Below are 115,343 nucleotides of genomic sequence, written 5' to 3'. Positions count from 1 at the left end.
CAATTTTTACAATTCTTTGTACCAGCATCATAATAAAATACGGCAGAATCGTTTACAGATTTATCAAAGAAGAAATCTCCTTTTTTAAGTAAATCAATATTTTGGCCGAAAGTGAAAAACGGAAAGAATAGAATTAAAATTCTTTTAATTAATATCATAATACTATTGCAAATTGATTTATTATATTCAAAAAAACAAAAAAATGTGATACTTAAGTCATTTTATGTGAAGTTTGTGATTTTTAAACTTTATTCAAAAAAATAAGTTGATCACTTTTTTTCTTAAAAAACTCCACCTTTTTAAATCATAAAACAATGCAAGAAAAAAGCCCAATCATGCTATATTGGACTTTTTACATAATTGAAACTTGAGGAAATTTCACTTTCTTTTAGAAAGGTTTTCTATCAATTAAAAACCTTCTCCAGGAGCTTCTGGGCTTGCAGCTTGTGCTTTTTGAGGACTTAAAATTAAATAAGTACCTAAAGCTGTTAACGCTGCATATTTACCATATGTCCCTATTTTCTTTATTGCGTCTTTACGAGTAATTTCTTGAGCCATATCTTGAGTATTTTTGGTATTATTTTTCATGATGTTTTATCTTTAAAATTCTCGATATTATTCTAAAACTATTTTCTTATTCAATGTTCCTTTTTCAGTTTGTAACTCAACTAGATAAACACCTGCAACTAATTTTGGTAAAGAAACATCTTTTACACCATTTGCTTGAAATGTAGAATTAAATACTTGTTTTCCGAGAATAGTATACACTTTTATAGAAGCGTGTTTGCCTTGTAAACCTGCTATTCTTAAAGTAGTAGCATCTGTTTTATAAATACTTACGTTTTCTAGTCTTTCACTATTAATACTCAGCCTTTGAGAAGTAGTGTGTACATAAAATTGCCCAATACCATTAGCAGCATCCTTTATAGTAACTTTATAGTTCTCTTCAGATAAGTTCGTAAAAGCACCATTTATTCTATCTTCTAAATACACATCTATTCCTGTAGGAAGATTCTTAGTATATGCAGAAAACGTAATCTCTTTACCGGCTTTAGCAATTAGTCCTACAGGAACAACTGTAGTTTCAAAATCTGAATCAGGTAAAGATTGAATGGCTAATTTTTTACCTTGATTATCAGAAACTAACTCCGTGAATAAAGCGAAATTATAATCAGCACCTCCAAATAAACTTCCATCATACCCGTCATCAAATCCAGTGGTAGTACCTTCTATATAATATAGTTTTGTAGATCTGGAAACTTCATTTTCTGTAGTTGTTAATTGTATTTCTGTTCTTGAATTTCTTTGAAAAGTATCTGTTTGATGGCTTTGATTTGCAACATCAAAAGTAACATCTGTATTTGCACCTGCGCTTACAAAAAATGCTTGGCCTGGAGCAATTTGAAAACCAGCATCTGTACCAGACATTTTTAAATCATAACTATTAGTGGCTTGATTCCATAACCATATTGTTGCTTCAGAAAGTACAGGTCCTGTAGGATTGTCTGAGAAAAAACTACCAAGATTAATGTAAGAAGCATAAGGGTTACCTATCAAGTTTAAAGTATTAGTAGCCTGTGTAATAGCATAGGTAACAGTACTTGTGTTTATACCTCCTACAAAATTTAAATCACCACCAACAGCTAATTTAACAGAAAAACCTTGACCAGATGTTATGGCTCCACTAGAAGCACTTGTTAAGTAATTCCATGCTGTACCATCATTTTTATAAGGAGCAATTCCTATATTAGTTCCGTTACCAGCTGCAAAAGTGGTACTTGCAATTAAATCTTCAAAAGTTTCACTACTTAGAGGAGATGAAATTAAATGCCAGTTAGAGGTAAGTGCTCTTTTGTAGGTAACATTTCCACTCGCTGTTCCTGTAGCAATAAGTGAACCACCACTATTAATATTTATAGTAGAAGCAGGATCTATAGTAATGTTTTTTATGGTTACTCCCTCATCTCCATATATAATAGGTGAATTAAGAATATTGGGTATAATAACATCATCAGAGCTAGTTGGAACAACTGTAGGATTCCAGTTTATAAAGTCCGACCAATCATCATTCATTGCAGCTGTCCAAGTGATAGGTCCAACAGTAGCAGTAGTACCTTCACTATTTAATGTTAGCTTTGCATCTGCTGCATTAAGACTGTTTTGCAAAGTACCACCATTAGCAATTAAATTACCCGCAGTAATACTATCTGGAGCGGAAGCCAAAAATAGTGTATTTGGAGTACCCGAATTCATTGTAATTCCATTAGGAATTTTATTAACATTCATTAAATCAAAAACAGTTTGAGCGTTAATATTGTTAGAATAATTAGCAAGAGCTATTATTAGAATGAAAATTCTAGAAATTTTATTATCTCTAGAAATAAAAAAAATAAAGGGAGATAAAAAAAGTTGTAAGTAATGATTTGCCATAATTTATTATATAAGAAGATTAAACACATTTGAATGTAAAAATGTTTAATCTTCTTAAACAAAACAAAAAAATGTGAAGAATGACCGCTTTTTTGTGAAGTTATAAGTATAGAAATAAAAAATAGTTTATTCTGTCATTATCCTCCATAGATAGTTCACTTCAATTCGCTTTTATAATAAGTTTCATACCTAGTATCTTAGTAATAAAACCATACAAGAAAAAAGCCCAATCATAAATGACTAGGCTTGTAACGCAATAAAAATCTAGGAAGATTTAAATTGCAATGATTCAATTTTATAAGAATATTGTCTATAAAGTAATTTTATAATGAGTTCTTTTTTTATTGATGAGCATTTAAAGATGAAATATGTAAATTAAGCAAGAACTTTAAATTGTTCTAATGCTTCCATGGCTTCACAACCATAAACTACAGAAGGACCACCACCCATTAAAATGGCAACACCAATTGTTTCCATAATTTCTTCATTTGAAGCACCAGACTCTAAAGCATCATGCACATGAAAAGCAATACAACCATCACAACGAACAGTAATGGCAATTCCTAATGCAATAAGTTCTTTTGTTTTAGAAGACAGTGCTCCATTTGCAATCGTTTTTTCATGCATTTCACCAAAAGCAGCCATTGTTTTGGGTATTTTTCCACCAATTTCTTCCATGCCTTTAATAATAGATTCGTAATGTTTTGGGTAATCTTTCATGATGAAGTATTTTATAGTTTACAACTATAAAAATACCAAAGATTATTACAAATTCAAATGATAATTGTCATTACAAACTCTTCTTATTACTAACTATTTTTTGAGGAGAATACTTATCTAAAATTCTATACTTTTCTTTTTAATTTTCTCTTTTTAAGAGCAACATCAGGAGAAGAAAGACTTCCCCAAGTTTCTTCCATTTGTTTTATTTTATCTTTTGCATCTGCTTGTTTTAAAATATTTAAAACAGCATTGTAAGCAGAATCTAGCGCACCAACTATCCAACCATGATGTACAGAACAACATTCGCCAGCAAGTAATAAAGATCCATTAAATTCTGGAGTTAATAATGTTGGGTACAAGTTTTTAAATTGCCCTGGTTTAAACAAAGCAAAAGCACCTCCATTTGCATGATTGTCCCAAAACCAAGTTTTTGTAGTTTCTTCTGGTTTGTAGCCTGCAAATTCTTCATAAACTTTTACTTCTGGATATAAATATTGTATTCCTTTTAAACATTCGTTTACACGTTCTTCATCAGAAAGAGCACCAATTCGTTCTGCATCTTGTGCCCAACAATAAATTTGTAAAACACCACCTTTAGCGTCATAACCATAAGAAGGATACACAATTTGTCGGTTCGATTTGTCTGAAACAGCAACTCCTAATCCTTTATCTTGTCTTTCTCCTAAAGTTGCCCAAAACTGATTTTTAAAGGTAATAAACGCTTTAAAAGAAGGCATATAATTACATTCTCTAATTGCACGTGCTTTTGCAAAAGACAATTTGTCGAAAAAATTAGTTTTTAATTCACCACTTAAATAAGCACCATTTGGTAACGTACTTATTACAAAAGGATATTGTTTTTTAATTATTTTATCATCATTTTTAATGGTCATTTTCATACCTCCATGACCATTATATAAATCTTCATCATAATGTACATTGGTTACCCTATGATTCATAAAAACACGTTCTTTTTTATGCGATTTTTTTCCAGAAATTGGTGTTGGAGCATTTGCTGAAGGGACAGAACTTGGTGGTTTTGCAGCAGCTGTTAAGTTATTTGGAGAGTATCCATAATATCCATCAATACCAGTTGTCATACCTGTTAATATTTGCGCTCTATATCCATCGGAAGGTAAAATTCCTGTGTCTAAATTTAGTATGGTTCTACACGCATCAGGAAAATGTTGCATTCCTTTATCAATAGTAACCATATAAATATTTTCATCTGTTGCATCGTATGAGTTTTTACTTCCATGCCAATCGTAAGTTGCCAAAACAATTTCTACAAAAGAAACAGAATACATGCCTGTACCTACATTTAATGTTTCTAAATAACTAGCAATATTATATGGTAAAAAATCAGATTTCTTTCCCATTTCTGGGTTGTAGTATTCGCCCAAATCGCCCAATGTAAATACGTTGGTTAAATAAGCCCACATAGAAAAATTATCAAACTTCATTAATTTCTTAAATCCTTTAGAAAAAGATTTATTGATGGCTTTTATAAAGGGTTCATTTACTTTGTCTAATATTTTATTAATAGGAAGAAATGTCTCGCTTTTAGAAAGCTGTACTTCTGTAAGCCAAACCATAGCAATATCTCCACCTTTATCTACACCAAAGTTTAAAGGATTTAAATTTACATTTTCTGCAAGAATTGGTGCTTTCATATTATTATAGCGCAAACGTTGTACAGGAGAATTGTAATAAAATTTTCGCCAAATAAGCGCTTGATCTTGCAAACCATTTCTTTCTAAAGCAGCGTTTACAGAAAGTGCTAATTGTTGTACAGGTAACATATCATCAGAAAACTGTGGAATTCGCATTCCTCCTACTTCTCCATACAAACCAGCTGTATCTTTATTTTTTGAATCATATTTTGTAGAATACCAAGTATCGATTCTACCACCAACTCTTTTAGAACTTTCAAAAACTTCACATTCTATATTTAAAGATTGTAAAATAAGACCTGCATATAAACCTGCAAAACCACCACCAACAATACCAACCAAAGGTTTATCTTTTTTTACAGAATCTATAGAAGCTTTAAATTGAGTTGCTTTTTTACGAGCTCTTTGCTTGTTTATAGTTGTTTCATAATCAGAACCATGGTTTTCTATCAACCATTCTGAAAACGCTTTACGAACAGAACCTGCTCCCTTTTTTTGGATCTTTGATGTTTTTTTACCAGGTTGAAATTGTAAGTAGCTCATAATATTTATAGTTTAAAAAGTTGGTTTGTTACAAAACTAAAGAATATGTAAGCCCCTATTAAGCGTATAAATACCTGATTATAAAATTAAGTTTTGACTTCTATTTAGTATTTTATTAATGAAAACCAAGTAGTAATAATATCTTTCATAGCTGGTTTAAGAATTATTTTTGGACATTCATAAACAGTAAATCTGATAAATCATTATCTTCGTAAAAAAATATTACATGAAATTATTTTATAGCTCCTTGCTATTTATTTTCCTTTTTTCTTCAACAAGTATTTCACAAAACAATCATTTTGTTGTTCATGAAAGTCAGAAATATATAGACCAGTTTAAGTCTACTAATATTTTAAATATTTATACAACCGACAATGATTTAAATGTAATTGCTAGAAAAAGTAAAACGTATTTGGTATTTGAAACTTTTGATAATAAAGCAAAGGGTAAAAAAATAAAAACTGTAAAACTAAGTAAAAAAGAAAGTTTTGTTGGTGAGCTATTTTATAATAATCAGCTACGTATTTTTATGGTAGAAAGCCCTTCTAAAACAGAACGTATATTACATTGCTACACTTATAATGTAGCATCTAATAATTATACAAAAGTAACGCTATTAGAAACTACGGTAAAAAAGAAAAGCGCTTTGTTTTCTGGTCAGAATAAAAGGCAAACTAATTTTTCTATTTCACCAAATAAAAAATTCATTGCAATTACAACAGACATAGAAAAGAAGAATTCTAATTCGTATAATATTCATGTCTATAATGCCGAAAATTTAGAATTAACCTATTCTAAAAGTTATTATTCAAATACAGAAAAATATTATAGATCTTCAGACATGGTTGTAGATGATAATGCTGTGGTTTATAATGTTGGTAAAGAATATTTTAAGGGAAAACGAGAACGTAAAAATGCAAAAGCGAACTATTCTTATGTTATCAATAAAATTGATAAAGACAATATAGAAACGAGTGCTATCTCTTTAAAAGAAGATGAATATATTCAAAGTTTAAATTTGTCTTTTGTAAATGATAACTTAAGACTTATTGGATATTATTCTGAAGATAAAGTATTTGGTATTAAAGGTGTTAGTACGTTTATTGTTGATACAAATAATCTTGAAGTAATAGAAAAAAAGAAGCAAAAATTACCATTAAAAGTTTTTGAAGACCTCTATGGTTATAGAAATGCAAAGAATAAAAAAAATGCAGAATTAACAAGCTTTACACTAGATTATTTATTAGAAGATGAAGAAGGTAACACTTATTTAGTTGCTGAAGAATTTTATGTTACACAGGTTTATGTTTCTAACGGAATGAATGGTGGTATGTATGTAACTACTTATCATTATGATGATATTTTAATAACTAAGTTAGACGCTGATGGAAACTTAAATTGGGGACGAAGTATTTTTAAAAGAGATACATCCCCTTCTTATAATGCTTTTCTAAATAACGGTAAATTACATGTTTTATTAAATTCAGGTAAAAATTTAACAGCTAAAACAGATGGTCGTTTAAAAGTATCTAAAGGTTGGTTTGAGTCTAGTTCTTTATATGTTTTTTTATATGATAAAGATGGTAATGTAAGTCATGAAAAAATACAAGACAACAAAGGAAAAACCAAGTATATACCTTATAAAGGTAGTTTTGCTGATGGTAAATTTGTAATGTACAATCATTCTAAAAGTAAGAAACAATTGATGATTTTAGACTGTAAATAGTAATCTCAATATTTAGTTAGTTTTAGTTAGTTCTCTTAAAAACAAATGAACTATTATTTATACAAAAAAACTCCTCAATTATTCCTTAAAATGATAAAATTGGGGGAATCATTTTGTAATTACTGAAATGTATCAGTAAATTGGAATAATTGAAAAGTTTATAACAGTTTTGTCAACTATTAAAATTCTTATAGAATACCTGGAATACCTGGTAATTGCCCTGCCAAAGCCAAGGAAACAGCACAAACAATAAACATAACACCAGGAATAATTAATCGTTCTTTTAGAGTTAATTTTTTTGCTCTCTCACGATCTCCAATTAATCCTAAATTATCAAGTAACATTGTTAATGCCCAACCAAATACAGGATTTACAAATGCACATGCAAAAATACAAGTACCAGCACTTAAAGAATCGTTTTCTTTTTTAACCATTTGCATACCTGCTTCTAATAATGGTAAAAATACACCAACAATTAAGGCAACTCTTAATACAGGTTCCCACATGGCTAAATCCATTGGATAACCAAATACAGAAGCTAAAACACATAAAAGTGCCGTTAATATTGCTCCACCAGGAATTGGTCTTTTTGCAATAGCAGCAGGTATCATATAGGTTCCCCAAGAAGATGCAATATTTCCACCACCTAAAGTAGCACCAACAATTTGACGAACAGAAGAAACTGCCATGGTATCATCTACATCCATTAGTACATCTTTGGCTTCTTTTGGATAGTTTAATTCTTGAAAAACACGGTGTCCTAAAAAATCTGGAGACCACATTGCAACTGCTAAAATTGCAAATGGAATAACTGCTACAAAATGACCAAAGTCTGGCCAACCTAGTTGCCAACCTGTATTTTCTCCCCACCACCAAAAAGGGTTCATATGAGGAAGTCCTGGAGCTGTAGTAAATTCAAAATTAACACCCATTGAATAAGCAATAACACCTGCAATTGCAGAACATAAAGGAATGGCTAACCATCTTTTTTTCAATCTAGCTAAAACAGCATAAATTATTAAAGTTACACCAATCACAACAAAAGAAACAGTGCTTACGTGTTCTGCAGCTGCCCAAGATTCGAATTTAGAAATCTGAGAAATTAAACCTACTGCACCTAAGTAAATAAGTAAACCTCCTCTAACTCCAACACCCGTTAAAGCCATTAGTTTAGAGCCTCCTTTTGTAATACTTAAAATTAAACCAAAAACACCTATTAAAATACCTAAAGCTAGTGGATGTCCTCCAGCAGCTGCAATAATGGGTATTAAAGGAATCATAGGACCATGAGTTCCTGCTAAATTTGCTCTTGGGTTTAAAATTGCAGAAAATATAATTACAAATATTCCTCCGGCAATCAATAATTCATATCGTACGTTTTCTGCAACAAATTCTGGTGTTAAACCAAATTGTGCTGCAAATGCAGCTACCATCGCTGTTACCATTACTACTTTACCAATGGTTGCTGCTAAAGCTGGAACTAAATCTTCAAATTCTACATGAAAATCTCTAAAAGGTAGATGAACTCTCCATCTACGAAATTTCATGATTAATAATTCATGTTTTAAATAGTCTTCTCTTTTTTCAAATTCGTTAGACTTCCTTCGTTTTTCTTTATAAGAATTTGTGTTTTTTTCTGCCATTTGGTTGAATTAGTTTTGGTTGCGCTTAAACGTTTAAGCAAGGCAAAAATAAATGAGAGAGCCACATATATATATGAGAATTATCAGTTTTATATAAAAGCGGTCTTTTTTATTTAATAAAACAATACATATAAAAAAAAGCCCATCAATTAAATGATGGGCTTTTCTAAAACTTAAAGTATATTTTTTAGATAACTTTTACGTTAACTGCATTTAAACCTTTTTTTCCGTCTTGTAAGTCAAATTCAACTTCATCACCTTCTCTGATTTCGTCGATTAAACCTGAAATGTGTACAAAATGATCTTTGTCTACTCCTTCTTCAGTGATAAATCCAAATCCTTTAGATTCATTGAAAAACTTTACTGTTCCTTTACTCATGATATTGTAATTAAATTTATAATACTAATTAGAATACAAAGATGGTGCCATTTTTCTGATATACAACATTTTAAATGTCTTCTTTTTCATTTAATAAAGAAATAATCAATTTAAAATCAACTTATTAGTCTTTTTAGTTGAGAAAGTATGCTAATTTATGATACTTCTTAGCAAACAATCTATTGGAAAATAATCATTTAAAAATTTATCAAACCAATTTTTGCCTGTATTAACCATTTACTCTTTCAAAATAATTGTCTAAAAAAGCATCTACTTTTTCCTTTAAAATATTAATTGAGGTATCATCTTTTCTAAAAACAGTTACATTTTCTTCAACTCTATTTCTACTGATACTTTCTTGTACTTCAACCAAACGAACACAATTGATGGTTTTCAATAAATTTTTTAATTCTTCATCTAAAGAGATGTCGTTTAAATAAATTTTTAACGTTTGTTCTTTTGGTGAGTTTCTAATTTCGGTTCTATATGCTAACATAATTATATAAATTCAAAAAGTTCATAAATAATGTTACACGAAAGTAACTCTTGTAAATTACTATTTTAGTTTCATTAATACAAGAAAAAAGTACCTGATAAAGAATATGTATCTTAATTAAAGACATAAAACTTCACCTAAAAATCAAAAATGATCCTTAGTATTATATTTCGTTTTAGACTACCAATCAATAGGAAAATAATCTTTCAAAAATTTACCACACCAATGTTTACCTGTGTTTATTCCATCAATTAAAGGGTCCATCACTCTTGCTGCACCATCTACAATATCTAAGGGTGGTTGAAAATCGTGTGTTTCTATTTTTTTCTTTAATAATTCAGCAGGATCTTCATCTGTAACCCAACCTGTATCTACAGCATTCATATATATACCAGATTTTGCAAATGTAGAAGCAGAAGTATGTGTTAGCATATTTAAGGCAGCTTTAGCCATATTTGTATGCGGATGTCTGTCTACCTTTTTAAATCGATGAAACTTCCCTTCCATCGCAGTTACATTAATAATATGTTTTTTACCGGTGTTTTCTTTCATCATTAAATTAGACAAACGATTACATAAAACAAAAGGAGCAACAGCATTTACCAACTGTACTTCTACCATTTCTGTAGTTTCGATTTCGCCTAATTTTAATCGCCAACTATTCGTTTTTCTTAAATCTACTTGTTGTAAATCGGCATCTAATTCGCCTTCAGGAAAAACTTCTGCAGTTTGTAACGAGTTGTCAAAACTGTATGGAATTTGAGATAATTCTGCTGAATTACGCAAACCAATTCCTGGTTCAGGACCATGCCAAGTTACTGACAATACATTGTTTTTATCTGTTTTTGAAGTAGAAACACTTAATTCTGCTAATTCCGCTAAGCAACTTGAATGATCTTTTAATAAAGTCTGCGCTAGTTTAGGAAGTTTATCAATCGGTAACTTTTCATTTTCCATTAAATGGAAATAAAAACCAGAAGGTCTTCTAACTGTTTGTGCTGCATTATTGATTAATATATCTAATCGATCGTATTTTTGCTCTATATAATTACAGAAAATCTCTACACTAGGTATATGTCTCAAATCGAGTCCATGAATGTGTAAACGATGGCTCCAATCTTTATAATCTTCCTCTTTAGAAAAACGAATTGCAGAATCCGCAGGAAAACGTGTCGTAGCAACTACAGTTGCTCCTGAACGCAATAACATTAAGGTAATATGATACCCAATTTTTAAACGAGAACCTGTAATTACAGCTACTTGATCTTTTAAATCTGTAGTTTGAAAACGTTTTGCATAGTTTAAATCGCCACAATCTTTACACATCGTATCATAAAAATGATGTAATTTGGTAAATACTGCTTTACAAACATAGCAGTTTCTTGGTGATTCTAATTCAGGAGTATCTTCATTTATAGCTGCTACTCCTAATAATTTAGGTGCAACAAACAATGCAGCTTCTCTTGCAGAACGAATTCCGGTTGATTTTCTTGCATGTGTGTCTTTGGCAATCATTTTACGTTTTGCCGCTTTTTTAGCATCCTTTCTTCTTCGCTGAAATTCATCACGATTTGGTCTGGTTAATGCACCAGCAGCTTTAAAAAGAGCTACTCTTTGTACTTCAGGAATTTCAAAAAGTTGATTTGTATCTTCTAATAACTGCTCTAATGTATTGATACAAGCATCAATATCTAGAGGCTGTTTTTCTTTGCTCATATAAATTATAAAAGGGTAACTCTAACTTTTTTCTTTTTTAAACGTGTATTGTTTAGTTTTTCTACTAAACCATCTGCCAATGCTAATGGAATAGCAACAAATGCACAATCTGGTTTTAATTCAATGGTACCTAATTCTTCTTTAGAAATACCTCCTTGTTTAAAAAATAAACCAGCAATATCTCCTTTAGAAATTTTATCTTTTCTACCACCAGAAATAAACAACGTTTCCCAATATTGTTCAATCTTTGGTGCTTTCTTTGAAATGTTGATGCCTTTACTCTCTTTAATAAAGTCTGGTAAACGTTCGTTATTCCATTTTAAAATATAGGCAGTTCCTTTTTCATTTACCCTTGCAGTTCTTCCGTTTCTGTGGATAAATTCTTCTTCATGTTTTGGCAATTCGTAATGAATGATAAACTTCATTTCTGGAATATCAATTCCCCTTGCTGCTAAATCTGTTGCAATTAATAATTGACACGTTCCGTTTCTAAATTTAATTAAAGCACGTTCTCTGTCTTTTTGCTCCATTCCTCCAGAAAAACAAGCATGACTTATTTCTTTTTTATCTAGAAAAGTACTTAATTGTGTAATAGAATCTTTTAAATTACAAAACACAATACCTGGTTCATTTCCAATATGTTCTACCAAATCTACTAACGTTTTTAACTTACTTTTATTAGGAGAAACTACTGTTTTAAAATTTAGTTGAGATGTTCTTTTTCCTTTTAAATAATTGATGATTCTTGGCGCTTCTAATTTTACAAACTCAGGTATTTCAACTCCCTGTGTAGCAGAAGTTAAGATGCGCTTATTTAAAGTAGATAATTGATTAATAATATTACGCATTTCATACTCAAAACCTACTTCTAAAGACTTGTCAAACTCGTCTAAAATTAACGTTTTAATATGGTCTTTAGAAAAGCGATCATTTGCAAAATGATCAGATATTCTACCTGGTGTTCCGATTAAAATAGCAGGAATATGTTTTAATTCTATTTTATCTTTAGACATTGGTCTTCCTCCATAAACCGCGTTTACTTTATAACCAGAGCCCATAGAACGAATTACTTGTTCTATTTGTATAGCCAATTCTCTAGATGGTACTAATATTAACGCTTGTACTTCTTTAGATTCAGCATCTAAAGACTTTAACAATGGTAAAGAAAAAGCCAATGTTTTTCCTGTACCTGTTGGCGATAATAGTATGGTATTTGTGTTTTTTTCAATAACAGAAACAGCTTCTATTTGCATCGGATTTAAAGCTTCAATCTGTAACTTTTTTAAAATATCTTGTTGACTTTTTATAATATTTGCCATGCTTATTTCTTTTTCTTCTTTTTAGTTATTGCTGGTTTTGTCTTTGCAGAAGTAGCTTGTGCTAAATAATTTGCTACAATTTTATCTACCAATTCTTCTTTGGTTAAATGATGAAATATGGTTTTAATTTCAGCTTTTAAATCTTCCGAAACACTACGATTTGGTTTGGTTTTAAATATTTTTTTCGCCCATAATAATGTATTGTTTTCTTCAATACTTTTAGCATCTGCCTTTTTATATTCCTTAAAAACCAATCCTAAATCTTCTTCAAATTCAGGAATTTCTTCTACTTCTTCTTGTTGAATAACGCTTAATGAAAGTCCTGTTGCTCCTGCTCTTGCTGTACGTCCACTTCTGTGCACATAAGTATCATATCTATCTGGCAAGTGATAATTTACTACGTAAGAGATTTCTTTTACATCAATACCACGAGCAGCTAAATCTGTTGCTACTAAAATATCGATTTGTCCTTCTCTAAACTGTCCCATAACTCGATCACGAATTCCTTGGGTTAAACTACCATGTAAAGCTCCTGAAGAGAATTTATTTATGGCTAAGTTTTTAGCTAATTTATTAACTGCAGCTTTGGTTTTACAAAAAATAATACCACGTTCACCTTCTTTAGTCGATAAAAAATGCATCAAAACATTTAACTTTTCTATTGGTTCTACTACCACATATTGATGATCAATCCCTTTATGACCTAAAGAATCCATATCAGTTTCTATATGCTCTACGTGTTTAGACATATAGTTTTGTATCAATTGCTTTATCGTTCCTGGCATTGTAGCTGTAAACAATAAAGTTCTTCTTTTTATAGGAATTTCCTTAATAATAGTATCTACTTCCTCCTTTAAAGCGCTTACCATTTCATCTGCTTCATCTAAAACAAAATAGCTGATTTCTTTAATATTAATAGCTTCACGTTTCATTAAATCTACTAAACGTCCTGGAGTAGCTACCACAATATTAGGATTGTTCTTTAAGCTTTCTATCTGAGGTTTTATCGGAATTCCTCCACAGATAGAAACAATTTTTTCTTTTTGATTTTCTGATGCAAAAGTTACTAAATTATCATAAATCTGATGACCTAACTCTCTAGTAGGTGCTAATATTAATACTTGTATATGAGTTTCTTCAGTTTTAATTTTTTGTAATAAAGGCAATCCAAAAGCAGCTGTTTTACCTGTTCCTGTTTTTGCTAATACTACCATATCTTTCTTTTTATGTAAGATAAATGGAATGGTTTTTTCTTGAACAGTAGTAGGAACAGTAATTTCTAATTTTGCTAAACGAGCTTCTAATTCTTTATGAATTCCTAAAGCTGAAAATGTTTTTGACATCAATTCTATTTTTTGCAAAGGTAGCAATAAGGTTCTTGAAAAATGTACAATTACCCTATTGTACATTTAAAATGTTTCTTTTGATAGAATTTGATATTTATTTCTATGAAAGTTTTCTGAATATGTATCTTTACAGTCTAAATAATTGGAAATAAAAAAATTGGAACAAATAAAAGCTTACTTAGATCAAATAGCTACCATATCTCAATCGGATTGGGATTTTTTTACATCAAAATTACAACCTCGTTTTATTAAAAAGAAAGCTGTTTTTTTAAAATTAAACGAAATAGAAAATCATATTTCTTTTATAGAATCTGGTGTTGTACGCTTATTCATTCCTAAAGAAAACCCAGACAAAGAAATCACTTTTGGCTTTAGTTTTAAAGACCAATTTATAAGTGCATATGATTCCTTCTTAACTCAGACACCATCTGCATATCAATTGCAAGCACTTACAGACACAACTCTTTTAAGTATTACATATGCTGATTTACAAGAGGTTTATAAAAAGACTCAAATTGGTAATCTTATTGGCCGATTAACTGCAGAGCGTCTTTTTTTAATAAAATCTAAAAGAGAACAAAATCTTTTAAATCTATCTGCAGAAGAACGTTATATGAAATTATTTAAAGAACGTCCAGAACTTTTAAAAGTGATTCCATTAAAATACATCAGTTCTTATATTGGTGTTACAGCACAAGCATTAAGCAGAATCAGAAAGCGCATTTAATTTAAAAAAAGTCTAGGAGGTTTACTTCGTTTTCCACTAAAAATGTCATTCCCGTGAATTCTGGCGTCTAAATTAAAAACTTTTAGATTTAACAAAGGATTTTAATTGATTTAGGTTCATTGTTTTGCTTTCAATAGCCATCTATCTTTGCAAAAATATAAAGATATGATTGTTATTATTTTCATTTTAGTGCTTTGGTATGGAGGGTTGTTTTTTCAATCTTTCTTTTTACATCGTTATGCAGCACATCAAGTGTTTACTATGTCTAAAACCATGGAAAAAATCACATTTATTTTAACTTGGATTTTTCAAGGATCAAGTTACTTAAGTGCTTATGGATATGGAATTATGCACAGAATGCATCATGCATATACAGACACAGAAAAAGACCCCCCATTCTCCATCTTATGATGCAAATATGTTTGCAATGATGTGGAAAACAAAAACTATTTATCAAGATATTAATGAGCAACGTATTTCTATTGATGAACGTTTTACTAAAAATGTACCACAATGGAAAAATTTTGATGCTTTTGCGGGCTCTCGTTTTTCTCGTTTTCTTTGGATAACAGGTTACATTTTATTCTTTGTTTTTTTTGCAACTGCTTGGTGGCAATGGCTTTTATTGCCAATTGCATTTTTAATGGCTCCTATTCATGGAGTTATTATTAACTGGTTTGGCCATATTTATGGTTATGTTAATTTTAAAATGAAAAACACAAGTAAAAACCTTTTCCGGTTTGATTTTTTAATGATGGGTGAAGGATATCATAACAATCACCATAAACATGCAAGTAACGCTAATTTTGGTGTAAAATGGCATGAAATAGACATAACGTATTTAATAATAAGAGTTTTAGATCTTTTGGGACTTATTAAATTGAAAGCTATAAAGATTAAGGAATAATCGTATCAACTTTACTTAGTTTTATTGATTGTAATTAATTAGAATAATTTTTTAAAAACACCCTTTAATTAGTGGTGTTTTTTTCATTATTAGTATCTTTGGTAAATGCGAAATTTTTAATACAAACTTAGCTTTCTATCTCTAAAATGAAAAATTACAAACCCAAAAAAAGATTACCTGCAAAAGCTTATATTGATGGCATTTTAGATGGAGATAGAGTAATTTTATCTAGAGCAATTACAATTATTGAAAGTAATTTAGAGAGTGATAAAGTATTAGCCAAAGAAATAGTACAAGCGATTTTACCAAATTCAGGTAAATCGATTCGTATTGGTATTACTGGAGTTCCAGGAGTTGGTAAAAGTACTTTTATAGAAGTTTTTGGATTGCATTTAGTAAAAGAAGGACATAAAGTAGCTATATTATCTATAGATCCAAGTAGTCAAAGATCTAGAGGTAGTATTTTAGGTGATAAAACTCGAATGGAAGAATTAGGAAATTTAGAAGAAGCTTATATAAGACCTTCTGCTTCTGGAGATACTTTAGGAGGAGTTTCTAATAAAACAGGAGAAACTATGTTACTTTGTGAAGCTGCTGGTTATGATGTTATTTTAATTGAAACTGTTGGTGTTGGTCAATCTGAAACTGCTGTACATGGTATGACAGATTTCTTTTTATTGTTGATGTTATCTGGTGCTGGTGATGAATTACAAGGAATAAAAAAAGGAATTATGGAAATGGCTGATATGGTAGTCATTAATAAAGCTGATGGTGATAATATTAGAATGAGTCAAATGGCAAGATTACAATACCAAAATGCACTTCATATTTTTCCACAATCTGAGTCTGGTTGGAGCCCTGTGGTAACCACTGCTTCTGCATTAAAAAATATTGGAATTTCTAATGTTTGGGATGAAATATTAAAATTTCAAGAATTGGTTAAAGAGAACGGATATTTCTTGAAAAATAGAAATCAGCAACAAATAAAATGGATGTATAACAATATTAATGAAGAATTAAAACAGTTATTTTACGGTTCAAAAAATATTAAAAGTGAACTTTCAGTATTAGAAAAAGAGATTGTTGCTGCAAAAATTTCGCCAGTTAAAGCTGCACAAAAAATACTTGAGGAATTTAAAAAATCACTTTAATACAATTTTATAGAACAAGATTTATAATAAGAAACAAAAAGCCCAAACATTATATGTTAGGGCTTTTTTAAATCTCTAAAATTGAGAACTTAATCTTGTTCTAAATATTTTTCCATAATTGTAATCGCAGCTTCAGAAATTACTGTACCAGGACCAAATACAGCAACCACTTTTCTTTCGAATAAGTAATCATAATCTTGTGCAGGTATCACTCCACCAGCAAAAACCATAATATCTGGTCTTCCTAATTTTTCTAATTCAGCAATTAATTGAGGAATTAAAGTTTTATGACCAGCAGCTAAACTAGATGCTCCAACAAAATGTACATCGTTTTCTACAGCTTGTTTTGCAACTTCTTCTGGAGTTTGGAATAAACCTCCCATATCTACATCAAAACCTAAATCAGCAAAACTAGAAGCAACTACCTTTGCACCTCTATCATGACCATCTTGCCCCATTTTTGCAATCATAACTCTTGGACGACGGCCTTCAATTTCAGCAAATTTATCAGTCATTTTTTGCGCTTTAGCAAATGTACTATCATTATTTACTTCTTTTCCATACACACCACTTATCAATTTAGTATCCGCTTTATGTCTTCCAAAATGAACTTCTAAAGCATCAGATATTTCACCCAATGTAGCAAAATTTTCTGCAGCCTCAACAGCCAATTCTAATAAATTACCTTCACCACCTCCAGCACAGTCTTCTAATGCTTTTAAATTGGTGGCAACAACTTCTGAATTACGTTCAGCTTTCATTTTATTTAAACGGGCAATTTGAGAATCTCTTACAACTGTATTATCAACTTCTAAGATTTCAATGTTAGACTTTTCTTCGGTTTGAAATTTATTTACGCCAACTAAAACATCCTGACCAGAATCTAAACGCGCTTGTTTACGAGCAGAAGCTTCTTCAATACGTAATTTTGGAACTCCAGTTTCAATAGCTTTCGCCATTCCTCCTAGTTCTTCAACTTCTTCAATTAATTTCCATGCTTTCTTAGCTATTTCTTGCGTTAAATACTCAACATAATAAGATCCAGCCCAAGGATCAACAGACTTTGTCATTTGAGTTTCATCTTGAATAAAGATTTGCGTATTACGTGCAATTCTTGCAGAGAAATCTGTTGGTAAAGCAATTGCCTCGTCCAACGCATTTGTGTGTAAAGATTGTGTTCCTCCTAATGTTGCAGCCATTGCTTCAACACAAGTACGAGCTACGTTGTTAAAAGGATCTTGCTCACTTAAACTCCATCCAGATGTCTGACTATGCGTTCGCAATGCCATCGATTTTGGGTTGGTTGGGTTGAATGATTTTATAATTTTTGCCCAGAGCATTCGTGCAGCACGCATTTTTGCAATTTCCATAAAATGATTCATTCCCACAGCCCAGAAGAAAGATAAACGTGGTGCAAATTCATCAATTTTTAAACCTGATTTTAATCCAGTTCTAATGTATTCCATTCCATCTGCTAAAGTGTACGCTAATTCAATATCTGCAGTTGCACCAGCTTCTTGCATATGGTAACCACTAATAGAAATTGAGTTAAACTTAGGCATATTTTTAGTGGTGTAATCAAAAATATCACCAATAATTTTCATTGAAGGAGCTGGTGGATAAATATATGTATTACGAACCATAAACTCCTTTAAAATATCATTCTGGATGGTTCCAGAAAGTTGATCTAAAGAAACACCTTGTTTTCTTGCAGCAGCAATATAAAAGGCCATAATTGGTAGTACAGCACCATTCATTGTCATAGAAACAGACATTTTATCTAAAGGAATTTGATCGAACAAAATTTCCATATCTAAAATAGAATCTATGGCAACACCAGCTTTACCAACATCACCAGTTACACGTGGGTGATCAGAATCATATCCACGGTGTGTCGCTAAATCAAAAGCAACTGAAAGCCCTTTTTGACCTGCAGCTAAATTTCTTCTGTAAAAAGCATTTGACTCTTCTGCAGTTGAAAAACCTGCGTATTGTCTAATCGTCCAAGGTCGCATGGCATACATAGCGCTGTATGGACCTCTTAAAAAAGGAGGCACGCCAGCAGCAAAACCTAAATGTTCTGCTTCTGAAATATCTTCTTTTGTGAATTTCTTTTTTACTGGGATTCCTTCAGGAGTATTCCAAACGTCTTGATTCTCTGAAGTTGCAACTGTTTGCTTAACAGCTGAATTTAATTTTATATCTGAAAAATCTGGTTTCATACTTCTTAAGATTTTAATGTTTTTTGAACTTTTTTCTGAATGCTAGAAAGTGCAACAAGAACATCAGTTCTCATATTAACAACACCGTCTAAACCAGCTTCAGTTAACTCGTCCATATTTTTTGGAGCACCTGCTAATAGTAATACTTTATCAGTATTAATTGTTCTAAATGCTTTTATAAAGTCAATAGCAGTTTCATCATAATCTTGATCTGAACTACAAATAACAACAACGTGAGAAATACTTTTAGCACTTTCTGTAGCGGCTATTTCTGCGCTTTCGAAACTTTCTTCTTGATGAACATCAAAACCGCTTACACCAATAAAATCATAGGCAAAGGCAGCTCTTGCTTTACGCATATTTAAATTTCCGTAACTGGCTAATTGTACAATTGGACGTACGTTAGTATCTGTAACTAATTCTTCTGTAACTCTACGCATCGCTTCAATTTCTAAAGAAGCTCTTCTTGGAGTTAATACTTTTGAGTTTTCGTTACTTTCTTTAGAAAGTAATTCTGTAGCAACAGTTTCCATTAAGTTAGGGTATTTATTAATACCAACCATTGGAGTTCTGCGTTGACTGATTAATTTTAATTTTTTAAGACGAATTTCAGCAATTTGTTGTTGAATCGTTTCGTTTTCGAAAGCAGTATAAAAACCACCTTCTGCTTCAATCGCTTTGAATAATTCTAATGCTTTTTCAGCTATTTTTGAAGAAACTTCTTCAATATAATAAGATCCATCAACCGGATTTGAAACTTTCCCAAAATAAGATTCTTCTCTTAATATAGTAGTAATGTTACCAGCTATTCTACTTGAAAAATCAGAAGAATTTTTAAACTCTTTATCGTAAGCATCAATTAAAACACCATCTACATTACCTAATATTGCAGCCATAGCTTCAGTTGTGCAACGTAATAAATTGGTTTCTGCATCTGTTACTGATTTGCTCCAAATAGAAGTTTTTGCAGTAATTGTATTTGAAAATTCTGAAATACCATATTTATTTGTTACTTCTGCTAATAAATTATTAAATGCTCTAAATTTTCCGATTTCAACAAAATATTCTAAACCTATTGCTAATTGAAAGTTTAAGTTATCGAATATTGATTGCACTGATACTCCTTTTTCTATAAATTTTTCAGTTAAAAAAACGAATGAGTTTAAAGTGTATGCAATTTCTTGAACTTGGTTTGCACCTGAATCTAAATATTCGGTTCCAGAAATTGTAATTGCTTTAAAGTTTGGAAAACTTGCAGTTAATTTTACTAATTCTGAAGTAACTTGAACTAGACTTTCATTAAAAGAACCAGATGTAACATAACTAGAAACTAAGTTTGTATCAATAAACCCCTTTAAGTCTTTACCTTTTGCATAAGCGACTAAGTCTTTAGTAAAATCAATGATATTATTAAATAATTTAAACGAAACCGTTATTTCATTCAAATCTATTCCGTTTAAAAGCTCTTCAACAGGTACATTTGTTATTAATTGAAAAATGATTCCATTTATACCTTCATCAATTGCTTTTAAAGCCAAATCATTTCCTGATTTAGCACAACAAACAGCAATACCTCTATAGTTTACCAGAGTTTGAGAATTTTCTCCTGTATTTTGAAGTTGTGTTATTTCATTTTCTGTATTGTAACAAGGTTGAATATTGATACCAGTTAGGTTTTTCCAAACTAGTTTTTTATCAAAATCAGCTCCTTTTAAATCTGCGGTCACTCTTTCCATCCATTTTTCAGTAGAAACTGAAGGGAAGTCAGAAAAAAGTGCTTTATTTTTATCGCTCATTATGTATTAATTTATTTTGTCATTAAACTACTTCCAAATCTTTCGAAAATAGCTTTATCTAATTCTTCTCTATGATCTGGGTGTGCAATATCTCTAAGTGCTTGAGCACGTTGTTTTAAGTTTCTACCAAATAACTCTGCAATACCATATTCTGTAGCAACAAATCTTGCGTGTGCACGAGTTGTTACAACACCTGCTCCCAATTTTAACATTGGTGTAATTTTAGAAACACCTTTAGATGTTGTTGAAGTTATTGCACAAATTGGTTTTCCGCCATTTGATAAAGCAGCTCCACGCATAAAATCCATTTGACCACCAACTCCAGAAAACATTCTTGGTCCAATAGAATCTGCACAAATTTGACCAGTTAAGTCAACTTCAATTGCAGAATTAATAGCGGTTACTTTTGGGTTTTGACGAATTACTGATGTATCATTAACATAGGCAATATCTAACATTTCAATTTCAGGATTATCATCCATAAAATCATATAAACGACGCGTTCCCATAGCAAAACCAGATACAATCTTATAACGGTTTAATTTTTTTTGTGATCCGTTTACAATACCTTTTTCAACTAAATCTACAATCCCTTCAGAAAACATCTCTGTATGTACCCCTAGATTTTTATGGTTATGTAAAAATGTTAAGACAGCATTTGGAATACCTCCTATTCCCATTTGAAGTGTCGCTCCATCATCAATAATTTCAGCAATATTTTTACCAATTGCTTTTTCAATTTCTGAAGGTTCAACAAATTTCATTTCATATATATCTTCAGAAACTTGAACACAAGCATCAAAATTTTTAATATGGACTTGAGCATCACCAAAAGTACGTGGCATTTGAGGATTGATTTGAGCAATCACTTTTTTTCCTTGTTCAATACCAGAAATAACAATATCGACTGAAACTCCTAAAGAACAAAAACCGTGTTTATCTGGAGGTGAGACATTTATCATAACCACATCTAAATCCATATATCCTTCTCTAAACAAGCTAGGTATATCACTTAAAAAAATTGGAATATAATCTGCAGTATTTCCAATCATTTTTCGAATGTTGCCTCCAATAAAAAATGCATTAGTGAAAAAACTTTCTCTTAATTCTGGGGATATATAACCACAAGCTCCCTCTGTATGTATATGAACAATTTCAACATTTTTTAATTCTGGTGCTCTTCCAACCATTGCATTTATTAATGCTTGTGGCGTTGCAGAACCTCCTTGTATTAAAACTCTATCTCCTGATTTTATTAACTTAACAGCTTCTTGTGCTGTCATTTTATTTGGTAATTCCATTTTATCAAAATTTAAAATTTGTTGTTCTGTTTATTCCAATAATTAAATCAACTTTTATTTAACCTAAAAAACTTAAAATAATACCTGCAGCAATTGCAGAACCAATTACACCAGAAACATTTGGAGCCATAGCATGCATTAATAAATAATTACTTGGATCAGATTTTAACCCTTCATGATGAACAACACGTGCACTATCTGGCACAGCAGAAACTCCTGCAGCACCAATAAGAGGATTAATTTTATTGTCTCCTTTCAAAAACCTATTCATAAATTTAGCAAATAATAAACCTCCACAAGTTGCTATTACGAAAGATATTGCTCCTAAACCAAAGATTAATAATGAATCTTTAGTAATAAAGATATCAGCTTGAGTTGATGCACCTACTGTAACACCTAACAAGATAGTTACAATATCAATTAATTTAGTTCTAGCTGTATCTGCAAGTCTTTCCGTTCTACCAGATTCTTTTAATAAGTTACCAAAGAATAACATACCTAATAATGGTAATGCACTAGGAGAAATGAAAAGTGTTAATAATAATGCAACTACAGGAAAAATCATTTTTTCTTTTTGAGTTACTGCTCTTGGTGGTTTCATTTTAATTTTTCTATCTTCCTTAGAAATTAACAAACGCATTAAAGGAGGTTGAATTACTGGAACCAAAGCCATATAAGAATATGCAGCAATAGCAATAGGTCCAATAAGGTTTTTTACTGTTGTACCATCTGCTAATATATTAACTCCATTTGCTAATTTTGATGAAAGAAAAATAGCTGTTGGTCCATCTGCTCCACCAATAATTCCTATGGCTCCAGCTTCAGGAAGATTAAATCCTAAATATAAAGCTCCCATAAACGTGGCGAATACTCCAATTTGAGCAGCAGCACCTAAAAGCATTAATTTCGGATTTGCAATTAATGATGAAAAATCTGTCATTGCACCAATTCCTAAGAAAATTAGCGGTGGATAAATTCCTTTTACCACCCCAAAATAAAGGTAATTTAAAACTGAACCAGCTTCATAAATACCTGTTTGATTTCCTGCTACAAAAGGAATATTACCTAATATAACTCCTGTTCCAATTGGGATCAATAGTAATGGTTCGTAATCAAACTTAATACCTAAGTAGATAAATATAATTCCGATTAAGATCATTATCAAGTTTCCAGAAGTTACGTTTGCAAATCCAGTATATCCATAAAATTTTTTTATTCCGTCAAACGCTGCATTAAAAACACTTTCTTGTTGAGGAGCATCATCAACTTGTAATGCAGTAATTGTTGTGTTGTTTAAAGTATTATTTGAAGTGTTTGAATTTGTGCCTAAACCTAATACTGGTCTAATAAAAATCAACAATGATAAAACACAAAATATTAAAATTACTTTTTTCATGTTTATTATTTTATTCTAGTTCTATCATTAATTCATCGTGTAACACTTGTTGGCCAACGCTAATTTTTATATCAGTAATGGTACCTGCTTTTTCACAAACAATGCTATTTTCCATTTTCATTGCCTCTAAAACTAGCATTCTATCTCCTACTTTAAGTGTATCACCAACTTTTACATCAATAGATAATACAACACCTGGAATAGGAGCAACAATTCTTGTCTTTTGAGATTTAGGATTGACCTTTAATGGTTCTGCAGGTCTTTTAGATGCAGCACGAACTAAAGTAGGAGTTTTCGTTTTTTTGATATCCTCTTTCATTTTTACTTCATATAAAGTTCCATTAACTTCTAAGTTAATAGTATTGTTTTCGTGTGATTTTATTTTAACGGTATAGCCGTTATCATTTATTTTAAATTTATAGCTTTTCATTTTTTATAATCTATTTTGAACTCCGTAAATTTTTGAACTCCAAGGTGAATATGATTTTTTAACTTGTTTAATAGTTAAAATTGCACTTTCATGATCATGTTGGTCACTCAAGTATAAATGAACAGTAGTACCTATTGCTGCAGCAATTTCTCCAGTAAAATCTTTATCTGCTGTTCTTTTTATTTCACTAATTTTTTTATCTTTTCTTTTAGTAATCACCTTATAGACATAAAGCATTACAGGTAATCCATATTTAAAAAAAAGTGCTAATGTTACTAATGCACTAAAAACAATTAACAATCCTGTAATTAATATAACGTAACCTTCACTTATTATATCTGTATTTATTAGTAAGTATTTCATTATAATGGAATGTTTGAATGTTTTTTTGGAGGGTTTACTTCTTTTTTGTTCTGAAGTAATTCTAAAGCTCTAATAATTCTGAAACGTGTATTTCTGGGTTCAATGACATCATCAATAAATCCATATTTAGCAGCTTCATAAGGATTCGCAAACTTCTTCGTATACTCATCTTCTTTTTTCTGAATGTAATCTTGTTTTTCAGTAGCATCTTCTATTTTTCGAATGTTAGATCCTTCTAAAACTTCTACAGCTCCCTTTGCTCCCATTACTGCTATTTCTGCAGTTGGCCACGCATAATTTACATCTCCTCTTAATTGTTTACAACTCATTACATCATGTGCTCCACCATAAGATTTACGTAAAGTAATTGTGACTTTAGGTACGGTTGCTTCACCATAAGCAAATAATAATTTAGCTCCATGTAAAATAATCCCTCCATATTCTTGTCCTGTTCCAGGTAAGAAACCTGGTACATCTACAAGTGTTACAATTGGAATATTGAAAGCATCACAAAAACGAACAAATCTTGCCGCTTTTCTTGAAGCATCTATATCTAAAACACCAGCATAATATTTTGGCTGATTGGCTACAATACCAACTGGACGTCCATTAAATCTTGCAAAACCTACACAAATATTTCTTGCATAGTTTCTGTGAACTTCTGTAAATTCTCCTTTATCAGCTATGATTGAAATTACATCAACAATATCATAAGGTTGATTTGGATTTTCTGGAATAATTTCATTTAATGCATCCTCTAGTCTATCAATAGGATCATTACAGGGAAGTATTGGTGCTTCTTCTAAATTATTTGAAGGCAAGTAACTTAATAACTTACGAATCAATAATAAATTAGTCTCATCATCTTTTGCTAAGAAATGAGAAACCCCAGATCTTGTTGAATGAATTTTAGCACCTCCTAATTCTTCTGCTGTTACTACCTCTCCTGTTACTGTTTTTACTACTTTTGGTCCAGTAACAAACATATAACTTGTTTCTTCTGTCATAATAGTAAAATCTGTTAAAGCAGGAGAATAAACTGCTCCACCTGCACAAGGTCCTAAAATCGATGAAATTTGAGGAATAACACCTGAAGCCATAATATTTCGTTGAAAAATCTCAGCATAACCTGCTAATGACCTTACTCCTTCTTGAATACGAGCTCCACCAGAATCATTTAATCCAATTACAGGAACTCCAATTTTCATAGCCATATCCATAACCTTGCAAATTTTTAATGCATAAGTTTCAGATAAAGATCCGCCGAAAACAGTAAAATCTTGCGCAAAAAGATACACAACTCTTCCGTCAATTGTTCCATGACCCGTTACTACTCCATCAGAAAGATAAATCTGTTTATCTAACCCAAAAGATTTTGTTCTATGAGTAACAAACATGTCAAATTCTTCAAAACTATCTTCGTCTAAAAGAATATCTATACGTTCTCTAGCGGTTAATTTACCTTTAGCATGTTGTGAGTCGATACGTTTTTCTCCACCACCCAACTTCGCTTTTGCTCTTTTTTCAATGAGCTCATTAATTTTATCTTGATTTGCCATAAATCTAATTATTTCCTTATCTTTTTTATTATTTCAATTTATTCTTGTTTAGAACAAAGCTCTGTAAGAACACCTAATGTTGATTTTGGGTGTAAAAAACCAATATCTAAACCTTCTGCTCCTTTTCTAGAAACTTTATCAACAAGTCTAACGCCACGTTTTTCAGCTGTTTTTAATGCATCTGTTGCATTGGGTACAGCAAAAGCAATATGATGAATTCCTTGCCCTTTTTTTTCTATAAATTTACCTATTGGTCCATCTGGAGAAGTACTTTCTAATAACTCAATTTTTGTATTACCCACCAAAAAAAAGGCTGTTTTCACTTTCTGATCAACAACCTCTTCTATAGAATAACACTTTAGTCCTAAAACCGTTTCATAATATTTTATTGATTCTTCTAAATTTTCAACAGCAATACCTAAATGTTCTATATGTGAAATATTCATAACTTATATTTATATTCATCAAATTTATTACAGAACTATTTTTTATGTTATGATACTTATCATAATAATTTAAAAAATATAAACTCTTTTACTTTTAGATAACTTAAGTGTTATTATATCTGGTGATTAAAAACACTTACACAGCACATAAATACATGAAAAACAATCATTTATCAAGTAGATTTTTATTTATAAAGAAATTCTATTATTTTTAAAAAACGTAACTCTACTCTTAATTTTTACTTATTCTTAACTTTTTAGTAGTATTGTTATTTTTTTATCACTTCTATTTATGATTTGGTTATTAATTAATTATGATTTAATATAGAAATTTTAATTAGCAAATTTTGATAAAAATTTAGCTTCTGTACTTATCTAAAATGGAAACATTGTAGCTTAAGAAAATTTGGAATAATGGAGTAAAAATCTAAGTTTTATTATTTTTTAATCTTTTACTATTTAGTTTTTTCCTTTCTATTATCTTCGCGCGCATTATGTGGATGTACTTAGGACTTTTAGCTGCTTTATTTTTAGGATTACATAATTTATGTAAAAAACATGCTGTACAAGGCAATGAAGTATTTCCTGTATTATTAGGAACGATTTCGGCAGGTTTTTTACTACTACTTCCCTTCTATTTGGGTTCTGTTTGGTATCCTTTATATATGCAGAAAATTGGATTTTATATCACAGAAGTTTCATGGAAAACACATGGATTCATAATTATAAAATCTATGATAATGGCTTCTTCTTGGGTTTTGGCTTATCAAGCATTAAAGCATTTGCCTATAACAATTGTAACTCCTATTCGTTCTGCAGGTCCATTTTTTACTTTTATTGGAGCTATTGTTATTTATAAGGAAAGTCCTAATTTTTTGCAATGGATAGGTTTCTTTCTTATCATATTATCTGTACTATTATATTCTAGAATTGGTAAAAAAGAAGGAATTATCTTCAAAAAAAATAAATGGATTTTTGCTATTATTGGGGCTACTTTTCTAGGTGCTTCAAGTGGTTTGTATGACAAATTTCTTATTCAAACTTTAACTTTAAATCCACAAACATTACAATTTTGGTTTTGTTTTTATACCATTCTTATTTTATTGATAATATTATCATTTACATGGTTTCCTAATGCAGAAAAAAGAAAAGCATTTAAATGGAGATGGTCTATACCTGCAGTTGGTATCTTATTACAAACAGCAGATTATTTTTACTTTAAAGCATTGCAAGATCCTGATGCTTTAATAATGCTTTTATCAGCCATAAAAAGAAGTCAGATTTTAATTGCAGTTGTAGTTGGAGGACTTATATTTAAAGAACAAAACAAGCGTAAAAAATTAGTACCATTATTTGGAATATTATTAGGTGTTTTTTTGATATTATATTCATAAAAAAAAGCTTCAACATATAAAATATTGAAGCTTTCTATAAATTGAAGCTTTCTATAATATGTAAAAATATAGTCTAACTCATTCCTCCATCAACAGATAAGGTCTGTCCTGTAATGTAAGCACTCATATCCGAAGCTAAAAATACACACGCATTTGCGATATCAATTGGCTGTCCTCCTCTTTTTAAAGGAATTCCATCTCTCCAACTTTGTACGGTAGCTTCATCTAATTTTTCAGTCATTTCAGTTTCTATAAAACCTGGAGCAACTACGTTACTTCTAATATTTCTAGAACCTAATTCTAAAGCAACTGATTTAGAAAAACCAACAATACCAGCTTTTGATGCTGCATAATTAGTTTGACCTGCATTTCCTTTTATACCCACAACAGAACTCATATTAATAATAGAACCTGCTCTTTGTTTCATCATTGGACGAATTACAGCTTTGGTTAAATTAAAAACTGATTTTAAATTTACTTCAATTACTTTATCAAAATCTTCTTCAGTAATACGCATTAACAAATTATCTTTTGTAATACCTGCATTATTTACTAAAATATCTATAGTACCGAATTCTTTTAAAACCTCTTTTGCTAATTCTTGAGCAGCATTAAAATCTGCTGCATTAGATTGATATCCTTTAGCAGAAACACCAAATGCTTTTAATTCTTCTTCTAAAGCATTGGCAGCATCAACAGAAGAGCTGTAAGTAAAAGCTACATTTGCTCCTTGTTTAGCAAATTCAATAGCAATTCCACGTCCAATACCTCTTGTTGCACCTGTAATAATTGCTGATTTATTTTCTAATAATTTCATGTTGTTTGGTTGTTTTTAAGGCGTCAAAGATACTAAAATAAAAAAACTCGCAAAACAAAATTGTCTTACGAGTTTTTAATATTTTTAAGAATAAAACTTATAGTTTTACTTCTTTTTTATCTACATAATTAAATAAATAATCGATTTCTAATTCTTTTATTTTTCCTAATTTCTGTAAAGATTCAACATTTAAGTCTTTCTTATTACCAATAACCATAACATTATAAGATTCTCCTTTAATATTTTTGTTAAAAAATGCTTTTAAATCTTTCATCGTCATTTCTTTAATGGTATTGTACATTAACTCCCTATTGTCATTATCAATTCCTAATTTTTGTAATCTTTCATAAGACCAAAAAATATTAGATTTTGTAATTCTTTGAGCTGCTATTTTCTTTAAAGTAGCTTCTTTTGCTGCATTAAATTGCTTTTCTGCTTCTGGCATATCATTCATTAACTCCATCATAGCATCAACAGCTTGCTCTAATTTGTTAGCTTGTGTACCAACATACGCCATTACATAATTAGGAGAATCCTTTTTAGAAGCACCTCTATAAGCTGCAAAAGCAGAATATGCTAACGATTTAGATTCTCTAATTTCTTGAAATACAATTGATGATAAACCGCTTCCAAAATACGTGTTAAACAAAGTTGAAGCTGCCATATTTTCTGGCTTAAAAGGTTCTCCTTTTGCTAAAAACATCATTTCTGTCTGTACCATATCATAATTGGTAAAGAATACGTTTCCTCCAGTTTCTACTTCTTTGTATTCTTTTGCAACAGGATATTCTTTTAAATCTCCAAATACTTTATGGTGTGTATTTAATGAAGAAACAGTTGTATTTACATCTTTTCCATAATAGAAAATACGTTGTTTGTAATTCTTCATATCTTTTACAAGGGCTACTAATTCTTCAGGATTTATCGCTTTTAATTCATCAATTTGCATAATGTCTCTTAATGGAGAATCTTCACCATATTTACCATAATTCATTAAACCATTCCAAAGAATATTTCCTTTTTGAGTTTTTCCATCTTGACGACCTTTGTAGATTTTTTCTACATATTTGTTATAAGCCTCTTTATCTGCTTTTGCATTATCCCAAAGGTGTTCTAGTAATTCTAATCCTTTTGGTAAATTTTCTTTCAAACCGTTTAAACCAACATAAGTTTTATCACTTGCAGTGCTAACGTAATAAGAAATACCTAATTTGTAAAACTCTTTTTTAATTTCTTCATTTGTGTATTTGTCAGTTCCAATATATTCTAAATATCCAGCAGCTAAAGTTAATTTTTTGTCATTATCACTACCCATATCAAAAATGATATTCATATCAAATAAATCATTTTTTTCATTTAGTACATAAGAAACTTTAATTCCATTTTCTGTTTTAGTTTCTTTAATTGCAGTTTTATAGTCAATAAATTTTGGTTGTAAAGCTTCAGATTCTTTTTTATTGAATGCTTTTATATAATCTGAACTCTTATCTCTATTTAAATTTACTGGAGTAATTCCCGGGTTTGCAACTTTTACAATATTCTTATCCTCTCCTTTTCTTTTATATGTTACTACGTAATTATCTTGGTAAAAATTCTTTGCAAAAGCAACTAACTCTTCTTTCGTAATTTTCTTTAAATCATCTAAGAATTTAACTCTTTGAGACCAGTTTTGTTGATAAATAAAAGCATTTACATAAGTATCAGCTAAAGCTGAATTGTTTTCATACTGTTTAGTCTGACTTAATTTTAAGTCGTTCACAACAGCTTCAATCATCCAATCTTCAAATTCACCATTCTTCAATTTTTCTATTTGAGTTAATAATAATTCTTTAACTTCATCTAGGGTTTGTCCGGTTTTTGGGTTTCCTGTAAAAGAATGATATCCATAATCGTTTAAAAAAGTAGGAGAACAACTTGCTCTTTGTACTAATTGTTTTTGATTTAAATTTAAATCGATAATACCAGCATTTCCATTCGCCATAATCATATCACACAATGTCACCATTTTTTCTTCTTCAGTATTGATACCTTGAGATCTAAATGCAATTGAAATAGATTCTGATGTTGGTCCGAAAACTTCATTTATAATTGGTGAAGTTATTTTTTCTTCTTTTGGTAAAATTGGATGTGTTAATTCTTTTCTTTCAAACTTCCCAAAAGCATCATTTACTTTTTTAATTGTTGGTTCAAACTCAAAATCACCTACTAAAACAACAGCCATATTATTAGGTACATAATATTTATTAAAATAGTTATGAATATCTATCATTGAAGGATTCTTCAAGTGATCTCCTGTACCAATAGTCGTTTGTTGTCCATAAGGATGATTTGGAAATAAACCATCTAACATTGCTGCATAACGTTTTCTAAAATCATTGTCTTGTCCACGATTAAACTCTTCGAAAACAGCTTCTAATTCTGTATGAAACAAACGTAAAACCAAAGTTTCAAAACGTTCTGCTTCTAAATTCACCCATTTATCAAATTCATTTGCAGGAATTTTATTTGTATAAACAGTTTGTTCAAACCATGTGTATGCATTTGTACCTGTGGCACCAAGAGAAGCAGTCATTTTATCATATTCATTTGCAATTGAATAATTAGACGCTTCTAAAGAAACTTCATCAATCTCTTTATAGATTGCTAATTTTTTATCTGCATCTTTTTCTGCTCTGTGTTGTTCATATAAAGTAGAAATTTTATCTAAATAGGTTTTTTCAGTTTCCCAATTTGCAGTCCCTACTTTATGAGTTCCTTTAAAAACCATGTGCTCTAAATAGTGAGCTAAACCAGTAGATTCTTTTGGATCGTAATTAGAACCTGCTCTAACAGCAATATAAGTCTGAATTTTTGGTTCATCAGAATTCTGGCTTAAATATACTTTTAAACCATTTTCTAATGTGTATAAACGTAAACCTGTAGGATCGTTTTCTACGGATTCATATCTTAGTCCATTTGAATCATTTTGTGAAGTAACTTCGTAACTTTTTTCTTTATCAGTTTTACAACTCACAGCTGCAACTAATAAAAAGCTAATTAATAGCAATTTAATTTTTTTCATAATTATTAATTTGGGTTAAAATAAAAATCCGTTGAATTTACAAATTCAACGGATTATACACTATATAATTATAAAACTTTAACAGTTTTTTAAAAAATGTCTTTTTATTTTAATACTTCTGCAATCATTTCTCCAATTTTAGCAGGAGAACTTACAACGTGTACTCCATTTTCTGCTAATATTTTCATTTTTGCTTGTGCAGTATCATCAGCTCCACCTACAATTGCTCCTGCATGTCCCATTGTTCTTCCTGCTGGTGCTGTTTGTCCTGCAATAAAACCAACAACTGGTTTTCTATTTCCATCAGCTTTAATCCATTGTGCAGCTTCAGCTTCTAAATTTCCACCAATCTCACCAATCATTACAATTGCTTCAGTTTCATCATCATTCATTAATAATTCTACAGCTTCTTTTGTTGTAGTTCCAATAATTGGATCTCCACCAATACCAATTGCTGTAGTAATACCATATCCTTGTTTTACAACTTGATCTGCAGCTTCATAAGTTAAAGTTCCAGATTTAGAAACGATACCAACTCTTCCTTTTTTGAAGATAAAACCTGGCATAATACCAACTTTAGCTTCATCTGGAGTAATTACTCCTGGACAGTTAGGACCAACTAATGTACAATCTCTATCATCTACATATGCTTTTACTTTTACCATATCTGCAGTAGGAATTCCTTCAGTAATACAAATAATTACTTTAATTCCTGCATCAGCAGATTCCATAATTGCATCAGCAGCAAAAGCTGGTGGTACAAAAATTATAGAAGTATCAGCTCCAACTTTTTCTACAGATTCTTTCACTGTATTAAAAACTGGTTTACCTAAGTGTTCTTGACCTCCTTTACCTGGAGTTACACCTCCAACAACATTGGTTCCGTAATCAATCATTTGACCAGCATGAAAAGTACCTTCACTTCCAGTAAAACCTTGAACTATTATTTTTGAATTTTTATTTACTAAAACACTCATTTGTTTGATATTTTATATTGTTATGCAAAAATAGTTTATAGATTCTTTAAAAAAAAAGAATTTTTATGAATTCTTTCTATCTTTTAAAAAACGTTTTATTTCTGCCATTTCTTTTAATTTTTCTCTTGATTCTGATACTGGAGTTCCAAAATAACTTTTTCCTCCAACAACAGATTTTGTGACTCCTGTTTGACCTAAAATTACAGCACCTTTACCTATGGTAATTCCACTATTTGTACCAACTTGTCCCCAAATCGTTACTTCATCTTCAATAATTACACAACCTGCAATACCTGTTTGTGAAGCAATTAAACACTTTTTCCCAATAACAGTATCGTGACCAACATGAACTTGGTTGTCTATTTTTGTTCCATTTCCAATCGTTGTATCTCCAGTGACACCTTTGTCTATTGTGCACGATGCACCTAAATCTACATTATCTTCTATAACAACTCTTCCACCAGAAATCAATTTATCAAATCCTTTTGGTCTATTTTTATAATAAAATGCATCTGCTCCTAAAACAGTATTTGCATGAATTGTTACATTGTTTCCAATTACTGAATTGTCATAAATAGCAACATTTGGATGAATTACACAATTTTCACCAATTGAAACATTGTTTCCAATAAATACATTTGGCTGAATAGTTGTATTCTCTCCAATTACTGCAGAATGTGAAATACTCACTTTGGATGCTATAAAAGGATTAAAATGATTTGTTATTTTGTTAAAATCACGAAAAGGATCATCAGAAATTAATAAAGATTTCCCTTCAGGACATGCTACTTTTTTGTTGATTAATATTGTAGTAGCATCAGAATTTAATGCTTTATCATAATATTTAGGATGATCTACAAAAACAATATCTCCAGCCTCAACAACATGAATTTCATTGATTCCTGAAATTTCAAATTCTTTATCACCAATAAAATCAACTTCTAATAATGAAGCAATTTGAAGTAATGTTTGCTTTTTTTTGAACTTCATTAAAATCTATTTTTTACTACCATAAATAATTACTCTTGCAAAAAGAGAATGTAAAAAAGGAATTTTAGAGAAAAACACATCTAAATTAGATCCTAATTTGTTAATCCAGTTATCGTAATTTTTATCACCAAAAAATTTAAGAGACATAAAACCAAATAAAACACTAAAGAAATCGAAAAAATAATGATCAAAAGTAAATTTTTCTTTAATAATTTTAAAGTCTGAAGAAACTAAAGCATGTTCATCTGGTGTTCTTTCTTTTGGATTCAGTTTTCTATAAATCTTATAAAAAGGATTCATATTTAAGGGTTCTAGAAAAACAATTTTTCCACCAGGTTTTAAAACTCTATGAACATGACCAATAGATTTTTCAATATCTAAATGATGTAAAATAGCTCCACCAAAAACAATATCAAAAGATTCATCTTCAAAAGTTAAAGCATTTGCATCCATTAAATGATGTTTTATAGGAAATGATTTAGAAATAGCATGTTTTTTTCCTGACTCTAATTCTACTTCTGAAATATTAATACAAGTTAAACTTTTGGGTTTTATATTTTCTGTAAACCAAGAAGCCCAAGTATAAGAACCAATTTCTAAAACATCTTGTCCATTAAAATCTTCTAAAAGTTTATTTAAAATTTTCTTTTCTCTTTTATAAGAGTAAAAAAAAGCATGTCTTCTTAATTTTTTAATCTTACTTCTTTCAAGTTTACCTTCATTCCAGTAATCTTTTTCAGTTTGATTAATTTCTTCCCTTGTTTTAGACATCAGAAACTATTCTTTAATTCTTTCTTGATATGTACCTTTGGTAGTTTCTACTTTAATTTTATCTCCTTCATTAATAAATAAAGGAACATTAACAGTAGCTCCACTTTCTACAGTTGCAGGTTTTGTTGCATTTGTAGCAGTGTTTCCTTTAACACCAGGTTCTGTATGAGTAACTTCTAAAATAACACTTGCAGGCATATCAACAGATAATGGCATGTCGTCTTCAGAATTTATAATTATAGTAACAACTTCTCCTTCTTTCATTAAGTCTGGAGAATCTAAAGCCGTTTTTTCTAATTGAATTTGAGAGTAATCTTGCTCATTCATAAAATGATAAGTATCTCCTTCACTATATAAATATTGAAATTTATGAGTTTCTACACGAACATCATCAATTTTTCTACCTGCAGGGAAAGTATTATCAACCACTTTACCATTGGTAACACTTTTTAATTTTGTTCTTACAAATGCAGGACCTTTACCTGGTTTTACATGTAAAAATTCTACAATTTTGTAAATATCATTGTTGTACTTAATACACAATCCGTTTCTAATGTCTGATGTTGTTGCCATTTCTATTTTTTAATTAGTATTATAATATCCTTTCATAATTCCTCTGTGCGAATCTTTAATAAACTGTATTATTTCATCACGTTCTGGAGTTGCTTCCATTTCTGCTTCTATAATTGCAATTGCTTGGGAATTATTATAATTTTTTTGAAATAAAATTCTATATATATTTTGAATTTCTCTTATTTTTTCTGTTGTAAACCCTCTTCTTCTTAAACCTACAGAGTTAATACCAACATAAGAAAGAGGTTCTCTTGCTGCTTTTACAAAAGGAGGTACATCTTTTCTAACCAAAGAACCACCAGTTACAAATGCATGTTTACCTACAGAAGCAAACTGATGTACAGCAACCATACCAGCTAAAACAACATTGTCACCAATTGTAACATGCCCTGCTAAAGTTGAATTATTTGAGAAAATACAATTATTACCAACAAAAGAATCATGTGCTATATGGCAATATGCCATAATTAAACAATTGTCTCCAATTTTGGTTTTCATTCTATCTGAAGTACCTCTGTTTATGGTAACACATTCTCTAATAGTAACGTTATCACCTATTTCTACAGTAGTTTCTTCATCATCAAATTTTAAGTCTTGAGGAATTGCTGAAATAACTGCTCCAGGAAAAATCCTACAATTTTTACCAATTTTTGCGCCTTCCATTATGGTTACATTAGAACCAATCCAAGTTCCAGAACCAATAGTTACATTATTATGAATTGTAGTAAAAGGTTCTATTACTACATTTCTTGCAATTTTTGCTTGTGGATGGACGTATGCTAAAGGTTGATTCATAATTATTTTTTTCTTACGATTTGTGCCATTAATTCAGCCTCTGTTGCCAATTTACCATTAGTATAAGCGTACGCTTGCATATGACAAATTCCTCTTCGAATTGGGGAAATTAATTCACATTTAAAAATAAGAGTATCTCCAGGTAATACTTTTTGTTTAAATTTCACTTTATCCATCTTCATAAAAAGAGTCAAATAATTTTCTGGATCTGGTACTGTATTTAAAACCAAGACTCCCCCACATTGTGCCATCGCTTCAACTTGTAAAACACCGGGCATTACTGGTGCTCCAGGAAAATGCCCCACAAAAAAATTCTCATTCATTGTTACATTTTTCATACCAACCACATGCTTATCAGAAAGTTCTAATATTCTATCTATTAGTAAAAAAGGTGGTCTATGAGGAAGAATGTCCATAATTTGATGAATATCTAATAATGGAGGCAAATTTAAGTCGTAAAAAGGAACATTATTTCTCTTCTCTTGTTTTATAATTTTTGATAATTTTTTAGCAAACTGTGTATTTATTAAATGCCCAGGTTTATTAGCAATTACTTTTCCTTTAATTCTAATACCAACTAAAGCTAAATCACCAATTACATCTAATAATTTGTGTCTAGCAGCTTCATTAGCCCAATGTAAAGTAAGATTATCTAAAATACCATTAGGTTTAATTGTAATATCTTCTTTATTGAAAGCTTTTTTCAATTTTTCCATTGTTCCTTCAGACAATTCTTTGTCAACATAAACAATGGCATTATTTAAATCACCACCTTTAATAAGATCGTTTTCTAAAAGCATTTCTATTTCATGTAAAAAACTAAAAGTTCTTGCATCAGCAATTTCTTCTTTAAAATCAGAAATTTTATTTAATGTTGCATTCTGAGTTCCTAAAATTTTAGTACCAAAATCTACCATTGTTGTAACTTGGTATTCATCTGAAGGCATTAAAATAATTTCACTTCCTGTTATTTCATCTTTATAAGAAATAATTTCTTTTACAACATATTCTTCAATATCTGCTTCTTGTTCTTGTATTCCTGCTTTTTCTAAAGCTTCTACAAAGTATTTCGAAGAACCATCCATAATTGGTGGTTCAGAAGAATCTAATTCTATTAAAAGGTTATCAATATCTAAACCAACAGCAGCTGCTAAAACATGCTCTGAAGTCTGAATTTGAACACCATTTTTCTCTAAATTTGTTCCTCTTTGTGTATTAACAACATATTCAGCTTTTGCCGCTATAATTGGCGAACCTTCTAAATCTATTCTGGCAAATGCAAAACCATGATTTATAGGTGCTGGTTTAATGGTCATATTCACTGTTTTACCTGTGTGAATACCTACACCTGATAAACTTACTTCTTGCTGAATCGTTTTTTGTTTCTTACTCATTTATGGTTGATTTTTGAGTCTTCAACTCTTTTTCTAAATTATTAATTTTCAATGCCATTTTAGGTAAATTTCTAAAATAAACAGAACTTTTATTAAAATCTTGTATTTTAAATGCTGGTGATCCATTCACAATCTCATTCTCTTTTAAATCTTTTGAGATTCCTGCTTGAGCCAAAATTTTCACATTATTTCCAATCTTTAAATGACCAGAAATACCAACTTGTCCTCCAATCATACAATTCTCACCAATTTTTGTTGATCCTGCTATTCCTGTTTGAGCAGCAATTACAGTATTACTCCCAATTTCTACATTATGAGCAACCTGAATTTGATTATCTAACTTAACTCCTTTTCTTATAATTGTAGAACCCATTGTAGCTCTATCAATTGTACAAGCAGAACCAATATCTACATTGTCTTCAATAATAACATTACCAATTTGTGGTATCGCTTTATATTCTCCATTTTTATCTGGTGCAAAACCAAATCCGTCAGAACCAATAATAGAACCTGAGTGAACTTTACAATTCTTACCAATTTGCGATTCAGAATAAATTTTTACTCCTGAAAATATGGTAGAATTATCACCAATATTAGTATTATCACCTATATATGAATTGGGATAAATTTTAACATTCTCACCTAAAACTACATTTTCACCAATATAAGAGAATGCACCAATATATTCATTTTCGCCAACTTTTGCTGAATCTGAGATATAATGAGGAGCTTCTCTACCTATTTTATTATTTTTAACTTCATTATAAAACGCTAATATTTTAGAAAAAGCTTCATAAGCGTTCTCTACTTTTATTAACGTTGTATTAATTTTTTTTTCTGGATGAAAGCTCTTATTTACTATAGTAACAGAAGCTTTTGTAGTGTATAAAAAAGGATTGTATTTTGGGTTCGAAAGAAAGGTTAAGGAACCTTCTTCTCCTTCTTCTATTTTAGATAATTTAGAAACTTCCACATCAGAATTTCCAACGATGTCACCTTCTAAAATATCTGCTATTTGTTTTGCTGTAAATTTCATTAGACGCAAAAATATAAAATTTATAGTGATTTGGCTAATATCATTGCTACTTTGGATAACAAATAAAATGTTTTATCACAGGATTTGTAAGTGCTTGTAAATTTAATTGGTCAGATGCTTTAGCAATATCTTTTAAATTTCCTTTTTTACTTAGAATATAAATAGGCTTTTCTTGCTGATAAGCTTGATTTTTGATTCTTTTTGTAAAAACAAAGAATTTAGCTTCACTCTCAGAAAGTTTTAGATTTTTTGAGACTTTTTTAAGAGCCATTTTAATCTCTGATTCTTTAAATTCTTTTTGCTGAATTTCAATTCTTAATAATTTTCTATCAATAATCATTTTTGACAATAAAGAGAGTACTTTATCTTCATGATTCTCCCACTCTTTTATTGCAGAAAGAACATCATAATCATCTAGTCTAGAAAACATCACTAATGTTTCTTCGTTAAAGTTTTCTTCAGTAATTTGATTGTATAAAAAATATTTTAAAGAAGAACTTGCAAACAATTCCACTCCTTCTTCTGCTAATTCTTTGGCTCTTTTTAAAACATTTACCAGCATATTTTCTGCAACTAAACCTGTTTTATGCAAATACACTTGCCAATACATTAAACGCCTAGCAATCAAGAATTTTTCTACAGAATAGATTCCTTTCTCTTCGATAACTAATTCATCATCTTTTACATTCATCATCGCTATTAATCTGTCTGATGAAATATTTCCTTCTGTAACTCCAGTGTAAAAACTGTCTCTTTTTAAATAATCTAATCGATCAATATCTAACTGGCTAGAAATCAGTTGACATAAAAATTTACGTGGATACTTTCCTTCAAAAATTTGAATGGCTAAATCTAATTGTCCATCAAATTCATCATTTAATTTCTTCATAAATTTTAAAGAAATTTCTTCATGAGAAATTCCATTAACAATACTATGTTCTAAAGCATGGGAAAAAGCTCCATGGCCAATATCATGCAACAATATAGCTACATACAATGCATTTTCTTCTTCTTTAGAAATAGCAATTTGTTTAAAATGTAAAACTCTAACTGCTTTTTGCATTAAATGCATACAACCAATTGCGTGATGAAAACGTGTATGATTTGCACCTGGATAAACCAAGTTAGAAAAACCCATTTGAGTTATTCTTCTTAAACGCTGAAAATAAGGGTGTTCTATAATATCAAAAATTAAAGTACTTGGTATTTGTATAAATCCATAAATAGGATCATTTAAAATCTTTAATTTATTCGGTTTTTTGGTATCCAAAAGAGAGTATTTATTAATGATATGGCAAAGTACAAATTAATGCAACGAATTCATAAACTTTAAATTATTGATTTTAAAATTCAGTAAAAATTAAAAGTTTATTTACCTAAACTATTAACTATAAATATAATGTAGATTTTGGCAATATTTTATCATTTTTAAAACTCAAAAAGTATAACAATTCGTTACTTTTATCGTTAAATGTTAAAATTACAAACGAAATATGAGCAGTATACAAATTTTATGGGTTGATGATGAGATAGAATTATTAAAACCTCACATTCTTTTTCTAGAACGCAAAAACTATAAAGTAACTACTTGTACAAATGGTGCAGATGCTATTGACTTAGTTGATGAAGAAAATTTTGATATCGTTTTTTTAGATGAAAATATGCCTGGTTTAACAGGTTTAGACACACTTGCAGAAATCAAACAGAAACAAGCAAATTTGCCTGTAGTAATGATTACAAAAAGTGAAGAAGAATATATAATGGAGGAAGCAATTGGTTCTAAAATTGCAGATTATTTGATTAAACCAGTAAATCCAAGTCAGATTTTGTTGAGTTTAAAGAAAAACTTAGATCACTCTCGTTTAATTTCAGAAAAAACGACCACTAATTATCAGCAAGAATTTAGAAAAATTTCTATGGATATGGCAATGGTGAATTCTTACGAAGAATGGATTGATCTCTATAAAAAACTAGTTCACTGGGAGTTAGAATTAGAAAATATTAGCGATCCAGGAATGTTAGGTATTTTAGAAAGTCAAAAACAAGAAGCTAACAATCAGTTTTTTAAATTCATCAAAAAGAATTACGAAGATTTTTTAACTGCTCATGATAAGCCAACTTTTTCCCATACTTTATTCAAAGATTATGTAGTTCCTGAGTTGAGTAAAGATCAAGGGGTTTTATGGGTTGTCATTGATAATTTACGTTACGATCAATACAGAATTTTAGAGCCGTTAATTAACAATCATTATAAAAAAGATGAAGAATATTCTTACTTCTCTATTTTACCAACGGCAACTCAATATGCTAGAAATGCCATTTTTTCTGGATTAATGCCTTCAGAAATGGAAAAACGTCATCCAAATTTTTGGAAAAATGACACAGATGAAGGTGGAATGAATATGTTTGAAAATGAATTTTTAACAGCACAAATAAAACGTTTAGGCTTAGACATAAAACACGAGTATTATAAAATTACCAATTTAAAAAATGGAAAAGATTTAGCGGATAATTATAATGGTACAAAACAAAACGATTTAACTGCTGTCGTTTATAATTTTGTTGATATGCTATCACATTCTAAAACAGAAATGGAAGTGATAAAAGAATTGGCTGGAGATGATAAAGCTTATCGTTCTTTAACTTTAAGTTGGTTTAGAAACTCACCTTTGTTCGAAATTATACAAAAAGCGCAAAAATTAGGTCAAAAATTAATCATCACAACAGATCATGGAACCATTAATTGTAAACATCCAACAAAAGTAATTGGTGATAAAAATATAAGTGCAAACCTACGTTACAAAACTGGTAGAAGCCTTACTTATGAAGAAAAAGATGTATATGCTGTAAGAAATCCAAAAGACATTTTTTTACCAACTATAGCTATGAATAGTTCTTTTGTTTTTGCAAAAGAAGATTTGTTTTTTGCATATCCAAACAACTTTAATCACTTTGTAAAATACTATAAAAACACCTATCAACATGGAGGGATTTCTTTGGAAGAAGTGATTATTCCTTGTGCAGTTTATAGTCCGAAGTAAAATTAGTCAGCAGTTTTCAGTTGGTAGTAAACAGTAAAAATCTAAGTTTTCTATGTGACTATGTGTTCAAATTTTAAAATTTAAATTTACATGAAACTTTTACTTAATTTATTTTTTATTTTATTATTTGTTTGTTTAAGTTATTCTCAAAATGATAAATTATCAAAAGCTGCATTAGAATTAACAAAAGATAAGATTATTTACGACCCAAGTTATTTTTCTATAGATTATCCAAATGGAGATGTACCAAAAGAAAAAGGAGTCTGTACAGATGTTATTATACGTGCTTATAGAAAATTAGGAATTGATTTACAAAAAGAAGTTCATATTGATATGAAGCATAATTTTAGTTTATACCCTAAAATATGGGGATTAAAAAGAACCGACAAAAACATTGATCACAGAAGAGTTCCTAATTTAATGACATTTTTTTCTAGAAAAGGAATTGTAAAACTCATCTCTAAAAACCCTGAAAATTATATTCCAGGAGATATCATTTGTTGGAATTTAAGTGGAGCAATTACACACACAGGTATTGTTGTGAATAAAAAATCTAATGATGGTAAACGTTTTATGATAGTTCATAATATTGGTTCTGGTCAGGTTTTAGAAGATTGTTTATTTCGTTTTAAGATTATAGGACATTATCGTTATAAAAACTAAATTTTATAATCGTTAATTTCTTCACTATTTTTGTCATCATGAACAAAAACTATTCTTTAGAAGATTTATCATCTATTGCTTCAGAACTTATTTCATCCGTAGAAAACAAAACGTTACTTTTTTACGGACAAATGGGGGTTGGTAAAACAACTTTAATTAAGGAAATCTGCAAACAGTTGGGGGTTTTAGACAACATATCCTCACCTACTTTTTCATTGGTAAATGAATATCAAACTTCAAAAACAGCAAAGGTTTTTCATTTCGATTTTTATAGAATTGAAGATGAAACAGAAGCATTAGACATGGGAATTGAAGAATATTTCGATTATAACGCTTGGTGTTTGGTAGAATGGCCAGAAAATATAGAAAATTTATTACCTTTAGATGCTGTGGAAATTCATTTAACTATTTTAAATGATCAACAACGTAATATTCAAATAAAATAATCAAACTATGAGTTCATTTTCTCCTTTCAGTAAAGAAGAATTACTTCCACAAGAAGAAATGTTAGAAATTAAAAAACAAAAAGGAGAATTATTTATTGGTTTACCCAAAGAAACTTATTTAGGAGAAAAGCGTGTTTGTTTAACACCAGATGCAGTTTCAGCCTTATGTGCACATGGTCATAGAATTGTTATTGAAACTGGTGCTGGAGACAATGCAAATTACCCAGACAGAGAATATTCTGAAGCTGGTGCAAAAATTTCTTACGATGTAGAAGAAGCTTTTAAATGTAATATTGTTTTAAAAGTAGCTCCACCAACTGAAAAGGAAATTGAATATATGAATCCACAATCGATTTTAATTTCTTCATTACAGTTAAAAACACAGAACAAAAAATACTTCGAGTGTTTAGCTAAAAAACGAATTACAGCAGTTTCATTCGATTATATCAAAGACGATCATGATACCTATCCTATTGTAAAATCGTTAAGTGAAATTGCGGGTACAGCTTCTGTTTTAATTGCTGCAGAATTAATGAGCGGAATTAACAAAGGAAACGGTTTGTTGTTAGGTAATATTGGAGGTGTTCCTCCTTCGAGTGTTGTTATTTTTGGAGCAGGAACTGTTGGTGAATATGCTGCAAGAACTGCTTTAGGATTAGGTGCAAGAGTAAAAGTTTTTGACAATTCTATTAGTAAACTAAGAAAATTACAACATTCTTTAAATGCGCCAATTTACACTTCTACTTTACAACCAAAATCGGTTGCAAAGGCTTTAATGCGTGCAGATGTTGCCATTGGAGCAATAAGAGGTAAAAGCAGATCTCCTATTTGTGCTACTGAAGAAATGGTAGAAACGATGAAGGAAGGTGCTGTAATTATTGATGTAAGTATTGACAGAGGTGGTTGTTTTGAAACTTCTAATGTAACTACACATAAAACACCAACTTTTGTAAAACATGGAGTTGTACATTATTGTGTACCAAATATTCCTGCTCGTTATGCAAGAACTGCATCTTTATCTATTAGCAACATTCTTACACCTTATTTATTGAATATAGCTGAGGAAGGTGGTTTTGAAAATGCTGCTCGTTTTGATAAAAGTTTACGAAACGGAATGTATTTTTATCATGGAATTTTAACAAATAGAACTGTTGCAGATTGGTTTGACATCCCTTATAGAGATATTAATTTGTTGATATTATAAAGCCTTTTTACAATACAAAAAAGTACATTTGCACTTCAAAATTTTACAATGCTCATTAAAAGAATAGGATATTATTTAGTAGGTTTATCAATAGGTTGTATTGGTGTATATTTTTTCTGGCAAAAGAAAAAAGCAACTTTCGATTATGGAATGGATGCAAGAACTTTAAAATCTATTAGAATTAAAGAACGTTTATTTTCTGATGATGCTAAAAACGCAATGTATAAATTTGATATTGATACTTTAAAAATATCTACTATTTTATATAATGGTGATGTAGATTTCGGAAAAGGAAAACCAAGACAAAAACCTTGTGCCGAATATTATATTACAGGAAAAAAAGAATTAGAAAACGTGAGTTTACTAGTAAAACGTTGTGATTCTACTGCTACTATAGAAAAAGTGATTGTTGAGTAAATATTATTAAGTATGTCATTACGAGAAAGAATGACGAAGTAATCTGTTTTTTTAGAAAGAAATTACTTCAGATGTTCAAATTAAATAAAACTAACAATTCTTGTATTTATCGTGTAATCCTACTCCACTGATAATCATTGGAATAATTTTTTCTAACCTTTTTAGTTTTGTTGTTGCTCTTTTGGCTTCTGAAATATAATCTGCATATTCTCTTTGTTTTCCATTTGTTAGAGATTCAAATTGCTTTTTTAATTCTTTGTTTGAAGACAATTCTGAAGCAAATTCTACAGGAATAATGAGTTCTTTTTTAATTCTATTTGGTTTTATTTCTTTACCAATTTTTACATTTTCAATAGCCTCTAAAACATAAGTTTTAATTAATTCTGTATTTATTTCTTCTAAAGTATAAAATCGCCACTGCAACATGGCTTTTGTTTTTTCTTCTTGTGCATTTATAAAAACTTTGTGCTTGTCTTTTAATAATGCTCCTTGAAAAAAACCACAAGCCACAATAACCTTTAAAAGCAGCCAAACCTACAATGTTTTTACCATTAAAAACGTAAGTGGGAGCTCCCCATTTTATAGTTTCTTCCACAGGTAATTCAGCAAAGACAGAACGTAATAACTCTAATTCTGTTTTCCAGTTTTCTTTTTTAGCAATGTATTCATCTATTTTAATATTCATGATTCTAAATTTTGATAATAATGTTTTTCAATTTTATCGACATTTTTAATGGTTTTCCTTACCCAATTATAGTACAATACATCTTTTTCTTCTTGTGATAATTGCCAGTTTACATCAGAATTTCTGAGTTTTGTTGTTACATCTTGTAAAATAATTGCTGCTGCTACAGAAATATTTAAACTTTCTGTAAAACCAACCATTGGTATTTTTAAAAAACCATCTGCTTGTTCTTTTACAAAATCTGAAACTCCCTCTGCTTCTACCCCAAATACAAATGCTGATTTATTTGTAACATCAAAATCTTGCAATAAACAAGAATCATTATGTGGTGTCGTTGCAATAATTTGATATCCTTTTTCTCTTAAATTATCTAAACAAATTTTGGTGTTATCTCCATCAGATTTATAACGCATAGAAGTTATCCATTTTTGAGAACCTTTTGCAACATGTCTAGAAACTTTATTTGTATACTTATTTTCTATTGCGTGTACATCTTGAACACCAAAAATATCTGCAGTTCTTATTACTGCACTTGCATTGTGTGGTTGAAAAATATCTTCTAAAACAACAGCGAAATGCCTGGTTCTATTTTCTAGTACTTTCTTAAAGAGATTTTTTCTTTTATCCGTTAAATAACCTTCAAAATATGCTAATAATTTTTCATCAATCATATTTACAAACTTAAAATTATTATTTTTATCTTCATTAAAGATTTTATAAAAATACTCAAACCTACAATCGAATGAAAAAAATAGTTGTTTTAACTGGAGCAGGAATTTCCGCTGAAAGTGGAATACAAACATTTAGAGATGCTAATGGTTTATGGGAAGGACATGATGTTATGGAAGTTGCTTCTCCTGAAGGTTTTGCTGCAAACCCTGAATTGGTTTTAGATTTTTATAATCAGCGTAGAAAACAGTTGTTAGAAGTTGTACCTAATAAAGCGCATTATAACTTATCAAAATTAGAAAAGTATTTTGATGTTGAAATTGTAACTCAAAATGTAGACGATCTTCATGAACGATCAGGAAGTTCAAAAATTACTCATTTACACGGAGAACTTTTAAAAGTAAGAAGTTCTGCGGATGAAAATATTATTTTAGATTGGAAAAAAGATTTAATTTTAGGCGATTTATGTATTAAAAACAGTCAATTAAGACCTCATATCGTTTGGTTTGGAGAAATGGTACCAATGTTAGATTTAGCAATAGAAATTACCCGAAAAGCTGATTTGCTAATAATTATTGGCACTTCTATGCAAGTGTATCCTGCAGCAAGTTTAATAGATTTTGTAAAACCCAATACACCAATTTATTTTATAGATCCAAAACCTTCTGTTTCTGAAACCAGTTTTAATAATTTAACTATTATTAAAGATATTGCTAGTTCTGGTACTGATAAATTGTTGGAATTATTAAGTTAATTTACCATTTCTATTTTATGTTAAAATTTAAAAAATAAAGATTTCTCAACTTCACTGCGTTACGTTCGAAATGACATAGTAAATGAGTGTCATTTCGACTTTATGGAGAAATCTTACTGATTATTAGGTGTAATAAGATTTTTCGCTTTTTTTTAGCTTCTCAAGCTACTTAAAAACATTTTTATTTCAGCAATACTCAAGACAATATTGTTTATTTAAATACAGATAAAAGCTAGCAAACAAGTTTAGCCCTGATTGAAGTGGCATCCTTTTTTACTGTCAGTTCGAGTGAATTTTGAAGAATGAAAAATTTGTATCGAGAAAAGAAGTAAAAAAGATATAACGGAAAGCAGGAAATAGCTCCAAAAAAAATTATGAAATTAAACGATTAAAATATTCAAAGATTTCTCCTTTAGAAATGGAGCTTCCTTTTTCTATTAAATCAAAAATTTCTGGATTTCTTTCTGAATTATAAGGTTTTGTGCCTTTAAAAATATCTACAGAATCATCCATCGGGTTTTGCATTAACCACTCAAAACCTTTTTGTTCTAATAAATTAATATCCCAGTTTATTTTAATGGCAATTCTATGTATTTCTTCTGTATCGCATTTAAATAAATTTACTGAAATCTTCGAAAAATGTTCTACATAACTAGTTTTTGTTAGCACATCATCCCAAACAACATCAGAAAAAACATTCATTTCGTCTTCTGCAACTTTAGGTTTTTCTGCTTTAATTTGATTCCATTCTTTAACATCAATACTTTGTGTTGCTAAAAAGCGTGCAAAATCTTCGTGTAAACTTTCAAATTGTTCTTTGGTAAGTTGTCTGTATTTCATAAATAGTAATAAAGTTGGAAAGTAAAAAGTTTAAAAGTTTGTGCTATGCTCTAAACTATACTATACTTTGATCAAAAATAAAAAAGCTCGTTATTTCTAACGAGCTTTTAATAAAATATTTAAAGTGTGTTATTATTCTTTAACAACTTCAAAAGTAATGTCAGCAACTACTGCTCTGTGTAATCTTACAGATGCTTCGTATTTACCTAATCTTTTTACAGAACCACCAACAACTTTAATAAATTTCTTGTCTAATTCTGTTCCTGCTTTTGCAAGTGCTGCAGCTAAATCGATGTTATTTACAGAACCAAATAATTTGTCTCCTGAACCAACTTTAGATGCAATTTTAATTTCATATCCTTTAACTGCTTCTGCTAATACATTAGCATCTTCAATTAATTTAGCTTCTTTATAAGCACGCTGTTTTAAATTCTCTGCTAAAACTTTCTTTGCAGATGAAGTAGCTAAAACTGCTTTTTTTGTAGGTATTAAAAAGTTTCTACCGTAACCGTTTTTCACAGATACAACATCATCTTTAAATCCTAAATTTTCTACGTCTTCTCTTAATATTAATTCCATTTCCTACGTATTTATTATTTTAACAAATCTCCAACGTAAGGCATTAACGCCAAATGACGAGACCTTTTAATTGCCTGAGCAACTTTACGTTGATATTTTAATGATGTTCCTGTTAAACGTCTTGGTAAAATTTTACCTTGTTCGTTTACTAAATACATTAAGAAGTCTGCATCTTTATAATCGATATACTTGATATCTTTCTTTTTAAATCTACAGTATTTTGCTTCTTTTTTAGTGTCTATATCTAACGGCGTTAAATATCTAACGTCAGCAGATTTACCACCTTTTGCTTGTTGTTCTATTGATGCCATTTCTTATTTTTTTGTAGATTTAACACGTTCAGTTCTAATTTTTGCCCAAGCAGCTGCATGTTTGTCTAATTTAACAGTTAGGTAACGCATAACGCTATCATCTCTTCTAAATTCTAACTCATATGCAGAGATTTCTTCTCCAGCAACTTTAAACTCTAATAAGTGATAAAAACCACTTTTTTTCTTTTGAATTGGATACGCTAATTTCTTTAAGCCCCAATCTTCTTTTGAGATCATTTCAGCTCCTTTAGAAACTAAATAATCTTCGAACTTTTGTACTGTCTCCTTTATCTGAGTATCAGATAAAACGGGATTCAAAATGAAAACAGTTTCGTAATGATTCATAAATTAAATATTTATTGTTTATTTTTAAGGCTGCAAATATAGTAACTTTTTTGTATTTAAAAGAACTTTTTTTACTTTTAAAACTAAAGAATACTTTATAAGTTAAAACTACTTAAAATACTGATATGCAAATACCTGAAATCCCAAATTTAATTCATTATGCGATTCCGATTTTTATTGCTACTGTTATTATTGAAATAATTTTAACTGTAAAAGTAAAATTAGAAGATTATGAGTTTAAAGACGCAGGAACTTCCATTTTAATGGGTTTAGGAAATGTAGCTGTAAGTTTGTTTACCAAAAGCATTATGCTTGGTTTATTCTACCTTATTTATAATGGCTTTCATTTTTTCACTATTCCTTTTGCTTGGTGGTCTTGGATTTTAATACTTTTTGCTGAAGATTTTGTTTACTACTGGAATCATAGAATTGCACATGAAAGTAGATTGTTTTGGGCAAGTCATGTTGTACACCATTCCTCTAAAAAATATAATTTAAGTACAGCTCTAAGACAAACTTGGACAGGTAGTTTTTATACTTTTATTTTCTGGATCCCATTAGTTTTAATAGGCTTTCACCCTATTATGGTTTTAGTACAAATGTCTATTAGTTTATTATATCAATATTGGATTCATACAGAATTAATTACTAAAATGCCAAAATGGTTTGAAGCTATTTTTAATACTCCAAGTCATCATAGAGTGCATCATGCTACAAACCCTCAATATTTAGATAGAAATCATGCAGGAATTTTTATTATTTGGGATAAAATCTTTGGCACTTTTGAGCCTGAAGTTGAAAAACCAGTTTATGGTTTAGTCAAAAATATTGAAACATATAATCCTATAAAAATTGCTTTTATAGAATGGAATAGTATGTTTAAAGATTTTTTCACTTCAAAAACTACATTTTTAAATAAGTTTAAATATTTGATAAAACCTCCAGGTTGGAAACACGACAACACTGGAGTTTTATCAAAAGATTTAAGAAAAAAGTGGGAAGAAAATAATTAAGCTTCTATAAGTTCTAAATCGAAAGCTTCATTTATTTCTTTATAAACTACTTCTCCTTTTATAATATTTAACCCTTTTGCAAGTGTTTTATCTAAAGCACATGCTTTTTCCCATCCATTATTTGCAAGACTTACAATATATGGTAATGTAACATTTGTTAAAGCTATGGTAGAAGTATAAGGCACAGCACCAGGCATATTTGCAACACAGTAATGCACAACATCATCAATTATATAAGTAGGATCTTCATGTGTTGTTGCTTTTGTAGTTTCAAAACAACCTCCTTGATCTACTGCAACATCTACAACAACAGTTCCTGGTCTCATTTCTTTCAACATGTCTTTTGTAATTAATTTTGGAGCTTTACCTCCTTTTACTAAAACACCACCAACAATTAAATCATGAGTTTTTATATGCTGTCTAATACTATATTCACTAGAAAAAGCTGTAATAACATGATTCGGTAAAACGTCATTTACATATCGTAAACGTTTCATATTAATATCCATAATAGTAACATGAGCCCCTAAACCCGCTGCCATTTTTGCAGCTTGAACACCAACTACTCCTGCTCCTAAAACCAATACTTTTCCTGGAGCAACACCTGGAACACCTCCTAATAAAATTCCTCTTCCTTTAATAGGTTTTTCTAAATATTTAGCACCTTGTTGAATTGCCATTCTACCTGCTACCTCAGACATTGGAGTTAGCAAAGGTAAAGTTCCTTCTTCATCTTCTACAGTTTCATAAGCAATACATATTGCTTTACTTGCTATCATTGCTTTTGTAAGTGGCTCACTTGATGCAAAATGAAAATAAGTGAAAACAATTTGATTTTCTTTTATCAGAGAATACTCAGACTCTATTGGCTCTTTTACTTTTACAATCATATCACTTTGACTGTAAACATCTTCAATAGTGTCTAAAATTACTGCCCCAACCTTAATGTAGTCTGCATCAAAAAAACCACTTCCTTCTCCTGCAGTAGATTGAACAAAAACGGTATGTGCTTTTTTTGTTAACTCAAAAACACCTGCTGGTGTCATACCAACCCTACTTTCGTTGTTTTTAATTTCTTTTGGAATTCCAATTTTCATTTTTGCTTAATTTAGATATTTTAAGCAAGTAAATTTACAGTCTTTTAGTTTATATTTTAACAAAAAGACTGTAAATTGTTATTTTTATGAATACGGTATTTTTTTAGTTTGAGAATTATTTTTTATTAATTTTTTACAACATTATTATTAAATATTCAATTATTAGAACACAATTTTTAGTCAGCTACAATTACACTTTTTGATTTTAATCTAAATCTAAACGAATTCCCATCGAAATATTTCTAGTATCTGTATTTTTAAACAATGGATTTAAATCATATTTCACATATAAACTTGTTGATCTATACCCTAAATAAGTACTTAAACCATAGTTTATAGTATTCATATTATAATTGTCTTTTTGCACTTCTTTTACATTAACTCCATTATTATCTTTGAATTCTAAATACTGTCTTGTTCCTAATTTAAAACCAACAAAACCACCTACTCCAAAACGAACTGACCTATTCGTTCTATCTCTAACACCTCCATCATTATAGGTTTTATTTTTAGATAAATCCCACTCAAAATGTACCGGAAAAGTCATTTGTACATGACGTAACCTACTTTCATCTAACGAATTTGGAAATGTTTGTATTTCTGTAATATCTCCATTTTTAACATGATACTGGTTATTGTCTAATCTTAAATTATTCCAAAGGAAAGAAACACCATATTTAAAATAAAAGATTCCAGGGTTTTTGTTCATTCTAGATTTCCAAGTCCAACCAACTTCATAGAAGTGAGATTGCCAAAGTTTGTAATCAGAATCATTTAAAGATTCTATTTGCCCATATTCTAGTACATTATTTACACCCATTGCAAATACAAACTGACTTGTTGTTCTTCTACTTCTTCTATTATTGTTTCTTCTGTTAGAAGAACTAGAATAATTTCTGTCTTTTTCTTTATCACCATTTAATGTAAAGCGAAAAGTTTTGTTACCAATTGTAAAAGTACTTTCGTCATCATCTTCAGTTTCTATTTCATCTTCAGAACTTGCAATTTTACCATTGGTTTTATCTTGCACTAATAATTGCAACATTTTTTCTTGTTCACTAACTAACTTTTCTATTCTTCTTGCATGATATGCAGCAACTTCCTTTTTTAAAGTATCTGCTGTAGATTTAGTTATTTCACCTTTTTCTAGCCTTTTATCTATAGCAACAACCTTTGTTTTTAAAGAATCTTTTTGAGATTTTGTAATTTTTTCTATTCTTTTAGAGATTTTACTAACCTCTCTTTCAAATGTTTTTTCTTCTTGAGAAAAAGCAATAGTTGTAATAAACAACACTAATATTAGTAGTATTCTTTTCATCTTGTATGTTTTAAAAATTTGTTTATTTAATTACTAATGTCATTTCGACTTTATGGAGAAATCTTACTATTTTAATTAAGATTTTTCGACTTCACTTTGTTTAGCTCAAAATGACAAGTTAATTGATGTGTTTTTTAATCGTTTCTACTTGCAAGGGCAGTTGCTATATCTGAAACTCTTCTTTTAATAGATTTCATAAAGTTATTTTGAAAATCTTCTTCACCAATAGTACGTTCTACTTCTGCTAAAATAGCATTTGGATTCACTTTTATATTCGATTTTTTGAGCTCACTTTTAATCGATTTTAAAATATCATCCCTTGTTAAATCGTGTTTTGCATAATATTCTTTTACTTCTTTTGACGAATGTGTTACCGCGAATAACAAATCATCGCTGTTTATTTTTATGCTACTATTTGGGTCTTGTTTGTATGTTTTTAGTTTTATACTTTTCTCCTTCGTCGGATAAACATCCTGCTGCTCATCAACATTTACTATAATATTACTTTCTTCTTTGTAACGGTTTTTATTCTTTTGAGATTCCTCTTTTGTCGGAATGACACTCTTGCTCTTTTTAATAATACCGTTTTTAGCGATTTCTCTTTCAACTCTTTGCTTCTCCTCTACTTTTTTACTTTTAACAAGTACTTTTTCAACCGGAATTTCATTTATAAATTGTTCTATTTTTTTATCAATTGTATTGGTATCAATAGGATTGTCAACAATTATTACATTGGGAGTAATTTCTTCTTTATTAGAAGATAAAAATTGAGTTCCGATAGCAACCAATAATAAAATACTTGCTGCAGCTCCTATATAAAAAAACCACCCCCTTTTCTTTTGCTTTGGTTCTTCATCTAACTGTGTAGATAAACGTTCCCAAGCAGAAGCTGATGGCTCAAAAGTTCTGTTTTGCAACTTCTCTTTTATACTATTGTCTAACTTATTTGTTTTCATGAATTGTTTTATTCATTTTGTAATAATTTTCTTGCAATAATTTACGTGCTTTAAATAATTGCGATTTTGATGTACTAACAGAAATATTTAATTGTTCTGCAATTTCTGAATGTTTATAACCTTCTATGGCGAATAAATTAAACACCATTTTGTAACCTTCTGGCAATTTATCTATCAGTTTTTGAATGTCTTCTACAGTTGTATTTTCTAAGCTTTCTGTAGCTGCATCATTAAAAACAAAATCTTCATCAGATAAATCTACCAAGTTTTTTTTACGGAGATAAGAAATGCAGGTATTCACCATAATTCTACGAATCCAACCTTCAAAACTACCTTCGTGTTTAAACATGTGTAAGTTGGTAAAAACCTTTAAAAAGCCTTGCAACATTAAATCTTCTGCATGATGCATATCTTTTACATATTGCCTGCAAACTCCCAACATTTTAGGTGAGTGCTGCTCAAACAATTGTTGTTGGGCTTCCCTATTGTTGTCTATCGCTTTTTTAATCAACGATTTTTGTTTGTTATGCAAAGTGATAATTTTCAAGCCTCTCGTTTCTGTTTTAACTGCCTTACAAATATATAGACTACAGATGTTTTAAAAAGGTTGCCTTGGAGGAAAAAATAAATTTGTTGTTAATTTTTGGTTGATGGTTTTTAGTTTTATCTTTATTGAAAAAAAAAGATGAAAAAGATTCTAGAGAAAATTAAACTGATTGATTTTTTAGAGACTGAATTAGAAATTCCAAAAAATGAGTTTACAAATCGATTTAGTAAAATTGTTGATGAAGGAAGTACAAATTCATTGTTCGATATGTTTGATATCTTTTCATCAAGTAAAAATGAATATAAAGGAGAAATAGAATTTTCACGTTTTAAAATTAAAAGAAAAAAAAAGTTTTTTGATATGAATATTATCTTTCCTGTTGCTAAAGGTTTTTTAAATCAAAAAGATGATAAATTATTTATTAAAACTGAAATCAATGCCTTTAAAGGTATAATGATTATTTTTTTTGTTTTTATTATTCTCATTTATCTAGTAATAGCAATTAGTTTGTTTACAAATAATAATACAGATGACTTTTCTATTTACCTAGCGATTCCTTTTCTTTTAATTCACGGATCTTTTATGATTGGAATTCCATACTTATTATTAAGAAGAAGTGTTAAAAGGTTTAAATATGAATTTGAAAGGGAACTTTTTTATCTTACAAAAAATAATTAATTACAATCCCAAAGAAACCTTACTCTTTTCCAATTCTTTTTCAAACAATTCTTTGGTAATTTCTGTTTTATAAAAAGGTACCATTTGTTTTAATTTTTCTTTTCCTTCGGATGAATTCATCAATTCTGGAAAAGCTTTTTCAATTACTTCTAACATTATAGAAGTTGCTGTTGAAGCTCCAGGAGAAGCACCTAACAAACACGTAATACTTCCATCTTTACTAGAAATTACTTCTGTACCAAATTGTAATTTTCCACCTTCAAATTCATCCTTTTTAATAATTTGAACTCTTTGTCCTGCTTTTACAACTTCCCAATCTTCATTTTTGGCATCTTTTACAAACTTTCGTAAAGAATCCATTCTGTCTTCTTTACTCATTAAAACTTGCTCGATTAAATATTGAGTTAATGGTAAATTATGCCAAAAAGCACCAAACATAGAAGGAATATTATCAAACTGAATGGATTTAAACAAATCTAAATGAGAACCTTCTTTTAAAAACTTCGGACTAAAACCAGCAAAAGGACCAAACATTAATTGACGTTTTCCATCAATATAACGTGTATCTAAATGTGGTGTAGACATTGGTGGATCTCCAATTCCTGCTTTAGAATATACTTTTGCATTGTGCTTTTTTATAATTTCTTCGTTTTTACAAACCAACCATTCTCCACTTACAGGAAAACCTCCATAGCCTTCTTTTTCATCAATTTCTACTTTCTGTAGTAATAATAAACTTCCTCCTCCTGCTCCAATAAAAACATGTTCTGCTTCTAATTGATGTACTTTTTTTGTCTTTAAATTCTTTATTTCTACAGTCCAATCTAAATCTGTATCAGGATCTATATCTAACACTTCCATATTACAATGAACAGGTGTATTAAATTCGGTTTTTAAAATATGAAACAACTTTTCTGTTAACGAACCATAATTCATTTCTGTACCTCTATCAATTCTAGAAGCTGCCATAATTTCATTATCAGTTCTATCTTTGGTAATTAAAGGAAACCATTGTTTCATTTTGTCGATTTCTCGAGTAAACTCAATAGAATCGAACATAAAATGGTCTTTCATTTCTATAAATCTACTTTCTAAATAATCTGCATTTTCTTTTCCTAAAACCCAACTATGATGCTTTACAGAAGCAATAAATTCTTCAGGATTTTCTAACAAACCTTCGTTTGTTAAATACGACCAAAATTGTTTTGAAGTTTCGTATTGTGCACAAATATCAATCGCTTTTTTGATGGAAACTTTTCCGTTTTCATTCTCCGGACAATAATTTAACTCACACAAAGCAGAATGACCTGTTCCTGCATTATTCCATGCAGCAGAACTTTCTAAAGCAACTTTATTTAAACGTTCTACAATTAAAATATTCATTTCTGGTTTCAGTAATTTTGTGATTAGTGCTAAAGTTGCACTCATTATTCCACCACCAACACATATTAAATCGTATTCTTTTTTAAACCTCATAAATATTTATATTTAGTTCTATACTGTACTCCAACTGACATTTTAGTCTAATTGTCTGAATTGATAAAAATAAAAAAAGGAACTCAAATTGAGTTCCTTTTTAAAATTTAATACTAAAAAATATTAATTATTTTCTTTTTCATCTTCTTCTTTAGATGTTTTATTCCAAATCTTAATTTCATCATCTTTAGTTACACCTTCCAAAATTTCAACATTTACTCCATCAGAAGTTCCTAATTTAATGTCTTTCTTGTCAAATTTACCTTCAGCGTTCTTTATTTCTACAAAAGGTTTTTCTGTTTTTCTATCGAATTGAAGTAAAGATTCTTTTATTGATAAAACACTATCTTTTTTCTCTAAAACAATTTCAGCGTTTGCACTATAACCTGCTCTAATAAAATATTTATCATCTAATGAAACATCAGCTTTAATTTTAAATTGAACAGCCCCTGCTTCTTCAGTACCTTTTGGAGCAATAAAATTTAAAACTGCTGGAAATTTCTTATTTTCAATTGCACCTAAAGCAATTTCTATTTCTGTTCCTTTTACTAATTTACCCACTTCAGATTCATCAACTTTACCTTCAAAAATCATTTTATTCATATCTGCAATAGAAGCAATTGTTGTACCTGCATTAAAGTTATTAGACTGTATAACCTGATCTCCTTCTTTAACAGGAATTTCTAAAATTGTACCAGACATTTGTGCAATAATATTTGTATTTGCAGATGCTCCAGAACCAGAAGATCCTTTTTTAATAATTTGATAATTATTTTGAGCATTCTTTAAATCTTGCATTGCCTGGTTATAAGTTAATTCTACAGCTTCATACTCTGCTCTAGAAATAACACCTTTTTCAAATAGATTTTTATTTCTCAAATAAGAAACTTTTGCATTACTTAAACGAATTCTTACATTATCTACTGTACCTTTTGCACTAATTAAAGATTGCTCATTTGGCACAACTCTTACTGTTGCAATTAAATCTCCTTTTTTAACTTTAGCACCTTCTAAAAGTAAAATTTTATCAATTATTCCAGTAATTTGAGGTTTGATTTCAATTTCTTCTAACGGAGTAACTTTACCAGTTGCAACACTTTTTTTAACAATTGTTGCTTTAAAAGCTTTTTCAGTTTCGAATTCTACTGGAGAAGCACTATTCTTTTTTCCAAACCAAATTAATACAGCAATTAGTGCTATGGCAATTCCTCCAAAAATGATTATTTTTTTCATTTATATTTTATTTATTCTTAGTTAATTGATTTTTTATTCTTCTCTTAATGCGTCAATTGGTTTAACTACTGTTGCCATATAAGCTGGTATAAAACCTATTAAAGTACCTAAAATTACAAGTACTGCATATGCAATTAAAACTATTGGGATGTTTACTGTTGGGTTTACTAATAAATCGAACTTGTCTATTAACATTAAAATTCCACCTCCTGCAATAATTCCTAAAGAACCTGCAAGTAATGTTAAAAACAGGGATTCTAAAATAATTTGTTGTCTTACTTTTGTAGGTGTTGCTCCTAAAGCTCTTCTAATTCCTATTTCTTTTGTTCGTTCTTTTACAGTAATTAACAAAATGTTTCCAATTGCAAAAACTCCTGCAATTAATGTTGCAATACCTACAAACCATGTTAAAAACTGCATTCCTGTTAAAAAACCTGTTACTTGTTTTATTCTCTCTCCTAAATTAAAGCCTCTAAATGCTCTGTTATCATCTGGATGAATTTTATGTAAATTCTTTAACAACAATTTTACATCTGCTTCTACTTGTACAATATCAAACTCCTTTTTACCAGTAACAACCATCCATTCAAATTTATCTCCTTTATTATACACTAATTTAAATGTGCTAAAAGGAATATGAATGTTATTTTTACCTTCAAATTGACTTGTTTCATAGACACCAACTACTTTATAGTTTATGCCACTTATTTTTATGTATGTATTTATAGAATCTTCATTTTTATCAAATAATTCTTTATAAACACCTTCGCTAATAACACAGATTTTTTTATTTTCATTAATATCACTTTGGTTAATAAACCTACCTTCTATTAATTTCTTTTTTTGAACTTCATCTAAAAGTGGAAAATCTCCAAAAATTGTAAAATTCCCTGTTTTTAAACCATGTACAACTTGTCCTCCAGTTGCATTTCTAGGAACTACAAATTGTACTGCATCAATTTCTGAACGAATCTTATCAACATCACCAAGTCTTAAATTTATTTTTCTTCCTTCTTGAAAACCTTTAAAAGGCATTGAAGTTCTATTACCAGACATAAAAACACTGTTTGTAGCAAAATCTCCAAACATATTATTAAAACTATTTTCTATTCCTTTTGCAGCGCCTAATAAACCTACTAATAAAAGTATACCCCAAAAAGCACCAAAAATAGTAATTGCTGTTCTGGTTTTATTCTTACGAATACTACCATAAATTTCTTGCCAAGTATCTTTTTCAAATAAAAACTTCATAATTAATCTGCGTTTAATGCTACAACTGGTTTAATTCTTGCTGCTTTTTTTGCTGGTAAATACCCTGCTATCATACCAGCTAAGATTAATATTATTGTTGCACCTATAACTACTGGTTGTGAAACTCCTGGGTTTAAAATGAAAAATTTCTCTAAACTTGGACCTGCAATTTCTAGAATTCCTACTCCAATTAATAAACCAACGTAACCAGAAATAGCAGTAATAAACATTGCTTCTTGCATTATCATAGCTACTATTGCTTTTGGTGTTGCACCAACTGCTTTTCTTATTCCTAATTCTTTTGTTCTTTCTTTTACAATATATACCATGATATTGCTAATACCCACAATACCTGCTATTAATGTACCAAAACCAATTATTAATATTAAAATACTTAAACCAAACATCATCCCAGAAACCTCTTTGTTTCCTGAAGCATAATTGTTTAAACCAATACCTCTTTGATCATTTGGTGAAACATTGTGTTTTTTCTTTAAAGCTCTTTGCATTTTAACTCCAAAAGCAATTGCTGCATCTATACTTAAATTGGGGTTATAAGTAATACCAAATTCATCTAAATAATCATTATTACCATATAATCTTTGCATCGTAGAAAATGGTGTGTAAATAAACCTTTCATCACTATCTCCTCCTGGATCAGAAAAAACACCAATTACTTTATAAATGATTCCCCCCATCTTTATCTGTTTTCCAAAAGCACTTAATTGACCAAATAAATCCTTTTCAACCATTCTACCAATAACTACAACTTTTGCTTTTTCATTTATATCTCTATAATTTAAAAACCTTCCTTCTGTAACTTTTGCAGATTCTAACACATAATACTCTGGATATACTCCTCTTACAGTATATCTGTCTTTTTCATCTTTATAAACAACATCTTCAGATCTTTGAATTCTTGGACTAATCGTTTGAATTTTATCTCCAAAATTTTCTTTCAAAAAAGTAAAATCGTCATTTTTAAATTGAATTCTTCTTCCTATTTGATTTCCTTTATACGCTTTTGTTGTGTAATTAGACCATATGTAAATTGAGTTCATGGCGTCTTTTGCAAACTCATTTTTAAATGTATTTTGAAGTCCATTACCAATACCAAAAAGTAAAGTGAATAGTAAAATAGCAAAAGCAACTGTAAAACCAGATAACGCAGAACGTAATTTGTTTTTACTAATACTTTGAAATATTTCTCTCCAACGATCTAAATCAAACATAATTAAACGGCTTTTGCTGGCTTAGTTAATTCATCACTAATAATAATACCATCTTTTAAACGTACAATTCTTTTGGTTTGTTCTGCAACTTCTTCTTCGTGCGTAATTACAAAAACAGTCATTCCTTCATCATTAATGTCTTTTAATAAATCCATTACAGAATCTGTAGTTGTAGAATCTAATGCTCCTGTTGGCTCATCTGCTAAAACAACTTTTGGTTTTGTTACCAAAGCTCTAGCAATGGCAACACGCTGTTTTTGACCTCCAGAAAGTTCATTTGGTAAATGATTTGCCCAAGCTTTTAAACCAACTTTATCTAAATATTCTAAAGCTATTTTTAACCTATCTTTTCTGTTTATTCCTTTATAATACAAAGGAAGTGCAACATTTTCTAAAGCTGTTTTGTATGAAATTAAATTAAATGATTGAAAAACAAATCCTAAAAACTTATTTCTTAGAATTGCTGCTTTTTTCTCATTTAAATTCTTAATTAACTGTCCATTCAAAAAATAATCTCCTTCATCATGCTCATCTAATAAACCAACAATATTTAATAATGTTGATTTTCCTGAACCTGAAGACCCCATAATAGAAACGAATTCACCTTCTTTTATGTGTAAATCTATACCTTTTAAAACATGTAGAGAATCTTTACCAATTGGGTAAGATTTGTGTAGTTTTTCTATTCTAATCATTCGTTGGTTAATTTTAAACTAAAGTACCGAAAGCTGTTGATTGCTTTTACTAATTTTTTGTTAAAACAAAGAATCTTTTTACTTAAGTATAAATATAAGACGTGCGATTAAAATAAATGTTACAAGAAATATAAAAAAAAGATAAACTATCTTTGTTTTCTTAAAATTTAAAGACTGTAAATGCCTAATTTACCTATAAACAAAAAAATTATTTTATTTGATGGAGTTTGTAATTTATGCAATAACTCTGTCTTAAAAGTGATTAAATATGATAAAAAAAATGTCTTTTTATTTACTGCTATTCAATCTGAAAAAGGAAAAGAAATAGTAAATCATTTAGGAATTGATGTTTCAAATATTGATTCTATTATTTTATATGAACCTGGTGTTTCTTATGATATAAAATCTACTGCTGCTTTAAAAATTATGAATGAATTTAGTGGCTTTTGGAAACTAACTCAACTATTTTGGATTTTTCCAGAATCTTTTAGAAATTACATCTATGATTATATTGCAAAGAACCGTTATAAATGGTTTGGTAAAAAAGAAAGTTGTATGATACCAACCCAAGAATTAAAAAATAAATTTTTAAATTAAAATGAAATTACCAAAAGAAATAAAGTGTGTTATTTTTGACATGGATGGAGTTATTATAGATTCTGAAGAAATCCATAAAAAAGCATATTACGAAACCTTTAATTCTATTGGAGTTAATGTTTCTGATGAATTGTATAAAACCTTAACGGGTTCATCTACTATAAATGCTTTTCAGAAATTAGTAGCACATTTTAAGTTAGATATAGATCCAGAAGAATTGGTTTTAAACAAAAGAAAAAGATATGTAAATTTCTTTGAAAATGATCCAACTTTACATTTAGTAAAAGGCGTCGAAAACTTGATTAAATATTGTTTTAATAAAGATTTGATATTGGTTTTAGCATCCTCTTCTGCAATGGTTAATATTGATAGAGTTTTTAATAGATTCAATTTAAATCAATATTTTACCGCTAAAATTAGTGGTGCAGATTTATCAGAATCAAAACCTCATCCAGAAATATTTGAAAAAGCGGCTATTTTAGGAAATACACCAAAAGAAAACTGTATTGTTATAGAAGATTCGGATAATGGTGTAAAAGCAGCAAATGATGCTGGTATTTATGTAATTGGATATAAAAATCCAATGGCAGAAGATCAAACTTTAGAAAATGCAGATTTTATTATTAATAATTTTAAAAGATTAATAAAACTTATTTAATATATAAGTACTACCCTAGTTCATTAAATTACATACAAAAAAAGCTCAAGTTTTAAACTTGAGCTTTTTTTATTTTATATAAAGATTAAAATTATGCTTTAAAAGTAATTTTACGCATACGTAAGCTTTCTGGAGTAACTTCTAAATACTCATCTGCTTTAATGTATTCCATGTTTTCTTCTAAAGAAAAATCTACTTTTGGAGCAATTTTCATAGCATCATCTGTACCAGATTTACGCATATTTGTTAATTGTTTTCCTTTAATTAAATTTACAGCTAAATCTGTATCCTTACTATTTTCTCCAATTACTTGACCAATATAAATTTCTTGGTTAATATCAATAAAGAAACGTCCTCTATCTTGTAAACGGTTTAATGCATAAGCAGTTGCTTTACCTGCTGCAGAAGAAACAATTGCTCCTTTTACTTCTTCAGTAAAGTCTCCTTTATAAGGTCCATATTCAGAAAAACGGTGGTTAATAATTGCTGTACCAGCAGTTGCTGTTAAGATTCTATTTCTTAAACCAATTAATCCCCTAGAAGGAATAGTAAATTCTAAATGCTGTAAATCTCCTTTTGGTTCCATAATTAATAAATCACCCTTTCTAAGAGATACTAAATTAATTGCTTTAGAAGCCATTTCTTCAGGAACATCAATAGACAATGTTTCCATTGGCTCATGTTTCTTACCATCTATTTCTTTAATAATTACTTGTGGTCTTCCCACTTGTAATTCATATCCTTCTCTACGCATTGTTTCAATTAAAACAGATAAGTGTAAAACTCCACGTCCGAAAACGTTAAATTTATCTTCACTATCAGTAGTTTCAACTTTTAATGCTAAGTTTTTTTCTAATTCCTTAAATAAACGATCTCTTAAGTGACGAGATGTTACAAATTTACCTTCTTTACCAAAGAAAGGAGAATTGTTAATTGTAAACAACATACTCATTGTAGGTTGGTCAATTTCTGTTCTTGGTAATGCTTCTGGGTTTTCTAAATCTGCAATTGTATCACCAATTTCAAATCCTTCAACACCAGTAATTGCACAAATATCTCCACAAGGTACAGTATCTACTTTTACTTTACCCATTCCTTCAAAAACGTGTAATTCTTTAATTCTTACTTTTTTAGTAGAACCATCTGCTTTACATAACATGTAGTCTTTACCTGCAACTAAGTCTCCTCTAAACACACGTCCAATAGCAATTCTACCTGTAAAAGAAGAAAAGTCTAAAGAAGTAATTTGCATTTGTGGAGTTCCTTCATTGTATTTTGTTTCTGGAATAGATTCTAATACAGCATCTAATAAAGGTACAATATTATCAGTTTCGTTTTTCCAATCTGTACTCATCCAGTTGTTCTTTGCAGAACCATAGATAGTAGTAAAGTCTAATTGTTCTTCTGTAGCTTCTAATGCAAACATTAAATCAAAAACTTTTTCATGAACTAAATCAGGTGTACAGTTTTCTTTATCTACTTTATTTACAACAACAATAGGTGTTAATCCTAATTCTAAGGCCTTCCCTAATACAAAACGAGTTTGTGGCATTGGCCCTTCAAAAGCATCAACTAATAATAAAACACCATCAGCCATTTTTAAAACACGTTCTACTTCTCCTCCAAAATCGGCGTGACCAGGAGTATCAATTACATTGATTTTTGTGTTCTTATAGTTTACAGAAACGTTTTTAGAAAGAATAGTAATTCCTCTTTCACGCTCTAAATCATTATTATCTAACAATAAATCTGTACGTTCTTTACGATCGTCTAAGATTTTTGCTTGATCTATAATTTTATCTACTAAAGTTGTCTTTCCGTGATCGACGTGGGCTATAATAGCGATGTTTCTAATTGGCTGCATTTGTAAATTCTTAAATTTCGTGCAAAAGTAGTTGTTTAAAAGTGATTTATCACTATTCTATATTTTTTTTTTGATTTGCTATAAATTATTGACTCTCTGAAAGCTAGCAAATAGTTGCGTTAGTGATTGTAGTGGAAAGCCCACAGTGAGTTTACGAACGAGGACTTGAAACGAAAAGCACGACCACGTTTTTTCTACGTGGTAACGCCCAAATTATTTTTTATCTTTTGGTAGATCTTCTTGAAATGCTGAAGGCAAAATATCTGGAATTAGTTTAATTAAAAGTGGTAATAGCAAAGCGCCACCCGGAAGTAAAAACACTGCCAATGAAGGAATTGCTTTGCAAATATCTAATAATTGAACTTTAATTTTCTCTTTTTCTTCTTCTGATAAATTAGAATGTGTAGCCTTTTTAATTAATGAAACCGCTTCTTTACTTTGCTTTAATTCTTGTGCAAGTCTTAGCTTATTTCTATAAAGCAATGTTTTAATTTCTTCAATACTATTCATTATAATTTCCTTCTCTTTCTTTCGGTTTTTAAAAGATTTAACTCTCTACTTGTTTGTCCTGCAACAGATGTGTTTTCTTCTGCTCTTCTTATTAAATAAGGCATAACATCCCTTACTGGTCCAAAGGGTAAGTATTTTGCTACATTATAACCTTTGCTGGCTAAATTATAGCTAATATGATCGCTCATACCAAATAATTGTCCAAACCAAAGGCGATTATCATTTTCTTTAATATTGTATTTTTTTGCTAAATCCATTAATAAATAAGAACTATCTTCATTATGAGTACCTGCAAATAAAGCCATTTTTGGATGTTCCATCATATATTTTATGGCTGCATCATAATTTGTATCTGTAGCATTTTTGTCTTTACAAATTGGTGATGGATATCCTTTTTCTTCAGCTCTTTCTCGTTCTTTCTCCATATAAGCTCCTCTTACAATCTTCATTCCTATATAAAAACCTTTTTCCTTTGCCTTTTTATGCAAAGCTTTTAAATAATCCATTCTATCGTGTTTATACATTTGCAATGTATTAAATACAATAGCTTTTTCTTTATTGTAGATTTTCATTAACTCTTCAATCAACTCATCTGCAGCTTTTTGCATCCAACTTTCTTCAGAATCAATTAACAAAGGAACATCATTTTTTAATGCGACTTCACATACTTTGTGAAAACGTGCTACTACTCTATTCCATTCTTCTTGTTCTTCGTTTGTTAAATCTTTTCCTTCAGTTAATTTTTGAAATAATCCAAAACGTCCAAAACCAGAAGGTTTAAAAACAGCAAATGGAATAGATTGTTTTTCTTCACAAAAAGTAATAATTCTTAAAATTTTTTCTAAAGCACCATCAAAGCTAGCTTCTTCTTCTTTACCTTCTACAGAATAGTCTAAAACACTATGTACATTTCCATTATTATACATATTATCAATAATTGGCAAACAATCATCTTCTGTTACGCCACCACAAAAATGATCGAAAACAGTTGAACGAATTAAACCTTCTATTGGCAAATGTGCTTTTAAAGCAAAATTGGTTACAGCGCTTCCTATTTTTACCATTGGCTCATTTTGTATCATTCTAAACAAAAAATAAGCACGTTCTAATTGAGAATCTGATTTTAAAGCAAAAGCTACTTCGGTATTATCAAAAAGTTTCATAGAATATCATTTTATCTATAACAAATATAGTTATAGAATAGTAATAATTGAATAATTTATTTTTAATTTGCATACTTAATAATTTATCAATGAAATCCATTCAAGCTGTCACGTATCCTGTTCATTTTCAAGACAAAGCATACAAAGAACTTTCTAATTTAGTTGAGGCTAATAACTATTCTACCATCTTTATTTTGGTTGATGAGAATACTATTGAGCTTTGTTACCCTAAATTTATTCAAAATTTAGCTACAGATAAACGTATTGAAGTTATAGAAATTGAATCTGGCGAGATTAATAAAAATTTAGAAACTTGTATTGGTGTTTGGAATGCTATAACTGAATTAGGTGGAGATAGAAAAAGTTTACTCATCACATTAGGTGGTGGAGTAATTACTGATTTGGGTGGTTTTGTTGCTTCTTGTTTTAAACGTGGAGTCGATTTTGTAAATATTCCTACAACTTTATTATCTATGGTTGATGCTTCTGTTGGAGGAAAAACTGGAGTTGATTTAGGGGTGTTAAAAAATCAAATTGGGTTGTTTGCAAACCCAGAGATGGTAATTGTAGATACCAATTATTTAACGACAGTTACAGACAGAGAAATTAAATCTGGAACCGCAGAAATTATTAAATATGGCATTACTTACGACATTAAACTATTTAATGAAATAAAGAACAATAAAGAATTAAAAATCAGTGATTTAATATTTCGTTCAATAGAAATAAAAAATGAAGTTGTATTACAAGATCCTAAAGAACAAAACTTACGTAAAATTTTAAATTTCGGACATACTTTAGGACACGCAATTGAGTCTTTTTATTTAGAATCTGAAGATAAAGAGAACCTAACACATGGAGAAGCAATTGCTATCGGAATGGTTTGTGAAAGTTTTATGTCTTCTAAATTATTAGGATTTCCATTAGAAAAAGTTGGTGAAATTAAAGATGTTGTTTTATCAATTTATAATAGAACAAATCTTTTAAAAGAAGATTTTTCTGACATTATGGAGTTATTAAAACACGATAAGAAAAATGTAAACGGACAAGTAAACTTTGTTTTATTAAACGATTACGAAGATCATAAAATAGATTGTAAAGTACCTGAAGAGTTGATTATTGAAAGTATGGAGTTTTATAATCTACAAGATATTTAGATTGCTTCGCTTTTAGATACAAGAATCAAGACGAAACATAAAAGGCTTCCATATACTTAAATGTGGAAGCCTTTTTTAATGTATATTGTTTATTAAAACTCTCTCTTTCCAAATTCACTATCAATAAATTTCGATTTATTTTTAGCAGCATTAAAAGTATAAGATAGATTTAACGAAACTGCATCAACTTCATATACATAGTTTGTAGTTGTATAAAATTGATTTGGTCTTGATGTTGTAATGCGTTGTTCATTAGTTTTAAAAAGTCCCATATCAATATTTTGCCATTGTAAAGTTGCTGTTAAACGATCTTCCATAAACTTTTTTCTGAACGTTAAGTTTGGTGAGTAAAAACGAGAATCTTCTCCCATAGCTGTATTTCTATCAGACAAATAATTAAAAGTAAACTGCAAAGAAGCATTCTCCCAGAAATTATATGTAGAATTTAAATTGAAAGAATAAATTGTTGATTTAGAATCAATGTCATAATTTCTTTCAATTCCATCTCTATGCCTAAAGTTTAAAACTCCATCAATTGCATAATTATACACATTTACACCTATAAAATTACTCCAATTATTTGTTGGTTTTATCGTTGCTCCAACTTCTAAACCAATAGAATTACTCTTACCAACATTAGAATATACTCTATTAATAATACTATCTATAACTTGTCCATTAGATTGATATGCCAAAGTATTTACACGATTGATAACATTATCTACATGTCTAAAATAAGCGGTTGCATAAATAGAATTCCCTCCTTTTAATTTCTTAGTAATTCCTAATTCTACTAAATCTATAAATTCTGGTAATAAAGTATTGTCTCCTTGTTCAAAAACTTCAGAATGCTCACGTTCTGCAAAACTATTCATTTTAAAAGTTGTAGTTCTTTCTACTCTTTTACTATATGCAGTTTTAATATTTGTTTTATCATTTATTTTAAATTGTAAAGACGCTGAAGGGAATAACTTTACAAAATCGTAATTGTATACGTTTTCTGTAGTTTCGCTTTGTAAAGCTTCTTTATAAACTCTATCCATAGATTCTAAACGAACACCAGCATTATAATCCCATTTACTTTTAGAACCAGTAATTTGCGCATAACCAGAATGGATTTTTCTTTTTAAGCTAACATCACTAGAAAATTCTGGAACTTGTACACCATCTCTTTCATATACAAACTTACCTGTATGATCTAAATCTCTATACTGATAACCAGTTTCTAAACTACCAAAAGAAAAAGGTTTCCATTGATAATCTAAGTTAAAACGAGTTCCGTATAAAGGATTATCATTTGTATTATATTCTTTTTGATACACAATATTATTATCAGGATGACCTAAATTATCATTCTCTGTTGGTCCTCCTAAAAAAGTGTATTCATATAAAATTGAAGTCGATATTTTAGATTTATTATCAAATTGATGAGAATAATCAAAACTACCTAAAGCAAAATCTCCTTTTCTAATTCTTAAATTATGATTGTAATATGCAAACGTATAATCATGATTTGCACCACCAATTGGAGAAATTGAATGATTATCATAATAAACAATATCTGCTAAACGCTCTTTTGTTCGTTTTCCAGCAAAAAATCCTAAAGAATAAGTATCTGATTTGTTTGGCGTATAATCAACATTAAATCGTCCATTATAAGTAACTTCATCAAAACTACGTTCTCCATCAGAAGGTAAAAAAGTTGTTTTATTTTCTGAAGCATTCACAATATACATATCTCCTTCCCTTCTACCCGATTTATCGTTTCTCTGATAACTTGCTCCAACTGAGAAATTCCAATTGTCAGTTCTTTTATTGATTGTTGCATCAATTCCATATCTTTTTGCTGCAACTTTAGTATCATAGTCTTCTATCGAAGGAAATCCTCCACGAAAATTCACTTGAGCAAAAGTTCCATTAATTGCTCCTTTTTTAGTGATAATATTTAAAATCCCACCTTTTCCTTCAGGATCATATTTAGCAGAAGGCGCTGTGATTAACTCTACACTTTCTAAAGCATTTGCAGGTAATTGTGCTAAAACAGTACTAGCATCTCCTTGAGTTGGTTTACCGTTTATTAAAACTGTAAAACCTTTACTTCCTCTAACACTAATATCTCCTAAACCATCAATAGTTACAGAAGGTAAATTTTTAACAACATCTACAGCATTACCACCAACAGTACTTTGGTATTTTTTTGTATCAAAAACTTGTCTGTCAATTTTATGTAAAACGGCGTGTTTCTCTGTTCTAACAACAACTTCGTTTAATTGATTTCCTGAACCTAAAACTAGTTTAATAATTCCTAAATCTTTTTTTACTCCTTTTTTATCAATTACAACTGACTTAATTGTGTAAAGTTTATATCCTAAAAAAGAAGTTTCTAAATAATAATTTCCTGGTTTTACATCAGAAAATGAAAAAACACCCTCTTTATTTGTTATAGTACCAACGACTAATTTTTTATTTAAGGTTTTGTAAATTGCTACACTTGCGTATTCTAGAGGATAATTATCTTCATTATCAACAACTTTTCCAGTTAATTGAGCTGTAGTAATATGACAGATTGTAAAAGTCAAAAATAAAAATATGCTTTTTATTAATTTCATCGAAATAGGTTTTATCTAAAATTTAAGTTGGTAAAATTACATTTATTCAGCTTATTAGACTAAATATAATAATAAGGTTTATTAGCTAGAAAACTATTATTGATATCAAAAAAAAATCCTTCTAAATAGAAGGATTTTATATATAATTTAAGGAAATTGTTAAACTTTTTTCACTTTAACAGCGTTCATACCACGCATTCCTCTTTCTAATTCGAAAGAAACTTTATCGTTTTCAGTAATTTCATCAATTAAACCACTAACATGTGTAAAGTATTTTTCGTTGTTTTCTAAATCTATAATAAAACCAAAACCTTTCGAAGAATCAAAGAAAGATACTTTTCCTTTTCTAACAGGATCTTCTTCTGGTAAATCTTCTTTTTTGGTTACTGAAATTTGAATGTCTTCTAATTCATATTCCACTTTTAAATCTGGATCTGGTGGAGTGTCAGTTAAGTTTCCATTATGATCTACATATGCAAACTGAATTCCTGTTGAACCTTTTTCTTCTTTTTCGGCCTTTCTAGCCTCCATTTTTTTCTGCTTGTCTAAACGTTTTTTTAAACGTTTCTTTTCTTTTTCACTTTTACTAAATGTTTGTTGCGATTTTGCCATTAAAAATATAAGAGTTTTTTAAATTAATATTTCTGATAAGATAAAAATACCTAACTGAAAATTCAAAATCAAACTAACGCTAACTAGTGTATTGAGTGGAGTGTATTCTTTCTTAATGCTACAAAGATAGTATTTCTAAATGATATTTATAAATTTTTAACATCTAAAGGTTAAAGTAGTATGTATGTTTAAACTTTTTCTAATAGTAAATTAGGATATATTTTATTAAATCAAAAAAAACTAAACACATAACAGTCACTAATTATAATTTTATTTTAATTAAAAATCAATCATTTTCTTCTAAAGTAAAAAAATCGTTTACAGAAATACCAAATACTTTAGATAGCTTTAAAGCTAAAACTGTTGAAGGTACATATCTACTTTTTTCTATAGAGTTAATGGTTTGTCTTGAAACACCAATAGCTTTCGCTAAATCATCTTGCGTTAAATCCAAAATTGCACGTTGAACTTTTAAGGTGTTTTTCATACTATTTACTCGCCCTAATAAATTCTATAATTAGACAAGTTTACTTTACTTTTTTAAATTATACAAGGTTTTTTTGTACATTTAAATTATCTAACCTTTTAACGAAACACAATGAAAGAAAACACAAACAAACCTGCAACATCATTTTGGGTAATTGGTATAATTGCTCTAATTTGGAATTTAATGGGAGTTATGGCTTATTTAGGTCAAGCTTTTATGACAGACGATATGAAAGCTGCTTTACCAGAAGATCAGCAAGCTTTATATGAAAATATACCTACTTGGGTAACAGCCGCATTTGCAATTGCAGTTTGGGGTGGATTATTAGCTTGTATTCTGCTTTTAATGAGAAAAGCTATGGCTAAATCTATTTTTGTTATTTCCTTAATAGGAATTATAGTACAAATGGTTTATAATTTCTTTATTAGCGGAGCTATGGATGTTTATGGACCACTAGAAATGATAATGCCACTTATGGTATTAGTTATTGGAGTATTTTTAGTTTGGTACTCTAAAAAATGTGCTGATGATGGTATTCTATCTTAGAATAATAATATAAAAAGAGCTACATTTTGTAGCTCTTTTTTATTCAAATAAAGCTGCAATAAATTCTGCAACACAAGCAGGTTTATCTTGTCTTTTTATTTCAATAGTACAAGAAAAGGTAACTTTTATGCCATTATTTGCAATTTCTTCTATTTCCTTTACAACAGTAATCATTCTTAATTGACTATTTACAGGAACAGGATTTGGAAAACGAACTTTATTTAATCCGTAATTCAATCCCATTTTTACACTTTTAATAGTAAAAGCTTCTTCTAATAATTTAGAAATCATTGCTACTGACATAAAACCATGTGCAACTGTACTTCTAAAAGGACTTTCTTTGGCTGCTCTCTTTTCATCAACATGAATCCATTGTTTATCTAAAGTAGCATTTGCAAAATCATTAATCATCTCTTGTGTAATTGTATACCAATCTCCAACAGGTAACTGTGCTCCTTTTATCTTTCTAAAATCTTCGAAATCAATAAATTCTAATGCTTTCATATTTTAGTTTTTAGTAAATAAATCGTCTTTTATTTTGGGCAATTGTAAATGAAATTTTACTGCAATCACTCTAATAACAACAATAACAGATGCTGAAATTACAAAAATTATATTTTCTGGAGCATTAAAATAGTTCAATGTTAAATAGGTTATTCCTCCTGCTAAACATGCAGAAGCATAAATTTCCTTTTCAAATATTAATGGAATTTTATTGGTTAAAACATCACGTAAAACTCCACCAAAAACTGCAGAAATCATACCCATTATTAAAGCAATAATTGGATGTAAATTAAAAGACAAACCTTTTTCTAATCCTAACAAAGTAAAAACACTAATACCAATGGTATCAAACAAAAACATAGTTTTACTTAAATGTGCAATCTTACTTTTAAACAAAAAAGTAAAAATAACTGCAGCAAGAATTGTGTATAAATAATTCAAATCTCCAATCCAATTTATTGGATGTGCATTCATTAAAACATCACGCAACATTCCTCCTCCAACTGCTGTAACAAAGGCTATAATTAAAACTCCAAATAAATCAAATTTTTTATCTGAAGCTACTAAAGCTCCACTAATTGCAAAAGCAAAGGTTCCTAAAATATCCAAAACATAAATGAGATCCATTTATATCAATTTAAAATTATTAAAAGACTTTAGACTGTAACTTGAGAAAACTTTATATTCAATTCTTTCTGAATTTCATGAATTTTAGAAATTTCTGAAGGCAAAATAAACGCAAGTGAAACACCTGTTTTTCCTGCTCTTGCAGTTCTTCCACTTCTGTGTGTATAATATTCTAATTGTTCTGGCAATTGATGATGAATTACAAACTCTAATCCACTCACATCAATTCCACGTGCAGAAACATCTGTAGAAACTAAATACTGTAAATTTTCTTTCTTAAAAGCACGCATTACTTTATCACGTTCTTTTTGTTGCATATCACCTTCTAATGCTGCTGTAGAAAAACCTTCTTCTATTAAAAATGTAGCCAAGTTTTGTGCACCTGCTTTTGTTCTGCAAAAAATAATTCCTCTTTGGTCTTGTCTTTTTTCTAAAAATGTAACAATATCGTCTGCTTTTTCTTTTAAAGTAGTTTTTGCAAAATGATGACGAATATTAGCATTTACCAAAGCGTTTTTGTTAACTTCTATTCTTGGAGCATTCGCATCCATATATGTCTTAACAATTCTTTTAATTTCTTCTGGCATTGTTGCAGAAAACAACCATGTTTTTCTATCAGATTTTGTAGTGAATTTTAAGATTCTATTTAAATCTTGTTTAAAACCCATACTTAACATTTCATCAGCTTCATCTAAAACAACAGTTTTAACATGACTAATGTCTACACTTCCTCTTTCTATTAAATCTATTAATCTACCAGGAGTTGCAACTACAATATGAGTTGTTCTCTTTAAATTATTCATTTGCCTGTCAATTTTTTCTCCACCAAAAACAGCTTCAACAAAAATTTTATCATCACTATATTTTGTGAATTTAAATAGTTGTTTTTTTATTTGCTGAACTAATTCTCTTGTAGGTGATAATATTAAAGCTTGAATATTATCTGAACTAGCATCTATATGATGTAAAACAGGCAAACCAAAAGCTGCAGTTTTACCAGTACCTGTTTGAGCTAAACCAATAAAATCAGTAGCAGAACCCAATAAAACAGGTATAGCTTTTTCTTGAATTTCTGAAGGTGTAGAAATCCCTAATTCTTTAATTGCTTTAATATAATCTTTATGAATCCCTAATGTAGAAAAAGTTGACATTTTGTATCTTAATTTTGTGCAAAGATACTTTTATTTAAGAGCTTGTAATACTTTTAAAACATTTTCTCTAATTCTTGTAGGCTTAAAGGTTTTTGAATCTAACATTACCCAAATTGTTTTGGCTTTTACCAATAAAAGATCTTCTTTATAAAACTCCATAAATCGAACAGATGTAATTCCTTGTGTTTCACCAACCCAGGTTTTTACCGTAATTTCATCTCCTAAAACAGCTTGTTTCAAATAATCTATTTCATGTCTCTTTACTACCCAAACATATTGTGGTAATGGATTTTCTTTAGTTAAATGATTCCAATGAGTAGTTGCTATTTTATCCATCCACTTTACATAGACTAAATTATTTACATGTTGCAAAGCGTCTATATCTTCTTTAGAAACTTTTATGGTTAAGGAAAAAATGTTTTTCAATTATAGTGATTTTTATAAATTAATGTACAGAAAAAAGATTTCTCAATCGCTTAAAAAAGCTCATTTCGAAATGACATTACTACTGGAAACTTTTAAACTTTTAAACTTTTAAACTTTTAAACTAGATTATAGATTCACCATTTAAGTTAGTCGTTAAGACATCACTAAACAGGTTAAAAAAAGGACGTAAAGCTTTAAAACTTTTGTCTAATTCTTCTAAAAATGTTGGAGAAAGCACTTCTGCATCTGTAAAATTTCTTACAGCAATAAAACCTTTTTTACGCAATAAATCGATGTCTTTGTGTTCTTTATCAAAACCTCTTGGAGCAGATTTTAATTCGTCTCCACCAAATTTACCTCCAAAGTATTTTATATACTCTTTGTCTTCTAATATTTCTCTAAATTCAGTTGCATCTTGTTCTATTTCTTTTCTAATTCTTTGTAAATCGTGTTTTTCTGGTTGCCAAAAACCACCACCTAACAAAGTTTCTCCTGGTTTTATTTGTAAGAAATAACCACCTCTCAGATGCTTTCCTAATCTAGAAAAAGAAACTGCAAACCTAGGGTTATAAGGCGTTTTGTCTTTAGAAAAACGAACATCTCTATAAATTCTATAGATTTTCATTTTTTCTATTTCATCATGCATTTCTAAATTCGATTGCATTTCTAAAAATACATCTTTCACTTCTTTTTGAATTTCTACAAATTTTGGTTTGTGTTCTGTAAACCATTCTCTATTATTGTTTTTTTGTAAATTTTTTAAAAATTGAAAACTGTTTTTCTGAAATTGCATTCTGATATTTTTTAGATTTTCAATGTACAAATTATTCTATAAATGAAAATTATAAATCCGTAAATTTGACATTTAAAATGCATCAACAAAACAAAGATTTACAAAAACATTATGAAGGATTTCTACAAACCAATTGTTTGTGGAAAGACAATGTTGTTTATGAAATTCTTCAATTTGATATTGAAACAAAATCGACTAAAATTGATATAGACATCAATGAAAAACTACGTTTAGGAAAATATATTGAACGTTTGGTTTCTTTTCAGCTAGAACAAGAAAAAGATATTTCTATTCTATCTGAAAACATTCAAATTCAGAAAGAAAAAATTACTTTAGGAGAACTAGATTGTATCATTAAAAGAGAAGAAAAACCAATTCATTTAGAAGTGATTTACAAATTCTACTTATATGATTCTTCTGTTGGAAACACTGAAATTGAACACTTTATTGGTCCAAACAGAAAAGATTCTTTAGTAGAAAAACTTACTAAATTAAAAGAAAAACAACTGCCTCTTCTCTACTCTAATGAATGTAAAAGTTTTTTAAAAACCATCAATTTAACTTCTAATAAAATTGAACAACAAGTATATTTTAAAGGACAATTATTTGTTCCGTTTTCTAGTAAAAGTTTACAATTAGAAACTTTAAACCAAGATTGTATTGTTGGGTTTTACATCAACCAAAAAGAACTTTTAGAATTTAAAAATTGTAAATTTTATATTCCTAATAAAAAAGGTTGGATTGTAATTCCGCATAAAAATGTAAACTGGTTGAATTATGAGAACTTTCAAATTCTTGCCCAAGATTACATCCAAAGAAAAAGCGCTCCACTTTGCTGGATGAAAAAGCAAAATGGAACACTTATAAAAATATTTTTAGTTTGGTGGTAATTTAATTTCTATCAACAATATCACCAGAACCAACAGATTTACTATCTACATGTGTAGGATTTCCTTTGTAATATACACTTCCAGAACCTACTAATTTTGCCTTAATTTTAGATTTTACTGTTGTTTTTATACTTCCAGAACCTGCAACATTTGCATAAACTTCATCCGTTTCTAAACCATAAGCTCTTACACTTCCAGAACCTGCAATAGAACACGTTAACTCATTAGAATTCCCTTCTAAATTAATGTTACCAGAACCACCAATAGACGCTTTAATTTCATCTGCTTCTACTTTTAAAGTAATATCTCCAGAACCTCCTAAACTTGCTTTAAAATCATTTGCTTTAATAATAGAATTACAAGTAATTTTTCCAGAACCCGCTAACGCAACACTTTCTATAGTTTTATAAGGTACAGTTACTGTTAATCTTCTTGTAGTTCTAATATTTGTATTTTTCTTGAACTTAATTTTTAAAATGTCGCCAGAAACTTCTGTTTCTATATAAGGTATAATATTTTCTTCTCCTTCAATAGTGATCTTTCCTTCTTTTCCTTTTACAAGAATTACATCAAAAGAACCACCAACAGAAACTGCATCATAATCAGAAGTTGTTCTATTTACTGTAACTACATTTCCATTACCTTTTATTTTTTTATTGCTAAACCAATCTTGCCCATTTACAGCAAAAGTTAAGGTTAAAATCAAACTCGTTAAAAGTATTTTTTTATTCATAATAGTGTTATTTGGTTGTTATTTTTTTTAGTTTTCTTTGATACTTACACCTCCATATTGAGATCTAATTTTAATTTTAGAATTGGTATTTCCTTTTCCGAATTTACCCTGATAATATTTTTTTGTGGGTTTAGAAATGCTTTTAAAGAATTCCATTCTATCATCATCTCTACTAAAACCTGCATATTGTAAATCTAATTCAAACTCAAAAACTGCATTTGGATCTACACCAATTCTTATACCTGCATATTCTCCATCAATATCTACAGTTTCAAAACCTTTGGCTAAATTTTGAACTTTTAAAGAACCATAATCTGTTTCTATGGTTAAATTTTTATGAATAGTTCCAAATTTCATAGATAAGTAATCAGAATTTCCTTTAATATTTATAGCTTCATCAATTGTAATTGAGCCATAATCGCTGTTAAAACTAACAGTTCCTGCTTTTTCTAACTTTAAAGTTGAGTAATCTGTATTTGCTCTAATTTTCTCTGAATTTTCTATAGTTAATTTCGAATAATCAATATTTACATCTCCATTTTTCATGTAATTTATACTTGAACTCGAAGAATAATCTAAATTGATATTATTGTTAGATGAGTTTAATTCTCCAATAGAAATTTTACCATAATCGCAATTAATATCTGCGCTACCATCTAATTCATCTAAATAAATATTACCATAATCATTATCTAAATCTACAGAATTAGACCTTGGCATTTTTACATCATAATTAATTTTATAATTCACATTATTGCTCTTTTTCCACCAAGACCAACTGCTTTTATTATTCTCAAAAATGGTTTCTGCTTCTACTAAAGAAGAAGTTGCATTAAAAACAACATCAATAATAGATAGTTTGTTTTCAACATCATCTAAATCATCACCTTTTACAGTAATTGTAACTTCAATTTCTACACTATTTTTGTTCCAAGTTGTAATGTTTAAATTTCCATATCTGTTATCTAAAGATACTTTTGCATCTGCATTTACAGCATATTTTTTCTTTATAACTCTACTTTTTTCGTGCTTTTTTGGTCCATCTGTAGCCATTGTTATCAGTGGAATTAAGATAAAAAGGAGTGTAATTTTATATATAGACTTCATTGTTTAAAATATTAGGATTCTTTGCTTGTTCAATTTGTTTTAATGTACTTTCTAAAATGTCTAAACGCTGTTGGTAATTTCTAATCATTGCGTTTATAATTTTTCTTTGTTGTCCGTTTTCTGTTAGTTCTTTTACAAAAACTTTGTATTCGTCTTCTAACTCTTCTAATTCTTCTAAAGCATTTTCTATAATACTTTCTGTGTCTAAACTTCTGTTTTTTTCTAAAGTTTTTAATTCTTGATGAATGGTAGAAACAAAGTACGTTTGTACTTCTTCCATTTTTGGTGATACATCTGCCAAATCTAACTGACTTTTTTGATGATTACTCCCCAACCAAAAACCAAATATTAGAACTACAGATGCTGCTGCAGACAGCCATTTCCAAGAAGTTCTGTTCACTTTCTTTGGCTGATTTAGTTTGCGTTCAAAACGTTCTAAATGACCAGAATGTGGTTCTTGAAAATCGAATTCATTTTCAGAAAAAAATTGATGTAATTTATCTTCCATACGCTTGTGATTCTATATTTTCTGCAAGTAAAACTTGCTTTAATTTCTTTTTTGCTCTAGAAACTGTTGTTCTAACATTTTCGTTTGTATAGTCCAAAATCTGAGCTATTTCTTCATAATCATAACCTTCAATTAAATGTAAGGTTAAAACCAATCTGTAATTTTCTTTTAAACTTTGTAAACAATTCAACACACTTTTTGCTTTTAAACCAGCATAATCAATTGCTTCATCTTCTACTTCATCATTAGGAATCACTTCCATTTTTACTTCTTGATATCGGTTGTTTTTCTTTAATTGTGTTAAACTTTTATTGATAACTATTCTTTTTAACCACGCTCCAAAAGTTACTTCGCCTTTATACGAGTCCATTTTTGTAAAAACCGTTAAAAACGCTTCTTGCATAATATCTTCTGCCTCAAAATTATCTTTTAAAATACGATATGCAGTATTATACATGGCTTTGTAATAAGCTTTGTATAAATCTAACTGCGCGTTTTTATCCGACTTTTTGCAGCGTTCTATAAGTTTGGTTATATGTGGTTGATTAGCTTCCAATAAAACGTTTCTATATTATAGACAAAACTGTTTTTAATTTGTGACAGTTTGTTGAAATAAAAATAACATTTTTAAAAAGAAACTATTAAATAAGATTTAATTAAAGTTGAATTACTGCCTTAACTTTTTATAAAACTTAAAATTTGATACAAGCTAAGTTAATCTTTTTAGATAAAATAAAGATTTAAGATACTTGTAATATTTTTTTAAATGAATTTTCATCTTACTTTTGAATAAATTATAATAAAAAATTGGCAGAAAAAAACAAAAAACCTTGGCCAACCAAAAAGGCAATGGAACAAGTATATAAAATGAATCTTTGGGGATCTAATAATTCTAAATTTTATTCGGGAGATGGTTCTCATCAACCAAAAATTGTAAAACCATATATTGAAGTTGTTACCTCATTTTTAAAATCATTTAAATCACCAATTTCTGTACTAGACTTAGGTTGTGGAGATTTTAATATTGGTAAACATTTTATAGATTTTACAAAAAATTATGTTGCAGTAGATATTGTAGAAAATCTAATTGATTATAATAAGAATGTTTTTAATGCAGCTAATTTAGATTTCTTATGTTTAGATATTGCTAAAGACCATTTACCTGCTGCAGATTGTATAATTGTTAGACAAGTTTTACAACATTTATCGAATGCAGAAGTACAAAAAGTTACAGAAAAATTCATCAATTATAAATATGTAATTCTTACTGAACATCTACCAAATGGAGATTTCACACCAAACAAAGACATTATTTCTGGACAAGGAATTCGTATAAAAAAACAAAGCGGAATCAATCTTTTAAAAGCACCTTTTCACTTAAAAATAAAAGGAGAAAAACAACTTTTAACTCATACTTTAGAAAAGAACCAAGGTATAATTACAACCATAATTTATAATTTATAATATAATTCTTCTTTTTTAAACTTTTCATTTTCTATTCTTTTTTTATTTAACTCTACTCCTTCATAACTTATTAAATTAAAGAAATTATGTGTTAAAGAAATATAGTTAATAGTATAATAAACATCATCTTCAGTAAAAATATGATTACCAAAATTATCAGTTATTTTTTGAGTAGAAAAGTTTACTTCAGTATTTCCATTTAAATATTTTTCTACAAGAATATTGTTTATCATAATTTTATCCTCTTTTGATAAATTTGAAAACGTGTAATTAAATAAAAACAAACTATTTTTATGAAAATGCAATGATAATTCTGCAGAATAACCACCAACAATAGTTTTAAAAAGTAGAATTATAGAATTAGACAAATATTTTTTTATATATACTTCATTATTAGGTATATTTTTCTTTACCTTTTTAAGACTACTACCAAAATTTAATTTATTTATATAACAAACTTCTTTATTTGTAGATACACCTTGTTTATTGTTACATTGTATTTGTAAATTAGAGTAATAAGCTATGTTTTTATATTTTCTAAGAATATGTCTAAAATAATTATCATCATACTTTATATCTAAGTAGTTCCTGGAAAACACAACAGTTATTATTTTTTTTATGATAAAAGAGGACTTCATATACATGAATATTAATAATTTATAAAAAACTGAAATCCCCCCTCAGAAATCACATCGTAAAGTAGTCAAAAGAATAGTTAAACGGTAATATATTTTTATAATAAAGTTTTTAAATTAATAAACTTAGTATTAGTACTACTAAAATGTTAATATATAAACCTTGGCACAACAATTGTTTTTATAGTGTTGATGATTGGATAATTGTTTTACAACTAACTAATTATCAGTAAATTAAAATTATAACATTGATATTGATTTTAGAGTTTTAAAAAATCAATGTCAGTATGACAGAGATATAGCACATGAGCAAACCAAAAATAATGCATTTAGACAATTTGTCGCTTCATAGTATGTTAAATGAAGATTCGGAATTAATTCCTTTAATGACGCCAGAAGACGAGGAAATTATTAACAAGGAAAGTGTTCCAGAAGTTTTGGCAATTTTACCTTTAAGAAATACCGTTTTGTTTCCAGGAGTTGTAATTCCTATTACTGCTGGTAGAGACACTTCTATTCAGTTAATTAAAGATGCAAACAAAGGAGATAAAGTTATTGGAGTTGTTGCACAAAAAAATGAAGATGTTGAAGAACCAGGTTTAAAGGATATTCATACAACTGGTGTCGTTGCACAAATTTTACGTGTTTTAAAAATGCCTGATGGTAATACAACAGTAATTATTCAAGGTAAAAAACGTTTCGAAATTGATGCAGTAATTCAAGACAAACCCTATTTAAAAGCAACTGTAAAAGAAGCTGTAGATGATAGAAGTGCAGAAAACGAAAAAGAGTTTAATGCCATTATAGATTCTATTAAAGAACAAGCTTTAGAGGTAATTAAGGAAAACCCTATGTTGCCTAGCGAAGCTTCTTTTGCAATAAAAAACATAAAATCAAATTCGTTTTTAGTGAATTTTATTTCATCTAATATGGATTTATCTGTAGCCAACAAACAAGTAATTTTAGAAAAAGACAATCTAAAAGAACGTGCTTTATTAGCGTTAAAAAACTTAAACAAAGAGCTTCAGAAATTAAAATTACGTAATGATATTCAGTCTAAAACTCGCGAAGATTTAGACCAACAACAACGTGAGTATTATTTACATCAGCAATTAAAAACCATTCAAGAAGAATTGGGTGGCGCTTCTAATGATGAAGAGTTAGAAGAAATGCGTGTAAAAGCAAAAACTAAAAAGTGGAGTAAAGAAGTTGGTGAAACGTTTGAAAAAGAAATCAATCGTTTAAAAAGAATGAATCCACAAGCTGCTGAATATGGTGTTCAGAGAAGCTATTTAGAATTGTTATTAGAATTACCTTGGGGAATTTACTCTGAAGATAAATTCGACTTAAAACACGCAACTAAAGTTTTAGACAGAGATCACTTTGGTTTAGAAAAAGTAAAAGAAAGAATCATAGAACATTTAGCCGTTTTAAAGCTAAAAGGAGATATGAAATCTCCAATAATCTGTTTATACGGACCTCCAGGAGTTGGTAAAACTTCTTTAGGAAAATCGGTTGCAGAATCTTTAGGACGTAAATATGTACGTATGTCTTTAGGTGGTTTGCGAGATGAAGCAGAAATTAGAGGACACAGAAAAACGTATATTGGAGCAATGCCTGGGCGTTTAATTCAGAATCTGAAGAAAGCAGGAACTTCAAATCCAGTTTTTGTTTTAGATGAAATAGACAAATTAGGCCAAAGTCATCAAGGAGATCCATCTTCTGCTATGTTAGAAGTTTTAGATCCTGAGCAAAACGAAGAATTTTACGACAACTATTTAGAAGTTGGTTACGATTTATCTAAAGTACTTTTTATTGCAACAGCAAACAACTTAGGACAAATTCCTTGGGCTTTACGAGATAGAATGGAAATTATAAATGTTAGTGGTTATACAATTGAAGAAAAATTAGAAATTGCTAAAAGACATTTATTACCAAAACAATTAAAAGAACATGGTTTATCTAACGAACATTTAAAGTTAGGTAAAAAACAATTAGAAGTAATTGTAGAAGGTTACACAAGAGAATCTGGAGTAAGAGGTTTAGAAAAACAAATTGCAAAAGTGGTACGTTTTGCAGCAAAATCTATTGCGCTAGAAGAAGCATATGATATTGCAGTTTCTTCAGAAAAAGTAGAAGACATTTTAGGAACACCAAGATTTAGAGACAAGTTCGAAAACAATGATGTTGCCGGTGTAGTTACAGGTTTAGCTTGGACAAGTGTTGGTGGAGATATTTTATTTATAGAATCTATTTTATCTAAAGGAAAAGGAGCACTTTCTATTACAGGAAACTTAGGAACTGTAATGAAAGAATCTGCTACGATTGCCATGAAATACATAAAGTCGAATGCAGAAGCTTTTGGTATTAAACCAGAACTTTTAGAAAAATACGATGTTCATATTCACGTGCCAGAAGGTGCAACACCAAAAGACGGACCAAGTGCTGGTATTACTATGCTAACTTCTTTGGTTTCTTCTTATACACAACGTAAAATTAAAAACAAGTTGGCAATGACAGGCGAGATTACTTTACGTGGAAAAGTGTTGCCTGTTGGCGGAATTAAAGAAAAAATATTAGCTGCTAAAAGAGCTAATATTAAAGAAATAATTCTGTGTAAAGACAATGAAAAAGACATTTTAGAAATTAAAGAAAGTTACTTAAAAGGACTTAAATTTCATTATGTAACAGATATGCACGAAGTAATAGATATTGCACTTACAAAGCAAAAAGTTAAAAATGCTAAGAAATTAGCGTAACTAAAAAAGCCTCTCAATTTTGAGAGGCTTTTTTGTTTTTTAATCACAATATTCACAATCTGGTAAATTTAATTGTTGCTGCAATTGTTTATAATAAGCACATTGTTGCGCCAAAGCTTCAGTTTGCCCATTACATTTATAAGCATAAGCTGCCTGACATTGATAATTGTACTGATTATCTATATTAGCAGGTCTATTATATTCGCCACAAGCTTCAGTCTCTACAACAGCCTCTTCCTCTTCTATTCCAAATAATTCTTCACAACTAGATAATGATACAGAAATAAGTGCAAAGAATCCTAAAAGTAAAAGTTTAATTTTTTTCATGATATTTAGTTTTAAATTACATGTCAAATATATTTTAACATACAACTTAAAACCACCCCTAGAAATAGGTAAAATAAAAACACACTTCTTTTTTTGAAGCTATTTTCTGCTTTCCACTATATCTTTTTTTCGTTCTTCAAAAAAAGTTAAGAATATCAACAGTTATTCGAACGGTTTCAATCAGGGCTAAACTTGTTTGCTGGATTTATTTCAAATTATAGTATTTTTTACTAACTTAAAACGATTATAATGTTGTTATTATGACTTATAATCGACGTTAGTTAAATTACCTTTTTAACACCAAAAAGCTACCGTAAAAAAACTTATTTTTCAACAATTTAAATAGTTTATAAATTGTAAGTTACCTGTCTAACATAACTTCATGTATTTTATTTTTTTCTTTTAAGAGAAAATAATCATCAGTTTTAAAAAATTTACTATTAGTAATAACTATTTTTTATAAATGCTTTAAACTTGGTAAGATTTCCATTAAAAATATCAGCATCATCCGTTGCATTTACAATTTTATAATTATCAGTTTTTTGCCAAATTAAATAACCTTTCGTTTTCCAAGTATTTGGTAAATCTGGTTGTTTTTTGCCATTATAATCAGCAATCCAAAGTGGATATTTACTAAAAACTGAATTGTTTAAATAAGTGTTTCCACAATTAATATCCGTATAAATTATGGGTATAACGTTTCCCTTCTTCTCAACTTCTTTTATAAAGCTTAAAAGGTTTGTTTGTATGGTTTCAATAGATTGCGTTTTATCAATACCTGCCTCTTCAAAATCAATTATTGGAGGAATATCATTTGTTTCAAAACTATTTACTGTATTCAAATAAAAATTTGCTTGTGTTATTGGGTCATCTTGAGTTCTATAAAAATGATAAGCTCCTCTAATAAAACCTTTTTCTTTAATATCATTCCAATTCATTTTAAATTTAGGATCAATATAAGTTACTCCTTCTGTGGCTTTGCAAATAACAAACTGTAAACTATCTTTTCTTTTTATCAATAAATCAATTTCATTATTATTAAAATGAGAAATATCCACACCAAAAACAAAGGGTTTTTCTGGTTTTACAATGGTTAAAGGAACTTTTTTTTCTATTTCTTTTTTAGGTTTTTCCTTACATGACGTAAAACCTAAAAGCCCTATAAAAATTAACGAAAAATAATATCTTTTTATGATTAACATATACTTAGTTTATTTTAAATGAGTTTACTAACACCAAAACTAAATGTTTTTACTTCTAAAAAACAAGCGTATAAATACCTGTTTTTATTCATTACAAAACAATACTTAATAGTTATTCAGCCTTAAAAATGAGTATAAAAAAAACCTCTAATTCAACTGAATATATTTCAGTAATTAGAGGTTTTTTTATAATTAGTAACCTTTTATTAAAAATCAATACTTACTCCAACATAAGGTCTCACTTGGTTTATAGCTTTAAAAACGCCATTTTCATTTTCAGCAAAAGTCCATTGATAATCTACACCAGCTTCCATAAATCTATTTACTTTATAAGTTACCATTAAGTTTGCTAAAGATCTTTCATCTAAAGAAAAAGCATCTCCTAAATCATTTAAACCTGCTTTTACATAAGTACCTCTTGCTTTAAATTTACCTATTTGTTTAGTTTCTAAATCTAAACCTAAAATTGCTTTTCTACTATTTGGGTCATTTCCGTCTAAATCATCAGGAATTAATAATGAACCTCCAATTTTTATAGATTTTAAAATTTCTGCAGTTAACGTACCAAAGATACCTTGAGCTTTTGTTGCTGTTAATAATTCTTTTAATCTAGCATCTTTATTAATTTCGTAAGCAAAATTAAAAAACTGAGGTATATAATTATCTCCATACCATTGTCTTTCTATTCTTGCATTCATATACACAGTATTTGCAATAAATTTAAAATCAGCTTCAACACCAATTGCAAAACCAGTTCCTGCATTATAATTAGCAGTTGGGTTGTCTGAAGCTAACAAATTATTTTTAGACAATTTACTAAACTGTGCATCTAATCCTAAATTTAACATTTGTGTACGTATTAAACTTACACCAACATCAAAACTATTGGCTTTTATACCATCATTACTATATTTGGTTGTAATTTCTGTTGCTCCTACTTCTTGGTAATTATCATTATCAGAAACAGTACTCGCACCAATTTCCATTGATTTAATAATAGGAATTTCACTTTGTCCAAAAGGTTTTACAAAGGGTCTTATTCCTAACATTTTTGTAGATCCGTTAAAATTTAAATCACTATAAATAACTTCTATACCAAACATTTTTTTTACCAAAATAGAAGCACTTACTCCTATTTTTCTTCTTTCGAAAGAAGTTGCATTTGTGTAATTACCAATTAAAGATCCATAACCTAATTTTTCTCCTGTTAAATCACCAACTTTTACATAAACAGGATCTGTATTTTTATTTCCATATCTTAAAAAACGAATCATTCTTAAAATACCTGCTCCATGATTAAATTCTTCTGTTCTAATTTGCCCACTTTCCATATCAAAAAGTAAAGGAATGTCTAACCCAACACCTAATTTTCCAATGGTAAATTCTGGCTGAATTCTTAAACCAAAATAATTTTGACCATCAATATTTGTCAATCCTAAATTAGCATTAAAAATATTTGTATCATCAAAAGCACTTTCAAAAGCACTATTTAACAAATCGTCTTGCGCTTTTGTAAATTGAATTGTAGTAATGATAAATAAAATTATTAGTGTAATCTTTTTCATAAATAAAAATTAAATTTTTCACGAAAATAAATGTTAATTTTTAATTTATACTAATAGTCAAAATGTTTTTTTTGCCAATAATAAGAATAACAATGGGTTAACTATATACCTTTTTTGGTTTTGCGACTACTAAAGAAAAATATAGAATACTAATTCCAGATATTAAACAAATGACTATTGTTGTCCAATTTTGATACGAAGAAATACCAGTTGTATTTAAAACAAAAACTAAACTAATTGCCATAAATAAGATTCTAAAAATTTCTATGGTATTTGCCCAAGATTTTGACTCTAAAATTGCTCCCCAACTTATAATCATTGCAAAAACACCTAAAGACAATAATATTCTGTGCCAATAAATTAATGGTAGTTTAAGATTGATTGTGAAAAACAAGAATAAAATACCAATTCCTACCTGAGAAACTAAATAATTTTTAGATTTTTTCATTGGTTTACTTACAAATTTTGTTTGTTGAGATTTATTGTAACCAATTACATCATCTTCACTAAAATAAGGTTCTAAATCTCTTGGTCTCCAACCTAATGGCATAAACCAAATTCTAATTTTATCCCAAACGTAATTGGTTTCTTTTGCGTCATCCAAAAGTTGTTTCCAAAACTGAAAATTAATATGGATAGGGTTCCAAGTTCTTGGAGGATGCGTTACACCATAACAAACTTCTTCAACTTCTTCTTCAAAAGAACCAAACCATTTATCCCAAATAATTAAAAACTCAGAAAAATTCTTGTCTATATATTGTGGATTTACACCATGATGAACACGATGATGAGAAGGCGTTACAAAAAACTTTTCCCACCAACCCATTTTTTTAATAACAGCAGTATGATGCCAATAAGCAAGTAATAAATGTACAGCAGCCATAGAATATACAGCTTCTGGGCTAAAACCAATGAGAACTAAAATCCAATCAAAAAATAAAAACTGAAAAATACGTTGCGTAAAACTTGCTCTAATTCCTACAGAAAGATTCATTTCTTCTGATGAATGATGTGCCATATGTGCTGCCCAAAAAACATTTATAGTATGCCCAACTCTATGAAACCAATAAAAAACAAAATCTTGTAATAACAAAAGTATAATTAAAGTATACCAAACTATAGGAATTTCAAATGGTGTAATTTCGTACAACCAACCATACCATTTATACACAAAAAAAGCAACACCTAAATTAATACATTGATTTCCAATTCCTGTTCCTAAATTAGAAATAGTGTCTTGAAACGGATACTTTCCGTTTTTAACTCTAACACTATAAATTATTTCTAAAACTAAGAGTAAAACAACAATTGGTGTTATAAAAACATATACATTCATAAAAGTAATATTGAATTATTAGTGTTTAAAACTATTCAATTATACAATCAAGAATGTAGTAATAATAGGTTTTGTGGTAAAATTACCTCGATTTGTGGTGAATGAAACTTGTTATTGTAATTTTGATTTTATCTCGTTATAATATGTTTTTGAGATAGGAATTTTATCTTCTATATTCTTTAAATATAACGATGCTTTTTTTTGATTACCATCTATTGAATCAATTAAATAAGGATTAATCAAATAGCTTCTATGACATTTAATAAAACTTGGTAATTGATGAATTGCTTGAGATAAAGTACATCTTAAAAGTTTATTTTTAATTTCATTTTCTTCATTTTTATATTTTACTTCAATATAATTATTCGAAGATTTTATATAAAAAATATGACGATAATCAATATCTAAAAAATCTGATTTGTTATTTCCTTTTATAAAAACTTTATATTCATTTGGTAATTCATAAATTTCACCAAAATAAAAACGCAACCAACCAATTAATGGAATTAAAAGCACTCCAAAAGGAATTATAATTCTTAGTGTAAAAGACAAAAATTGATTCCAATTAAAAAACTGCTCTTTAATAATTGTTACATCATACCAATAAACACTTAATGAACTAAAAATAAATAAGAGAAGAAAAACAATTATTTCATTTTTAACACACCAAATTTGTTTGTTTTTAAAGAAATATGATTCTAAAAACAGGATAACTAGATAAGAAAACAAGATACAAATGCTATACCCTAAAACGATAAACTTGTTACTGTCATCAGTTTTAAAGGGTTCTAAAAATAAAATAATAAACGTCGTAATTGAAAATACAATTAGTGTAACTTTTATCTTTTTACTCCAGTCTTTTATATATTTATAATGTTTGTTGAACATTCTTTTTTTGTAGTTGTAAAGATTACAAAGTATAAAATATTTTTATAATTTTTTCTCAAAAATTCTATATTTCTTATAGATAGTGTGTTCCATTCTTTCTACAACAGCACGCATTTTTTTGTTTTCTTCTAAAATTAAATGGCTATCTAAAATTGTTAAATTTCCTTTTCTTGCAGAATTTAGCAAGGCAATATTTAATAAAGCAACCAACCCAGAATTTCTAATATTTTCATCTACACAACCTAATAATAAGTTTAATTGATTTGTCTTTTTAAATGCTTTTAAAATATGAACAAACCCGAATGGAAATAATTTTCCCTTAGCTTTTTTAAAACCTTTACTAATATCTGGCATTGCAACAACAAAAGCCACAACTTTATCAGATTTATTAAGAACTACTTTTATGTATTGAGGTTTTAATAAAGGCAAAAAACGTTCAGAAAACTCTTTAGATTCTGTAGCATCTAAAGGGGCAAAGCCATAAATATCTTTATAGGTTTTGTTTATTAAATTAAAAACATCATTTACATAAGGTCTCACATGTTTCGATTTTTTAAACTCTAAAATTTTAAATCCATTTTTAGTTGCTCTTTCAGCAATTCTATCATAAATTTCTGGAGTTTTCTTTGGTATTATTGCTCTGTATTGAAAAATATCAAGTTTCTTTTTAAAACCATTTCTTTCTGTATGATTCATTAGGTACTTAAAACTATGATTGGTAACCATTACCGACATTTCTTCTTTAAACCCTTCAATTAAAAACCCTTGAGGATCTTTATCAGAAAAACCTAAAGGACCAATAATAGTTTCCATTCCTTTTTGTTTTCCCCATTTTTCAATTGCATTTATTAAAATGTCATATACTTTTGCATCATCATAACATTCTAAACCATAAAAACGCACGTTATTTTCATTACTTCCTGTATTATAATTATGGTTGATAATTCCCATAACTCTCCCAACAATTACATTCTCTTTTTTTGCTAAATATAAAATAGTATCACAATGTTCAAAAGAATAATTTTTGGTTTTATCAAACACTTTCCATTCATCAGAAATTAAAGGTGGCAACCATTCTTTATGATTTTTATGAATGGAAAAAGGTAAAAGAATAAATTGCTTTAACTCCCTTTTAGTGTTGACTTCTTTTAGTTGAATCATAATTTATATTCAGGCGTATTTTTGTATAAAAAAGTACTTAAAAACAATACAATAGGTACAGAAATTATTCCTGCAATTGCATCTACAGCATAATGTGCTTTTATGTAAACTGTAGATAATATGAGTAAAATTACAAACGGAATTGCAATTTTAAAATAGTTAGGAACTCTTTTTCTAAACAACACCAAAACAATTAGAGAAAGACCAACATGAGAACTAGGGAAAGCGCCTGTTGGTTGCTCTGCTTTCTGAATTAAATGCATTATTTCATCGAACAAAAATGCTGTTGGTAAATCTTTTTCTGGTGATGCAAAATGAAATTGTGGTCCTGCTGCAGGAAAAAAACAAAAGAATAAATAGAATAACAACATGGAAGCTGCCAATTTAAAAAACAATTCTTCTGAGTCTTTTTTCAATTTAAAATATGTAATAAAAACAAAACTGATAATCAAAATATACAAAGCAAAATAGCCAACATACATCAACTCACTAAAAACAGGGTTTGAGAAATACTCAGAAAATCTTACACTTGGTTGAAAACCGAATAATTGCAAATCGAGTTTAATTAAATACTTATCTAAATTACTAAAAAACAACTTATTATAAAAAACAGTTTCGGTATAAAAAAGCATGCTAAACAAAACTGGATAGCAGTTTCTTAATAAGTTTAAAAGGGTGTTTTTTACTTTAGAATCGAAGTAAATAAGTACCATTCCTATTCCTAATAATAAACCTCTTGTTAAAAATAGTTCTAGATATTTATCAGAATCATTCCAAGATAAAAACAACAAAATTGTGGTTATAAAAACATAACAAAAAAAAAGAATGTCAATTTTTTTAAGCTGAATCATTTTATTTATTTTGTAAAGAATTTACATGTTTTTTCATTTTTGAGATATTATAAACAAAAAGAATTTTAATAACTGATTTGTTATATACATAAATAATATCTTTCAAAATTCTAGTTTTTAAGTTGATTTTATAAAGATAAAATAAAATTTGAACTTTATATTTTTATCAGAAAATTCTATTGATTTTTATGTAATTTTGATTCTTTATTGTCTTTCAAAAATTAGTTTTTTTGAGCGTTTGAGAAATCTATTACAAAAAGAAAAATTCTCTCCGTTTTTCATTAGGGATGATAGCAACTAAAACACAATTATTGCAGCATTTTATAGACGTTATATTACCAATTCCTATTCAGAAAACATTTACGTATTCTGTAACTGAAGATGAAGCTACTTTTCTACAGAAAGGAATGCGAGTTGCTGTTTCTTTTGGTAAATCGAAAATGTATTCTGCTCTGGTTTTTAATATTCATCAAACAAAACCAATTCTTTATGAAGCGAAAGAAATTCATCAAATTTTAGATGAAACTCCTTTGGTAAATGAATTACAATTACAACTTTGGCAATGGATTTCTAGCTATTACATGTGTTCTTTGGGTGATGTTTATAGAGCTTCTTTACCTTCTGCTTTTTTGTTAGAAAGCGAAACAATTATCAATAAAAATGACTCTTTTACAGATGAATCTATTCTTGCAGATGATGAGTTTTTAATTTTTGAAGCATTGCAACATCAATCTCAATTAACAATTCATCAAGTTATTACCATTCTAGGAAAGAAAAAAGTAATGCCCATTGTAAATTCGTTGATTAAAAAATCTGCAATTACCATAAAAGAAGAAATTTACGAGCAATACAAACCAAAATTAGTAAAATATGTTCGTTTAAATGCTGCTTATACTTCTGATGATTCTTTAGAAAAATTACTAGAAGAACTATCAAGAGCAAAAAAGCAACGAGATGCTGTTTTAACATTTTTCCAGTTATCAGCTGCTAAAAAACCTATAAAATCAAAAGAACTAGAAGTAAAATCGAATGTTTCTTCGACTATTCTAAAATCGTTAGTTGATAAAAATATTTTTGAAATTTATCATATTCAAACAGATAGAATTCAGTTTAAAGGAGATACAAATTCTTTAAAAGAGTTGAATGAATTTCAAGAAAAAGCACTTGCTGAAATCAAGGAAACTTTTAAAGAAAAAGATGTTACTCTTTTACACGGAATTACCAGTTCTGGTAAAACTGAGGTTTATACCAAATTAATTCAAGAGGTTTTAGACCAAGGAAAACAAGTTTTATTTTTGTTACCAGAAATTGCATTAACCACACAAATTATAACACGTTTGCAGTTTTATTTTGGCGAACAAATTTCTGTTTTTCATTCAAAATACTCAATGAATGAACGTGTAGAAGTTTGGAATAATGTATTAGAGAATAAACCAAAAGCGAGAATCATTTTAGGAGCTCGTTCATCTATATTTTTACCATTTTCTAATCTAGGGTTGATTGTAGTTGATGAAGAGCATGAAACTTCCTACAAACAGTTTGAGCCTTCACCTAGATATAATGCAAGAGATTCTGCTATAGTTTTGGCTAAAATTCACAAAGCAAAAATTTTATTAGGTTCTGCTACTCCATCTTTAGAAAGCTATTTTAATGCGCAACAAAAAAAATATGGTTTTGTTGAATTAAATAAACGTTTTGGTAACGTTCAATTGCCAAAAATTGAATTGATAGATGTTAAAGAAAAGCAACGTAAAAAGGAAATGACAGGTCATTTTTCTGATCGTTTATTAAAACTGATCAAAGAAGCTTTAGAAGAAAAAGAACAGGTTATTCTTTTTCAAAATAGACGTGGCTTTTCTCCAGTTGTGGAGTGTAAAACCTGTGGAATTTCTCCTCAATGTCCTAATTGTGATGTGAGTTTAACCTATCATAAATTCAGACATGAATTACGTTGTCATTATTGTAATTATCAAAGAGCAATGCCAAATAGTTGTGGTGCTTGTGGTAGCAATACTTTAGACAATAAAGGTTTTGGAACAGAACAAATTGAATTAGAACTTAAAGAACTTTTTCCGGATTATAAAATTGGAAGAATGGATTTAGATACCACTCGTGGTAAATACGGTTATCAGAAAATAATTGGTGCTTTTGAAGCCAAAGAAATAGATGTTTTAGTAGGAACTCAGATGCTTTCTAAAGGATTAGATTTTGAAAATGTTTCTTTAGTTGGTGTTTTAAATGCAGATTCTATGTTAAATTTTCCAGATTTTAGAGCACATGAACGTGCCTATGATATGATGGTACAAGTTTCTGGAAGAGCTGGTAGAAGTAAAAAACAAGGAAATGTAGCCATACAAACTTACAACCCTTATCATCAAATATTGCAACAAGTTTCTACCACAAATTATACAGAAATGTATAAAGAACAATTACAAGAACGTTGGCAGTATAAATATCCTCCTTATTATAGGTTGATAAAAATTACTTTAAAACATAGAGATTATCAAAAAGTAGATAGTGGTGTAAATTGGTTAGCAAAAGCGCTACAAAACTCTTTTGGAGAACATGTTTTGGGACCAACAGCTCCTGCAGTTTCTAGAATTAGAAATCAATATATTAAGAATATTGTGATAAAGATTCCGCCAAAACAAAGTTTAGCAAACACAAAAAAACAACTTCAAAAGATTAAAGACACTTTTGAAGCTGTTAAAGATTTTAGACCTATCCGTTTTATTACGGATGTAGATGCTTATTAATAATTTCTGTACTTACTAGTTTCTTCAAAAACGTGTTCTAATATTTTTTGTTCTTTTTCATCAAAAACAATATCTCTACGTTTCATTACAATTTCTGCAACTTCAAAAACTTTATTGGTTTTGTATTCTGTAAATCCTGAGGCTCCTCCCCAACTAAAAGACGGAACGAAGTTTCTAGGAAAACCACTACCAAAAATATTTGCACTAACACCAATAACAGTTCCTGTATTAAACATGGTATTAATTCCACATTTAGAATGATCTCCCATCATTAATCCACAAAATTGTAAACCAGTTTTAGCAAAACGACCTGTTTCATAATTCCATAATTTTACTTCTGCATAATTATTTTTAAGATTCGAATTGTTTGTATCAGCCCCTAAATTACACCATTCTCCTAAAACAGAATTTCCTAAATAACCATCATGTCCTTTACTAGAAAAACCAAATAAAACAGAATTACTAACCTCACCTCCTACTTTACAATAAGGACCTAAAGTTGTGCCTCCATATATTTTTGCACCCATTTTAAGAACAGCATGTTCTCCCATTGCAAATGGACCTTTTACAGCAGAGTTTTCTAAAACAACAGCATCTTTACCAATATAAATTGGTCCTGAAGAAGCGTTTAAAATTGCAAAATTTATTTCTGCTCCTTCTTCAATAAAAATGTTTTCTTTGTTAATATATCTTGTTCCTTCTGGTATTGGTTGTGATATTCTTCCTTCTGTGATTAAATCGAAATCTTGCTGAATTGCTTCGTAGTTTAAAGAAAATATATCCCAAGTATTTTTTACCTGAATAATCTCCTCATCAAATTCTATTTGCTTGTAATCATCAAAATTAACTTCTTCTTGAGAATCTGAAGTATAAAAAGCAATTACATCATCACCTTTAAAAATAGCTTCATTTTTTGATAATTGTTTTATTTTTTCAACCAAACTATTAGTAGGACAAAAAGAGGCATTTATCAAAATATTCTCTTCCATTTCAACCATTGGATATTTTTCTTCTAAATATTCCTCAGTAATAGTAGTTGTAGTTAAGCCTAGATGCTTTTCCCATTTTTCTCTAATGGTTAAAATACCTATTCTAATATCTGCAACTGGTCTTGTATATGTAAAAGGTAATAGAGCATTTCTAGCAGCTCCATCAAATAGAATATAATTCATTTTTTTCTTTTTTAAAGTAGTACAAATTTACTTTAAAAAGAGCACAAAAAAAACCGATTGTAAAAATTACAATCGGTTTTTATCAAAACTAAAATCAACTAACTAGTTTTTTACGAATTTTTGACTTCCAATTTTGTCTTCTGAAATAACTTTAAGAATATAAACTCCAGAACTCAAATCTCTTACATTAATATTATCATTAGCTGAAGAGATATTTTTTGTTAAAGCTAATCTACCTACATAATCATAAAACTGAACAGTAGCTTTATTTGAACCAGAAGGCAATTGAATAGAAATACTTTCTGATGCAGGATTTGGATACATATCAAATTGTAAACGTTTAGCTGTAGAAATACCTAAAACTTGTGCAGTTGTGTTTGTTGTTACTACTTGGTCTCCAGAAGTACTTCCATTACCATTTGTTGCATTTACTGCTGTATAAAAAGTAACATCGCCCTCATTTGATGATGGAGAAGTCCATGTAAAAGACCAATTTCCACTAGATGAAGGACTAGAATGCGTTATTCTTTGTCCGCTAACTCTAGAACCTGAACCTGCTGTAAAAGCTCCAATTTTTGTATTAGAACCATTTTCTGCAGTCAATTGAAAACCTAGTTTAGATGAAGATGATGTTGAATTTACATTTATTGTATATGCTTTATTCAATTCATAACCAGAAGCAGGAATATTGGTAGTTATACTTGGTGACAAATTAAAGTTTGCTCCTGCACTATGACATTGTGTACATGTATTACTAGAATCTCCAGGAGAACCTGTAGTACCTCCGTCTCTTCCACCAGAACTAGACATTAATAAAAATGCTGAAACTGGAATTAACAATAATAAAAATTTTAAATAGTAATGTTTTTTCATTTTAATTTGGTTTTAGTTGATATTAAAAAATAGTAGTCGTAATATTTTAATTAAAATAACACACAATCATCAGTTAATATCTATTTATTTTATTATACTCTTAAAAATACTAGAAAATGATTGTTTTTTATTTAACACAGTAAATAAAACTATAATTTCGCATTCTTTAAATAAAAGTAGGCTTAAAAGGAAAAAGTAGCGTTAAAAGGGAAAATATTAGGTTGAATTTTCACTCGTAAATCATTTTTTAAAACCTGTAATAATTATAATTGTATTTTTGATATATGAAAAAAATCATTGGAGTTTTAATAAGTGCCGCAATTATTCTAAGTGTTTTATATTATCTTTTTATCTATTTTATTACCTACAGCACTGGAGTAAGATCTGGAGAATTGATAAAAATTAGTAGAAAAGGAGTAATTGTTAAAACTTGGGAAGGTCAAATTAGTCAAGGTATTTCTGGTGCACAAATTTTTACTTTTTCTGTGGAAGATAAAAATGAAAAAGTAATAGAAAATTTACAAAAATTTCAAGGAAATTATGTTAAACTAACCTATAAAGAGCGTTATAAAACATTCTTTTGGTTAGGAGATACAAAATATTTTATAACAAAAGTTGAAAAAGAACAATCACCTCATTTTACAAACAAAAATAATTAAATGAAAAAGTTTAAACACATAAAAGATTCACAGCTTAAAATAACTGAGTTAATGAAACCTATTAACTCTAATTTTAGTGGTAAGATTCATGGAGGACATATTTTAAATTTGATGGATCAAATTGCATTTGCATGTGCTTCTAAACATTCAGGAAATTATTGTGTGACAGCTTCTGTTAACAAAGTTGATTTTTTAAACCCAATAGAAGTTGGCGAATTGTTAACTATGAAGGCTTCAATTAATTTTACAGGAAGAACTTCTATGGTTGTTGGTTTGCGAGTTGAATCTGAAAACATTAGAACTGGCGAAATAAAACATTGTAACTCGTCTTATTTTACAATGGTTGCAAAGGATGAAAATGGAAAAAGTGTTCCTGTACCAGGAATTATTTTAACTAATAAAAGTGAAGTTAGACGTTTTGCAAGAAGTATAACAAGACAAAGTGAAAGTAGAAATAGAGTTTCTAGATTTAGTAGCAAAGTTTTTAAAACTGAAGATTATTTAAACTTACTTGAAAACAGTAATTCTAAAATTGAATTAAAATAACCTTTATCTATATTTTAAAACAAAAAAACCGAGTATAATTACTCGGTTTTTTATGATAACTGTTTTTATCTTCTACTATAATTAGGAGCTTCTTTTGTAATTGCTACATCATGAGGATGACTTTCGTTAATTCCACTTGCTGTAATTCTTATAAATTTTCCTGTTTCTTTTAATGTTTCAACATCTTTAGCTCCACAATATCCCATTCCTGCACGTAAACCTCCAATAAATTGATGAATACTTTCAGATAATTCTCCTTTATAAGGAACTCTACCTACAATTCCTTCTGGAACTAATTTTTTTATATCATCTTCTACATCTTGAAAGTATCTGTCTTTAGAACCTTTTTTCATAGCTTCAACAGAACCCATTCCTCTATAAGACTTAAATTTTCTTCCTTCATAAATAATAGTTTCTCCTGGAGATTCTTTTGTACCCGCTAAAAGAGATCCTAACATTACAGAATCTGCACCAGCAGCAATTGCTTTAGGAATATCTCCTGTATATCGAATTCCTCCATCAGCAATTACAGGAACTCCGCTTCCTTTAATTGCAGCAGCAACTTCTAAAACTGCAGAAAATTGAGGAAAACCAACTCCTGCAACAACTCTTGTTGTACAAATAGAACCTGGACCAATACCAACTTTTACTGCATCTGCACCAGCTTCTACTAAATATTTTGCAGCTGCACCAGTTGCTATATTTCCAACAACAACATCCAGTTCTGGAAACTTAGCTTTTACTTTTTTTAATACATTTACTACACCTTTTGTATGTCCATGAGCAGTATCAATAATTACAGCATCTACACCAGATTTAACTAAGGCTTCTGCTCTATCTACAGCGTCGCCAGTTACACCTAATGCAGCAGCAACTCTTAATCTTCCATAAGAATCTTTGTTTGCAATTGGTTTCTGAGTAACTTTAGTAATATCTCTAAATGTAATTAATCCCTTTAATTTATAATTTTCATCAACAATTAAAAGCTTTTCAATTTTATAATTTTGAAGAATCTTTTCTGCATCATTTAAAGAAGTTCCAACATCAGCAGTAACTAGGTTTTTACTAGTCATTACTTCTACAATTGGTCTTTGATTATCATGCTCAAAACGTAAATCTCTATTGGTAACAATTCCTTTTAAAATTCCATCGTCATCAACAATAGGAATTCCTCCAATACTATGTTCTTTCATATATGCTTTAGCATCTAAAACAATAGCAGTTAAAGGTAAAGTAACTGGATCTAAAATCATTCCACTTTCTGCACGTTTTACTTTTCTAACTTCTTTAGCCTGCTGATCAATTGTCATATTTTTATGTAACACACCAATACCGCCTTCTCTTGCAATAGCAATCGCTAAGGAAGATTCAGTAACAGTATCCATTGCAGCTGAGGCAATTGGTACGTTAATAGTAATGTTTCTAGTAAATTTTGTTTGAATACTTACTTCTCTTGGAAGTACTTCTGAAAAGGCTGGAACTAAAAGAACGTCGTCATAAGTTAATCCTTCACCTAAAATTTTGTTGTTGTGTGCTGTCATGTTGCAATTAAGATATAATTGCGTGCAAATTTACAATTAATAAATGAATTCTGGCATTAAATTAAGGTTAGAATTTAAATTCTAAAGTAACATAATAATTTCTTGGTGCAGAAGAAATAATACCTGGACCTGGGTAACCAGTAGCTCTTCTTGTAAAATACACATTATCTAAAAGGTTATTTACACCTGTTTCTATCTTCATAAATTTATATTTATAAGAAGTAGAGAAATCTAAAATGCTATACTGAGGAATCATTCCTCTAACTGCATTAGCTTCATCAGAAATGATTGTGTTATTAGCATCATTAAATTGTTCTGATAAATAACTGTATTGTAAACTCATTAAAAAGTTTTCTACTCCAAATCTAATCCCTGTTTTTAAATTTAGGTCAGGAACAAACTCTACTTTATTACCTACAATTCCATTTTCTTTAGCTTCTGTATATTTAGAGTTGATAAAAGATGAATTTATAAATACATTAAAACTATAATTATTATCCATCTTTAATATTTTTTTCAAATTAAAATCAATTAAAGATTCAATACCTAAAATTCTAGCTTTACCAACATTGGTTCTTAACAAACCAACATTATTAACAGGAGGAATTGTTGTAAAGACATCACCTATTCTATTATTATAAAAAAGTGAAAAGACATTAGCATCATAAGAAATAATGTTTTTAAAATTCCCTCTAAATCCTATATCAGAAGTAAACCCTTTTTCATCTTCTAAATTTGTATCAACAGCATTAGCAGGATTCACAATGTTTACATCTGAAAATGTAATTGATCTATAGTTTTGAGAAACATTTGCATAAAACTCTAAAGATTTTGTCTTCTTATAACTAACTCCTACTCCAAATAAAGCAAAAGAACGCTCTTTTGTAATATTATCAGAATCTTCTATTGTACCAATAGGATTTCCTGCTCCATCAAAATTTACACGTTTTTTTGTTCCATTACTACCTGTATTAATGTACTCTAAACGAAAACCAGGAGTTATAGAAAATTTATCATTTACATAAAAAATATTCTCACCAAAAACAGCTACATTTTCATTTGGATTATCAAAATCTGATTGATATTGATAATTTGGAAATTGGTCTATTGCTGAAGTAAAATTAGCATCACTTCCATCTGTACCTGGTCCTTGAAAAGAAGTATTATCTGCCTTATAATATTTAGCTCCAATTAAATAAGTAGCATTTTTATTAAATACTTTGTATTTATTTACAAAACGAGTTTCAAATCCGAAATTATTAAAATCACCAATTATTAGTTCTCTTGCATCAAAATCATCTGGGTTTGCAACTCTTGCAATTCTAAAACCTACAGCTTTTCTAGATGCATTTAATCCGAAGAAATTAAAACTAAACTTAGTATTTTCTGTAAAATCAAAATTATATTTTAAATTGTATAACAACCAATCTACTTTAAAAAAATTACGCGTTCTATTACTCTGAAAAGGATCTTCTTCAAACATGTTATCTGTTAAACCACCTGCTTGTTGAGCTAAATAATCTAAATAGGATACTTCTAAAGCAACATTACTTTTATCATTGATTTTATACCCTAAATGTAGAAAAGCATTTTTAGAATCAAAATTAGAATTTGGTCTAAAACCATTTCCTTTCTTATAATTAAAATAAGCGTAATAACTAAACTTATTCTTAGTTCCGCTTACACTTGTAAAATTAGTATATAATCCAAAACTGCCTACGGTATTTCTAGTTATAATTTCTAATTCTTTATTTGCATTTGGCTTTTTCATTACAAAATTAATTAAACCTCCAAATTGAGTTCCATATTGTAAAGATGCTGCTCCTCTAATAACTTGAATTTCTTGTAAACCTTCAGAAGCAGGAGTATAATAACTTTCTGGATACCCTAAAACATCTGCACTTATATCATATCCGTTTTGTCTTGTATTAAAATTAGCAGTTCTATTAGGATCTAAACCTCTACCACCAATATTTAATTGCAAACCAGCATCATCATTTTCAAAAATATTTAAACCTGCTATTTGATTGTAAATTTGCCTTGCATTATTACTTGCTAAATTTGCTGTAGATTGATTTACCAAAATTACTTCAGTTTTTTTACCTGCAAATATGGATGTACCAACAACATCTTTTAAACGTTTTAATTCAAAAACTTTTTTCTTATTTGCTTGAATTTGAATTTCTGATAACTCTTCAGAAAAAGGTTCTAATATTATAGATATATTAGCATATTGTTTTAATGATATTGTAATATTTTTAATTCGGTAATTATCTAGGTATAAAACCAAAGAAATCGTTTCTTTTTCAGTTGAAAAGTTAAATTGACCTTGCTTATTTGTTTGTGATAATAAGCCTCCATTTTCACTATAGATCTGAACATTGTTTAGCAATTCTTTGTCTTGATTAACTACAACACCTGTTACTTTATGTTGACTAAAAGTTATAAAACCAATTAGAAAAATAATAATTGTCGTTATATTTTTTAATATCATATTAAATACCTTTAATTTTTATTTTTGATGAAAATGGAACAATCCAATCTTTATGTTTAAAGCTTTCTCTTTTTTGATATAAATTTACTTTAGGATCTATAAAAACAGTACTCATTCTTCCGTTTAAAGCTACATAGCTATCTACAAATACTTGTACATTTTCATGGCCTTGATTCTTAAAGTGATCTCCTAAATAGTGTGCATACTCTAAGATAAAATCTGGCTGAAAACTCATTTGTTTTTCTTGATAAAGTGTTAAAAAATCATCGTTATTTACATAAAAAAAAGCTTTTGTTTTGGCATCTACAATTTTAAAATTTGAATAACCAGCTTTTTCCATTAACATGACTCTCCAAGAAAAACGATAACCTTCTTCTGTCCAAAACAACTCCCCAGGATACAATAAATTTCTAAACGGAAATAGTATTTGCAATAGTAAAAACAAACCTAAAATAGGATATATTAATTGTTTTTTACTTTTAGAAAAAGTGTAATTTTTAATAGATTTTAAAGAGATTTTAGATTCTGATTTTTGGTGATCAAAATCACTTGAATTATCTTTTAAAAGGTGTTTTTTAATGAACTTAATTATTTTTTGATGAAAATTATCTTCAAAAAATATCAAGGTAGAAATTATCATTATAAAAGGAAACATTCCAATTGGAAATAATATTCTTGTAAAAACATGGAAAAAAACCACTAAAACAAATGCATAAGTTCTAGTTTTTTTAAACAGTAATAAAAAAGGAATCATTAAATCATATAATAAACCTCCATAACTCATTGTATAATGAAACCAATCTTGTTGCATTAAATTATTACCAATAAAAGGAATATCATATTTAGATGGCAACCATATTTTTAAAGGCATTGCTCTTAATAACCAGTCAGAATTTAATTTGGCTAAACCTGCATAAAAATAGACAATTCCTAATAATAATTTTATACTATCAATCGTCCATTTTGGAATGTTTTGATATTGTTTTTTTTTGATAAATGCGTCAACAGAAAATTGAGCATTTGCGGGTAAAAAAATCATTAAAAAACTTAAAATACTTATAAAATAATAATGGTTTAAATAAGTTGTTTTATCCATCAATTCAATATAAGTAAAAGATAGAAAAAAAGTTATAATGGCTATTCTATATTTATAACCTATTGCAACAAAAAATGCTGATAATGCACAAACAATAAATAAGAGATAAGTATAATTACCTAATGGTTTTACCCAACTAAAACCATAATAAGAAAAATGAAAATTTGGCTCTAAATATAAGGTTTCTATCCAACCATTTAGCCAAAAACGAACAATACTCATCAACATCATTAAACCAAAAAACAAACGAAAAACAACTAAAGGTGCTGCATTTGTTTGTTTAATTAAATAATGTATGTCTTTATTTGTCATCTTTAAAAAACAAAAGCTATTCTTATAAATTTAAGAATAACTTTTTATTATTTTTTATAATTAAATTCAATTATTAATCTCCATCACTATCAACAAAAATAATGCTAATATTTAACGCAGAAGCCATATCTAATTTTAGAAAAACAACTAATTTTTGTAATTCATCATAAGCCATTGTCATTTGAGTATTGTCTGTATTAACTTGCTCAAAAAAGTTAGCATTTAATTTTTCAATTTGTGTTTTAGATACAGCTAATTGATTTGTTATACTACTTACCAAATCTTGTCTATCTAAAGCTTGTAAATATTGTTGAAAACTAGATTTATTTGCTATTGATGATCCTTTATAGTTTCCTAAAAATAAATTTTCAAAAGCATCTAAAGCTTCTAAAGCTAAATCTTTAGAAATATCTTTTCTGTAAAAAGCTTCTACTTTCTCTGGTAATGTTGTTGAAGAAAAAACACCTGCTGGAATTCCGAATTTATTAGCTCTTAAATTCTTTTCGTAGAACTCTATATAATCGTTCAAAAATTTATTTAAAGCACTTGTTGCAGTATTATCTGTACTATTTACAAACTCAGTTCTATAAGATGTAGTCCAATCATTTAAAACTTCTGTTGTTAAGCCTTCCATTTGATTTAAAACATCTGTAATATATTTTTTATAACCTGTAGCATTTGTATCTGTAGTATATTTTTTTAAAATATCTTCATCAGTAGCTGCAACACCATACAATAAATAATCTAAGACAGGAAAACCTTGAGCATCTTGATAATTTACATTATCTAAATCATAACTTCCATTAGAAATATTTGTTTCTACATCTGTAACAGAAAGCGGATAAATATTCATATAAAATTTATATTGCAACTCTTCTGCTTTACCAATATTAAACATTTCTACATGTTGATATTCTTTATATGCTATATACCAAGAAGCCCTTAAAGCATCTAAATTTATTTGGTTTGGTGATGATGTAAAAGTTTCACCAGCCGATTTTAAATCAGTCATTTTTGAACTAAAATCTTGAAAAGATGGTACTATAATATTGTCTACTAAATGAGTAAGCATAGCACCTCTATCAAAATTATCTGAAACTCCTGATTCTATTTCTTCAGATGAACTACAAGCATAAATAATTGTTACTAAGACTAAAAGTATCGCTGATTTTTTAAACATGTTATTTCTATTTATTCTAAATAAACATACAAAAATAGTAAAAGGTATGAAATATCTCACCTTTTACTACTCTAAATTAAATTTTATTAATTTGCTGCTTCAGTAACAGTAAAGTTAAATTTTGCTGCAATAGTAGTAGAAATAGTATCTAATGTAGAATCAGTAACATCCCAAAAACCATTACCAGCTAATAAAGTATCTACAAAAGCATCTACTTCTGTTTTAGAAAAATATGGAGCATCAGAACTTGTTTGTCTTGTAAACTGTAAACTATACACAAAACCTAACCCTTCAGATAAATCATGAAAAGCAGAAGCATTATCTGTTCCTAAAGTTGCTTTAGCTTGTTGTAAATAATAAACAGCTCTAATTGCAATAATTTCAGAAATTTTTTCTCTAATTATTTCAGCTTGAGCGTCTCTAGTTGTATAATCTTTAGCAACAATGGCAGCTCTTCCTAATTTAAATGCATCATAAATATCAGAAGCTATCCCTGTAAAATCAGTATCTCCTTCTACTCTACTTAAATATTTATTTAAGAACGAATCTACATTTAAAACAGGTGCAGTTATATCACTTTCATTACCATATAAATAACCAAAAGCTTCATCCCATTTATGCTCCATGTTTGTATATACTTTGTCAGAAGCTACAATATCATCATCATTATCTGTTGTATTAGACCCAGCATCTAAAACTGCAGTACTTAAATAATTGTTTAAAATTTGATCTACCATTAAACCTCCAATTAAACTTTTATTAATCATTTGATTTAATTCTAACCCTTTTGCATTTACAAATCTTTCAGAACCACCACCAGCTTCTTGAATCTTACCAGCAACACCTGCACTAGCATTTACACTCCAGTTAGGAAAAACATCATTTACTTGTTCTGCAATCCAAGAATCAAATTCTGCTTTAATTGCATTAGCATCAGTAGTATTTGAGGCATAAAAATCTGTAGAAGCTGCTGTTTTACTTCTAATATTTTTAGAAGAAGCATTTAAATCTGCATCTGAAAAATCATTATCTCCTTCTGCATGTGCAAACTTTGCGTTTAAACTTACTACAGTTTCTGAAGTTGTTTTTAAATCAGAAATAAACTCATTTGCCATTTGTATTCTTGTAGTTTGACCATTAAAATCTACAGTAGAAACACCATTTCTTTCAAAAGAATATGTTGCTGGGGCTTCAGTAGTAGTTTCTATTTCTGAAGAATTACTACATGATAATAATATTGAAGCAAATGCAATGCTTAGAATAACTTTTTTCATTTTTATTTAGATTAATTATAAATAGTTGATTTATTTTCATGCAAATGTAGCATACAAATTTATATTTGCAAACTTTATTTAGATTTAATTTAAATAAAAATAACAAAAATAAATAACTAACTAAATATCAGAAAGAAATCTAAATAGATTTTAAATAAGAAATCACCACTTTTCTAATATCAGAAGATAATTCTGTTGGTTTTGGTTTATATATAGAAAGTACTTCATTGTTTTTATCCGATAAAAAAGGAATATCAAACCCTTTTAAGAGATAATCAGAAAATGCAACAGAATAAGTTTTGTTGATGTTTAATTCTTTTCCTTTAATCATCCACTTCTCTCCTACTTTTTCAGCATTAAAGCGTTGTAAGTAAGCACCTGTTCCTGCAGCTAATTGTCCATAATCTAATACTCTCTTTAATAACCTACCTTTCAATTTTACTTTTAAAATATCTCCACCATAAGGTAAAACTCTAAAAATATCTACAGCAGTAATATTACCACTTAATTGATCATCAATTCTTATAGAACCTCCATTTATCAATGCACAATCTACTTCATCATTAAAACCAAAAGACATTGCTTTCGTAATAATTTGTCCAAAATTTGTTTGTGTACTTCTTATTGGTGTATCTCTAGCATCTAAAGGTGTTTTTGTTTCAAAAATTACTTCTTCAGGTTTTTCAATTATTTCTTTAATTTTCGATGTTAATAATAATTGCCATTTATTGACAATTTTAGCAACTTTTTCATCAGACTTAATGGTTGTATTTATTTCTTTTAATTCTGATTTAACAACAGTTTTCTTTGTGTTTTTATCATAAGAGATTTTATGAATATAAACAGTTTTTGCATTTGCATCTGCTTTCGAAATTATTACATTACCAATAGTATCTAATGAGTTAGTATGCTCATGACCTCCCATAATTAAAGGAATATTAGGTATTAACTTTGCAATTCTTTTATCGTTTGCTAATTTAACGTGAGTCAATCCAAAAACGATATCTACAGAGTCTTTTAAAGCAGCATAAGATGCTCTTGCTTTTACAAACATATTTCCATATTCTACAAAATCTTTTGGGTTAGATGGAATACAAACACTTATAAAACCAATTTTAACTTTTGTTCCATCTTTATCAGAAAATTCTTTAACAAAGGTTTCTCCTACAGAATGTTTTACACCATTTATTTCTTTATAAAAAGGAATGGCAGCTTCTTTTGTTTTAAGTTTTACATTTGCAGAAATCCAAGGAAAATTACTTTCATTCAATCTTTTTTGTAAATCTTTTTGTGAAACATCAAATTCATGGTTTCCAAAAGCTACTAAATCAAAATTCATAGCATTCATTACTTCTACCATTTGCTTTCCACGCACTCTTTCACCATCAACTTTTAAAGTTCCTAATAAAGAAGGATTTAAAAAATCTCCCGCTAAAAACAGCATTGTGTTTGAATTTTCTTTTAATAATTCTTGGTGAACAGTTTCTACTCTTGCCATTCCTCCATATGCTCCTCCTTGAATTGGTGCAATTTCATAAACATCATTCAATTGTAAAAAAGTGAAATCTATTTTTCCATCATCTTTTGAGCAAGACATTAAAATTATTAGTGATAAAAAATAAAAAAGTGATTTAATAAATTTCATTTTAATCTATTTTAATTTAAACATTAAATTTAATAATTAAGCTTTAGAAAATCTCTAAAGCTTTGTTATACGCACTTTCAAAGCTCATCGGTTTTATTCCTGTTTCAGCTTTATGAACTGTAAAATAACTCAATAATTTTTCTGTTGGCATATTACCAGTTAATTCGTCTTTTGCCATTGGGCAACCTCCATAACCTTTTATGGCTCCATCAAAACGCAAACAACCTGCTTTATATGCTGCATCCACTTTTTCGTGCCATTTATTAGGAGTTGTGTGCAAATGCGCACCAAATTCTATCTCTGAATATTGTGGAATTAAATTAGAAAACAAATAATCAATTACTTCTGGTGTTGAACTTCCAATTGTATCTGAAAGCGACAAAATTTTTACGCCCATAGAAGATAATTTCTCTGTCCACTCACCTACTATTTCTACATTCCAAGGATCTCCATAAGGGTTTCCAAAACCCATTGATAAATAAGCTACAACTTCTTTATTAGTTTTGTCTGCAATATTTAAAATAGCATCTAAAGTTGCAATAGATTCTTCAATCGTTTTATGTGTATTACGCATTTGAAAATTTTCGGAAATTGAAAAAGGATATCCCAAATAATCAATTTCTTCAAATTTTGAAGCATCATTTGCTCCTCTTACATTCGCAATAATTGCCAACAATTTACTGGTAGTTTTAGATAAATCTAATTGATTTAAAACTGCTGCAGTATCTCGCATTTGAGGAATTGCTTTAGGCGAAACAAAACTTCCAAAATCAATAGTATCAAAACCCACTTTTAATAATGAGTTAATATATAATGCCTTTTTTTCTGTAGAAATAAAATGACTTTTTATTCCTTGCATTGCATCACGCGGACATTCTATGATTTTTACTTTTTTCATCAATATCAAAGATAGAGATTCTAATGAAGTAGCAAAACATTTTTTAATTGATTATTGCATGCTTTTTGGTACTTTCGTTTTCTCTATGAGCAAATCAAAAATAATTCTTCCTATAATCATTATTTCTCAGTTTTGCTGCACCTCTTTATGGTTTGCAGGAAATGGAGTTATGAGCGATTTAATAACCAATTATAATTTAGAAGAAGGCGCCTCAAGCCATATAACTTCTGCAGTACAATTTGGTTTTATAATAGGAACTTTATTATTTGCCTTATTTACAATTGCAGATCGATTTTCACCCTCTAAAGTCTTCTTTGTGAGCGCCTTATTTGGTGCTATTTTTAACGTGAGTTTAATCATCGAAAACCAAACCTTATTTAGTTTAATCTGTTTACGTTTTTTTACTGGATTTTTCTTGGCAGGAATTTATCCTGTAGGAATGAAAATTGCCACAGACTATTTTGATAAAGGTATAGGAAAATCATTAGGATTTTTGGTTGGAGCTTTAGTTTTAGGTACTGCTTTACCGCATTTATTAAAAGACTTTTTACATGATTATTCTTGGAAAAACATCTTAATTTCTATTTCTATTTTGGCAAGTTTTGGAGGTTTTATGATGCTTGTTTTCGTTCCAAATGGACCTTTTAGAAAAGCGGGAACAAAACTTGATATTACTATTTGTTTTTCAATTTTTAAAAACAAAAACTTTAGAAAACCTGCTTTTGGTTATTTTGGACATATGTGGGAATTATATACTTTTTGGGTTTTTGTTCCTATTTTATTAAAAACCTACGCTAACCTGCATTCAGATGTTGTTTTTAATATTCCTTTACTATCTTTTATCATTATAGGTATTGGAAGTTTATCTTGTGTTTTAGCAGGTTATTTAGCAGAAAAATTTGGAGCTCAAAAAATAGCTTTTTATGCACTTTTATTATCTGGTTTTTGTTGTTTAATATCTCCTTTTATATTTTCTATTGATAATCAAATTATTTTTATAGGATTCTTATTATTATGGGGAATGTTTGTGATTGCAGACTCACCACTTTTTTCCACTTTAGTAGCTAAAAACGCTCCTTCAAAAGACAAAGGAACTGCTCTAACAATCGTTAATTCTATTGGTTTTGCAATTACAATTATCAGCATTCAAATAATTAGTTATTTACAAGAAAATTTTAATTCTAATTACATCTTTATGGTTTTAGCTATTGGACCTATTATTGGTTTATTTAGCTTTTCTAAACAAAAGAATTTAAACTAAATATTTAATTCAATTTTTAGGCTAAAAGTGATTGCAAAATTATATAATTGATAAAATTACTTTTTACATGGTCTAATCTCTATACATTACTATTTTTTATTCGGATATTTGTTGTTGAAATCTTATTTTTCAATAGTAAAAAATGATAGATAATACTACTTTAAACACATTACACAATTCACTTTCTGGTGATGTTCTTTTTGACGATTTACACAAAACTTTATACGCAACAGATGCTTCTGTATATCGTAAAATTCCTTTAGCTGTTGCTTTTCCAAAGGATGAAAAAGACATTATTACTTTAATTGATTTTGCTACAAAAAATAACATCACCTTAATACCTAGAACAGCAGGAACCTCTTTAGCAGGCCAATGTGTTGGAGAAGGAATTGTAGTAGATGTTTCTAAGCATTTTACAGAAATTATTTCTTTTGATGAAAAAGCAAAAACAATTACACTTCAACCAGGAATTGTAAGAGATTCTTTAAATGTGTATTTAAAACCTTATAAATTATTTTTTGGCCCAAATACATCAACATCTAACAGGTGTATGATTGGTGGAATGGTTGGTAACAATTCCTCTGGAAGTACTTCTATAAAATATGGTGTTACACGTGATAAAGTATTAAGTATTGATGCTATTTTAAGTGATGGTAGCAAAGCAACTTTCAACGAAATTTCTTCAGAAGAATTTATTAAAAAAACAAAAGAAGAAACACAAGAAGGAAAAATTTATAAAGCCATTTTTGATGAACTTTCTTTAGCTGAAAATCAGCAAGAAATTAAAAACGAATTTCCCAAAGAAACTATTCACAGAAGATGTACAGGTTATGCTGTAGATGAGTTTTTAACTTCAGATTTATTTGGAGGAACAAAACCTACTATAAATGTAGCAAAACTACTTTCTGGAAGTGAAGGAACACTGGCTTTTTCTACTGCAATTACTTTACAATTAGATGCTATTCCTCCTAAAGAAAGTATTATGGTTTGTACTCATTTTACGAGTATAAACGAAAGTTTAAAAGCAACTTTAATTTCTATGAATCACAATTTATATAATTGTGAATTAATGGATAAAACAATTCTAGATTGTACTAAAAATCATCCAGATTTAGCAAAAAACAGGTTCTTTTTACAAGGAGATCCAGAAGCAGTTTTAATGTTAGAAGTTTCTGCTGCAACTATAGAACAAGCAGAAATTTATGCAGATAATTTAATTGCAGATTTAGAAAAAAACAATTTTGGGTATCATCATCCAAAAGTTTATGGTGCAGATATTGCAAAAGTGCATTATTTAAGAAAAGCTGGTTTAGGTGCTTTGGCAAATATTGTGGGAGATAAAAAAGCGGTTGCTTGTATTGAAGATACAGCAGTTGCTTTAGAAGATTTACCAAATTATATAGAAGAGTTTACCAAAATAATGGATAAATATCAGCAAAATGCTGTGTATTATGCACATGCTGGAGCTGGAGAATTACATTTACGTCCGATTTTAAATATCAAGAAAAAAGAAGACGTCGTTTTATTTAGAAAAATTACGACTGAGACTGCAGAATTAGTCAAAAAATATAAAGGTTCGTTTTCTGGAGAACATGGAGATGGAATTGTGCGTGCAGAATTTATTCCTTTAATGATTGGTGATAAAAATTATCAATTATTAAGAAGAATAAAAAAAGCATTTGATCCGAATAACGTGTTTAATCAAGGAAAAATAACAGATGCTTTTGCAATGGATGAAAGCTTACGTTATGAAGTTGATAGAGAAGAACCTCTTATTAAAACGATACAAGATTTTTCTGAAAGTGAAGGGATTTTAAAACTCGCAGAAAAATGTAATGGTTCTGGAGATTGTAGAAAACCTGTTGAAGCTGGAGGAACTTTGTGTCCAAGTTATAGAGCTACAAAAGACGAAAAAGATACCACAAGAGCAAGAGCAAATACATTGCGAGATGTTCTAACAAACAATACTGCAGCAAATAAGTTTGATTCTAAAGAATTAAAACAAGTTTTAGACCTTTGTTTAAGCTGTAAAGCATGTGCAACAGAATGTCCTAGTAATGTTGATATTGCTAGTTTAAAAGCTGAGTTTTTATATCAATATCAAGAAACAAATGGCTATTCTTTTAGAAGTAAAATGTTTGCAAACAATGCTAAATACAATAAACTAGGAAGCATTGCACCTTCTATCACGAACTTTATTACAAATACAAACTTTTCTAAAAAAATGTTAGGTGTTGCAGTAGAAAGAACGGTTCCTAAATTAGCAAAACAAACTTTAAGTAGTTGGTTAAAGAAACATAAATCAACACCTTCTAAAAAAGCAGTTTATTTATTTAATGATGAGTTTACCAACTTTTATGATGCAGAAATAGGAAAAGATGCATTTATTTTATTAGAAAAATTAGGTTACGAAATTAAAAATGTGAAACATGATGAAAGTGGAAGAAGTCATATTTCTAAAGGATTTTTAAAAGAAGCAAAAGCAATTAGTAACAATAATGTATCTATTTTTAAAGATTTAATTACAGATGAAACTCCATTAATTGGTATAGAGCCATCAGCAATTTTAACTTTTAGAGATGAATACATTCGTTTAGCTGATGATAAATCTTCCGCAGAAAAAATAGCAAAAAACAGTTTTACATTTGAAGAATTTTTATCAAAAGAATTAGAAAAAGGAAACATCGATACCACATTATTTACTGAAGAATCTAAAACATTAAAAGTTCATGGTCATTGTCATCAAAAGGCTTTAACAGGAACTCATGCTAGTTTTCAGGTTTTAAATATTCCTAAAAATTATACGGTAACTATTATGAATACTGGTTGTTGTGGAATGGCAGGTTCTTTTGGTTATGAAAAAGAACATTATAAAGTTTCTATGCAAGTTGGTGAAGATACATTGTTTCCAAAAGTTAGAAACTGTAGTGAAGATACAGAAATTGCAGCTGCAGGAACAAGTTGTAGACATCAAATTTTTGATGGAACAAAACGTGTTGCAAAACACCCTATTACATTATTAAAAGAGGCACTTTTGTAGTAATTATCTAGAATAAATTCTTAAAAAAAACTATCGTCTACTTAAAAACGATAGTTTTTTTATGTAGAATAATTCTATTTTTCTATTACTCCTTCTTCTGTTAGTAAGGCAAAAAACTTATTTAAATTAGGAAGAATTATAATTTTTGTTCTTCTATTTTTAGCCCTATTTTCATTACTTGTATTAGGGTATAAAGGCATTGTATCTCCTCTACCAGAAGCAATTAACCTACTTCCTTCTATATCAAATTTATTTTGAAGAAGCCTAACAATAGAAGTCGCTCTTTTTACACTTAAATCCCAATTGTCTTTTACACTTTCATTTTTAATAGTTTTAGAATCTGCATGACCTTCAATCATAACATCTATACTTGGTTCTGATTGTATAATATCTGCTAATTTGGTAATTAACTTTAAGGCACTATTTTTAACTTGATAACTTCCAGAATTAAAAAGTAATTTATCCGAAACAGAAATCATTACTACAGTTTCTTCAATATTTATATTGATATCTTCAGAATCTTTAAATTCTGATTTACCCAAAGCTTTTCTAACTACATTATAAGAAACTGCTAAATTTAAAGAATCCTTTAATGTCTTAGCATTGGCTAGTTTTTTAGGGTCCATTTTTGCTAATGTTTTATTCATTAAAGTTCTAGTTTGTTCAGAAACTACAGCTTTACCATCAACAAAATCTAGCTTTAATTTATTCTCTCTTTCTAAAGTAATATTATCTCCTCTTAAAGAATTTATCTTATCATTATAAATTTGAACTCTTTTGTCAATTTTTGCAAACTTAAGTTTGATATCATTTAAACTCGTTTTGGTATCTGAATATTTAGTTTCTAATGCTGCATACTTCTTTTTAGAGACACATGAAGTGGATATCAAAATAATTATTGATAATGGATATATTAAATTTTTCATAGTTGGTTTTTAGTTACCTCAATATTACGTAATTAAAGTTTTTTATCCAATAAAAGGATTATAAAATAATATCTTTTTATTCTTTTATCAGAAAAAGTTTATTTATAAATAATAATGATAAATGGAATCATTTATCATCTACAAGTTTTATATTTATGGCATAAAATCTTTAGGCTTTAGAAAAAGTATATCAAAATTATGAGTAAAAAAGGCAAATATATAGCTGATGAAAATCGCTATGAGAAAATGAATTATAGAAGAACAGGAAACAGTGGTTTATTACTCCCTGAACTTTCTTTAGGTTTATGGCACAATTTCGGAGCAAAAGACAATTTTAAAAATGCTAGAAATCTTTTAAAATGTGCTTTTGACAATGGAATTACCCATTTTGATTTGGCTAATAATTATGGACCACCTCCAGGTTCTGCAGAAAAAAACTTTGGTAAAATATTAAAGAAAGATTTTAAATCTTATAGAGATGAATTAATTATTTCAACTAAAGCTGGTTATGGAATGTGGCCTGGACCTTATGGAGATTGGGGTTCTAAAAAGTTTTTAGTAGCTAGTTTAGATCAAAGTTTACAAAGAATGGGATTGGATTATGTAGATGTTTTTTATCATCACAGACCAGATAATGATACGCCTTTAGAGGAAACAATGGGCACTTTAGATTTAATGGTAAGACAAGGAAAAGCATTGTATGTTGGTCTTTCTAATTACAAACCAGAAAGAGCAAAAGAAGCTTTTAAAATTTTAAAAGATTTAGGAACACCTTGTTTAATTCATCAACCAAGATATAGTTTGTTTGATCGTTGGATTGAAGATGGATTGTTAGATTTGTTAGGGAAATCTGGTGTTGGTGCTATTTGTTTTTCTCCTTTAGCACAAGGAATGTTAACTGACAAATACCTAAATGGTTTACCTAAAGATTCTAGAGCAGTAAAAAACAGCCCGTTTTTAAATACGGATACCGTATTAGAAATGCTACCAAAAATTAAAGAATTAAATGAAATTGCTAAAAATAGAAACCAAAATTTAGCACAAATGGCAATTTCTTGGATTTTAAAAGATGATAGAATTACTTCTGTCTTAATTGGAGCCAGTAAAACATCACAAATTTTAGATAGCATAAAAGCTACTGAAAATACTGTATTTTCTGAAGATGAATTAGAAAATATTAATGCTATTTTGAAATAAGAAACTGAAATTATAAAAAGTAACAGAAAAAGACAAAGATCCTTTAAATAAACTGAAATTCATTCCGCTTTTTTAAGGTTTTTTTTAATATTAAAACTAAACAAATCATTATTTCTAAAGTTAGCAAACAAGTTTAGCCCTGATTGCAGTGGCATCCTTTTTTATTTATGTTCGGGTGAATTTTGAAGAATGAAAAATTTGTATCGAGAACAGAAATAAAAAAGATATAACGAAAAGCAGGAAATAGCTTCAAAAAAATTCCTAAATTATTTAAAAAACTCATTTAAGAATGATATTTTCACTAATCTTCAGAATCTGGAATCGTTTTACGTTCTTTAAACTTACGAGTTCCTTCGTACAATTCGTACTTTACAAACTTACAGTTTAAATCACCATTTTTAAGGGCAATTCTTTTAGAAGTTCTTAATCCTACAAATTTTAATGCATCTGTATCTGAAGTGATTAACCAAGCTGTAGAACCTGGGTAATTGTGTTTTAAAGTATCACCAATTTTCTTATAAAATTCTTCTGTATCTATGTTTAAACGCTCGCCATAAGGTGGATTAAACAAAATGGTAGTGTTTCCAAAAACTTCTTTTTTAGAGTTAAAAAAGTTGACATGATGCACGCCAATAAACTCATCTAGATTTGCATTTTCGATATTTGCTTGTGCTTTTTGTACAGCAGAAGGTGCTTTATCAAACCCCATTATTTTAAAATGAGAAGAACGAATTTTCTTTAATAATGAATCTTGAATTGTAAAATACAAATCTTCATCGTAATCTTTCCAGTTTTCGAAAGCAAACAATTTTCTGTTGATATTTGCAGGAATATTGTTAGCAATCATTGCTGCCTCTATTAAAATTGTACCAGAACCACACATAGGATCGATGAAATTTTCATCGCCTGTATAACCAGACAATAAAACCATACCAGCAGCTAAAACTTCGTTTATTGGCGCAATATTAGTTGCTGTTCTATAGCCTCTTTTATGCAAAGAATCTCCAGAAGAATCTAAAGAAACGGTTAGCCAATCTTTATGAATATGAATGTGAACTTTTAAATCTGGATAATCTAAATCTACATTGGGTCTTTTACTATATTTATGACGAAAATAATCGGCAATTGCATCTTTAGATTTTAATGAAATATAATGTGAATTAGAAGTAAAATTCTTAGAGTTTACCACAGCGCCTATTGCAAAAGTACCTTCAGTTTCTAGATAGTTTTCCCATTTTATTTTCTGAATTGCTTCGTACAAATCTTCTTCATCGTAAATTTTACAAACTTTTATTGGTTTTAAAATTCTTACAGCAGTTCTTAAAGCAATATTTGCTTTGTACATAAAACCAGTGTCACCTCTAAAAGTAACGCTTCTTATACCTTCTTTAACATCTTGTGCGCCAAGTTGCTTCAATTCGTTTGCCAACACGCCTTCTAAACCGAAAAGTGTTGTTGCTGTCATTTTAAAATCTTTGTTCATACTCATAAAATTGATTGCAAAAATACATTTTATTAATAGGATAAATAGTAATTAAATTTTTCATTTTTAGAAACGTAAGATTTAGTTACTTTTACAGACTGAAAGAACTTATGAAAACAAAAGATTGGTTTACAGATTGGTTTAATACTCCTTATTATCACACACTGTATAAAGAAAGAAATGATGATGAAGCACAATTGTTTATGAAGAATATTACTTCTTTTTTAAACTTGCCAAAATCAACACATATTTTAGATTTACCTTGTGGAAAAGGGCGTCATTCTGTATTTTTAAACTCCTTGGGCTACAAAGTTACCGGTGGAGATTTAGCTGCCAATAGTATTAAATCTGCTAAAAAATTTGAAAATCACACTTTAAAGTTTAAAGTGCATGACATGCGTGAACCATTTAATAATAAATACGACGCTATTTTTAACTTGTTTACTAGTTTTGGTTATTTTGAAGATGATAAAGAAGATATTTTAATTCTTCAAAACATAAAAAATGGATTAAATAAAGATGGTTTTTTTGTTTTCGATTTTTTAAATGCTGAAAAAGTAAAACTAAATTTAGTAACTAAAGAGACCAAAACTGTTGATGCCATTACTTTTAACATTAAAAGAGAAATTAAAGATGGTTTTATCTTAAAGCATATATCTTTTTTTACTGATGGAAAAAATCATTGTTATACAGAGAAAGTAAAGTATTTAGATTTAGAAAAAATGACTTCTTTCTTTAAAAAAGTTGGTTTTACAATTACAAAAGTTTTTGGCAATTACAATTTAGATAATTTTGATTCCAAAACTTCAGATAGATTAATTATTATTGCAAAATGAGTTATATTCTTTTAATAGCATCTGTTTTAATTGGTTCACTATTGGTTTTTATTTTAAATCCTAATAATAAAGTTGTACGTTTATTATTAGCTTTTAGTGGCGCTTATTTATTATCAGTTACAATTTTACATTTATTGCCAGATGTTTATTCTGAAACTACAGATTATAAAAAAATCGGAATTTTTATTTTAGTCGGGATAATTATACAATCTGTTTTAGAATCTTTTTCTAAAGGAGCAGAACATGGACATATTCATATTCTTTCTGATGGAAAAGAATTTCCAACTTTGTTATTTGTAAGTTTATGTTTACACGCCTTTTCTGAAGGTTTACCAATTCATAATGCTGATGATAACTTATTGTGGGCTATTATTGTTCATAAAATACCTATTGCTGTGGTTTTAACTACTTTTTTAATTCAGACTAAATACTCAAAAAAAATAACCTTTATTTTTTTAATTGTATTTGCTTTTATGAGTCCTTTAGGAGTTTTTATCGGTGATAAAATATCTTTTTTTACCACTTACGCTACAGAGATTACAGCATTAATTATAGGGGTTTTCTTACATATTTCTACCATTATTCTTTTTGAAAGTACTGAAAACCATAAATTTAACCTACAGAAATTTATTGCTATTCTTTTAGGTGTTTTATTAACCATTTTTACTTTATAGTTTTTTTCTTATTTTTAGTGATATAAATATACCTACTTGTAGGTATATAAATACTTACCAAATTTTGGATATTTGAAATATATTAATCAACCAAAAACAAGCTAACAATGAAAGAACAAATTAAAGAAAAAATTATACCACCTATTATTTTGTTTCTTATTGCTTTTATTATGATGTTTTTTATTGGTAATATAATTTTTAATTTAACAGCTGATGATAATGAGTTAGAAACTAAAATTTGGTTTTTAAGAGTTATTGTTTCCTTATGTGCAAGTGCTATAAGTGTTATTATTCCAGGAGCTGTTAATATTGGCAAACAAGGAACTTTTAAAACTCTTGCAGAAGAAAAACCTGCTATTACTGCATCTGGTGCAATTGCTGTTTTTGTTTTAGTATATTTGTTTAATCCTTTGATGTAAATTTGTTATGACAGAATTAGAAGCTTCAGAATTAATGACTATTATTCAAGATCAATTCATTTATAACTTTAGAAATGTTAAAGGTCTTAATTATTTAGCTGTAAAAAATGAAATAGATAATAACTTTGTTTTTGAATTAGGTTACAAAGAAAGTGAAATTAATAAAATTGAGTTACTCAAAATTAAAACCTTTATTTACACAGAATTACAAAACCAAATAAGAATACTTGATCTTCCTTCCATTAGGAAAGAATTGTATAAACAAGAAATTAAAACCTTAAAAATAAATGAAGAACCTTCTCAATCTAGTTTTAGATATAGTTGTGAAAACGTTAAAGATGTTAGACAAAGACAATCTTTAAGAATATATAATAATAAAGA

108 protein-coding genes and 1 pseudogene (2 of these 109 running past the window's edge) are annotated in these 115,343 nt (G+C 28.9%); 30 read left to right on the top strand and 79 right to left on the bottom strand.

What is annotated here, in order from left to right:
- From PHEL85_RS02005 to PHEL85_RS01985, 5 genes are all read right to left on the bottom strand, one after another.
- A protein-coding gene (locus PHEL85_RS02005; protein ID WP_036820392.1) for a sensor histidine kinase crosses the window boundary here: on the bottom strand, nucleotides 1–158 show its start. 1,579 nt of this gene lie to the left of the window's left edge; the window shows 158 of its 1,737 coding nt (coding positions 1–158); the start codon lies at nucleotides 156–158; its stop codon lies beyond the left edge, outside the window.
- Between the two features lie 250 nt (nucleotides 159–408).
- On the bottom strand, nucleotides 409–588 hold the full coding sequence (locus PHEL85_RS02000; RefSeq protein WP_036820389.1) for a hypothetical protein: 180 nt from the start codon (nucleotides 586–588) through the stop codon (nucleotides 409–411).
- Between the two features lie 27 nt (nucleotides 589–615).
- Complete coding sequence (locus PHEL85_RS01995) at nucleotides 616–2,430, bottom strand: T9SS type A sorting domain-containing protein (protein ID WP_036820386.1); 1,815 nt, start codon at nucleotides 2,428–2,430, stop codon at nucleotides 616–618.
- 375 nt (nucleotides 2,431–2,805) lie between these two features.
- Nucleotides 2,806–3,150 (bottom strand): carboxymuconolactone decarboxylase family protein, encoded by a 345-nt coding sequence (locus PHEL85_RS01990; RefSeq protein ID WP_052108419.1) that lies wholly within the window; start codon nucleotides 3,148–3,150, stop codon nucleotides 2,806–2,808.
- A 125-nt stretch (nucleotides 3,151–3,275) separates the two neighbouring features.
- Nucleotides 3,276–5,369, bottom strand: coding sequence for a flavin monoamine oxidase family protein (locus PHEL85_RS01985; protein ID WP_036820383.1), 2,094 nt, complete (start codon nucleotides 5,367–5,369; stop codon nucleotides 3,276–3,278).
- Between the two features lie 226 nt (nucleotides 5,370–5,595).
- On the opposite strand from PHEL85_RS01985, the gene PHEL85_RS01980 reads away from it, so the two are divergent.
- The gene (locus PHEL85_RS01980; RefSeq protein WP_036820381.1) at nucleotides 5,596–7,095 is read left to right on the top strand and encodes a hypothetical protein; all 1,500 of its coding nucleotides are present in this window, start codon (nucleotides 5,596–5,598) and stop codon (nucleotides 7,093–7,095) included.
- Between the two features lie 188 nt (nucleotides 7,096–7,283).
- Here PHEL85_RS01980 and PHEL85_RS01975 read toward each other — a convergent pair whose 3' ends face one another.
- From PHEL85_RS01975 to PHEL85_RS01950, 6 genes are all read right to left on the bottom strand, one after another.
- Complete coding sequence (locus PHEL85_RS01975) at nucleotides 7,284–8,738, bottom strand: DUF3360 family protein (RefSeq protein WP_036820379.1); 1,455 nt, start codon at nucleotides 8,736–8,738, stop codon at nucleotides 7,284–7,286.
- A gap of 187 nt (nucleotides 8,739–8,925) precedes the next feature.
- A complete protein-coding gene (locus PHEL85_RS01970) occupies nucleotides 8,926–9,117 on the bottom strand; it encodes a cold-shock protein (RefSeq protein ID WP_036820376.1) in 192 nt (63 codons plus the stop codon).
- 229 nt (nucleotides 9,118–9,346) lie between these two features.
- Nucleotides 9,347–9,613, bottom strand: a complete 267-nt coding sequence (locus PHEL85_RS01965; RefSeq protein WP_036820374.1) for a hypothetical protein — start codon at nucleotides 9,611–9,613, stop codon at nucleotides 9,347–9,349.
- Between the two features lie 180 nt (nucleotides 9,614–9,793).
- Complete coding sequence (locus tag PHEL85_RS01960; protein ID WP_036820371.1) at nucleotides 9,794–11,329, bottom strand: SDR family NAD(P)-dependent oxidoreductase; 1,536 nt, start codon at nucleotides 11,327–11,329, stop codon at nucleotides 9,794–9,796.
- 5 nt (nucleotides 11,330–11,334) lie between these two features.
- Nucleotides 11,335–12,648, bottom strand: a complete 1,314-nt coding sequence (locus PHEL85_RS01955; RefSeq protein WP_036820368.1) for a DEAD/DEAH box helicase — start codon at nucleotides 12,646–12,648, stop codon at nucleotides 11,335–11,337.
- Between the two features lie 2 nt (nucleotides 12,649–12,650).
- Complete coding sequence (locus tag PHEL85_RS01950) at nucleotides 12,651–13,991, bottom strand: DEAD/DEAH box helicase (RefSeq protein ID WP_036820365.1); 1,341 nt, start codon at nucleotides 13,989–13,991, stop codon at nucleotides 12,651–12,653.
- 160 nt (nucleotides 13,992–14,151) lie between these two features.
- On the opposite strand from PHEL85_RS01950, the gene PHEL85_RS01945 reads away from it, so the two are divergent.
- The 3 genes and pseudogenes from PHEL85_RS01945 to meaB all read left to right on the top strand — a co-directional run bounded on the left by PHEL85_RS01945 (nucleotide 14,152) and on the right by meaB (nucleotide 16,779).
- A complete protein-coding gene (locus tag PHEL85_RS01945; RefSeq protein ID WP_036822971.1) occupies nucleotides 14,152–14,721 on the top strand; it encodes a Crp/Fnr family transcriptional regulator in 570 nt (189 codons plus the stop codon).
- Between the two features lie 165 nt (nucleotides 14,722–14,886).
- Nucleotides 14,887–15,628: pseudogene (locus PHEL85_RS01940) on the top strand (acyl-CoA desaturase).
- A 146-nt stretch (nucleotides 15,629–15,774) separates the two neighbouring features.
- Nucleotides 15,775–16,779 carry a methylmalonyl Co-A mutase-associated GTPase MeaB gene (meaB, locus tag PHEL85_RS01935; protein WP_036820363.1) on the top strand — a complete coding sequence of 335 codons (1,005 nt, stop codon included), beginning with the start codon at nucleotides 15,775–15,777 and terminating at the stop codon, nucleotides 16,777–16,779.
- A gap of 89 nt (nucleotides 16,780–16,868) precedes the next feature.
- Here the strand turns inward: meaB and scpA are convergent, their stop codons facing one another.
- From scpA to mce, 8 genes are read right to left on the bottom strand one after another with little or no spacing between them, the layout of a single operon-like run.
- Nucleotides 16,869–19,001 (bottom strand): methylmalonyl-CoA mutase, encoded by a 2,133-nt coding sequence (scpA, locus tag PHEL85_RS01930; RefSeq protein WP_036820361.1) that lies wholly within the window; start codon nucleotides 18,999–19,001, stop codon nucleotides 16,869–16,871.
- A 5-nt stretch (nucleotides 19,002–19,006) separates the two neighbouring features.
- Nucleotides 19,007–20,797, bottom strand: coding sequence for a methylmalonyl-CoA mutase family protein (locus tag PHEL85_RS01925; RefSeq protein ID WP_036820358.1), 1,791 nt, complete (start codon nucleotides 20,795–20,797; stop codon nucleotides 19,007–19,009).
- Between the two features lie 11 nt (nucleotides 20,798–20,808).
- The gene (locus PHEL85_RS01920) at nucleotides 20,809–22,098 is read right to left on the bottom strand and encodes an acetyl-CoA hydrolase/transferase family protein (RefSeq protein WP_036820354.1); all 1,290 of its coding nucleotides are present in this window, start codon (nucleotides 22,096–22,098) and stop codon (nucleotides 20,809–20,811) included.
- Nucleotides 22,099–22,156: 58 nt separating this feature from the next.
- The gene (locus tag PHEL85_RS01915; protein WP_081965058.1) at nucleotides 22,157–23,494 is read right to left on the bottom strand and encodes a sodium ion-translocating decarboxylase subunit beta; all 1,338 of its coding nucleotides are present in this window, start codon (nucleotides 23,492–23,494) and stop codon (nucleotides 22,157–22,159) included.
- Between the two features lie 10 nt (nucleotides 23,495–23,504).
- Nucleotides 23,505–23,924, bottom strand: a complete 420-nt coding sequence (locus PHEL85_RS01910; RefSeq protein ID WP_036820351.1) for a biotin/lipoyl-containing protein — start codon at nucleotides 23,922–23,924, stop codon at nucleotides 23,505–23,507.
- 3 nt (nucleotides 23,925–23,927) lie between these two features.
- Nucleotides 23,928–24,287 carry an OadG family protein gene (locus PHEL85_RS01905; protein ID WP_036820348.1) on the bottom strand — a complete coding sequence of 120 codons (360 nt, stop codon included), beginning with the start codon at nucleotides 24,285–24,287 and terminating at the stop codon, nucleotides 23,928–23,930.
- Entirely contained in the window at nucleotides 24,287–25,846 is a 1,560-nt protein-coding gene (locus tag PHEL85_RS01900; protein WP_036820345.1) for an acyl-CoA carboxylase subunit beta, read from the bottom strand. Before PHEL85_RS01900 ends, PHEL85_RS01905 begins: the two co-directional genes overlap by 1 nt.
- 38 nt (nucleotides 25,847–25,884) lie before the next feature.
- The gene (gene mce / locus PHEL85_RS01895; RefSeq protein ID WP_036820343.1) at nucleotides 25,885–26,292 is read right to left on the bottom strand and encodes a methylmalonyl-CoA epimerase; all 408 of its coding nucleotides are present in this window, start codon (nucleotides 26,290–26,292) and stop codon (nucleotides 25,885–25,887) included.
- A gap of 494 nt (nucleotides 26,293–26,786) precedes the next feature.
- Between mce and PHEL85_RS01890 the strand changes: the two genes are divergently transcribed.
- Nucleotides 26,787–27,686: an EamA family transporter gene (locus tag PHEL85_RS01890; protein ID WP_036820341.1), complete on the top strand. Its 900-nt coding sequence runs from the start codon at nucleotides 26,787–26,789 to the stop codon at nucleotides 27,684–27,686.
- Nucleotides 27,687–27,759: 73 nt separating this feature from the next.
- Here the strand turns inward: PHEL85_RS01890 and fabG are convergent, their stop codons facing one another.
- The 10 genes from fabG to PHEL85_RS01840 all read right to left on the bottom strand — a co-directional run bounded on the left by fabG (nucleotide 27,760) and on the right by PHEL85_RS01840 (nucleotide 39,370).
- Nucleotides 27,760–28,503, bottom strand: a complete 744-nt coding sequence (fabG, locus tag PHEL85_RS01885) for a 3-oxoacyl-[acyl-carrier-protein] reductase (RefSeq protein WP_036820338.1) — start codon at nucleotides 28,501–28,503, stop codon at nucleotides 27,760–27,762.
- A 97-nt stretch (nucleotides 28,504–28,600) separates the two neighbouring features.
- Nucleotides 28,601–31,564 carry a M16 family metallopeptidase gene (locus PHEL85_RS01880; RefSeq protein ID WP_036820334.1) on the bottom strand — a complete coding sequence of 988 codons (2,964 nt, stop codon included), beginning with the start codon at nucleotides 31,562–31,564 and terminating at the stop codon, nucleotides 28,601–28,603.
- Nucleotides 31,565–31,668: 104 nt separating this feature from the next.
- Nucleotides 31,669–32,541: a succinate--CoA ligase subunit alpha gene (gene sucD / locus PHEL85_RS01875; RefSeq protein ID WP_036820330.1), complete on the bottom strand. Its 873-nt coding sequence runs from the start codon at nucleotides 32,539–32,541 to the stop codon at nucleotides 31,669–31,671.
- Between the two features lie 63 nt (nucleotides 32,542–32,604).
- On the bottom strand, nucleotides 32,605–33,531 hold the full coding sequence (locus tag PHEL85_RS01870; protein ID WP_036820327.1) for a UDP-3-O-(3-hydroxymyristoyl)glucosamine N-acyltransferase: 927 nt from the start codon (nucleotides 33,529–33,531) through the stop codon (nucleotides 32,605–32,607).
- Between the two features lie 6 nt (nucleotides 33,532–33,537).
- Nucleotides 33,538–34,302 carry a class I SAM-dependent methyltransferase gene (locus PHEL85_RS01865; RefSeq protein WP_036820324.1) on the bottom strand — a complete coding sequence of 255 codons (765 nt, stop codon included), beginning with the start codon at nucleotides 34,300–34,302 and terminating at the stop codon, nucleotides 33,538–33,540.
- A 6-nt stretch (nucleotides 34,303–34,308) separates the two neighbouring features.
- Nucleotides 34,309–34,875: an elongation factor P gene (gene efp, locus PHEL85_RS01860; RefSeq protein WP_036820322.1), complete on the bottom strand. Its 567-nt coding sequence runs from the start codon at nucleotides 34,873–34,875 to the stop codon at nucleotides 34,309–34,311.
- A gap of 9 nt (nucleotides 34,876–34,884) precedes the next feature.
- Nucleotides 34,885–35,670, bottom strand: a complete 786-nt coding sequence (lpxA, locus tag PHEL85_RS01855) for an acyl-ACP--UDP-N-acetylglucosamine O-acyltransferase (RefSeq protein WP_036820319.1) — start codon at nucleotides 35,668–35,670, stop codon at nucleotides 34,885–34,887.
- A 2-nt stretch (nucleotides 35,671–35,672) separates the two neighbouring features.
- The gene (locus PHEL85_RS01850; protein WP_036820314.1) at nucleotides 35,673–37,064 is read right to left on the bottom strand and encodes a bifunctional UDP-3-O-[3-hydroxymyristoyl] N-acetylglucosamine deacetylase/3-hydroxyacyl-ACP dehydratase; all 1,392 of its coding nucleotides are present in this window, start codon (nucleotides 37,062–37,064) and stop codon (nucleotides 35,673–35,675) included.
- Nucleotides 37,057–38,100, bottom strand: coding sequence for a UDP-3-O-(3-hydroxymyristoyl)glucosamine N-acyltransferase (lpxD, locus tag PHEL85_RS01845; RefSeq protein ID WP_036820309.1), 1,044 nt, complete (start codon nucleotides 38,098–38,100; stop codon nucleotides 37,057–37,059). Before lpxD ends, PHEL85_RS01850 begins: the two co-directional genes overlap by 8 nt.
- A 46-nt stretch (nucleotides 38,101–38,146) precedes the next feature.
- On the bottom strand, nucleotides 38,147–39,370 hold the full coding sequence (locus PHEL85_RS01840) for an HD domain-containing protein (RefSeq protein WP_036820305.1): 1,224 nt from the start codon (nucleotides 39,368–39,370) through the stop codon (nucleotides 38,147–38,149).
- A 223-nt stretch (nucleotides 39,371–39,593) separates the two neighbouring features.
- Here PHEL85_RS01840 and PHEL85_RS01835 point away from each other — a divergent pair, with 223 nt between their 5' ends.
- From PHEL85_RS01835 to PHEL85_RS01815, 5 genes are all read left to right on the top strand, one after another.
- Nucleotides 39,594–41,141: a bifunctional response regulator/alkaline phosphatase family protein gene (locus PHEL85_RS01835; protein ID WP_036820302.1), complete on the top strand. Its 1,548-nt coding sequence runs from the start codon at nucleotides 39,594–39,596 to the stop codon at nucleotides 41,139–41,141.
- Between the two features lie 90 nt (nucleotides 41,142–41,231).
- Nucleotides 41,232–41,804: a DUF1287 domain-containing protein gene (locus PHEL85_RS01830; RefSeq protein ID WP_036820298.1), complete on the top strand. Its 573-nt coding sequence runs from the start codon at nucleotides 41,232–41,234 to the stop codon at nucleotides 41,802–41,804.
- Between the two features lie 38 nt (nucleotides 41,805–41,842).
- Nucleotides 41,843–42,250, top strand: a complete 408-nt coding sequence (gene tsaE, locus PHEL85_RS01825; protein WP_036820292.1) for a tRNA (adenosine(37)-N6)-threonylcarbamoyltransferase complex ATPase subunit type 1 TsaE — start codon at nucleotides 41,843–41,845, stop codon at nucleotides 42,248–42,250.
- A 7-nt stretch (nucleotides 42,251–42,257) separates the two neighbouring features.
- Nucleotides 42,258–43,454 (top strand): alanine dehydrogenase, encoded by a 1,197-nt coding sequence (locus PHEL85_RS01820; protein ID WP_036820289.1) that lies wholly within the window; start codon nucleotides 42,258–42,260, stop codon nucleotides 43,452–43,454.
- A 48-nt stretch (nucleotides 43,455–43,502) separates the two neighbouring features.
- Nucleotides 43,503–43,871, top strand: a complete 369-nt coding sequence (locus tag PHEL85_RS01815; RefSeq protein WP_036820287.1) for a DUF4258 domain-containing protein — start codon at nucleotides 43,503–43,505, stop codon at nucleotides 43,869–43,871.
- Between the two features lie 90 nt (nucleotides 43,872–43,961).
- Here the strand turns inward: PHEL85_RS01815 and PHEL85_RS18065 are convergent, their stop codons facing one another.
- Genes PHEL85_RS18065 through PHEL85_RS01805 form a run of 3 tightly spaced genes read right to left on the bottom strand, consistent with a single transcriptional unit; the run spans nucleotide 43,962 to nucleotide 45,227 of the window.
- Nucleotides 43,962–44,327, bottom strand: a complete 366-nt coding sequence (locus PHEL85_RS18065) for a YdeI/OmpD-associated family protein (RefSeq protein ID WP_410477244.1) — start codon at nucleotides 44,325–44,327, stop codon at nucleotides 43,962–43,964.
- Nucleotides 44,245–44,556, bottom strand: a complete 312-nt coding sequence (locus PHEL85_RS18060) for a DUF1801 domain-containing protein (protein ID WP_235318217.1) — start codon at nucleotides 44,554–44,556, stop codon at nucleotides 44,245–44,247. Before PHEL85_RS18060 ends, PHEL85_RS18065 begins: the two co-directional genes overlap by 83 nt.
- Nucleotides 44,553–45,227 (bottom strand): TrmH family RNA methyltransferase, encoded by a 675-nt coding sequence (locus PHEL85_RS01805; protein ID WP_036820285.1) that lies wholly within the window; start codon nucleotides 45,225–45,227, stop codon nucleotides 44,553–44,555. The genes PHEL85_RS18060 and PHEL85_RS01805 overlap by 4 nt, the downstream gene beginning before the upstream one ends.
- 71 nt (nucleotides 45,228–45,298) lie before the next feature.
- Here PHEL85_RS01805 and PHEL85_RS01800 point away from each other — a divergent pair, with 71 nt between their 5' ends.
- Nucleotides 45,299–45,979: an SIR2 family NAD-dependent protein deacylase gene (locus PHEL85_RS01800; protein WP_036820282.1), complete on the top strand. Its 681-nt coding sequence runs from the start codon at nucleotides 45,299–45,301 to the stop codon at nucleotides 45,977–45,979.
- Between the two features lie 372 nt (nucleotides 45,980–46,351).
- Here PHEL85_RS01800 and PHEL85_RS01795 read toward each other — a convergent pair whose 3' ends face one another.
- The 4 genes from PHEL85_RS01795 to rpsF form a co-directional block, all read right to left on the bottom strand.
- Nucleotides 46,352–46,819 carry a DUF6495 family protein gene (locus PHEL85_RS01795; protein WP_036820279.1) on the bottom strand — a complete coding sequence of 156 codons (468 nt, stop codon included), beginning with the start codon at nucleotides 46,817–46,819 and terminating at the stop codon, nucleotides 46,352–46,354.
- 132 nt (nucleotides 46,820–46,951) lie between these two features.
- Nucleotides 46,952–47,398 (bottom strand): 50S ribosomal protein L9, encoded by a 447-nt coding sequence (gene rplI / locus PHEL85_RS01790; RefSeq protein ID WP_036820276.1) that lies wholly within the window; start codon nucleotides 47,396–47,398, stop codon nucleotides 46,952–46,954.
- 14 nt (nucleotides 47,399–47,412) lie between these two features.
- Nucleotides 47,413–47,709: a 30S ribosomal protein S18 gene (gene rpsR, locus PHEL85_RS01785; RefSeq protein ID WP_036820274.1), complete on the bottom strand. Its 297-nt coding sequence runs from the start codon at nucleotides 47,707–47,709 to the stop codon at nucleotides 47,413–47,415.
- Between the two features lie 3 nt (nucleotides 47,710–47,712).
- Nucleotides 47,713–48,054, bottom strand: coding sequence for a 30S ribosomal protein S6 (gene rpsF, locus PHEL85_RS01780; RefSeq protein WP_036820272.1), 342 nt, complete (start codon nucleotides 48,052–48,054; stop codon nucleotides 47,713–47,715).
- Nucleotides 48,055–48,179: 125 nt separating this feature from the next.
- Here rpsF and PHEL85_RS01775 point away from each other — a divergent pair, with 125 nt between their 5' ends.
- Nucleotides 48,180–49,067 (top strand): sterol desaturase family protein, encoded by an 888-nt coding sequence (locus tag PHEL85_RS01775; RefSeq protein ID WP_036820270.1) that lies wholly within the window; start codon nucleotides 48,180–48,182, stop codon nucleotides 49,065–49,067.
- Here the strand turns inward: PHEL85_RS01775 and ald are convergent.
- The 4 genes from ald to PHEL85_RS01755 form a co-directional block, all read right to left on the bottom strand.
- Nucleotides 49,064–50,164, bottom strand: coding sequence for an alanine dehydrogenase (gene ald, locus PHEL85_RS01770; RefSeq protein ID WP_036820267.1), 1,101 nt, complete (start codon nucleotides 50,162–50,164; stop codon nucleotides 49,064–49,066). The two genes, PHEL85_RS01775 and ald, sit on opposite strands and share 4 nt — an antisense overlap.
- Before the next feature lie 205 nt (nucleotides 50,165–50,369).
- Entirely contained in the window at nucleotides 50,370–51,482 is a 1,113-nt protein-coding gene (locus PHEL85_RS01765; RefSeq protein ID WP_036820264.1) for a hypothetical protein, read from the bottom strand.
- A gap of 134 nt (nucleotides 51,483–51,616) precedes the next feature.
- A complete protein-coding gene (locus tag PHEL85_RS01760; RefSeq protein ID WP_036820261.1) occupies nucleotides 51,617–52,438 on the bottom strand; it encodes a hypothetical protein in 822 nt (273 codons plus the stop codon).
- On the bottom strand, nucleotides 52,425–52,985 hold the full coding sequence (locus tag PHEL85_RS01755) for an RNA polymerase sigma factor (protein ID WP_036820258.1): 561 nt from the start codon (nucleotides 52,983–52,985) through the stop codon (nucleotides 52,425–52,427). Before PHEL85_RS01755 ends, PHEL85_RS01760 begins: the two co-directional genes overlap by 14 nt.
- Before the next feature lie 138 nt (nucleotides 52,986–53,123).
- On the opposite strand from PHEL85_RS01755, the gene PHEL85_RS01750 reads away from it, so the two are divergent.
- Nucleotides 53,124–53,663 carry a hypothetical protein gene (locus tag PHEL85_RS01750; protein ID WP_036820253.1) on the top strand — a complete coding sequence of 180 codons (540 nt, stop codon included), beginning with the start codon at nucleotides 53,124–53,126 and terminating at the stop codon, nucleotides 53,661–53,663.
- Here the strand turns inward: PHEL85_RS01750 and mqo are convergent, their stop codons facing one another.
- The 5 genes from mqo to PHEL85_RS01725 all read right to left on the bottom strand — a co-directional run bounded on the left by mqo (nucleotide 53,664) and on the right by PHEL85_RS01725 (nucleotide 59,550).
- Nucleotides 53,664–55,139: a malate dehydrogenase (quinone) gene (gene mqo, locus PHEL85_RS01745; protein ID WP_036820251.1), complete on the bottom strand. Its 1,476-nt coding sequence runs from the start codon at nucleotides 55,137–55,139 to the stop codon at nucleotides 53,664–53,666.
- Nucleotides 55,140–55,262: 123 nt separating this feature from the next.
- Nucleotides 55,263–56,372, bottom strand: a complete 1,110-nt coding sequence (locus PHEL85_RS01740; RefSeq protein WP_036820248.1) for an efflux RND transporter periplasmic adaptor subunit — start codon at nucleotides 56,370–56,372, stop codon at nucleotides 55,263–55,265.
- Nucleotides 56,373–56,405: 33 nt separating this feature from the next.
- Complete coding sequence (locus tag PHEL85_RS01735) at nucleotides 56,406–57,623, bottom strand: ABC transporter permease (protein WP_036820245.1); 1,218 nt, start codon at nucleotides 57,621–57,623, stop codon at nucleotides 56,406–56,408.
- 2 nt (nucleotides 57,624–57,625) lie between these two features.
- Complete coding sequence (locus PHEL85_RS01730) at nucleotides 57,626–58,855, bottom strand: ABC transporter permease (protein ID WP_036820242.1); 1,230 nt, start codon at nucleotides 58,853–58,855, stop codon at nucleotides 57,626–57,628.
- 2 nt (nucleotides 58,856–58,857) lie between these two features.
- Nucleotides 58,858–59,550: an ABC transporter ATP-binding protein gene (locus PHEL85_RS01725; protein ID WP_036820240.1), complete on the bottom strand. Its 693-nt coding sequence runs from the start codon at nucleotides 59,548–59,550 to the stop codon at nucleotides 58,858–58,860.
- A gap of 180 nt (nucleotides 59,551–59,730) precedes the next feature.
- On the opposite strand from PHEL85_RS01725, the gene PHEL85_RS01720 reads away from it, so the two are divergent.
- Entirely contained in the window at nucleotides 59,731–60,147 is a 417-nt protein-coding gene (locus PHEL85_RS01720; protein WP_036820237.1) for a thiol-disulfide oxidoreductase DCC family protein, read from the top strand.
- A 1-nt stretch (nucleotide 60,148) separates the two neighbouring features.
- Entirely contained in the window at nucleotides 60,149–60,805 is a 657-nt protein-coding gene (locus PHEL85_RS01715; RefSeq protein WP_036820234.1) for an HAD family hydrolase, read from the top strand.
- Between the two features lie 91 nt (nucleotides 60,806–60,896).
- On the opposite strand, the gene typA is transcribed toward PHEL85_RS01715, so the two are convergent.
- The 3 genes from typA to PHEL85_RS01700 form a co-directional block, all read right to left on the bottom strand.
- A complete protein-coding gene (typA, locus tag PHEL85_RS01710; RefSeq protein WP_036820231.1) occupies nucleotides 60,897–62,669 on the bottom strand; it encodes a translational GTPase TypA in 1,773 nt (590 codons plus the stop codon).
- Nucleotides 62,670–62,882: 213 nt separating this feature from the next.
- The gene (locus tag PHEL85_RS01705) at nucleotides 62,883–63,179 is read right to left on the bottom strand and encodes an LETM1 domain-containing protein (RefSeq protein WP_036820228.1); all 297 of its coding nucleotides are present in this window, start codon (nucleotides 63,177–63,179) and stop codon (nucleotides 62,883–62,885) included.
- Complete coding sequence (locus PHEL85_RS01700; protein WP_036820225.1) at nucleotides 63,179–64,342, bottom strand: proline dehydrogenase family protein; 1,164 nt, start codon at nucleotides 64,340–64,342, stop codon at nucleotides 63,179–63,181. The genes PHEL85_RS01705 and PHEL85_RS01700 overlap by 1 nt, the downstream gene beginning before the upstream one ends.
- Nucleotides 64,343–64,431: 89 nt before the next feature.
- Here PHEL85_RS01700 and aroB point away from each other — a divergent pair, with 89 nt between their 5' ends.
- A complete protein-coding gene (gene aroB, locus PHEL85_RS01695; protein ID WP_036820222.1) occupies nucleotides 64,432–65,499 on the top strand; it encodes a 3-dehydroquinate synthase in 1,068 nt (355 codons plus the stop codon).
- Between the two features lie 92 nt (nucleotides 65,500–65,591).
- On the opposite strand, the gene PHEL85_RS01690 is transcribed toward aroB, so the two are convergent.
- The 3 genes from PHEL85_RS01690 to PHEL85_RS01680 form a co-directional block, all read right to left on the bottom strand.
- Complete coding sequence (locus tag PHEL85_RS01690; RefSeq protein ID WP_036820220.1) at nucleotides 65,592–68,108, bottom strand: outer membrane beta-barrel family protein; 2,517 nt, start codon at nucleotides 68,106–68,108, stop codon at nucleotides 65,592–65,594.
- Between the two features lie 159 nt (nucleotides 68,109–68,267).
- On the bottom strand, nucleotides 68,268–68,720 hold the full coding sequence (locus PHEL85_RS01685; RefSeq protein WP_036820217.1) for a cold-shock protein: 453 nt from the start codon (nucleotides 68,718–68,720) through the stop codon (nucleotides 68,268–68,270).
- A gap of 286 nt (nucleotides 68,721–69,006) precedes the next feature.
- Complete coding sequence (locus tag PHEL85_RS01680; RefSeq protein ID WP_036820215.1) at nucleotides 69,007–69,207, bottom strand: helix-turn-helix transcriptional regulator; 201 nt, start codon at nucleotides 69,205–69,207, stop codon at nucleotides 69,007–69,009.
- A 111-nt stretch (nucleotides 69,208–69,318) separates the two neighbouring features.
- Here PHEL85_RS01680 and PHEL85_RS01675 point away from each other — a divergent pair, with 111 nt between their 5' ends.
- Nucleotides 69,319–69,753: a hypothetical protein gene (locus PHEL85_RS01675; protein WP_036820212.1), complete on the top strand. Its 435-nt coding sequence runs from the start codon at nucleotides 69,319–69,321 to the stop codon at nucleotides 69,751–69,753.
- Between the two features lie 39 nt (nucleotides 69,754–69,792).
- On the opposite strand, the gene PHEL85_RS01670 is transcribed toward PHEL85_RS01675, so the two are convergent.
- From PHEL85_RS01670 to PHEL85_RS01650, 5 genes are all read right to left on the bottom strand, one after another.
- Nucleotides 69,793–70,257 carry a MaoC family dehydratase gene (locus PHEL85_RS01670; protein WP_036820209.1) on the bottom strand — a complete coding sequence of 155 codons (465 nt, stop codon included), beginning with the start codon at nucleotides 70,255–70,257 and terminating at the stop codon, nucleotides 69,793–69,795.
- Nucleotides 70,258–70,260: 3 nt separating this feature from the next.
- The gene (locus PHEL85_RS01665) at nucleotides 70,261–70,884 is read right to left on the bottom strand and encodes a trimeric intracellular cation channel family protein (protein ID WP_036820207.1); all 624 of its coding nucleotides are present in this window, start codon (nucleotides 70,882–70,884) and stop codon (nucleotides 70,261–70,263) included.
- A gap of 29 nt (nucleotides 70,885–70,913) precedes the next feature.
- Nucleotides 70,914–72,035, bottom strand: coding sequence for a DEAD/DEAH box helicase (locus PHEL85_RS01660; protein WP_036820205.1), 1,122 nt, complete (start codon nucleotides 72,033–72,035; stop codon nucleotides 70,914–70,916).
- A gap of 30 nt (nucleotides 72,036–72,065) precedes the next feature.
- Nucleotides 72,066–72,461: an acyl-CoA thioesterase gene (locus tag PHEL85_RS01655; RefSeq protein WP_036820203.1), complete on the bottom strand. Its 396-nt coding sequence runs from the start codon at nucleotides 72,459–72,461 to the stop codon at nucleotides 72,066–72,068.
- A 121-nt stretch (nucleotides 72,462–72,582) separates the two neighbouring features.
- Nucleotides 72,583–73,254: a DUF2461 domain-containing protein gene (locus PHEL85_RS01650; RefSeq protein WP_036820200.1), complete on the bottom strand. Its 672-nt coding sequence runs from the start codon at nucleotides 73,252–73,254 to the stop codon at nucleotides 72,583–72,585.
- Between the two features lie 77 nt (nucleotides 73,255–73,331).
- On the opposite strand from PHEL85_RS01650, the gene PHEL85_RS01645 reads away from it, so the two are divergent.
- Nucleotides 73,332–74,144, top strand: coding sequence for a DUF1853 family protein (locus PHEL85_RS01645; protein ID WP_036820198.1), 813 nt, complete (start codon nucleotides 73,332–73,334; stop codon nucleotides 74,142–74,144).
- A 1-nt stretch (nucleotide 74,145) separates the two neighbouring features.
- Here PHEL85_RS01645 and PHEL85_RS01640 read toward each other — a convergent pair whose 3' ends face one another.
- Genes PHEL85_RS01640 through PHEL85_RS01625 form a run of 4 tightly spaced genes read right to left on the bottom strand, consistent with a single transcriptional unit; the run spans nucleotide 74,146 to nucleotide 77,048 of the window.
- Entirely contained in the window at nucleotides 74,146–74,877 is a 732-nt protein-coding gene (locus tag PHEL85_RS01640; RefSeq protein WP_036820194.1) for a head GIN domain-containing protein, read from the bottom strand.
- A gap of 27 nt (nucleotides 74,878–74,904) precedes the next feature.
- The gene (locus PHEL85_RS01635) at nucleotides 74,905–75,984 is read right to left on the bottom strand and encodes a hypothetical protein (protein WP_036820191.1); all 1,080 of its coding nucleotides are present in this window, start codon (nucleotides 75,982–75,984) and stop codon (nucleotides 74,905–74,907) included.
- A complete protein-coding gene (locus PHEL85_RS01630; RefSeq protein ID WP_036820188.1) occupies nucleotides 75,968–76,492 on the bottom strand; it encodes a hypothetical protein in 525 nt (174 codons plus the stop codon). Before PHEL85_RS01630 ends, PHEL85_RS01635 begins: the two co-directional genes overlap by 17 nt.
- Nucleotides 76,482–77,048 carry an RNA polymerase sigma factor gene (locus tag PHEL85_RS01625; RefSeq protein WP_036820186.1) on the bottom strand — a complete coding sequence of 189 codons (567 nt, stop codon included), beginning with the start codon at nucleotides 77,046–77,048 and terminating at the stop codon, nucleotides 76,482–76,484. Before PHEL85_RS01625 ends, PHEL85_RS01630 begins: the two co-directional genes overlap by 11 nt.
- A 293-nt stretch (nucleotides 77,049–77,341) precedes the next feature.
- Between PHEL85_RS01625 and PHEL85_RS01620 the strand changes: the two genes are divergently transcribed.
- Entirely contained in the window at nucleotides 77,342–77,956 is a 615-nt protein-coding gene (locus tag PHEL85_RS01620) for a class I SAM-dependent methyltransferase (RefSeq protein ID WP_052108474.1), read from the top strand.
- Here PHEL85_RS01620 and PHEL85_RS01615 read toward each other — a convergent pair.
- Nucleotides 77,944–78,594, bottom strand: a complete 651-nt coding sequence (locus tag PHEL85_RS01615) for a hypothetical protein (RefSeq protein WP_036820183.1) — start codon at nucleotides 78,592–78,594, stop codon at nucleotides 77,944–77,946. The genes PHEL85_RS01620 and PHEL85_RS01615 overlap by 13 nt on opposite strands.
- Before the next feature lie 302 nt (nucleotides 78,595–78,896).
- Here PHEL85_RS01615 and lon point away from each other — a divergent pair, with 302 nt between their 5' ends.
- Nucleotides 78,897–81,350 carry an endopeptidase La gene (lon, locus tag PHEL85_RS01610; protein ID WP_036820180.1) on the top strand — a complete coding sequence of 818 codons (2,454 nt, stop codon included), beginning with the start codon at nucleotides 78,897–78,899 and terminating at the stop codon, nucleotides 81,348–81,350.
- A 39-nt stretch (nucleotides 81,351–81,389) separates the two neighbouring features.
- Here lon and PHEL85_RS01605 read toward each other — a convergent pair whose 3' ends face one another.
- The 7 genes from PHEL85_RS01605 to PHEL85_RS01575 form a co-directional block, all read right to left on the bottom strand.
- Nucleotides 81,390–81,677, bottom strand: coding sequence for a hypothetical protein (locus PHEL85_RS01605; RefSeq protein ID WP_036820177.1), 288 nt, complete (start codon nucleotides 81,675–81,677; stop codon nucleotides 81,390–81,392).
- 440 nt (nucleotides 81,678–82,117) lie between these two features.
- Nucleotides 82,118–82,879 (bottom strand): GH25 family lysozyme, encoded by a 762-nt coding sequence (locus PHEL85_RS17205; RefSeq protein WP_052108416.1) that lies wholly within the window; start codon nucleotides 82,877–82,879, stop codon nucleotides 82,118–82,120.
- 206 nt (nucleotides 82,880–83,085) lie between these two features.
- Complete coding sequence (locus PHEL85_RS01595) at nucleotides 83,086–84,444, bottom strand: hypothetical protein (RefSeq protein WP_036820174.1); 1,359 nt, start codon at nucleotides 84,442–84,444, stop codon at nucleotides 83,086–83,088.
- A gap of 97 nt (nucleotides 84,445–84,541) precedes the next feature.
- Nucleotides 84,542–85,780, bottom strand: coding sequence for a sterol desaturase family protein (locus PHEL85_RS01590; RefSeq protein ID WP_036820171.1), 1,239 nt, complete (start codon nucleotides 85,778–85,780; stop codon nucleotides 84,542–84,544).
- 111 nt (nucleotides 85,781–85,891) lie between these two features.
- Nucleotides 85,892–86,668, bottom strand: a complete 777-nt coding sequence (locus tag PHEL85_RS17200) for a LytR/AlgR family response regulator transcription factor (protein ID WP_052108415.1) — start codon at nucleotides 86,666–86,668, stop codon at nucleotides 85,892–85,894.
- 42 nt (nucleotides 86,669–86,710) lie between these two features.
- The gene (locus PHEL85_RS01580; protein ID WP_052108414.1) at nucleotides 86,711–87,829 is read right to left on the bottom strand and encodes a hypothetical protein; all 1,119 of its coding nucleotides are present in this window, start codon (nucleotides 87,827–87,829) and stop codon (nucleotides 86,711–86,713) included.
- Complete coding sequence (locus PHEL85_RS01575; RefSeq protein ID WP_052108413.1) at nucleotides 87,826–88,680, bottom strand: phosphatase PAP2 family protein; 855 nt, start codon at nucleotides 88,678–88,680, stop codon at nucleotides 87,826–87,828. Before PHEL85_RS01575 ends, PHEL85_RS01580 begins: the two co-directional genes overlap by 4 nt.
- Before the next feature lie 311 nt (nucleotides 88,681–88,991).
- On the opposite strand from PHEL85_RS01575, the gene priA reads away from it, so the two are divergent.
- A complete protein-coding gene (gene priA, locus PHEL85_RS01570; protein ID WP_410477240.1) occupies nucleotides 88,992–91,436 on the top strand; it encodes a primosomal protein N' in 2,445 nt (814 codons plus the stop codon).
- Here priA and PHEL85_RS01565 read toward each other — a convergent pair.
- Complete coding sequence (locus PHEL85_RS01565) at nucleotides 91,433–92,608, bottom strand: GlmU family protein (RefSeq protein WP_036820166.1); 1,176 nt, start codon at nucleotides 92,606–92,608, stop codon at nucleotides 91,433–91,435. The two genes, priA and PHEL85_RS01565, sit on opposite strands and share 4 nt — an antisense overlap.
- Before the next feature lie 102 nt (nucleotides 92,609–92,710).
- Nucleotides 92,711–93,481, bottom strand: a complete 771-nt coding sequence (locus PHEL85_RS01560) for a choice-of-anchor V domain-containing protein (protein ID WP_036820164.1) — start codon at nucleotides 93,479–93,481, stop codon at nucleotides 92,711–92,713.
- A gap of 284 nt (nucleotides 93,482–93,765) precedes the next feature.
- On the opposite strand from PHEL85_RS01560, the gene PHEL85_RS01555 reads away from it, so the two are divergent.
- Both PHEL85_RS01555 and PHEL85_RS01550 read left to right on the top strand, forming a co-directional pair.
- Nucleotides 93,766–94,140: a hypothetical protein gene (locus tag PHEL85_RS01555; RefSeq protein WP_036820162.1), complete on the top strand. Its 375-nt coding sequence runs from the start codon at nucleotides 93,766–93,768 to the stop codon at nucleotides 94,138–94,140.
- Nucleotides 94,141–94,686, top strand: coding sequence for an acyl-CoA thioesterase (locus PHEL85_RS01550; protein WP_036820159.1), 546 nt, complete (start codon nucleotides 94,141–94,143; stop codon nucleotides 94,684–94,686). It abuts the gene before it with no gap.
- Between the two features lie 65 nt (nucleotides 94,687–94,751).
- Here PHEL85_RS01550 and guaB read toward each other — a convergent pair whose 3' ends face one another.
- From guaB to PHEL85_RS01515, 7 genes are all read right to left on the bottom strand, one after another.
- Complete coding sequence (gene guaB / locus PHEL85_RS01545) at nucleotides 94,752–96,227, bottom strand: IMP dehydrogenase (RefSeq protein WP_036820156.1); 1,476 nt, start codon at nucleotides 96,225–96,227, stop codon at nucleotides 94,752–94,754.
- Between the two features lie 67 nt (nucleotides 96,228–96,294).
- Nucleotides 96,295–98,721 (bottom strand): TonB-dependent receptor family protein, encoded by a 2,427-nt coding sequence (locus tag PHEL85_RS01540; protein ID WP_036820153.1) that lies wholly within the window; start codon nucleotides 98,719–98,721, stop codon nucleotides 96,295–96,297.
- 1 nt (nucleotide 98,722) lies between these two features.
- Entirely contained in the window at nucleotides 98,723–100,129 is a 1,407-nt protein-coding gene (locus PHEL85_RS01535; RefSeq protein ID WP_036820150.1) for an HTTM domain-containing protein, read from the bottom strand.
- Between the two features lie 73 nt (nucleotides 100,130–100,202).
- Nucleotides 100,203–101,309: an imelysin family protein gene (locus PHEL85_RS01530; RefSeq protein ID WP_036820148.1), complete on the bottom strand. Its 1,107-nt coding sequence runs from the start codon at nucleotides 101,307–101,309 to the stop codon at nucleotides 100,203–100,205.
- Between the two features lie 86 nt (nucleotides 101,310–101,395).
- Entirely contained in the window at nucleotides 101,396–102,583 is a 1,188-nt protein-coding gene (locus PHEL85_RS01525; protein ID WP_036820145.1) for a DUF4856 domain-containing protein, read from the bottom strand.
- Nucleotides 102,584–102,722: 139 nt separating this feature from the next.
- On the bottom strand, nucleotides 102,723–104,228 hold the full coding sequence (locus PHEL85_RS01520) for a bifunctional metallophosphatase/5'-nucleotidase (RefSeq protein WP_036820142.1): 1,506 nt from the start codon (nucleotides 104,226–104,228) through the stop codon (nucleotides 102,723–102,725).
- A gap of 43 nt (nucleotides 104,229–104,271) precedes the next feature.
- Complete coding sequence (locus PHEL85_RS01515; protein WP_036820140.1) at nucleotides 104,272–105,126, bottom strand: hydroxymethylglutaryl-CoA lyase; 855 nt, start codon at nucleotides 105,124–105,126, stop codon at nucleotides 104,272–104,274.
- Between the two features lie 85 nt (nucleotides 105,127–105,211).
- On the opposite strand from PHEL85_RS01515, the gene PHEL85_RS01510 reads away from it, so the two are divergent.
- Together PHEL85_RS01510 and PHEL85_RS01505 are read left to right on the top strand one after the other, a co-directional pair.
- A complete protein-coding gene (locus PHEL85_RS01510) occupies nucleotides 105,212–106,387 on the top strand; it encodes an MFS transporter (protein WP_036822958.1) in 1,176 nt (391 codons plus the stop codon).
- Nucleotides 106,388–106,529: 142 nt separating this feature from the next.
- Entirely contained in the window at nucleotides 106,530–109,427 is a 2,898-nt protein-coding gene (locus PHEL85_RS01505; protein ID WP_036820137.1) for an FAD-binding and (Fe-S)-binding domain-containing protein, read from the top strand.
- A gap of 74 nt (nucleotides 109,428–109,501) precedes the next feature.
- Here PHEL85_RS01505 and PHEL85_RS01500 read toward each other — a convergent pair whose 3' ends face one another.
- Entirely contained in the window at nucleotides 109,502–110,353 is an 852-nt protein-coding gene (locus PHEL85_RS01500) for a flagellar motor protein MotB (protein ID WP_036820134.1), read from the bottom strand.
- A 198-nt stretch (nucleotides 110,354–110,551) separates the two neighbouring features.
- Between PHEL85_RS01500 and PHEL85_RS01495 the strand changes: the two genes are divergently transcribed.
- Nucleotides 110,552–111,550: an aldo/keto reductase gene (locus tag PHEL85_RS01495; protein WP_036820131.1), complete on the top strand. Its 999-nt coding sequence runs from the start codon at nucleotides 110,552–110,554 to the stop codon at nucleotides 111,548–111,550.
- A 301-nt stretch (nucleotides 111,551–111,851) separates the two neighbouring features.
- Here PHEL85_RS01495 and PHEL85_RS01490 read toward each other — a convergent pair whose 3' ends face one another.
- Nucleotides 111,852–113,033 carry a class I SAM-dependent RNA methyltransferase gene (locus tag PHEL85_RS01490; protein ID WP_036820129.1) on the bottom strand — a complete coding sequence of 394 codons (1,182 nt, stop codon included), beginning with the start codon at nucleotides 113,031–113,033 and terminating at the stop codon, nucleotides 111,852–111,854.
- Nucleotides 113,034–113,143: 110 nt separating this feature from the next.
- On the opposite strand from PHEL85_RS01490, the gene PHEL85_RS01485 reads away from it, so the two are divergent.
- The 4 genes from PHEL85_RS01485 to PHEL85_RS01470 all read left to right on the top strand — a co-directional run.
- Entirely contained in the window at nucleotides 113,144–113,869 is a 726-nt protein-coding gene (locus PHEL85_RS01485; protein WP_036820127.1) for a class I SAM-dependent DNA methyltransferase, read from the top strand.
- Entirely contained in the window at nucleotides 113,866–114,543 is a 678-nt protein-coding gene (locus PHEL85_RS01480) for a ZIP family metal transporter (RefSeq protein ID WP_036820124.1), read from the top strand. The genes PHEL85_RS01485 and PHEL85_RS01480 overlap by 4 nt, the downstream gene beginning before the upstream one ends.
- 107 nt (nucleotides 114,544–114,650) lie before the next feature.
- Nucleotides 114,651–114,962 carry a hypothetical protein gene (locus PHEL85_RS01475; protein ID WP_036820121.1) on the top strand — a complete coding sequence of 104 codons (312 nt, stop codon included), beginning with the start codon at nucleotides 114,651–114,653 and terminating at the stop codon, nucleotides 114,960–114,962.
- A 7-nt stretch (nucleotides 114,963–114,969) separates the two neighbouring features.
- Nucleotides 114,970–115,343, top strand: partial view of a hypothetical protein gene (locus PHEL85_RS01470; RefSeq protein ID WP_036820119.1) — the 5' end (the start) only. It continues 586 nt past the right edge of the window; 374 of the gene's 960 nt are visible here — the first part of the coding sequence; its start codon is at nucleotides 114,970–114,972; its stop codon lies off the right edge, out of view.

The sequence above is a fragment of the Polaribacter sp. Hel1_85 genome (assembly GCF_000766795.1).
GTDB lineage: Bacteria > Bacteroidota > Bacteroidia > Flavobacteriales > Flavobacteriaceae > Polaribacter.
This window is presented reverse-complemented; position numbering and strand designations above follow the sequence as displayed.

Coding starts and splice junctions, on each gene's coding strand:
- PHEL85_RS02000 (WP_036820389.1), bottom strand. CDS start 588: ATGAAAAATAATACCAAAAATACTCAAGATATGGCTCAAGAAATTACT.
- PHEL85_RS01995 (WP_036820386.1), bottom strand. CDS start 2,430: ATGGCAAATCATTACTTACAACTTTTTTTATCTCCCTTTATTTTTTTT.
- PHEL85_RS01990 (WP_052108419.1), bottom strand. CDS start 3,150: ATGAAAGATTACCCAAAACATTACGAATCTATTATTAAAGGCATGGAA.
- PHEL85_RS01985 (WP_036820383.1), bottom strand. CDS start 5,369: ATGAGCTACTTACAATTTCAACCTGGTAAAAAAACATCAAAGATCCAA.
- PHEL85_RS01980 (WP_036820381.1), top strand. CDS start 5,596: ATGAAATTATTTTATAGCTCCTTGCTATTTATTTTCCTTTTTTCTTCA.
- PHEL85_RS01975 (WP_036820379.1), bottom strand. CDS start 8,738: ATGGCAGAAAAAAACACAAATTCTTATAAAGAAAAACGAAGGAAGTCT.
- PHEL85_RS01970 (WP_036820376.1), bottom strand. CDS start 9,117: ATGAGTAAAGGAACAGTAAAGTTTTTCAATGAATCTAAAGGATTTGGA.
- PHEL85_RS01965 (WP_036820374.1), bottom strand. CDS start 9,613: ATGTTAGCATATAGAACCGAAATTAGAAACTCACCAAAAGAACAAACG.
- PHEL85_RS01960 (WP_036820371.1), bottom strand. CDS start 11,329: ATGAGCAAAGAAAAACAGCCTCTAGATATTGATGCTTGTATCAATACA.
- PHEL85_RS01955 (WP_036820368.1), bottom strand. CDS start 12,648: ATGGCAAATATTATAAAAAGTCAACAAGATATTTTAAAAAAGTTACAG.
- PHEL85_RS01950 (WP_036820365.1), bottom strand. CDS start 13,991: ATGTCAAAAACATTTTCAGCTTTAGGAATTCATAAAGAATTAGAAGCT.
- meaB (WP_036820363.1), top strand. CDS start 15,775: ATGAAAAATTACAAACCCAAAAAAAGATTACCTGCAAAAGCTTATATT.
- scpA (WP_036820361.1), bottom strand. CDS start 19,001: ATGAAACCAGATTTTTCAGATATAAAATTAAATTCAGCTGTTAAGCAA.
- PHEL85_RS01925 (WP_036820358.1), bottom strand. CDS start 20,797: ATGAGCGATAAAAATAAAGCACTTTTTTCTGACTTCCCTTCAGTTTCT.
- PHEL85_RS01920 (WP_036820354.1), bottom strand. CDS start 22,098: ATGGAATTACCAAATAAAATGACAGCACAAGAAGCTGTTAAGTTAATA.
- PHEL85_RS01915 (WP_081965058.1), bottom strand. CDS start 23,494: ATGAAAAAAGTAATTTTAATATTTTGTGTTTTATCATTGTTGATTTTT.
- PHEL85_RS01910 (WP_036820351.1), bottom strand. CDS start 23,924: ATGAAAAGCTATAAATTTAAAATAAATGATAACGGCTATACCGTTAAA.
- PHEL85_RS01905 (WP_036820348.1), bottom strand. CDS start 24,287: ATGAAATACTTACTAATAAATACAGATATAATAAGTGAAGGTTACGTT.
- PHEL85_RS01900 (WP_036820345.1), bottom strand. CDS start 25,846: ATGGCAAATCAAGATAAAATTAATGAGCTCATTGAAAAAAGAGCAAAA.
- mce (WP_036820343.1), bottom strand. CDS start 26,292: ATGAATATTTCACATATAGAACATTTAGGTATTGCTGTTGAAAATTTA.
- PHEL85_RS01890 (WP_036820341.1), top strand. CDS start 26,787: ATGTGGATGTACTTAGGACTTTTAGCTGCTTTATTTTTAGGATTACAT.
- fabG (WP_036820338.1), bottom strand. CDS start 28,503: ATGAAATTATTAGAAAATAAATCAGCAATTATTACAGGTGCAACAAGA.
- PHEL85_RS01880 (WP_036820334.1), bottom strand. CDS start 31,564: ATGAAAAAAATTAAATTGCTATTAATTAGCTTTTTATTAGTTGCAGCT.
- sucD (WP_036820330.1), bottom strand. CDS start 32,541: ATGAGTGTTTTAGTAAATAAAAATTCAAAAATAATAGTTCAAGGTTTT.
- PHEL85_RS01870 (WP_036820327.1), bottom strand. CDS start 33,531: ATGAAGTTCAAAAAAAAGCAAACATTACTTCAAATTGCTTCATTATTA.
- PHEL85_RS01865 (WP_036820324.1), bottom strand. CDS start 34,302: ATGTCTAAAACAAGGGAAGAAATTAATCAAACTGAAAAAGATTACTGG.
- efp (WP_036820322.1), bottom strand. CDS start 34,875: ATGGCAACAACATCAGACATTAGAAACGGATTGTGTATTAAGTACAAC.
- lpxA (WP_036820319.1), bottom strand. CDS start 35,670: ATGAATCAACCTTTAGCATACGTCCATCCACAAGCAAAAATTGCAAGA.
- PHEL85_RS01850 (WP_036820314.1), bottom strand. CDS start 37,064: ATGAGTAAGAAACAAAAAACGATTCAGCAAGAAGTAAGTTTATCAGGT.
- lpxD (WP_036820309.1), bottom strand. CDS start 38,100: ATGAAATTTACAGCAAAACAAATAGCAGATATTTTAGAAGGTGACATC.
- PHEL85_RS01835 (WP_036820302.1), top strand. CDS start 39,594: ATGAGCAGTATACAAATTTTATGGGTTGATGATGAGATAGAATTATTA.
- PHEL85_RS01830 (WP_036820298.1), top strand. CDS start 41,232: ATGAAACTTTTACTTAATTTATTTTTTATTTTATTATTTGTTTGTTTA.
- tsaE (WP_036820292.1), top strand. CDS start 41,843: ATGAACAAAAACTATTCTTTAGAAGATTTATCATCTATTGCTTCAGAA.
- PHEL85_RS01820 (WP_036820289.1), top strand. CDS start 42,258: ATGAGTTCATTTTCTCCTTTCAGTAAAGAAGAATTACTTCCACAAGAA.
- PHEL85_RS01815 (WP_036820287.1), top strand. CDS start 43,503: ATGCTCATTAAAAGAATAGGATATTATTTAGTAGGTTTATCAATAGGT.
- PHEL85_RS18060 (WP_235318217.1), bottom strand. CDS start 44,556: ATGAATATTAAAATAGATGAATACATTGCTAAAAAAGAAAACTGGAAA.
- PHEL85_RS01805 (WP_036820285.1), bottom strand. CDS start 45,227: ATGATTGATGAAAAATTATTAGCATATTTTGAAGGTTATTTAACGGAT.
- PHEL85_RS01800 (WP_036820282.1), top strand. CDS start 45,299: ATGAAAAAAATAGTTGTTTTAACTGGAGCAGGAATTTCCGCTGAAAGT.
- PHEL85_RS01795 (WP_036820279.1), bottom strand. CDS start 46,819: ATGAAATACAGACAACTTACCAAAGAACAATTTGAAAGTTTACACGAA.
- rplI (WP_036820276.1), bottom strand. CDS start 47,398: ATGGAATTAATATTAAGAGAAGACGTAGAAAATTTAGGATTTAAAGAT.
- rpsR (WP_036820274.1), bottom strand. CDS start 47,709: ATGGCATCAATAGAACAACAAGCAAAAGGTGGTAAATCTGCTGACGTT.
- rpsF (WP_036820272.1), bottom strand. CDS start 48,054: ATGAATCATTACGAAACTGTTTTCATTTTGAATCCCGTTTTATCTGAT.
- PHEL85_RS01775 (WP_036820270.1), top strand. CDS start 48,180: ATGCAAATACCTGAAATCCCAAATTTAATTCATTATGCGATTCCGATT.
- ald (WP_036820267.1), bottom strand. CDS start 50,164: ATGAAAATTGGAATTCCAAAAGAAATTAAAAACAACGAAAGTAGGGTT.
- PHEL85_RS01765 (WP_036820264.1), bottom strand. CDS start 51,482: ATGAAAAGAATACTACTAATATTAGTGTTGTTTATTACAACTATTGCT.
- PHEL85_RS01760 (WP_036820261.1), bottom strand. CDS start 52,438: ATGAAAACAAATAAGTTAGACAATAGTATAAAAGAGAAGTTGCAAAAC.
- PHEL85_RS01750 (WP_036820253.1), top strand. CDS start 53,124: ATGAAAAAGATTCTAGAGAAAATTAAACTGATTGATTTTTTAGAGACT.
- mqo (WP_036820251.1), bottom strand. CDS start 55,139: ATGAGGTTTAAAAAAGAATACGATTTAATATGTGTTGGTGGTGGAATA.
- PHEL85_RS01740 (WP_036820248.1), bottom strand. CDS start 56,372: ATGAAAAAAATAATCATTTTTGGAGGAATTGCCATAGCACTAATTGCT.
- PHEL85_RS01735 (WP_036820245.1), bottom strand. CDS start 57,623: ATGAAGTTTTTATTTGAAAAAGATACTTGGCAAGAAATTTATGGTAGT.
- PHEL85_RS01730 (WP_036820242.1), bottom strand. CDS start 58,855: ATGTTTGATTTAGATCGTTGGAGAGAAATATTTCAAAGTATTAGTAAA.
- PHEL85_RS01725 (WP_036820240.1), bottom strand. CDS start 59,550: ATGATTAGAATAGAAAAACTACACAAATCTTACCCAATTGGTAAAGAT.
- PHEL85_RS01720 (WP_036820237.1), top strand. CDS start 59,731: ATGCCTAATTTACCTATAAACAAAAAAATTATTTTATTTGATGGAGTT.
- PHEL85_RS01715 (WP_036820234.1), top strand. CDS start 60,149: ATGAAATTACCAAAAGAAATAAAGTGTGTTATTTTTGACATGGATGGA.
- typA (WP_036820231.1), bottom strand. CDS start 62,669: ATGCAGCCAATTAGAAACATCGCTATTATAGCCCACGTCGATCACGGA.
- PHEL85_RS01705 (WP_036820228.1), bottom strand. CDS start 63,179: ATGAATAGTATTGAAGAAATTAAAACATTGCTTTATAGAAATAAGCTA.
- PHEL85_RS01700 (WP_036820225.1), bottom strand. CDS start 64,342: ATGAAACTTTTTGATAATACCGAAGTAGCTTTTGCTTTAAAATCAGAT.
- aroB (WP_036820222.1), top strand. CDS start 64,432: ATGAAATCCATTCAAGCTGTCACGTATCCTGTTCATTTTCAAGACAAA.
- PHEL85_RS01690 (WP_036820220.1), bottom strand. CDS start 68,108: ATGAAATTAATAAAAAGCATATTTTTATTTTTGACTTTTACAATCTGT.
- PHEL85_RS01685 (WP_036820217.1), bottom strand. CDS start 68,720: ATGGCAAAATCGCAACAAACATTTAGTAAAAGTGAAAAAGAAAAGAAA.
- PHEL85_RS01680 (WP_036820215.1), bottom strand. CDS start 69,207: ATGAAAAACACCTTAAAAGTTCAACGTGCAATTTTGGATTTAACGCAA.
- PHEL85_RS01675 (WP_036820212.1), top strand. CDS start 69,319: ATGAAAGAAAACACAAACAAACCTGCAACATCATTTTGGGTAATTGGT.
- PHEL85_RS01670 (WP_036820209.1), bottom strand. CDS start 70,257: ATGAAAGCATTAGAATTTATTGATTTCGAAGATTTTAGAAAGATAAAA.
- PHEL85_RS01665 (WP_036820207.1), bottom strand. CDS start 70,884: ATGGATCTCATTTATGTTTTGGATATTTTAGGAACCTTTGCTTTTGCA.
- PHEL85_RS01660 (WP_036820205.1), bottom strand. CDS start 72,035: ATGTCAACTTTTTCTACATTAGGGATTCATAAAGATTATATTAAAGCA.
- PHEL85_RS01650 (WP_036820200.1), bottom strand. CDS start 73,254: ATGCAATTTCAGAAAAACAGTTTTCAATTTTTAAAAAATTTACAAAAA.
- PHEL85_RS01645 (WP_036820198.1), top strand. CDS start 73,332: ATGCATCAACAAAACAAAGATTTACAAAAACATTATGAAGGATTTCTA.
- PHEL85_RS01640 (WP_036820194.1), bottom strand. CDS start 74,877: ATGAATAAAAAAATACTTTTAACGAGTTTGATTTTAACCTTAACTTTT.
- PHEL85_RS01635 (WP_036820191.1), bottom strand. CDS start 75,984: ATGAAGTCTATATATAAAATTACACTCCTTTTTATCTTAATTCCACTG.
- PHEL85_RS01630 (WP_036820188.1), bottom strand. CDS start 76,492: ATGGAAGATAAATTACATCAATTTTTTTCTGAAAATGAATTCGATTTT.
- PHEL85_RS01620 (WP_052108474.1), top strand. CDS start 77,342: ATGGAACAAGTATATAAAATGAATCTTTGGGGATCTAATAATTCTAAA.
- PHEL85_RS01615 (WP_036820183.1), bottom strand. CDS start 78,594: ATGAAGTCCTCTTTTATCATAAAAAAAATAATAACTGTTGTGTTTTCC.
- lon (WP_036820180.1), top strand. CDS start 78,897: ATGAGCAAACCAAAAATAATGCATTTAGACAATTTGTCGCTTCATAGT.
- PHEL85_RS01605 (WP_036820177.1), bottom strand. CDS start 81,677: ATGAAAAAAATTAAACTTTTACTTTTAGGATTCTTTGCACTTATTTCT.
- PHEL85_RS17205 (WP_052108416.1), bottom strand. CDS start 82,879: ATGTTAATCATAAAAAGATATTATTTTTCGTTAATTTTTATAGGGCTT.
- PHEL85_RS01595 (WP_036820174.1), bottom strand. CDS start 84,444: ATGAAAAAGATTACACTAATAATTTTATTTATCATTACTACAATTCAA.
- PHEL85_RS01590 (WP_036820171.1), bottom strand. CDS start 85,780: ATGAATGTATATGTTTTTATAACACCAATTGTTGTTTTACTCTTAGTT.
- PHEL85_RS17200 (WP_052108415.1), bottom strand. CDS start 86,668: ATGTTCAACAAACATTATAAATATATAAAAGACTGGAGTAAAAAGATA.
- PHEL85_RS01580 (WP_052108414.1), bottom strand. CDS start 87,829: ATGATTCAACTAAAAGAAGTCAACACTAAAAGGGAGTTAAAGCAATTT.
- PHEL85_RS01575 (WP_052108413.1), bottom strand. CDS start 88,680: ATGATTCAGCTTAAAAAAATTGACATTCTTTTTTTTTGTTATGTTTTT.
- PHEL85_RS01565 (WP_036820166.1), bottom strand. CDS start 92,608: ATGAATTATATTCTATTTGATGGAGCTGCTAGAAATGCTCTATTACCT.
- PHEL85_RS01560 (WP_036820164.1), bottom strand. CDS start 93,481: ATGAAAAAACATTACTATTTAAAATTTTTATTATTGTTAATTCCAGTT.
- PHEL85_RS01555 (WP_036820162.1), top strand. CDS start 93,766: ATGAAAAAAATCATTGGAGTTTTAATAAGTGCCGCAATTATTCTAAGT.
- PHEL85_RS01550 (WP_036820159.1), top strand. CDS start 94,141: ATGAAAAAGTTTAAACACATAAAAGATTCACAGCTTAAAATAACTGAG.
- guaB (WP_036820156.1), bottom strand. CDS start 96,227: ATGACAGCACACAACAACAAAATTTTAGGTGAAGGATTAACTTATGAC.
- PHEL85_RS01540 (WP_036820153.1), bottom strand. CDS start 98,721: ATGATATTAAAAAATATAACGACAATTATTATTTTTCTAATTGGTTTT.
- PHEL85_RS01535 (WP_036820150.1), bottom strand. CDS start 100,129: ATGACAAATAAAGACATACATTATTTAATTAAACAAACAAATGCAGCA.
- PHEL85_RS01530 (WP_036820148.1), bottom strand. CDS start 101,309: ATGTTTAAAAAATCAGCGATACTTTTAGTCTTAGTAACAATTATTTAT.
- PHEL85_RS01525 (WP_036820145.1), bottom strand. CDS start 102,583: ATGAAAAAAGTTATTCTAAGCATTGCATTTGCTTCAATATTATTATCA.
- PHEL85_RS01520 (WP_036820142.1), bottom strand. CDS start 104,228: ATGAAATTTATTAAATCACTTTTTTATTTTTTATCACTAATAATTTTA.
- PHEL85_RS01515 (WP_036820140.1), bottom strand. CDS start 105,126: ATGAAAAAAGTAAAAATCATAGAATGTCCGCGTGATGCAATGCAAGGA.
- PHEL85_RS01510 (WP_036822958.1), top strand. CDS start 105,212: ATGAGCAAATCAAAAATAATTCTTCCTATAATCATTATTTCTCAGTTT.
- PHEL85_RS01505 (WP_036820137.1), top strand. CDS start 106,530: ATGATAGATAATACTACTTTAAACACATTACACAATTCACTTTCTGGT.
- PHEL85_RS01500 (WP_036820134.1), bottom strand. CDS start 110,353: ATGAAAAATTTAATATATCCATTATCAATAATTATTTTGATATCCACT.
- PHEL85_RS01495 (WP_036820131.1), top strand. CDS start 110,552: ATGAGTAAAAAAGGCAAATATATAGCTGATGAAAATCGCTATGAGAAA.
- PHEL85_RS01490 (WP_036820129.1), bottom strand. CDS start 113,033: ATGAACAAAGATTTTAAAATGACAGCAACAACACTTTTCGGTTTAGAA.
- PHEL85_RS01485 (WP_036820127.1), top strand. CDS start 113,144: ATGAAAACAAAAGATTGGTTTACAGATTGGTTTAATACTCCTTATTAT.
- PHEL85_RS01480 (WP_036820124.1), top strand. CDS start 113,866: ATGAGTTATATTCTTTTAATAGCATCTGTTTTAATTGGTTCACTATTG.
- PHEL85_RS01475 (WP_036820121.1), top strand. CDS start 114,651: ATGAAAGAACAAATTAAAGAAAAAATTATACCACCTATTATTTTGTTT.